General features: G+C 44.2%; 100 protein-coding genes, 3 tRNA genes, 1 pseudogene and 1 riboswitch (2 of these 105 cut by a window edge). Of the genes and pseudogenes, 51 read left to right on the forward strand and 53 right to left on the reverse strand.

The genetic code is table 11. The features are described 5' to 3' along the window. The 3 genes from fadR to D5I41_RS11880 form a co-directional block, all read left to right on the forward strand. On the forward strand, nucleotides 1–168 hold the 3' portion of the coding sequence (gene fadR, locus D5I41_RS11870; protein WP_119009952.1) for a fatty acid metabolism transcriptional regulator FadR. The gene continues 672 nt to the left of window position 1, outside the view; 168 of the gene's 840 nt are visible here — the last part of the coding sequence; the start codon falls outside the window, past its left edge; the stop codon is at nucleotides 166–168. Nucleotides 169–515: 347 nt separating this feature from the next. Next, complete coding sequence (locus D5I41_RS11875; protein WP_119009953.1) at nucleotides 516–809, forward strand: hypothetical protein; 294 nt, start codon at nucleotides 516–518, stop codon at nucleotides 807–809. A 689-nt stretch (nucleotides 810–1,498) separates the two neighbouring features. Next, nucleotides 1,499–1,789 carry a hypothetical protein gene (locus D5I41_RS11880; protein ID WP_119009954.1) on the forward strand — a complete coding sequence of 97 codons (291 nt, stop codon included), beginning with the start codon at nucleotides 1,499–1,501 and terminating at the stop codon, nucleotides 1,787–1,789. A 355-nt stretch (nucleotides 1,790–2,144) separates the two neighbouring features. On the opposite strand, the gene D5I41_RS11885 is transcribed toward D5I41_RS11880, so the two are convergent. Genes D5I41_RS11885 through imuA form a run of 3 tightly spaced genes read right to left on the reverse strand, consistent with a single transcriptional unit; the run spans nucleotide 2,145 to nucleotide 7,356 of the window. Continuing rightward, entirely contained in the window at nucleotides 2,145–5,222 is a 3,078-nt protein-coding gene (locus D5I41_RS11885) for an error-prone DNA polymerase (protein ID WP_119009955.1), read from the reverse strand. 32 nt (nucleotides 5,223–5,254) lie between these two features. Continuing rightward, nucleotides 5,255–6,685: a Y-family DNA polymerase gene (locus D5I41_RS11890; protein WP_119009956.1), complete on the reverse strand. Its 1,431-nt coding sequence runs from the start codon at nucleotides 6,683–6,685 to the stop codon at nucleotides 5,255–5,257. Further along, nucleotides 6,682–7,356, reverse strand: a complete 675-nt coding sequence (gene imuA, locus D5I41_RS11895) for a translesion DNA synthesis-associated protein ImuA (RefSeq protein ID WP_119009957.1) — start codon at nucleotides 7,354–7,356, stop codon at nucleotides 6,682–6,684. Before imuA ends, D5I41_RS11890 begins: the two co-directional genes overlap by 4 nt. Before the next feature lie 150 nt (nucleotides 7,357–7,506). On the opposite strand from imuA, the gene D5I41_RS11900 reads away from it, so the two are divergent. Then, on the forward strand, nucleotides 7,507–8,847 hold the full coding sequence (locus D5I41_RS11900) for a DUF1800 domain-containing protein (RefSeq protein WP_119009958.1): 1,341 nt from the start codon (nucleotides 7,507–7,509) through the stop codon (nucleotides 8,845–8,847). 13 nt (nucleotides 8,848–8,860) lie between these two features. After that, the gene (locus D5I41_RS11905) at nucleotides 8,861–9,970 is read left to right on the forward strand and encodes a DUF1501 domain-containing protein (RefSeq protein ID WP_119009959.1); all 1,110 of its coding nucleotides are present in this window, start codon (nucleotides 8,861–8,863) and stop codon (nucleotides 9,968–9,970) included. Here the strand turns inward: D5I41_RS11905 and D5I41_RS11910 are convergent. The 3 genes from D5I41_RS11910 to D5I41_RS11920 are packed head-to-tail and all read right to left on the reverse strand — an operon-like array spanning nucleotide 9,967 to nucleotide 14,687. After that, nucleotides 9,967–12,237 carry a putative bifunctional diguanylate cyclase/phosphodiesterase gene (locus D5I41_RS11910; protein WP_119009960.1) on the reverse strand — a complete coding sequence of 757 codons (2,271 nt, stop codon included), beginning with the start codon at nucleotides 12,235–12,237 and terminating at the stop codon, nucleotides 9,967–9,969. The two genes, D5I41_RS11905 and D5I41_RS11910, sit on opposite strands and share 4 nt — an antisense overlap. 38 nt (nucleotides 12,238–12,275) lie before the next feature. After that, the gene (locus tag D5I41_RS11915) at nucleotides 12,276–13,217 is read right to left on the reverse strand and encodes a transporter substrate-binding domain-containing protein (RefSeq protein ID WP_371860104.1); all 942 of its coding nucleotides are present in this window, start codon (nucleotides 13,215–13,217) and stop codon (nucleotides 12,276–12,278) included. Between the two features lie 51 nt (nucleotides 13,218–13,268). Beyond that, nucleotides 13,269–14,687: an aminotransferase class V-fold PLP-dependent enzyme gene (locus tag D5I41_RS11920; protein ID WP_119009962.1), complete on the reverse strand. Its 1,419-nt coding sequence runs from the start codon at nucleotides 14,685–14,687 to the stop codon at nucleotides 13,269–13,271. Between the two features lie 596 nt (nucleotides 14,688–15,283). Here D5I41_RS11920 and D5I41_RS11925 point away from each other — a divergent pair. Beyond that, on the forward strand, nucleotides 15,284–15,721 hold the full coding sequence (locus D5I41_RS11925) for a DUF3859 domain-containing protein (RefSeq protein ID WP_119009963.1): 438 nt from the start codon (nucleotides 15,284–15,286) through the stop codon (nucleotides 15,719–15,721). Between the two features lie 55 nt (nucleotides 15,722–15,776). Here the strand turns inward: D5I41_RS11925 and D5I41_RS11930 are convergent, their stop codons facing one another. The 3 genes from D5I41_RS11930 to D5I41_RS11940 all read right to left on the reverse strand — a co-directional run bounded on the left by D5I41_RS11930 (nucleotide 15,777) and on the right by D5I41_RS11940 (nucleotide 18,534). Next, entirely contained in the window at nucleotides 15,777–16,256 is a 480-nt protein-coding gene (locus D5I41_RS11930; RefSeq protein ID WP_119009964.1) for a CAP domain-containing protein, read from the reverse strand. Nucleotides 16,257–16,457: 201 nt separating this feature from the next. Beyond that, complete coding sequence (locus tag D5I41_RS11935) at nucleotides 16,458–17,339, reverse strand: NAD(P)-dependent oxidoreductase (RefSeq protein WP_119009965.1); 882 nt, start codon at nucleotides 17,337–17,339, stop codon at nucleotides 16,458–16,460. A 256-nt stretch (nucleotides 17,340–17,595) separates the two neighbouring features. Beyond that, the gene (locus D5I41_RS11940) at nucleotides 17,596–18,534 is read right to left on the reverse strand and encodes a LysR family transcriptional regulator (RefSeq protein ID WP_119009966.1); all 939 of its coding nucleotides are present in this window, start codon (nucleotides 18,532–18,534) and stop codon (nucleotides 17,596–17,598) included. Nucleotides 18,535–18,639: 105 nt separating this feature from the next. Here D5I41_RS11940 and D5I41_RS11945 point away from each other — a divergent pair, with 105 nt between their 5' ends. Continuing rightward, a complete protein-coding gene (locus D5I41_RS11945) occupies nucleotides 18,640–19,668 on the forward strand; it encodes a B12-binding domain-containing radical SAM protein (RefSeq protein WP_119009967.1) in 1,029 nt (342 codons plus the stop codon). 11 nt (nucleotides 19,669–19,679) lie between these two features. Then, the gene (locus D5I41_RS11950) at nucleotides 19,680–20,237 is read left to right on the forward strand and encodes a DUF1349 domain-containing protein (RefSeq protein WP_119009968.1); all 558 of its coding nucleotides are present in this window, start codon (nucleotides 19,680–19,682) and stop codon (nucleotides 20,235–20,237) included. Between the two features lie 85 nt (nucleotides 20,238–20,322). On the opposite strand, the gene D5I41_RS11955 is transcribed toward D5I41_RS11950, so the two are convergent. From D5I41_RS11955 to D5I41_RS11970, 4 genes are all read right to left on the reverse strand, one after another. After that, entirely contained in the window at nucleotides 20,323–22,659 is a 2,337-nt protein-coding gene (locus D5I41_RS11955) for an autotransporter outer membrane beta-barrel domain-containing protein (RefSeq protein WP_119009969.1), read from the reverse strand. A 453-nt stretch (nucleotides 22,660–23,112) separates the two neighbouring features. After that, complete coding sequence (puuE, locus tag D5I41_RS11960; protein WP_119009970.1) at nucleotides 23,113–24,042, reverse strand: allantoinase PuuE; 930 nt, start codon at nucleotides 24,040–24,042, stop codon at nucleotides 23,113–23,115. 66 nt (nucleotides 24,043–24,108) lie between these two features. Beyond that, nucleotides 24,109–24,840: an aspartate/glutamate racemase family protein gene (locus D5I41_RS11965; RefSeq protein ID WP_119009971.1), complete on the reverse strand. Its 732-nt coding sequence runs from the start codon at nucleotides 24,838–24,840 to the stop codon at nucleotides 24,109–24,111. Between the two features lie 3 nt (nucleotides 24,841–24,843). Beyond that, nucleotides 24,844–25,515 (reverse strand): GntR family transcriptional regulator, encoded by a 672-nt coding sequence (locus tag D5I41_RS11970; RefSeq protein WP_119009972.1) that lies wholly within the window; start codon nucleotides 25,513–25,515, stop codon nucleotides 24,844–24,846. Between the two features lie 319 nt (nucleotides 25,516–25,834). Between D5I41_RS11970 and D5I41_RS11975 the strand changes: the two genes are divergently transcribed. Further along, nucleotides 25,835–27,274, forward strand: a complete 1,440-nt coding sequence (locus tag D5I41_RS11975) for an NCS1 family nucleobase:cation symporter-1 (protein ID WP_119009973.1) — start codon at nucleotides 25,835–25,837, stop codon at nucleotides 27,272–27,274. A gap of 64 nt (nucleotides 27,275–27,338) precedes the next feature. Here D5I41_RS11975 and D5I41_RS11980 read toward each other — a convergent pair whose 3' ends face one another. Together D5I41_RS11980 and D5I41_RS11985 are read right to left on the reverse strand one after the other, a co-directional pair. Then, entirely contained in the window at nucleotides 27,339–27,671 is a 333-nt protein-coding gene (locus D5I41_RS11980) for a hypothetical protein (RefSeq protein WP_119009974.1), read from the reverse strand. Between the two features lie 100 nt (nucleotides 27,672–27,771). Further along, a complete protein-coding gene (locus D5I41_RS11985) occupies nucleotides 27,772–28,986 on the reverse strand; it encodes an MFS transporter (RefSeq protein ID WP_119009975.1) in 1,215 nt (404 codons plus the stop codon). A gap of 116 nt (nucleotides 28,987–29,102) precedes the next feature. Here D5I41_RS11985 and D5I41_RS11990 point away from each other — a divergent pair, with 116 nt between their 5' ends. The 8 genes from D5I41_RS11990 (at nucleotide 29,103) to D5I41_RS12025 (ending at nucleotide 36,350) form a co-directional block, all read left to right on the forward strand. Further along, nucleotides 29,103–29,972: a LysR family transcriptional regulator gene (locus D5I41_RS11990; RefSeq protein ID WP_119009976.1), complete on the forward strand. Its 870-nt coding sequence runs from the start codon at nucleotides 29,103–29,105 to the stop codon at nucleotides 29,970–29,972. A gap of 536 nt (nucleotides 29,973–30,508) precedes the next feature. Then, nucleotides 30,509–30,862 (forward strand): HdeA/HdeB family chaperone, encoded by a 354-nt coding sequence (locus D5I41_RS11995; protein ID WP_119009977.1) that lies wholly within the window; start codon nucleotides 30,509–30,511, stop codon nucleotides 30,860–30,862. A gap of 9 nt (nucleotides 30,863–30,871) precedes the next feature. Then, nucleotides 30,872–31,387, forward strand: coding sequence for a general stress protein (locus D5I41_RS12000; protein WP_119009978.1), 516 nt, complete (start codon nucleotides 30,872–30,874; stop codon nucleotides 31,385–31,387). Next, on the forward strand, nucleotides 31,384–31,740 hold the full coding sequence (locus tag D5I41_RS12005) for a hypothetical protein (protein WP_119009979.1): 357 nt from the start codon (nucleotides 31,384–31,386) through the stop codon (nucleotides 31,738–31,740). Before D5I41_RS12000 ends, D5I41_RS12005 begins: the two co-directional genes overlap by 4 nt. Nucleotides 31,741–31,787: 47 nt before the next feature. After that, the gene (locus tag D5I41_RS12010) at nucleotides 31,788–32,219 is read left to right on the forward strand and encodes a hypothetical protein (RefSeq protein WP_119009980.1); all 432 of its coding nucleotides are present in this window, start codon (nucleotides 31,788–31,790) and stop codon (nucleotides 32,217–32,219) included. 362 nt (nucleotides 32,220–32,581) lie between these two features. Beyond that, on the forward strand, nucleotides 32,582–33,745 hold the full coding sequence (locus D5I41_RS12015; RefSeq protein WP_186811100.1) for a D-alanyl-D-alanine carboxypeptidase family protein: 1,164 nt from the start codon (nucleotides 32,582–32,584) through the stop codon (nucleotides 33,743–33,745). Between the two features lie 108 nt (nucleotides 33,746–33,853). Beyond that, complete coding sequence (locus D5I41_RS12020; RefSeq protein ID WP_119009982.1) at nucleotides 33,854–34,468, forward strand: SDR family NAD(P)-dependent oxidoreductase; 615 nt, start codon at nucleotides 33,854–33,856, stop codon at nucleotides 34,466–34,468. A gap of 274 nt (nucleotides 34,469–34,742) precedes the next feature. Next, nucleotides 34,743–36,350 (forward strand): BCCT family transporter, encoded by a 1,608-nt coding sequence (locus D5I41_RS12025; RefSeq protein WP_119009983.1) that lies wholly within the window; start codon nucleotides 34,743–34,745, stop codon nucleotides 36,348–36,350. 351 nt (nucleotides 36,351–36,701) lie between these two features. On the opposite strand, the gene D5I41_RS12030 is transcribed toward D5I41_RS12025, so the two are convergent. Next, a complete protein-coding gene (locus D5I41_RS12030; RefSeq protein WP_119009984.1) occupies nucleotides 36,702–38,840 on the reverse strand; it encodes a hypothetical protein in 2,139 nt (712 codons plus the stop codon). 232 nt (nucleotides 38,841–39,072) lie between these two features. On the opposite strand from D5I41_RS12030, the gene D5I41_RS12040 reads away from it, so the two are divergent. Then, nucleotides 39,073–40,011 carry a LysR substrate-binding domain-containing protein gene (locus D5I41_RS12040; protein WP_119009986.1) on the forward strand — a complete coding sequence of 313 codons (939 nt, stop codon included), beginning with the start codon at nucleotides 39,073–39,075 and terminating at the stop codon, nucleotides 40,009–40,011. 165 nt (nucleotides 40,012–40,176) lie between these two features. Here the strand turns inward: D5I41_RS12040 and D5I41_RS12045 are convergent, their stop codons facing one another. Beyond that, the gene (locus D5I41_RS12045) at nucleotides 40,177–41,562 is read right to left on the reverse strand and encodes an aminotransferase class V-fold PLP-dependent enzyme (protein ID WP_119009987.1); all 1,386 of its coding nucleotides are present in this window, start codon (nucleotides 41,560–41,562) and stop codon (nucleotides 40,177–40,179) included. Nucleotides 41,563–41,954: 392 nt separating this feature from the next. On the opposite strand from D5I41_RS12045, the gene D5I41_RS12050 reads away from it, so the two are divergent. The 3 genes and pseudogenes from D5I41_RS12050 (at nucleotide 41,955) to D5I41_RS12060 (ending at nucleotide 43,176) form a co-directional block, all read left to right on the forward strand. Next, nucleotides 41,955–42,377 (forward strand): RidA family protein, encoded by a 423-nt coding sequence (locus D5I41_RS12050; RefSeq protein ID WP_371860105.1) that lies wholly within the window; start codon nucleotides 41,955–41,957, stop codon nucleotides 42,375–42,377. Between the two features lie 133 nt (nucleotides 42,378–42,510). Further along, a pseudogene (locus tag D5I41_RS12055) lies at nucleotides 42,511–42,684 on the forward strand (LysR family transcriptional regulator); the annotation flags it as partial. A 60-nt stretch (nucleotides 42,685–42,744) separates the two neighbouring features. Further along, on the forward strand, nucleotides 42,745–43,176 hold the full coding sequence (locus D5I41_RS12060) for a GNAT family N-acetyltransferase (RefSeq protein ID WP_119009989.1): 432 nt from the start codon (nucleotides 42,745–42,747) through the stop codon (nucleotides 43,174–43,176). 330 nt (nucleotides 43,177–43,506) lie between these two features. Here the strand turns inward: D5I41_RS12060 and D5I41_RS12065 are convergent, their stop codons facing one another. Further along, nucleotides 43,507–43,800, reverse strand: coding sequence for an ArsR/SmtB family transcription factor (locus tag D5I41_RS12065; protein WP_119009990.1), 294 nt, complete (start codon nucleotides 43,798–43,800; stop codon nucleotides 43,507–43,509). 133 nt (nucleotides 43,801–43,933) lie between these two features. On the opposite strand from D5I41_RS12065, the gene D5I41_RS12070 reads away from it, so the two are divergent. Further along, a complete protein-coding gene (locus D5I41_RS12070) occupies nucleotides 43,934–45,010 on the forward strand; it encodes a permease (RefSeq protein WP_119009991.1) in 1,077 nt (358 codons plus the stop codon). Nucleotides 45,011–45,084: 74 nt separating this feature from the next. Here D5I41_RS12070 and D5I41_RS12075 read toward each other — a convergent pair whose 3' ends face one another. Continuing rightward, on the reverse strand, nucleotides 45,085–45,687 hold the full coding sequence (locus D5I41_RS12075; protein WP_119009992.1) for a response regulator transcription factor: 603 nt from the start codon (nucleotides 45,685–45,687) through the stop codon (nucleotides 45,085–45,087). Nucleotides 45,688–45,698: 11 nt separating this feature from the next. Then, on the reverse strand, nucleotides 45,699–47,564 hold the full coding sequence (locus tag D5I41_RS12080; protein WP_119009993.1) for a sensor histidine kinase: 1,866 nt from the start codon (nucleotides 47,562–47,564) through the stop codon (nucleotides 45,699–45,701). Between the two features lie 247 nt (nucleotides 47,565–47,811). On the opposite strand from D5I41_RS12080, the gene dsrO reads away from it, so the two are divergent. From dsrO to D5I41_RS12095, 3 genes are read left to right on the forward strand one after another with little or no spacing between them, the layout of a single operon-like run. Further along, complete coding sequence (dsrO, locus tag D5I41_RS12085) at nucleotides 47,812–48,621, forward strand: sulfate reduction electron transfer complex DsrMKJOP subunit DsrO (RefSeq protein ID WP_119009994.1); 810 nt, start codon at nucleotides 47,812–47,814, stop codon at nucleotides 48,619–48,621. Next, nucleotides 48,618–49,733: an NrfD/PsrC family molybdoenzyme membrane anchor subunit gene (gene nrfD, locus D5I41_RS12090; RefSeq protein WP_119009995.1), complete on the forward strand. Its 1,116-nt coding sequence runs from the start codon at nucleotides 48,618–48,620 to the stop codon at nucleotides 49,731–49,733. Before dsrO ends, nrfD begins: the two co-directional genes overlap by 4 nt. 14 nt (nucleotides 49,734–49,747) lie before the next feature. After that, a complete protein-coding gene (locus D5I41_RS12095) occupies nucleotides 49,748–52,840 on the forward strand; it encodes a tetrathionate reductase subunit A (RefSeq protein ID WP_119009996.1) in 3,093 nt (1,030 codons plus the stop codon). Nucleotides 52,841–52,889: 49 nt separating this feature from the next. On the opposite strand, the gene D5I41_RS12100 is transcribed toward D5I41_RS12095, so the two are convergent. Next, nucleotides 52,890–53,909: a helix-turn-helix domain-containing protein gene (locus D5I41_RS12100; RefSeq protein WP_119009997.1), complete on the reverse strand. Its 1,020-nt coding sequence runs from the start codon at nucleotides 53,907–53,909 to the stop codon at nucleotides 52,890–52,892. Between the two features lie 137 nt (nucleotides 53,910–54,046). Between D5I41_RS12100 and D5I41_RS12105 the strand changes: the two genes are divergently transcribed. Next, on the forward strand, nucleotides 54,047–55,297 hold the full coding sequence (locus D5I41_RS12105) for a dipeptidase (RefSeq protein WP_162892828.1): 1,251 nt from the start codon (nucleotides 54,047–54,049) through the stop codon (nucleotides 55,295–55,297). 886 nt (nucleotides 55,298–56,183) lie between these two features. Here the strand turns inward: D5I41_RS12105 and D5I41_RS12110 are convergent. The 6 genes from D5I41_RS12110 to D5I41_RS21220 form a co-directional block, all read right to left on the reverse strand. Then, nucleotides 56,184–57,491 (reverse strand): TRAP transporter large permease, encoded by a 1,308-nt coding sequence (locus D5I41_RS12110; RefSeq protein WP_119009999.1) that lies wholly within the window; start codon nucleotides 57,489–57,491, stop codon nucleotides 56,184–56,186. Continuing rightward, nucleotides 57,492–58,022 (reverse strand): TRAP transporter small permease, encoded by a 531-nt coding sequence (locus D5I41_RS12115; RefSeq protein WP_119011501.1) that lies wholly within the window; start codon nucleotides 58,020–58,022, stop codon nucleotides 57,492–57,494. A 62-nt stretch (nucleotides 58,023–58,084) separates the two neighbouring features. Then, the gene (locus tag D5I41_RS12120; protein WP_119010000.1) at nucleotides 58,085–59,065 is read right to left on the reverse strand and encodes a TRAP transporter substrate-binding protein; all 981 of its coding nucleotides are present in this window, start codon (nucleotides 59,063–59,065) and stop codon (nucleotides 58,085–58,087) included. 61 nt (nucleotides 59,066–59,126) lie between these two features. Then, a complete protein-coding gene (kduI, locus tag D5I41_RS12125) occupies nucleotides 59,127–59,966 on the reverse strand; it encodes a 5-dehydro-4-deoxy-D-glucuronate isomerase (RefSeq protein ID WP_119010001.1) in 840 nt (279 codons plus the stop codon). A 40-nt stretch (nucleotides 59,967–60,006) separates the two neighbouring features. After that, complete coding sequence (locus tag D5I41_RS12130; RefSeq protein ID WP_235868910.1) at nucleotides 60,007–60,504, reverse strand: NanQ anomerase/TabA/YiaL family protein; 498 nt, start codon at nucleotides 60,502–60,504, stop codon at nucleotides 60,007–60,009. Nucleotides 60,505–60,793: 289 nt separating this feature from the next. After that, on the reverse strand, nucleotides 60,794–60,976 hold the full coding sequence (locus D5I41_RS21220; protein WP_147094844.1) for a hypothetical protein: 183 nt from the start codon (nucleotides 60,974–60,976) through the stop codon (nucleotides 60,794–60,796). Nucleotides 60,977–61,563: 587 nt separating this feature from the next. On the opposite strand from D5I41_RS21220, the gene D5I41_RS12135 reads away from it, so the two are divergent. From D5I41_RS12135 to D5I41_RS12150, 4 genes are all read left to right on the forward strand, one after another. Continuing rightward, nucleotides 61,564–63,021 carry a mannitol dehydrogenase family protein gene (locus D5I41_RS12135; RefSeq protein WP_119010003.1) on the forward strand — a complete coding sequence of 486 codons (1,458 nt, stop codon included), beginning with the start codon at nucleotides 61,564–61,566 and terminating at the stop codon, nucleotides 63,019–63,021. Between the two features lie 12 nt (nucleotides 63,022–63,033). After that, complete coding sequence (locus D5I41_RS12140) at nucleotides 63,034–64,047, forward strand: zinc-binding alcohol dehydrogenase family protein (RefSeq protein WP_119010004.1); 1,014 nt, start codon at nucleotides 63,034–63,036, stop codon at nucleotides 64,045–64,047. Nucleotides 64,048–64,059: 12 nt separating this feature from the next. Further along, nucleotides 64,060–65,061, forward strand: coding sequence for an Ldh family oxidoreductase (locus D5I41_RS12145; RefSeq protein WP_119010005.1), 1,002 nt, complete (start codon nucleotides 64,060–64,062; stop codon nucleotides 65,059–65,061). A gap of 233 nt (nucleotides 65,062–65,294) precedes the next feature. Continuing rightward, complete coding sequence (locus D5I41_RS12150) at nucleotides 65,295–66,065, forward strand: FadR/GntR family transcriptional regulator (protein WP_119010006.1); 771 nt, start codon at nucleotides 65,295–65,297, stop codon at nucleotides 66,063–66,065. A 395-nt stretch (nucleotides 66,066–66,460) separates the two neighbouring features. Here the strand turns inward: D5I41_RS12150 and D5I41_RS12155 are convergent, their stop codons facing one another. Together D5I41_RS12155 and D5I41_RS12160 are read right to left on the reverse strand one after the other, a co-directional pair. Next, nucleotides 66,461–66,916 carry a nuclear transport factor 2 family protein gene (locus D5I41_RS12155; RefSeq protein ID WP_162892829.1) on the reverse strand — a complete coding sequence of 152 codons (456 nt, stop codon included), beginning with the start codon at nucleotides 66,914–66,916 and terminating at the stop codon, nucleotides 66,461–66,463. 73 nt (nucleotides 66,917–66,989) lie between these two features. After that, nucleotides 66,990–68,006 (reverse strand): linear amide C-N hydrolase, encoded by a 1,017-nt coding sequence (locus D5I41_RS12160; protein ID WP_162892830.1) that lies wholly within the window; start codon nucleotides 68,004–68,006, stop codon nucleotides 66,990–66,992. A 163-nt stretch (nucleotides 68,007–68,169) separates the two neighbouring features. Between D5I41_RS12160 and D5I41_RS12165 the strand changes: the two genes are divergently transcribed. Beyond that, nucleotides 68,170–69,045: a LysR family transcriptional regulator gene (locus D5I41_RS12165; RefSeq protein WP_119010009.1), complete on the forward strand. Its 876-nt coding sequence runs from the start codon at nucleotides 68,170–68,172 to the stop codon at nucleotides 69,043–69,045. Nucleotides 69,046–69,294: 249 nt separating this feature from the next. Here D5I41_RS12165 and D5I41_RS12170 read toward each other — a convergent pair whose 3' ends face one another. Further along, the gene (locus D5I41_RS12170) at nucleotides 69,295–70,173 is read right to left on the reverse strand and encodes a LysR family transcriptional regulator (RefSeq protein ID WP_119010010.1); all 879 of its coding nucleotides are present in this window, start codon (nucleotides 70,171–70,173) and stop codon (nucleotides 69,295–69,297) included. A 157-nt stretch (nucleotides 70,174–70,330) separates the two neighbouring features. Between D5I41_RS12170 and D5I41_RS12175 the strand changes: the two genes are divergently transcribed. Together D5I41_RS12175 and D5I41_RS12180 are read left to right on the forward strand one after the other, a co-directional pair. Further along, nucleotides 70,331–71,344 (forward strand): linear amide C-N hydrolase, encoded by a 1,014-nt coding sequence (locus tag D5I41_RS12175; RefSeq protein WP_119010011.1) that lies wholly within the window; start codon nucleotides 70,331–70,333, stop codon nucleotides 71,342–71,344. A 69-nt stretch (nucleotides 71,345–71,413) separates the two neighbouring features. Continuing rightward, complete coding sequence (locus D5I41_RS12180) at nucleotides 71,414–71,866, forward strand: nuclear transport factor 2 family protein (RefSeq protein WP_119010012.1); 453 nt, start codon at nucleotides 71,414–71,416, stop codon at nucleotides 71,864–71,866. 268 nt (nucleotides 71,867–72,134) lie between these two features. On the opposite strand, the gene D5I41_RS12185 is transcribed toward D5I41_RS12180, so the two are convergent. The 4 genes from D5I41_RS12185 to D5I41_RS12200 form a co-directional block, all read right to left on the reverse strand. Beyond that, nucleotides 72,135–72,225: transfer RNA gene (locus D5I41_RS12185), tRNA-Ser, on the reverse strand. Nucleotides 72,226–72,400: 175 nt separating this feature from the next. Beyond that, a tRNA-Pro gene (locus tag D5I41_RS12190) sits at nucleotides 72,401–72,477 on the reverse strand. A 2-nt stretch (nucleotides 72,478–72,479) separates the two neighbouring features. Next, the gene (locus tag D5I41_RS12195; RefSeq protein ID WP_119010013.1) at nucleotides 72,480–74,279 is read right to left on the reverse strand and encodes a DUF3413 domain-containing protein; all 1,800 of its coding nucleotides are present in this window, start codon (nucleotides 74,277–74,279) and stop codon (nucleotides 72,480–72,482) included. A gap of 25 nt (nucleotides 74,280–74,304) precedes the next feature. Next, nucleotides 74,305–74,520 (reverse strand): YejL family protein, encoded by a 216-nt coding sequence (locus D5I41_RS12200; RefSeq protein WP_017028634.1) that lies wholly within the window; start codon nucleotides 74,518–74,520, stop codon nucleotides 74,305–74,307. Between the two features lie 84 nt (nucleotides 74,521–74,604). Here D5I41_RS12200 and yejK point away from each other — a divergent pair, with 84 nt between their 5' ends. Together yejK and asd are read left to right on the forward strand one after the other, a co-directional pair. Continuing rightward, complete coding sequence (yejK, locus tag D5I41_RS12205; RefSeq protein WP_119010014.1) at nucleotides 74,605–75,606, forward strand: nucleoid-associated protein YejK; 1,002 nt, start codon at nucleotides 74,605–74,607, stop codon at nucleotides 75,604–75,606. A gap of 181 nt (nucleotides 75,607–75,787) precedes the next feature. After that, nucleotides 75,788–76,906, forward strand: a complete 1,119-nt coding sequence (asd, locus tag D5I41_RS12210) for an aspartate-semialdehyde dehydrogenase (RefSeq protein WP_119011502.1) — start codon at nucleotides 75,788–75,790, stop codon at nucleotides 76,904–76,906. A gap of 401 nt (nucleotides 76,907–77,307) precedes the next feature. Here the strand turns inward: asd and D5I41_RS12215 are convergent, their stop codons facing one another. The 3 genes from D5I41_RS12215 to D5I41_RS12225 all read right to left on the reverse strand — a co-directional run bounded on the left by D5I41_RS12215 (nucleotide 77,308) and on the right by D5I41_RS12225 (nucleotide 80,776). After that, complete coding sequence (locus D5I41_RS12215) at nucleotides 77,308–78,327, reverse strand: IS110 family RNA-guided transposase (protein ID WP_119010015.1); 1,020 nt, start codon at nucleotides 78,325–78,327, stop codon at nucleotides 77,308–77,310. A gap of 763 nt (nucleotides 78,328–79,090) precedes the next feature. After that, nucleotides 79,091–79,978, reverse strand: a complete 888-nt coding sequence (locus tag D5I41_RS12220) for an ion transporter (protein WP_162892831.1) — start codon at nucleotides 79,976–79,978, stop codon at nucleotides 79,091–79,093. A 156-nt stretch (nucleotides 79,979–80,134) separates the two neighbouring features. Further along, a complete protein-coding gene (locus D5I41_RS12225; protein ID WP_119010017.1) occupies nucleotides 80,135–80,776 on the reverse strand; it encodes a YchE family NAAT transporter in 642 nt (213 codons plus the stop codon). Nucleotides 80,777–81,379: 603 nt separating this feature from the next. Between D5I41_RS12225 and adhE the strand changes: the two genes are divergently transcribed. Beyond that, the gene (adhE, locus tag D5I41_RS12230) at nucleotides 81,380–84,052 is read left to right on the forward strand and encodes a bifunctional acetaldehyde-CoA/alcohol dehydrogenase (protein WP_119010018.1); all 2,673 of its coding nucleotides are present in this window, start codon (nucleotides 81,380–81,382) and stop codon (nucleotides 84,050–84,052) included. 228 nt (nucleotides 84,053–84,280) lie between these two features. Here the strand turns inward: adhE and D5I41_RS12235 are convergent, their stop codons facing one another. The 3 genes from D5I41_RS12235 to sodB form a co-directional block, all read right to left on the reverse strand. Then, the gene (locus D5I41_RS12235; RefSeq protein WP_119010019.1) at nucleotides 84,281–85,198 is read right to left on the reverse strand and encodes an amidohydrolase family protein; all 918 of its coding nucleotides are present in this window, start codon (nucleotides 85,196–85,198) and stop codon (nucleotides 84,281–84,283) included. Between the two features lie 73 nt (nucleotides 85,199–85,271). Next, nucleotides 85,272–85,949, reverse strand: a complete 678-nt coding sequence (locus D5I41_RS12240) for an SDR family oxidoreductase (RefSeq protein ID WP_119010020.1) — start codon at nucleotides 85,947–85,949, stop codon at nucleotides 85,272–85,274. A 357-nt stretch (nucleotides 85,950–86,306) separates the two neighbouring features. Next, the gene (gene sodB / locus D5I41_RS12245) at nucleotides 86,307–86,891 is read right to left on the reverse strand and encodes a superoxide dismutase [Fe] (protein ID WP_102427096.1); all 585 of its coding nucleotides are present in this window, start codon (nucleotides 86,889–86,891) and stop codon (nucleotides 86,307–86,309) included. Between the two features lie 341 nt (nucleotides 86,892–87,232). Between sodB and grxD the strand changes: the two genes are divergently transcribed. After that, nucleotides 87,233–87,562 (forward strand): Grx4 family monothiol glutaredoxin, encoded by a 330-nt coding sequence (gene grxD, locus D5I41_RS12250; protein WP_119010021.1) that lies wholly within the window; start codon nucleotides 87,233–87,235, stop codon nucleotides 87,560–87,562. Between the two features lie 83 nt (nucleotides 87,563–87,645). Here grxD and D5I41_RS12255 read toward each other — a convergent pair whose 3' ends face one another. The 11 genes from D5I41_RS12255 to D5I41_RS12305 form a co-directional block, all read right to left on the reverse strand. Further along, nucleotides 87,646–88,971, reverse strand: a complete 1,326-nt coding sequence (locus D5I41_RS12255) for a Na+/H+ antiporter family protein (protein WP_119010022.1) — start codon at nucleotides 88,969–88,971, stop codon at nucleotides 87,646–87,648. A 33-nt stretch (nucleotides 88,972–89,004) separates the two neighbouring features. Next, entirely contained in the window at nucleotides 89,005–89,649 is a 645-nt protein-coding gene (gene rnt / locus D5I41_RS12260) for a ribonuclease T (protein ID WP_026012890.1), read from the reverse strand. 160 nt (nucleotides 89,650–89,809) lie between these two features. Further along, nucleotides 89,810–90,226: a lactoylglutathione lyase gene (gene gloA, locus D5I41_RS12265; RefSeq protein ID WP_119010023.1), complete on the reverse strand. Its 417-nt coding sequence runs from the start codon at nucleotides 90,224–90,226 to the stop codon at nucleotides 89,810–89,812. 38 nt (nucleotides 90,227–90,264) lie between these two features. Beyond that, nucleotides 90,265–90,900, reverse strand: coding sequence for an endonuclease III (gene nth / locus D5I41_RS12270; RefSeq protein ID WP_119010024.1), 636 nt, complete (start codon nucleotides 90,898–90,900; stop codon nucleotides 90,265–90,267). Between the two features lie 21 nt (nucleotides 90,901–90,921). After that, the gene (locus D5I41_RS12275; protein WP_119010025.1) at nucleotides 90,922–91,617 is read right to left on the reverse strand and encodes an electron transport complex subunit E; all 696 of its coding nucleotides are present in this window, start codon (nucleotides 91,615–91,617) and stop codon (nucleotides 90,922–90,924) included. Next, nucleotides 91,617–92,246 (reverse strand): electron transport complex subunit RsxG, encoded by a 630-nt coding sequence (rsxG, locus tag D5I41_RS12280; protein ID WP_119010026.1) that lies wholly within the window; start codon nucleotides 92,244–92,246, stop codon nucleotides 91,617–91,619. Before rsxG ends, D5I41_RS12275 begins: the two co-directional genes overlap by 1 nt. A 4-nt stretch (nucleotides 92,247–92,250) precedes the next feature. Beyond that, nucleotides 92,251–93,300 (reverse strand): electron transport complex subunit RsxD, encoded by a 1,050-nt coding sequence (gene rsxD, locus D5I41_RS12285; RefSeq protein WP_119010027.1) that lies wholly within the window; start codon nucleotides 93,298–93,300, stop codon nucleotides 92,251–92,253. Next, the gene (gene rsxC / locus D5I41_RS12290; protein ID WP_119010028.1) at nucleotides 93,300–95,975 is read right to left on the reverse strand and encodes an electron transport complex subunit RsxC; all 2,676 of its coding nucleotides are present in this window, start codon (nucleotides 95,973–95,975) and stop codon (nucleotides 93,300–93,302) included. The genes rsxD and rsxC overlap by 1 nt, the downstream gene beginning before the upstream one ends. A gap of 6 nt (nucleotides 95,976–95,981) precedes the next feature. Next, nucleotides 95,982–96,569 carry an electron transport complex subunit RsxB gene (gene rsxB, locus D5I41_RS12295; RefSeq protein WP_119010029.1) on the reverse strand — a complete coding sequence of 196 codons (588 nt, stop codon included), beginning with the start codon at nucleotides 96,567–96,569 and terminating at the stop codon, nucleotides 95,982–95,984. After that, on the reverse strand, nucleotides 96,569–97,150 hold the full coding sequence (rsxA, locus tag D5I41_RS12300) for an electron transport complex subunit RsxA (protein WP_017027035.1): 582 nt from the start codon (nucleotides 97,148–97,150) through the stop codon (nucleotides 96,569–96,571). The genes rsxB and rsxA overlap by 1 nt, the downstream gene beginning before the upstream one ends. 1,455 nt (nucleotides 97,151–98,605) lie before the next feature. After that, nucleotides 98,606–98,681: transfer RNA gene (locus tag D5I41_RS12305), tRNA-Asn, on the reverse strand. Between the two features lie 515 nt (nucleotides 98,682–99,196). Between D5I41_RS12305 and uvrB the strand changes: the two genes are divergently transcribed. The 3 genes from uvrB to D5I41_RS12320 are packed head-to-tail and all read left to right on the forward strand — an operon-like array spanning nucleotide 99,197 to nucleotide 102,993. Then, a complete protein-coding gene (uvrB, locus tag D5I41_RS12310; RefSeq protein ID WP_186811103.1) occupies nucleotides 99,197–101,224 on the forward strand; it encodes an excinuclease ABC subunit UvrB in 2,028 nt (675 codons plus the stop codon). Between the two features lie 19 nt (nucleotides 101,225–101,243). Beyond that, nucleotides 101,244–102,647: a quorum-sensing sigma-54 dependent transcriptional regulator LuxO gene (luxO, locus tag D5I41_RS12315; RefSeq protein ID WP_119010031.1), complete on the forward strand. Its 1,404-nt coding sequence runs from the start codon at nucleotides 101,244–101,246 to the stop codon at nucleotides 102,645–102,647. Beyond that, nucleotides 102,640–102,993, forward strand: coding sequence for an Hpt domain-containing protein (locus D5I41_RS12320; protein ID WP_119010032.1), 354 nt, complete (start codon nucleotides 102,640–102,642; stop codon nucleotides 102,991–102,993). Before luxO ends, D5I41_RS12320 begins: the two co-directional genes overlap by 8 nt. Here the strand turns inward: D5I41_RS12320 and yvcK are convergent. Further along, nucleotides 102,979–103,863, reverse strand: coding sequence for a uridine diphosphate-N-acetylglucosamine-binding protein YvcK (gene yvcK / locus D5I41_RS12325; RefSeq protein WP_119010033.1), 885 nt, complete (start codon nucleotides 103,861–103,863; stop codon nucleotides 102,979–102,981). The genes D5I41_RS12320 and yvcK overlap by 15 nt on opposite strands. Before the next feature lie 173 nt (nucleotides 103,864–104,036). Continuing rightward, nucleotides 104,037–104,204, forward strand: a riboswitch (molybdenum cofactor riboswitch). Between yvcK and moaA the strand changes: the two genes are divergently transcribed. The 10 genes from moaA (at nucleotide 104,193) to oppF (ending at nucleotide 113,009) form a co-directional block, all read left to right on the forward strand. After that, a complete protein-coding gene (gene moaA / locus D5I41_RS12330) occupies nucleotides 104,193–105,182 on the forward strand; it encodes a GTP 3',8-cyclase MoaA (RefSeq protein ID WP_119011503.1) in 990 nt (329 codons plus the stop codon). It overlaps the preceding riboswitch by 12 nt. Nucleotides 105,183–105,233: 51 nt before the next feature. Beyond that, entirely contained in the window at nucleotides 105,234–105,746 is a 513-nt protein-coding gene (gene moaB / locus D5I41_RS12335; RefSeq protein ID WP_119010034.1) for a molybdenum cofactor biosynthesis protein B, read from the forward strand. 6 nt (nucleotides 105,747–105,752) lie between these two features. Then, nucleotides 105,753–106,232 carry a cyclic pyranopterin monophosphate synthase MoaC gene (moaC, locus tag D5I41_RS12340; RefSeq protein ID WP_017029748.1) on the forward strand — a complete coding sequence of 160 codons (480 nt, stop codon included), beginning with the start codon at nucleotides 105,753–105,755 and terminating at the stop codon, nucleotides 106,230–106,232. Continuing rightward, a complete protein-coding gene (gene moaD / locus D5I41_RS12345) occupies nucleotides 106,229–106,474 on the forward strand; it encodes a molybdopterin synthase sulfur carrier subunit (protein ID WP_017029747.1) in 246 nt (81 codons plus the stop codon). Before moaC ends, moaD begins: the two co-directional genes overlap by 4 nt. 1 nt (nucleotide 106,475) lies before the next feature. Continuing rightward, nucleotides 106,476–106,925, forward strand: coding sequence for a molybdopterin synthase catalytic subunit MoaE (gene moaE / locus D5I41_RS12350; protein WP_119010035.1), 450 nt, complete (start codon nucleotides 106,476–106,478; stop codon nucleotides 106,923–106,925). A gap of 528 nt (nucleotides 106,926–107,453) precedes the next feature. Then, nucleotides 107,454–109,082 (forward strand): ABC transporter substrate-binding protein, encoded by a 1,629-nt coding sequence (locus D5I41_RS12355; RefSeq protein WP_119010036.1) that lies wholly within the window; start codon nucleotides 107,454–107,456, stop codon nucleotides 109,080–109,082. A 93-nt stretch (nucleotides 109,083–109,175) separates the two neighbouring features. Beyond that, nucleotides 109,176–110,096: an oligopeptide ABC transporter permease OppB gene (oppB, locus tag D5I41_RS12360; RefSeq protein WP_017029744.1), complete on the forward strand. Its 921-nt coding sequence runs from the start codon at nucleotides 109,176–109,178 to the stop codon at nucleotides 110,094–110,096. A gap of 14 nt (nucleotides 110,097–110,110) precedes the next feature. Further along, a complete protein-coding gene (oppC, locus tag D5I41_RS12365; RefSeq protein ID WP_102555814.1) occupies nucleotides 110,111–111,013 on the forward strand; it encodes an oligopeptide ABC transporter permease OppC in 903 nt (300 codons plus the stop codon). Nucleotides 111,014–111,033: 20 nt separating this feature from the next. Continuing rightward, entirely contained in the window at nucleotides 111,034–112,011 is a 978-nt protein-coding gene (locus tag D5I41_RS12370) for an ABC transporter ATP-binding protein (protein WP_119010037.1), read from the forward strand. Continuing rightward, nucleotides 112,008–113,009, forward strand: coding sequence for a murein tripeptide/oligopeptide ABC transporter ATP binding protein OppF (oppF, locus tag D5I41_RS12375; protein WP_119010038.1), 1,002 nt, complete (start codon nucleotides 112,008–112,010; stop codon nucleotides 113,007–113,009). Before D5I41_RS12370 ends, oppF begins: the two co-directional genes overlap by 4 nt. 81 nt (nucleotides 113,010–113,090) lie before the next feature. On the opposite strand, the gene D5I41_RS12380 is transcribed toward oppF, so the two are convergent. Then, nucleotides 113,091–114,245, reverse strand: coding sequence for a BamA/TamA family outer membrane protein (locus tag D5I41_RS12380; RefSeq protein ID WP_235868911.1), 1,155 nt, complete (start codon nucleotides 114,243–114,245; stop codon nucleotides 113,091–113,093). 382 nt (nucleotides 114,246–114,627) lie between these two features. Here D5I41_RS12380 and D5I41_RS12385 point away from each other — a divergent pair, with 382 nt between their 5' ends. Then, nucleotides 114,628–115,343, forward strand: partial view of a glutathione S-transferase family protein gene (locus D5I41_RS12385; protein WP_119010039.1) — the 5' portion only. The gene runs 229 nt beyond the window's last position; the window shows 716 of its 945 coding nt (coding positions 1–716); the start codon lies at nucleotides 114,628–114,630; its stop codon lies beyond the right edge, outside the window.

Raw genomic sequence — 115,343 nt, forward strand, 5'->3', positions numbered from 1 at the left:
TCGCGCGAGTTAGCATTGAACTTCTATAAAGACTTACTAGCAATCTGCGAAGAAGGAAAGCGAGATCGCTTACCTGGCGTTGTTCGTCAATACGGTATCGAGAGTGGGCTGAACTGGAATGAAATGAAGGTGAGTTTGCCGACAAACTTTACTGAAGACGACAGCTAAAGCTTAAACCTAAAAACGTTACTAAGCCTCGCACTTGCGGGGCTTTTTGTTATCTAGGTGGCAGGATGAGTATGACGATCTACTGATGCTTTGCGTAGTGGTTCGAAAGATTTGGCGATAACAATCGGTCTATTTGATAGCTTAACTAGATTAACTTTATGAGTTGCGAGTGTTAAGTAGGCGACAACGATTAGAACAATATTGATCGAGTGTCGTCTATTGACCCTATTTTTCATTTCCATAGATAACATTAGTAATGATTATCAATGTGAATGTATTTATCACTAAAGTGGTACTAAAATTAAGGGGCGCTCACAGCTTTAACTGAGTTTAAGGAGGGCGTTCAAATGAACCTAAAAACTGGCTTTATTGCAACATGTATAGTGGCGTTTTCACCCGCAGTACTTGCACAACAAGAGGTGTTTAACGGTTTTATTGATGATAGCAACGCAGTTTTGATTGCAGAGAATCGAGGCGGTACCAGCAACGAAATGAGAGGTCTAAAATTTCAGTCTACTACGCTCGAAGATAAAGGCATGACAGATGCTTACGAGAATAAGGAAATGGAGCAAGACATGAAGGAAATGGTGGATGACAGCAACAACTACGACCGTGATAGAGTTCATCATAAGCGTGCCTAATTGCATGTATGATGAAATTGTTACTTGAGCCGCTTCGCTAACGAGGCGGTTTTTTTATTTCTGAGTATCTGTGATTACAATTGAGCTAAGTAAGAATATAGTCGCAGCCAAGTCTATTCTTTACCCCTTCTCTGATCTCATTTACCGGTATTTGTGTCTGATGACACCCCTCGCTTTTTCTTGTCCGTGCAAGCTTTGGGTGCTGATGCCTAAACTCTTTTTTGCGGCAATTAGGCGTTTGATCAGATTTGGTTGCGAGTGATTGTGTATTGGTTCTAATACCGATCGTATTTAATTACTGGTTATTCTCGCGGGTTTTAATCACAAAAGGTCAACAGACCCTAGATAACAGGGTTAGAATTTTTGATTGTAGAGTCACTATTTATCGAAAAATCCGGTCTATTTATCAGAGCCATTTCTTAATTCTTTGTTGTGAACTGAAAGATTTTTAGAAAAGGTAGGGTCTATTGGATTAGCTTCACTTAATGATTTTGTTGTTCACAGGTGAAGTACTCAGTAATCGTTACTGATCCTTTTTGAGAGAGTCGCGTAATTACTGTGCAGTCCCTGTTGAGGAAATGAAGATAAAAGAGAGAATGATAATCATTGGTCTTTTATTTATCATTAATGTGGTATCAAGAAGAAGGGGCGCTCACTAATTTAATTATGTGTAATCGAGGGCGTTCAACATGAATTTTAAAACCAGTTTAATCGCAACCTGTATCATCGCTTTTTCACCTGCTGTTTTAGCGCAACAAGATTTTTCTTTTGGCTTTGCTGATGAGAGTAACTCAATCTTAATCGCAGAAAATCGAGGCGGCACAAGCAATGAGACGAGAGGACCTCAGTTCCGTTCTCACTCAATGGATGACAAAGGCATGATTGATGCTTATGAAGACAACAATATGGACGACGAAATGAAGAACTCAGTAGACAGTGAAGGCTATAATCGTGACACAATACATAACAAGCGCGCTTAGTTCTTTTCTAACTATTTTGGTCCTGTAGACCGCTTCATCTTTGAAGCGGTTTTTTTATGTCTAATAGCAATTTTGAAATTAATGAAAGTCTCGAGAGTGGCTAGGGTCTGTTGACCTTTTGCGATTAAATTTTGCTCGACCAGAAGCCATTTAATCAAGGCGAGGGAATTGCCGCCTAGTCATCTAAGCAAAAGTCGCTCAACGAAGAGTAAATGGCTTCTGGCCGAGCCCTTCGGGTAGCGCTTTGTTGGGCATTTCTACCGCGTTAGTCACTTTTCATGTGGAACCACCACACCTAAAAGCGACTGCCTTGTATTAATACCCAACAAATCGCTACAAAAATAACCTCAAAAGGTCAACAGACCCTAGATAAGCCAGACAACTCATCGCTAATATCGATTAATTGGCCGGCAATGATATGTATGACATCTCCTTCTTTTTCTATTATCCCTTTAACTTTTAGTATCTTAGCGGTCAGATAACTCTGCTTTTGTGCTCTAGCGGTTGCCTGCCACACCACAACATTAATATTGCCAGTATCGTCTTCTAAGGTGAAAAACGTCACGCCTCCCGCTGTGCCTGGAGACTGACGACCAGTAACGACTCCCACCACTGTGACCATAGATTGATGAGGTTGATGTGCCAACTGGTTTTGCCGTGTAAATCGACCTAACTTGTTTGCCTTTTCTAATAAGCTAATAGGGTGCTGAGTGAGTGACAGTCCTGTCGCTGAGTAGTCTTCAATTAAGGCCTCATAGTCGTTGGTATGAAAAGAATAATCCGCAGGTTTGCTCTCTTCAATTTGGCTAAATAAAGGAAGGTTGTCGGCGGAGTCCATTAATTGCCAGCGCGTCGAGTAGCGATCACCGGCAAGGCTATATAACGCATTGGCAGAGGTGATGGCGTGAAGCTGCTGTCGATTCATTCCAATATTTTTTATCTGTTGAAGATGAGTAAAACCACCCACTGGTCGCGCAGCCAGTAGTTGTTGTCTGCTAGTCTCTGATAAGCCTTTTATGAGTTTTAACCCGAGTTGTATCTCACTTTGGTTATGGTTTCTTATTATTGAGTGTTCTTCGTCGGAGCGGTTAACGCACACAGGGTGAATGACGACACCATGTCGCTTAGTATCTTGTAATAATTGAGATGCTGAGTAGAAACCCATAGGTAAACTATTAAGTAGAGCGGTATAGAACTCCGCAGGGTAATAGTATTTAAGCCATGCTGAGCAGTAAGCAAGAACCGCAAAGGAGGCGGAGTGGCTTTCAGGAAACCCGTACTCGCCGAAGCCACAGATCTGTTCAAAGATTTTTTCAGCAAAGCTGACTTCATAGCCGCGCTGGCGCATGCCGGATATTAGTTTGTCTCTAAACTTAAACAGATCGCCATTTTTCTTCCAAGCAGCCATAGCTCGGCGTAGCTTATCGGCCTCACCACCGCTAAACCCTGCTGCTACCATGGCAAGTTTAATCACTTGTTCTTGGAAAATAGGTACACCGAGTGTTCTTGATAGCACCCCTTCGACCGCCTTAGAGGGGTAGGAAACGGTTTCTTCTCCGTTTCGTCGCTTCAGGTAAGGGTGAACCATGTCTCCCTGTATTGGGCCTGGCCTTACAATAGCGATTTGGATGACTAGGTCGTAATAACAACGTGGTTTTAATCTAGGTAACATGCTCATTTGAGCTCGAGACTCAATTTGAAATACACCCACGGTATCGGCTTTTTGTAGCATGCCATAGACATTAGGGTCGTCTTGCAATCGAGTAATATCAGCGATGTTAAGCTGTCGATGATGATGTTTTTCAATCAACTGAAAACAGCGTCGAATAGCGCTTAGCATGCCCAAGGCCAGCACATCGACCTTGAGTAACCCAAGGCTTTCTAAGTCATCTTTATCCCACTGTATAATGGTTCGTTCTGGCATCGCTGCATTTTCAACGGGAACCAACTCATATAAAGGGCCAGAGGAAATCACAAAGCCGCCTACGTGCTGCGATAAATGGCGTGGAAATCCGATGATTTCATCGACCAATTGTATGAACTGCTTACCTTTCAATGATTCAGACTTTAGTCCTAACTCATAGATCTGCGCCTGCCAGTTAAGTCCGCGATCACGACGGTTAATGTTCTTAATAAAGAAATCGAGCTGAGTTTCATCGATACCAAGAGCTTTACCCACCTCACGGATAGCACTTTTAAGGCGGTAGCTGATGACCGTTGCGGCCAGTGCGGCACGCTCACGACCGTATTTTGTATAGATATATTGAATGACCTCTTCACGACGTTGATGCTCGAAATCAACGTCAATATCAGGCGGCTCATTACGCTCTTTACTAATAAAGCGCTCAAACAGTACCGATATTTGCCTTGGGTCTACCGAGGTAATCTCTAAGCAATAGCAGACCACAGAGTTAGCGGCTGAACCTCGCCCTTGATAGAGGATCCCCTTTTGCTTGGCGAACATCACTACATCATGAATGGTTAAGAAAAAGTGTGCGTAATTGAGTTCTTCAATGAGGGTAAGTTCTTTATCTATGAGTTGTTCAACATCCTTAGAGAGTCCATTAGGAAATCGCAGACGTTTTCCTTTGTTCACCAAGTGGCGAAGATGCTGAATGGGAGTGAGGGAAACGGGGACAATCTCTGCTGGATATTGATACCCAAGAGTTGCCAGATCAAACTCACACAGATTTGCTATCGAGTACGCTTCATGCAGCCATTCACTCTTGAATAATTTGTGTAGCTTCGCCTTATTGCGTAAAGCACGCTCCGCATTAGTAAGTAGGTGCTCACTAATATCATTGATAGGGGAACCTAGCTTAATGGCGGTCAGTGTGTGTTGTAGAGAAAGGCGAGTTGCATTGTGCATCAATACACCGCCACACGCCGTAATAGGTAGAGAATAACGGTGTGCTAATTGCTGACAATGCTTTAGGTATTGCTGATCATGGTTACTTAGGTGCCTTTGAATGCCTAACCACAGTCGCGCACTATGGTGCTTGCTTAACCACTGCGCCCATTCATCGTCGTATTCCTTCATCTGAGGAATCCAAATAATGAAACACTGCTTAATAGAAAGCAGATCCCACTCTGATAGTGAGTACTGACCTTTTCCACTGCGCCTGCGTGCATTGGTAATGATACGAGCCAGTTCAGAGTAGGCCTTTTGGTTTGGACATAACAATACGATTTGGCATTCCTGATTGAACCAGAACATGCTGCCAACGATGAGCTTAATGCCTAGCTTATTCTGTTTGATAGCGGTATGAGCACGAACAACGCCTGCTAAAGAGCATTCGTCGGTGATGGCTAAAGCAGAATAACCAAGGAAATCAGACTGCATGATCAACTCTTCAGGGTGCGAAGCCCCCGTCAAAAAGGAGAAATTGCTCTGACAAAAGAGTTCTGCATATTTGAGTGTATTAATGTTCATCTTGATAGGAACTACAGTAAAGGGCTACTCAGTTAACTGAATAAGCCTTGTATGAACCATTCCTTGGTTGGGGTCCGGTATATCCATAACCAGCGTCCGCTCTGTTCTCGCGCGACAAAATAATCGCGATTGACTGAATTTCCATCCCACCACCCACTATGGATACGCTCAGGACCTTGCACGATCTCTACCTTGCTTTCTAAAGGGAGGGGTTGAGAGTAAATAAAGCTAGGGCGTGACAAGGCTGTGGATGTGTGTGTGTTTGCCGGTTTAGAAAATGGGTCGATGCAGCGAGTACTCAACTCAGGCCTTGGGTCAGAATTAGTTTCAATCCCCTGAATGGCATCTTTACCTAGTTTGGCTTGTAGTAGAGAAAGCAATTCCAGTGGTGATATTTCACCGCTATGTTGGTCAAAAAGGTCACTTCTGTTGGCTGGCGTTTCGGCCATTCTTACTACCTGTAAATCAATAGCCAGTACTGGTGCATTAAGGCGCACTGATTCTAAGGAGAGCTTGGAGAGTTGTAGCCATGTCTTCACGCTATAGTCACCAATAGCAGAATAAAAGCTGACTTGTTGCTGAGACTTATCTCTTTGATAGAGGGTCAATTGTATCTCATAGGCGACCTTATCTCTGAGCTTAAGAAAGCACTCCATTTGTTCAAGTAAGCGGGTTAAGGGTTTCTGTAACCAGTCGGTATGCTCAATTTCATACAATAGATTCAGGTGCTGATTGAAGTGAGCGGGTGGGTGATAGAAAGCAACGGGGTGCTTAAACTGCCCTAACAGGCGGCCCACATAATTGACTACCTGAATGTCGAAGCGACGCGCTATCTCCGTCATATTCAGCGCGGTCAGTTGCGTTAGATTATTGACCCCAATACGAGCCAGTTTCTCGATGTTGGCCAAACTGAGCTCGGTAGCAGTCAGGGGACGTGAAACAATGGCGCTCTCAATCTCCACTATGTTATCTGAAACGATATTATGCTGCGTTTCCGCTAGCAGTTTTGCACCCAGAGGCGAGTAAGCTGTGGCATAGCTATAGTGAAGGTGTAGCTGATCTAGATGCTGTGAGATCACCCGCCAATAACTCTCTAGGTCGCGATAAAGAGTCAGCATATTTGAGACCTTAAGTAGCAAACCTTGGTGGGTATACAGGGTGATGTCTGAGGTATAGACATACAACCACTGTGCAATTTGTTGAAGTTTATCTTCCTCTATTTTCTGTTGGTATGGGAATACTTGTAAATCTGCACACAGAGATGCGGCGCTGCCTAAGCCCATACCTAAGATGATGCCTTTTTCTATAGCGGCTTGATTAGCTTGGATAATTTTATGCTTTTCAACAATACAGATAGCAGGGTTCTCACTGCCATCAGCGTGATTCTTAGCCGGTGCAATCGCCTCTGAAAACAAGGTATCTAGCTGCAACCGAGGAAAGTGAATATACAGCCACAGATTCATGCTTGCTGTCTCTTGCGTGCAGGAAAAGGAATAACTTGATGCTGAGGCTTTTCAGTACACAACTGTGGCCAGCGTTGGCTGAGATCAACGGTAAAGGTTTTCTGATGCCAACCACCGCGCCGCTTATTCACACTGACCTTAACTCCGTTTTCAGTAGCCTCTAGATTGACACTAAGGGGAATGGGCAGTGAGCATCCATTATGCTGGTCGAGATTAAAGTGAATATTGAGTGCTCGACCTTTTTCTGCTGCTACTTGCAGTCGACGTGCTTGGTGCATTTCAAGTTGTGGGTGCCATAAGCAGACACATGCGCAGCTGCCACTTTTTAAACACTGTTCAGCGGCCCACAGATTGTGCTTAGTATCTTGGATCACCAAAATATTGCTGGTGGGTATGCCCTCTTTTTCAAAGTAATGAGCGCAAGGGGAAGCGGGAGGGTTGATCAGCACGATAGTTCGGCTTTGAGCAACCGCTTGTAGCATAGGTGTCATTAGGCGCAGTTCACCAATACCAGCCTCTGATTGGATCTCCATCAGGCCAGTTTTTGGGAAACCCTCTAGGTGCTGATCCCATTCGCTGAAACAAGAAGCTTGGCTTTGTATCGAACTTTTTTGCTCAGAACCCTGCCAAATCAACTGCTTACGTTGTAATAAATCGATGATGTTTTGCATAATAAGTACCTGTATATACATACAGTATATTTAACTTTTCATTAGACGCAAGGGATAGCGTTAAGGATCATAAAGATCGTTATGTGAAGATCGCAAAACTTTCAGTAAGGCTTAGCTAAACTAACAACAGATGCGTGCATGAGAGGCAATATGGATAGAGCAGTAGTTGCTTGTAATCGATTTGGATTAGGGGCAAAAGAGAAGGAGCTAGAGTTAGCCCAAGCAGATCCTGTTAGGTGGCTTAAGAATCAATACCAAGCTGACATTAGCCAAGAGTTTTTTATTCACCAACCAACCGCAAATGTCATTATGGCAAAAACGGTAAGCTATCGGGAGCAGACTCAGCAAGCGAAAAAAAATCAAGCCTCAGCAGAGGAACTGCAAAAAATCAAAAAGGAAGGTGCTCAGTTTGCTAGGCAAACTTATCGTGATTATAGCGGTGACTCCTTAATGACTTCGATTAACACCAGTAATAGCGCTAAGCATAGATTACTGGAGTTTTTCTCTAATCATTTCAGCGTTTCTGTAACCAACCCCTTGATGCGCGCTTTAGCTCCAACTCTGGAGAGAGAGGCGATACTCCCACACCTTGATGGATCTTTTGAGCAGATGCTACTTGCGGTTGAACAACACCCAGCCATGCTTATTTACCTCAATAACGAACGCTCGTTTGGTCCCAATTCTCGTATTGGACTTAGGCGTAAGAAGGGGCTAAATGAGAACTTGGCAAGGGAGATATTGGAGCTTCATACATTAGGTGTGGATGGTGGGTATTCTCAGACTGATGTCACTGAACTGGCGAAGGGCATTAGCGGATGGAGTGTCTCAGCTAAGAGCGACAACGGTTTTTTGTTTCGCAAATATGGTCATGAGCCTGGCAAGCGACAACTGCTGGGAAAAGCTTATTCACAGCAAGGCGAAGAGCAAGGAAGACAGATGCTACGAGATCTGGCTCGCCACCCTAATACCGCTAAACACTTGAGCTACAAGCTTGCGCGCCACTATATCAATGACACGCCATCCCCTGAGCTAGTGAAGTCTCTCTCAGAGACTTGGCTAACAAGTAATGGTGATATTCATGAGGTGATGTTGACCTTGGTCTCTCATCCTGAGGCGTGGCAAAGTGCGTCTAAGTTTAAGACCCCTAGAGAATACATTGTCTCTACAGCTCGAGCCGTACCCAACAGCAAATTGACAGAGCGCAGAGCATTGGCGAGCCTTAGTCAATTAGGCCAGATGCCCTATACATCAGGCAGTCCAAAGGGCTTTAGTGATCTAGAAATGAACTGGATGGGAGGAAGCAGCTTGTTGACGCGGGCCGATTGGGCGAACACCTATGCGAAACAGAGCAAGGCTGATGTTAATCAGGTGATGAGAGTGGCATTCAACCAACAGCTTACGCCTGATAATAAACAACGTATTTTGCGGGCAGAAAGTCGTCAGCAAGCGCTCACTCTATTGTTGATGAGCCCCGAATTTCAAAGGCGATAAGGGAAATAAGGTTATGGAATCATCGTCAAGAAGAACATTTTTAAAGGGAACGGCTGCCAGCTTGTTGCTGTTTCATTCCCCTTGGGCTTTGGCAAAAAAATCAGCGCGTTCCCCTAAGGTTGTCTGGGTTGTGTTACGTGGTGCCTTAGATGGAATGCATACCGTCATTCCAAGTTTTGACCCTATGCTAGCCACTCACAGGCCTAGCCTTTCTAAGGCGGCTAAGGGCTCTACACTTAAGTTAGATCAGGGGTATTTACTGCATTCTGCATTACCCAGTCTGCATCAATGGTATAAAAATAAACAGCTAACAACGGTGGTTGCCGTTGGCACAGGGTACGGTTCACGCTCTCATTTCGATGGGCAAGATTACCTTGAGTGGGGAGGGGAAAATAAAGAGTCTGGCTGGCTTGCTCGAGCTCTTGAAATGCAGCACCGCTCGGCCATAGCGGTTTCACAATCAACACCATTGAGCCTTCAAGGCACAGAAAAAGTGACCTCTTGGTATCCCTCTCGTCTCAAAGACAGTAGTGAAGATACCTATCGCTCCATTCTCTCTTTGTATGATACTGATCCTGCCTTGCAAACAGCATTTAAGCAGGGAGTTGAGCTAAAAATGACCGCTACAATGGAAGGTATGGGTAAGCAAAGCGGCCAGTTTGTTTATCTCGCTCAAAGCTGTGGTCGTTTATTAAAAGGCAGCGAGGGTGCAGATTGTGGAATGCTGGAGTTGGGCGGATGGGATACACATAATAATCAAGAACCTCGATTGAAGCGGCAGTTTGCTCAGCTAGATAAAGGGCTCGCTGCATTGAAAGAGGAACTGGGCGAGGAGTGGGATGATACGCTAGTGATTATCGCTACAGAGTTTGGTCGCACGGTTAAGCAAAATGGCACTCAAGGTACTGACCATGGAACAGCAAGTGTATTGCTATTTGCTGGAGGAAGACTCCCCCAAGGAGGACAAGTGCTGGGTGAATGGCCAGGGCTGAAAGAGAATCAACTTTACCAAGGGAGAGACCTAAAACCGACCTCTAACACCTTTGATTGGATTTCTCAGCACCTAGCCTATCATTGGGATACGAACGTCAACACACTCAATCATGCAGTGCGAGGGGCTTAACTGGTATGGTTTTTTGCTCTATCTAGTAGCAGAGCCTCAAACGCTTCTTTGGTAAGAGGGCGACTGTAGTAAAACCCTTGTGCGAACTCACAAGAATGTCTTTGTAGGTAATCTTTATCCCACTGTGTCTCAACACCCTCAGCCACTACCTTAAGACCAAGTGCTTTAGCCATGGCTATGATGGCATTGACTAATTCTTGCGAAGATGGCGTCGTCTCTATCTCTTGTAAGAATGAGCGGTCTATCTTGAGCTTGCTAAACGGAAATTTCTGCAAATAACTGAGCGCAGAGTAGCCGGTACCAAAGTCATCAATGGAGAGATAAACGCCCAGTTGTTTAATTTCCTCAAGCAAGCGCACCGTTTCAAGGGTGTGATTGAATAGAAGGCTTTCAGTGATCTCAATATCAAGTAAGCTTGGCTCTAATCCTGAGTTACTCAACGCTGTTAGGATATTCTCCATTAAGGTGTCTTTTTGTCTAAACTGTGCCGCCGAAAAGTTGACGGCAATAGATAGCGGCTGAATGCTTTGCCATTGCTGAGCCTGATGACAAGCGGTGTGCAGAGCTATCTCGCCAAGCTTATGAATAAGGCCATTTTTCTCGGCAATCGGAATAAATTCTTCAGGAGAGACAAATCCAAGTTTCTCATCATCCCAGCGCATTAGGGCTTCAGCACCTACGATTTGTTCTGTGCTGAGATCAATGATGGGTTGATAGTACATTTCTAGTTCATCTTGATTGATGGCTTGGCGTAACCTAGCGTCGATATCGAGGTTTCTCTGAACATCGGTATTCATGCTTGAGTCATAAAAACTGAAGCCATTTCGTCCTTCTTTCTTGACCCTATACATAGCGGTATCAGCATGCGCCATCAGTTCTTCAGCATTCTCACCATCTTGAGGGTAGATAGACATACCAATACTGGTGGAGACAAAAAACTCACTCGCTTCAAGTTGGAATGGGTCTTCAAAGGTTGCTAGTAATTTTGATGCTAATAACTGGGCTTGTTTCTCTGAATTCAAGTTAGGGATAACCAGCAAGAATTCATCCCCGCCAATACGAGCGACAACGTCAGTCTTACGCACAGAATCTTTTAAGCGTTTAGCGGTTTGCATTAGAATTTGGTCGCCGGCTAGGTGACCTAATGTGTCATTGATCTGCTTAAAGTTATCTAGGTCAATGAACATCACCAAAACATTCATTTCCTCGCGTCTTGCTTGGAGTAGGGCGTGCCTAAGCTTCTCGTCTCCAGACTTACGATTGGAAAGTCGGGTCAGGGTGTCGTGGGTAGCTTGATAGGCCAACTCTTGCTCATACATTTTACGCCGGTCGATCTCTGTCTTCAGACGTTCGTTTTGTCGAGTCAAAGCAGCCTGTTGGTTGTGTGTTTCTTCAATCTTAGTGGTCAGTACTAGATTGGTATTATTGATGCGTAGCGAGTAATAAAGGCCCAATATTACGGGAGCTGCCAAAAAGGAGAGGCCGACAGTAAACCAAGTTGAGGTAATGATCTGGCTTTCAGATACCGGTTCAAACCAAGCATGCAGCCTGAATGGGGTTTTTCCGACTTTTTGGTCAAAATACAAGGTATTACCTTGTTTGAAATCAATAGGATTTCCTTCTGCGTCAAAGGTATTCCAAATAGGTAACATGCCTTGTTGCGTCGCGAGATCTAACTTACTGTTACTGTTTTCGTATTCTTGTGCGGTTAACAGACGAATAATGACATCTAAATTGATATCACCAACGACCACTCCAACTAATTCACCATTGAAGTAGACGTTTTCTAGTACTCGAATCATCATTTGGTCATTTTTGCCAAACACATCTATCTTGTGATCGACGGCACGCATTTCGTCAAAAGGGACGCGACTGATATCAAAGGGGAGTCTTGGGTGAGAGTCTGCGATGACATTGGACTTGAAGCCAACCAGTAACATTCGGTCAAAGAGAGCGCTGGTGCTGAGTGTGGTATCGGGTTTGGTTAGGCGAACGAGATTGCGACGAAGCTGTAGTAAGCTCGACCCTAGGCCATATTCCATGGACATACCAGAGGCAAGGTTGGCAAAAAACGTATAGGTGGTCTTGTGCTTGGCTACCCCTTTTACATCTTCGCTAGTGGCATCAAAGAAGTAATCTAGAGATTCAGAGTAGCTCTTGACCTTAAGGTTTAACTCATTAAGTTGTGACTCTTTAAGGCGATTTTGCCCAGCATTAGTCACGGTAATCATAAGTAACAAGTAGGCTCCTAAAAGGAACCCACCCATTAAAATTGCATTTCGGCTATTAATTCTAAGCCTCATTTTCATATATTGTTTTTCTCGTAAGACTCGAAGTAATCACTGTAAAAATAAAACACCGACGGGTAGTATTTTTCGACCAGCTGATTATATGTGCCGTCGCGCCTGATTTCTCTCAAATAATCATTAAACGCCTTGCGTAGATTTGGTGAGTTTTTACGAAAGCCAGCAGCCATGAACTGCTCTTCAGATACAGGCCCAATAACCTTGATCTCTCCAGGCCACTTCTCTAATGCTATTAGCGTATCAGGGACGTCAAGCAAGGTGTTATCAGCATCTTCATTTAGAATTGCTGGCACCATTTCATTCAATTTACGTTCTTCTTCAGGGAGAATAACGTTAGCGCCTGTGTCATAAAGATTGTATAGATTAGGGTCTAGGCAGGTTTGTTCCATAGCCAGTACGTCTTGCCCGTTGAGCAATTTTTTTACCTGTAGAATATCGTTATCTACTGAGCCACTTGGAGTGATGGGCTTTAGCTTCGAATCTGAACGAGAGATGAGCCAAACAGCCGATGGGAAATAGTCATCGGAAAAATCTACTAGCTCTTCTCGCCATGGGAGGATGGTGGCGCCATTTGAAATAACATCGCCAGTAATGGGAACGGAGTCGCCATATTGAATGCTGTTGTTCTTAAAGATGGCTTGCTTGCCAGTCAATTGACCAAATGCAGTATTCCAGGAGCTCGGAACAAACTCGTAATCCACGCCGATGTACTCTGCGAAGCCTTGAATGAGTTCAATGTCCAGTCCACGCGCAGAATAAAGACCATCTCTATTGATGTAGCTGACAAAATTGGCATAGGGGATCCCGATATGTCGAATCACGCCGGCTTGTTTAACTTCTTTTAGGTCGTACGCATAACTTGGCTTGGCACCTACAAGCATGGTTAAACAAAGGCTACCAACCAAACCGAGAAATGTGCGTTTTTTTATCATCATAGTCATCCTTGATTAATATGATTAGGGCTCGCCAAGGCTAAGCGAGCCCTACTTTTATTAGGACATACGCTTGGCTAGGTGTGCCATCGCATCAACTAATCCCTTTACGTCATCCTCATCGTGGAATAGGTGAGTAGAGATACGTAATGCATAAGTATCAGTAGTATCACCTAGATGCAACGGGAAGTTTGTTGTACGGATAATGTATCCGTAGTCTTCGCGAAGGCGATCACGGAACTCAGTTAGGCGAGCGCCATGAGACTCTTCATTACCTGCTTCACCATCGAATGGGTCAAACGCGGTTAAACCACTAGATAGCTCGCGATTCGGCGGGCAGTAAAATCTACCATCTGATAGTTGCTTGGCGAGCTCTGCTTTGCATAAGGCACTGAGATCCAGTACTCGCTCTTCAATTTTGTCGCGGCCAATTTCATCCCAAAGTTTACACGAATCGGTTAGAGCTTGTTTCGCGGGATAATGGTCATTACCTACATATTGCATACGCATAGTGATACCGTATAGGGAGTAACGGTCTTCACCTAATGACGAGTTCACTAGATAGAAAGGACGACGATCTGATGGCCAGAAACGTAATAAGCGCTCGGCCTCCTGGCGGATGTATAGGATACCAGTTGCACCAGGACCACACTGCCATTTATGACCAGAACCTGCATAAAAGTCGCAATCCATATCGTGCAAGTCGATGTTCATCATGCCGATAGTATGAGCTGCATCCACTAGCGTAGGAATGCCATTGTCACGTGCTAATGCACAAATCTCTTTAGCGGGAAGCAGAGTACCTGTCTTATAGGGAATGTGAGAGAACATGATTAAACGAACATTACCATTCACATTATGCTTAGCAATTGCGTCAGCAAACACATCGACATAGTCTTGCTTAGTTAGCTCTTTCTCACCTGTATATACTGGGATTTCAATCTCTACAACCTTGGCACCGCAACGTTCGGTAGCAACAAATAGAGGTGATGTTCCACCAATATGCTCATGGTGAGTAGTGATAACAATATCACCTTCTTGGAAGTCTAAACCACTGATGACTGAAATCATGCCATCTGTAGTATTGCGGCTAAGAACAATCTCGTTCTCGTCTGCCCCAAATCCTGGAGCAATATCTGCAACCATTTCACTGACGTATGGCCAACCACCGAATTTTTCTTGCATGTCCCACGGATATTTAGCGACGATTTCGTTGTTTTCAGTGAACGTTTGTAACACGCTCTCTGGCATTGAGCCCGTGGTACCAACGTTCATATAGACACTTTTTTTGTCTAGGATGAATTCTTTTTTAACCTGTTTCCAAAAGTTTTTATCAGAAGAGCCATTGTTGCCTGAGAAACTAGGTTTTTTTGCTAGTGCGTTGGTTGAGAAAAGGGTCGAGCCTAAGCCAGCAACAGCAACACCTGCGCCGCCTTTTAGAAAGTCCCTGCGATTAAACTTCGATGTGGTTTCACTCATTTTTCAATTTCCTTTGGTTGAGTTGGGTGAACTTCGTAACCAATATTCAATTTAAATAGAGATATTCAGATTGAACATTCTTAGAACAGCTTAAATCTAGATGGCAAGAGCTAAGGTTGTTTAACCGCTTAAATAAAATCCGTAAGATTCCGTAACATTACTGTATTTAACGTAATAGTTTTATGAGTATTAAAGAATAATGAAATAACTATAAGTTATTGATAATGAATGTTTTGTGAATCAACCCTTTCTGTCGCCCTGAACTATCTAGTTCTATTTGTGTGGATTATATTTACAAAGAGAAACAATTGATATGCTTGGGGTGTAAGGTTATTAGGAAGTGTGATCTTAGTTGTATCAAGCTTCAAAATAGTAATTTAAATCCAGTTGGTTAAGAAACAGTAACTGGTTTCATGTATAATATACGATCGCTTTTAGCGAGCACGAATGTGCTAAGAGGGTGCATGTCCAGAAGTCTGGATAAATACATTATTGAGAATACTGACTACCGCAGGTGATATTTAGAATCATCTCTTTTCAGATAGAGTCGGTGTACATGTGTATAATTGGCCTTTTAAGCAAAGAGCAATAGTACCTTGGCAAAGCGTAGCCCTATCATAGAAACAACCTCATACGGCATCTACTCTCACTGGGATGCGGATTCAAAGGACCTTCCGAAGATTACTCAGTTTACCAATACGGTGACGGCCGAGGAGGGGGTGGAGTTTGGTTTTATTGTTAATATCAAAAAAGCCAAGGGGACCCTGCTCAATTACTGCATCTATCATCCTGGTATCATCAATAAGAAGGGTAAGGTATTAGCGCCTTTTGATGGAGAAATCTATGTACGCAGTAATGATTGGAATTTCTATCTCGGGGATACGATCCAGCTGCTGCACCCCGTTGATGGCTTAGAGAGCAATCTAGGTGAATGGCGTATGGTGCTTGAAATGCAAGGCAAGATTATTGCTGAAAAGACATTTCGTGTCGTAGGGCGCGATGAGGCGCAGTTCTGGAAGCAGCGCGGGTTTTAATGGTTCTTATCAGGGTCATTATATTCTGGTAAGTGTTGGTTAATTCTAGGTTTTCTTATCTTGGTTTAGCGAAGGTTTGTGTCCAGTAAATCTCATACTCAGTGTCGCTTTTTTCAACGAAGCCGGCTCCCATCTGAGTCACCATAGGATCCATCATATTTTTACAATGCCCTTCGCTTCTCATCCAAGCCTCTAGCACGGCATCAACTCCGTGTTGCCCTGCTGCCACATTTTCTGCCCATGCCGACCAAATGTATCCCTGCTTGGTAATGCGTTCATCTGGTGAGCTGTCATTTGAGCCTGTATGAGAAAGAAAATCGCCCTCAGCCATATCCTTTGAATGTTCTTCTGCGACAGCCTGTAAGGTCTTATTCCATGTTAGTGGGCCGACAGCAGGCATTTTGGCAGAACCACATACCTGAGGTTGCGCGCGAAGTGTGTTGACGGATTTCAACATTTTGTCGTTATCTAGATTACCCGCCAGAATGCTTGTCGAAAACAATAAGCATGAAAGAGTGTATCGATAGGGAAGCATACGTTATTCCATGTGAATACGAGAACAGGGGCGAATGCCAATCACAAAAATCAACGGCAAAAATGTGACTGCGCTTGGCAACGTCATGACCAGTTCAATATAGAACCAAGTAGTAAAAGACACAAAGAATGTTATCAGCAGGCATAAAAAAAGCCTCGTAAGAGACGAGGCTTTAAAAATAGCGTTAAGCTAAATTTTCAATTACTTCTTAAGGTTAGTGAAGTAGTCGAAGATTACTGGTACGTCGTTGTTACCCATGCCTGCATCAACAGCAGCTTGTAGGCTTGTAGAAGTACCTTGAGCGATTAGTGACTCAGTACCTAGCTCTTCACAAAGTGCAAGGAAGTAGCCAAGGTCTTTGTTTGCGTTAGCAACAGAGAAGCCTAGTTTTTCTTCGCCGTCTACAGCGTAGAACTTACAGAACTGCATGAACGGAGAGTTAGAAGGACCAGCTGACATGATGTCAAATAGTTGCTGACCGTCAACGCCTGCTAGTTTAGCAACTGCGAACGCTTGAGACATAGTAGCAACAGTAGTCATACCCATGAAGTTGTTTACAAGCTTAGTAACGTGACCTGCACCTAGAGCACCTAGGTGGAATACGTTTTCGCCTTGCTCGTCAAGAACTGGTTTAACTTTGTTGAAAGTTTCGATGTCGCCAGCAGCCATGATGTTCAGAAGACCATCTTTAGCGTGTGCAGGAGTACGACCTAGAGGAGCATCGATCATGCCAGCGCCTTTAGCAGCTAGATCAGCACCAATCTTCTTAGTAGAAGCTGGGATAGAAGTACCGAAGTCGATTAGAGTTTTGCCTTCAGACATACCCGCTAGGATACCTGTTTCGCCGTAAACTACTTTCTCAACAACTTCTGAAGTTGTTAGGCAAAGCATTACGATGTCAGATTTTTCAGCAAGTTCTTTACCAGAAGTTGCTTGAGAAGCGTTGCCACGAGCTAGAACTGCTGCAACTGCATCTGTGTTTAGATCCATTACGTTAACTTCGTAGCCACGGTTTTGTAGATTTTCAACCATGTTGCCGCCCATAAGGCCAAGGCCGATGAAACCAATTACTGGTTTAGTCATGTCTAACTCCTAAATATACTATTGTATGATTATATCGGGAGAGAGGATATACGCCCATCAAGATTTAATCAATCGTAGAATCACAAGAAATGTAGACCAAACTCAAATTTTTTGAACATTGACCATAAACAAGGTAACAAACTGTGTCTGAAACATGCACATTACAATCAAAAATGAGCGCCTGATCACATGTGTCGGTGAGTCTATTTTTTCTATCGAACAACTTCTAAAGATTAGGTCATATTAAAACACCAGCTTATTGGTTGAGCACATTTGAAGGCAGGATCTTTTTCTCAATGAGCTGTTCTAGTAATAGACGGGTCTGTTTTCTAAAGTAGTCACGAAGCAAGCGTACTGTAGGAGTGATGGACTGACGGCTTGGGCACACCAGCCACAGCTCGGTGGGTGTCGGTTGATAATCGGTTAGCACATTGACAGTGCGGCCAGACAGTAAGTCGTCTGCCATATCTAGGCAGGATTTAATTGCGAACCCATGCCCTGAGACACACCAGCGTCTAACAAGGTCACCATCGTTAGAGGCTCGGTTGCCCTTTAGTTTGACCTTGAAAGAGTGTTCCTCTTTATTAAAGCGCCATTCATTTTGCACAATATCACCCAGTTGATAGAACAAACCGTTGTGATTTGTGAGTTCATCAGGATGAGTGGGAGCGCCATGTGTATCGATATAATTTGGTGAGGCACAGAGTAGGCGAGGGACATTGCATATCTTAAAGCCATACATACTGGCATCCGTCGGAGAGCCATAGCGAAGCGCCATGTCGACAGAGTCTCGATAGAAATCAATATTACTGTCACTGATGTTACTGCGTAAGGTGACCTCTGGGTGCTCTTGCAAAAAACGGTCTATCCAAGGAGTAATCACATTTCTGCCAAGGTCTGAAGACAGAGCGATACGGATCTCTCCCCCTAGTACATCAAGGTCTTCTTGAACATTTAACTTAGCCACCTCAAGTAGCTGTAGTGCTTGTTCGCACTGAGGGAGATAGCGTTCCCCTGCGGGAGAGAGCCTAAGCTGGCGAGTGGTTCGAATAAATAGCTCTATACCCAGGGCCTTCTCGACTCGCTTGATGGCGGCACTTGCCGTAGCTACCTGCATATCCAGGCTGTTTGCCGCTGCCGTGATGCTTCGAAATTCAGCGACTTTAAGTATGATCTTAAGATCATTTACTAGCATATATTCAACCAATTTTTGACAATGTATCAATCAATATAGTGTTTTTCATTGAACTGGCAAGTCGTAACATGCACCCATCGGTTAATTCATCATTTGGTGCTCGTCATGCAACAACTTCATTTTCAACAGGGGCCTATTCGTCCCCCGTCAGAGGCAGATAGCTTACTGATCCGTACCACTCAAGGATGTCCTTGGAACAAGTGCCGTTTTTGTACTTTATTTGAGGGGATGGAGTTCTCGATTCGTTCGGTTGACGATATTAAGTGTGATATTTGGGCTGCTAAGGCGTTTTATAAGGAACGTAAATTTACCACCTGTTTTTTGCAAGATGGTGATTCCTTTGCAATGCCAACAGAGGATTTATTAGAGGTGCTTAATACCTTGAAGCAGGCCTTTCCTGAGTTGAAACAGATCAGCTCTTATGGCCGTGCGCAAACCATGACTAAGAAAACACCCCAAGAGATGAAAGCCATCTGCGATGCTGGGTTAAATATGCTGTACTGCGGCATGGAGTCAGGCTCGATTGATGTATTGAAGAAGATGAAAAAGGGCATAACGCCAATGTCGATTCTAAAGTCAGCGGAGTATGCCAAACAAGCGGGCATGAAGATGATGACATTCGTCATTATGGGGTTAGGCGGCAAAGAACTCTCTGAGGTTCATGCCATCGAAACCGCAAGATTACTGAACCTGATCAATCCAGATGAGATTCGTATCCTAACCTTGGCCGTAAAAGCCGGCACTGAACTTGATGAGATGGTGCAACAAGGGAAGTTTACACCATTAACTGAAAAAGAAATGGTGGATGAGCAAAAGCGATTGATCAGCCTGCTGGATGGTATCGATAGCCAATATGGAAACTTTCACTCTATTAACCTTTTAATGGAGCTCAGTGGCCGTTTTCCTGAGGCAAAGTCATCGCTACTTGCTACCATTGATGAGTTCTTAACCATGACTCAAAGCGCGCAGGATAATTTTATTCTTGGGCGCAGGATACACTACTACAGCAAGCTTCAAGACATGAGTAATCAACTCTATTTCGATACGGTTCAACAACAATTGAATAAGATATCAGCTAGCAACCAAGATACCATTGAAGACGTGTTCTACCATCTTCGTCAACGAATGATTTAGTGAGTGTAATAATGATTGATTTACAACAATGGCAATACCCTAATCCACAGCAGAGTCCATGGCAACTTGAGGGGAACACCTTAAAGGTACAAGTGAGTGAGGGTAATATGTGGGGTGCTGGTGGTGTGGCCGCCAACAATCTATTTTTGTATAAATCGACCCCAAGCTCAGATTATACCGTGCAAGTTGGCGTCAAACTGGCTCCAAACAGAGCTTTTGAGCAAGCAGGCATAGGCCTTTATTGGGACAATGATAATTATATCAAGATCAGTAAAGAGATGTTCAATGGGCGTTTGTCGCTGGTTTTCGTAACCGAACATAAGGGTAACCCAATGGTCAATGCGTTGATGGATTACCCTGACTCAGATGTCATGCTTAGGTTGGAGAAAAAACAAGGTAGGGTCATCGCTATGTTATCGGCGGACAATGGTATTGAGTGGCAGAATATAGGGAGTACCGAGTTACTAGAAGGTAAGGAAAGCGCACTCATGCTTTATACCTTCAGTGGCTCAAAAATAACCCCCAATATGGCCCAGTTTACGGATCTACAGATAGAACCAATGTCATAGAGCCTTTAGTTCAAGACATACGGTTCTTTTCGTGTCACAAGAAACAGAACCCTCATCTATGGCTTCGACGGTATTCATTGCGTGCTTAATAAGCATAACCTAAGGTCACATAGGCAGAGTCATCGCTGTATTCACCGTTGTTGAGGTGCTTCCAAGACAGGTTGGTGGTCAAGTCCCCTGATTTATAGGTAATACCTAGATTGGAAATCAGGGTGTTTTGGCTATCTTCGGCATAGATATCATCACCAAAGTTATTGGTATAAAAATTGTTATTCTCAGCCAGATTATACTTATATGCCATGTTAACTGATGGTATGAGCACTGCTTGATTGCTTAGCGTAAATGTTTTCTGATAATTAAACTCGGCGCCGATTTCTGATTTAATCAGGTCATTCATATCATGCTGAATTATGCTGTTGGTTGTATAGCTATCCATTGTGCTATCTGAATAGTTATATAGACCTTTAACAACGATATCGCCTGCGGTATTGAAGGTATATTGTTTGCCTATAGCAACGCGAGCGTTAAAACTATTCCCGTCGATTTCTCCTGATACTGTCTCAATCTCATAAGCTGAGTAGGCATACGTGATGTTGCCTTCAACAAAGGCAGAACTTGCTAAATGGTGTTGCGTATAGAGGCTGAGTGCATAATTGTTTGATGTTGAATCAGCCACTTCATTGCTGGAATAATCCGTATCGTTGTATGCGTAAGTGAATGCCGCTCCAATCTTATTTGAAGAGTTTAGGTTGCCATCAACACCAATAGTGACACCGGATGTAGAGAAATCAGTATGTTGTACGTCACTGCCGCCTTGTCCACCCTTACGGTAGTTTAGAGTTATCCAAGCTCCAGTTTCAGAGCTATCAAGGATTGCTGTTGAGCGGGAACTGATTCTGCCGCTAATCATATCAAGCATGTAAGCATTATTTTGAAGCTCTGTACGAGCAATATTGAGTTCTTGAGAATCAACATTGTTTAGTGAGGTGCCATTTGTCAAAGCAACAGCATCTTGTTCGCTGATGACAATAACATTGCCTTCATCATCGGTTAAGATAACCTTGTCTGCACTCCCTACGTTCGTTACAGAAGATATACCATAATCGTTATCGCTCAATACTTTGGTAACGGTACCTGTGTTGGTAAACGAGACTGAATCTACTTCCCCCTCCTTTTGTACCTCCGAGTTCGAGATGTAGGTTAAGGTATCGTCATTGCTAGCTGATATTGTTCCATTTCCAACATTAGCTTGGCTATCTTCAAATTGAAGTGCTTCTCCATTCAGGGTGGCAACATGACTTTTTTCGCCAACAATAATATGCCCGTGATTATTAAATGAGCTATTTGTATCCGCATTAGTAAAGTTTACAGCAGAGGCATCTCTTCCATCCACGTAGACATTTCCGTTGTTCGTTGCGGTACCATTGGCAATATTAAATGCTGCTGATTGGCGTCCTGATACGTAGATATCCCCATTATTTATTGCGGTGGAGTTGCTTCCCATGCTTGCAGAGGTATTGATTAGTGCAGTTTGAAACGCGCTTAAAGCAGTATCCGCATTTTCGTCTGTTAAAGACTCAAACTGAATGGAATCTAGGGCGTTGTTTACTTGCGAACCATCAATGTGTTCTTGTTGAAAGTCATCAATCTTATGGCTGATGACTTGTGCACTGATAGTATCTGGTATTTGGGTTTGAAGGCGGTCGATAGTATTATTTATTTTATTTCCGTCGACTGATTCTTGGGCTACATCAATATTGCTATTGACCGTATTCATCAGTGGGTTTTTTGCTTTTATGATACTAGCGCTAGTCTCTATTACTTTTACACTAGGATCATAGTATCCGCCCACTTGCATAGCGCTAGACTTCTTGCCTGAAACATAAATTTCAGCATTTTGTGCATTTTCGACGTGGCCATTAATGCTAGAAGAAAGACCAGCAGATTTTTCAGCATTAACATGGATATCGCCGCTATTAATGGCAGTACTGCCGGTACCAATGGCAGACATTGCGACATTCTTTTTTGATTCTTTAGTGACCAATATGTCCTCAGTCTCTCTGGTACCGCCTAGGTTGCTAGTCTCAATGAAGGCTTGTATGACGTCACTATTCCCGATTACTTGAACCATGCTTAGGCGCTGGTAATCCTCATTAGAAACATTGATTGTCCCCTTATTGGTTACAACTCCCCCATCGGTTGCTGACATTCCTGAATTGAGCACTCCAGTTATATTGATATAGCCATTATTAGTCGCTTGATTACCATCACCAGATGCAATAGTTCCTTCATTGCCTGTAGGGGTGGTTTGAGTTGTACTTTTTGTAGGGACCAACGCAGTGTTATCTGTGTGAGTTTCAGCAAAAGAAGGGGAAGATAAAATAGCAGCAATAGAGATGGTAATAACGTTTTTATTGAACATGGATTTCTCTTAGTTGGTAATTAATTAAAATCCATTTAACTAAATTAGTATTAATGATTATGTCTATGATGTGTCTGTTTACCTTTGATTCAAGCTCACGACTTGGTAATCAGGCGAGAGTTTAATCGTTGCACTGCTCTTGATATATATCTCAAATGTCACTTTATAATTGTTTGTGTGCAATTATCATTTTGATAATCTGACGATTTCGCGGGGAAAGACTGACTAAACTCTGTTCAGGCCTGCTTCAGGTTGGGTTGGTATGAGCTCTAAACACTAAAAAAACTTGCTGTTGAGCTCTGCAAGTTCCTGATTCAGTGCGTTTAATCAGGAGTTGCATTCGGAATGATGACAAGCGACCAATAATGTTCACTTGTCATTTATCTACGAGAGAAAAAGGTTCGACCGTATTGAAGACAATTTAAATGTTTAGATAAAGCCACAATAGTACGTCTACATAGCCGGATGATGCTCAAACCAGTGCTGTGCGATACGCTCCCGTGTTGTCACCCATACAGCATCATGGGCTTCAACATAATCAAGAAAGCGTTTTAACGCCATAAAGCGACCTGGCTTCCCAATAATTCGACAATGCAAGCCAATGGACATCATCTTAGGCTTAGACTCGCCCTCCGCGTACAGACAATCAAAGCTCTCTTTTAGATATTGAAAGAATTCATCACCATGACTGAATCCGCAAGGGGATGAAAAGCGCATATCATTGGTGTCCAAAGAATAAGGAATCACTAGGTGTGGCCTTGTCTCTTTAGAGCCATTAAAGGTTGGAACCTGAGCCCAAAATGGAAGGTCATCACCATAATAATCTGAATCGTAGACTAGGCCATCTTGTTGAGATACTAGCTCTCTAGTATTTGGAGAGTCACGGCCGGTATACCAACCTACAGGACGCCTTCCAGTCAGTTCCTCAATAATGTCCAAGGCTTGTTGCATGTGTTCACGTTCATCATCCTTGGGCATGTGCTGATAGTGAATCCATTTTAATCCATGGCAAGCAATCTCGTGCCCATCCTCAATGATAGCTCTAGTCACTTCTGGATTACGTTGTAAGGCCGTTGCAATGCCAAATACAGTTAAGGGAAGTTGGCGTTGCTTGAACTCGTTTAATATACGCCATACTCCAGCACGAGAGCCATACTCGTACATAGATTCCATGCTCATATGCCGGGCGCTATAAGCCTCAGCACCTGCTATTTCAGACAGAAATGTTTCCGATTGCTTATCGCCATGCAGGACACAGTTTTCGCCTCCCTCTTCGTAGTTGAGAACGAACTGAATAGCGATTTTTGCTTTGTTGGGCCAGTTTGCATGTGGAATATTGTCTCTGCCGTAACCGATATAATCGCGGGGGTTGTATTCGTCCATAAGTAAAACCTTGTTCAGTGTAAATGTGTATGTTGTGTGTTTTGAAGTAAAAGACCGAGGCTTTAGTTATTGGCTCCAGTGTTGAAAATTGCCCTGAAATGCTTTTGCTAGGGGTTTTGCGTATTGTCCTTGCTTTGAGGTGCAAAGATTCAGTTGATGTAAGGATTCTGCAAGCTTGACCGCAGCCACAACACCATCAATAACTGGTACTGCTAGTTGTTGGGATAATTCATGGGCCAGATCTGACATCCCGGCACAGCCAAGAACGATGGCCTCTGCACCATCTTCGCTGATTGCTCGCTGGCACTCTTTTTTCAGGGCTTGGTAGGTGTTGTGGTCGATGGATTCGAGAGCTAAAACCGCAATGTCCGTGGCACGAACACCACTGCATAAATGCTGATAACCATAGCGTTGCAATAAGTGTTGGCTTGCTGGGAGCGTTCTCGTCATTGTGGTGACTACTCCAAATCGATAGCTCACCAAGCTGGCGAGTTGGAAGGCGGCACCAGCAATACCTATAACTGGCTTGGTGGCGATTTCCCTTGCAGCATCCAGGGCAGGGTCACCAAAACACGCAATAATGTGGGCATCAACCCCTTGTTGCTCTCCTTGTTGGATAACATCGAGTAGTGCGGCACTTGCAATAGCCTCGTCAAAGGCGCTCTCTATACTCACTGGCCCATGAAGGGGCGATGAGGCAATGATATGAGTATCAGGCAGAGCAACACTTTGGGCACTGATGGCGATTTTCTCTGTCATACCTTGGCAGGTATTAGGGTTGATAAGGTTGATTTTCATTCGTTATTCCATATTCGCGAAAAGTTGTTGGAAGTTAATCGATGGCTCTTGCCCTGCTTTAAGGTCCAAGGATGATTTAATTCTTTCTAGATGATGAGTCATCCAGTGGATTGCTTGTTCTTGTTGACTGTTATCCAGTAGATTTAAAAGCTCGGAATGGTCCCCACAATCACAGCTGACACTGCTTCGAGAGCCATAGGCGGCGATGATCAAAGATGAGCGATAGCAAAGTTGTTCAATGAAGTTAGCAAGCACGGCATTCCCTGATTGTCGGGCCAATTCAAAATGGAACTGAGCGGTCAGTTGAATGGACATCGCAAGGTCATTTTGTTGTTCTGCCTTTTTCTCTTGGCTGACGATAGAGCGAAAATGGCAGGATTTCTCTTCATCCCAGTGAGATAAAATATCGGCGATGAGCAAGGGCTCTAGAAGAATACGGCTGCTTAATACATCCTCGGCCTCTTGCTGGCTGGGGTGATTAACGTGCGCCCCCTTGTTTGGTTGAATGACTACAAAGCGCTCTAATGCCAGACGTTGCAGTACCTTACGAATGCCAGTTCGACTTACCCCAAATGCCTCTGAGAGTTTGTCTTCTGGCAGACGAACTCCAGGCTGAAGCTTATGCTCTACGATGGCTTTTAATATTTGTTGATACACTTTTTCATCGGTTGTCATGGTTTAAGCCTTTTCATTATTCACGCCCTAACGATGCAAGTTACGTACCAAAAGCCTAATATCTTGTATTTAATTTTGTATACAACTAATGCGGCTTGTAGGGAGAGGAAATTCGATTGGGGGTATTGAATTAGTCATGCATGGGCTCTTCAATGCACGACTGAAATGAGCACCAAAAAAGCGCACTTTGATTAATTATGGTGCGATTAAGGGCGTAATATTGGATTAACAAGTCATTTCCTAGGTAAACAGAGGGACTATTTGTTGGCACGCTATTTGTATTGTGGATTGTATACAAACAATACATGGAGATGTGTCTATGAAAACGGAATTACCTGTAAGTCCAAGGCTAAGTAACCAAGACTTAGCCCCTGAAGAAAAGAAAGAATGGGGCTGGTATAGCATATTTGCTTTTTGGATGTCTGATGTACACAGTGTGGGGGGGTATGTCTTTGCCGCAAGCTTGTTTGCATTAGGTCTGAATGGTATTCAGGTCTTTATTAGTTTGTTGGCCGGCATATCCATTGTGCTTCTGTTTGCTAACTTAATGGGAAAACCGGGTCAAAAAGCAGGGGTTCCATTTCCCGTTGTTGCTCGAATGTCGTTTGGTGTCTTCGGTGCTAATATTCCCGCGGTGATTCGTGGACTCATAGCTGTGGTTTGGTACGGCATTCAAACCTACTTAGCATCCAGTTCTTTTATTATCTTGTTGCTGTATTTTTGCCCACAAATGGAGTCATTAGCAAATAGCTCTTTTGTTGGTTTATCGTATTTGGGTTGGATTGGCTTTAGCTCGATGTGGATACTGCAGGCCATAGTGTTTATGTTCGGAATGAATATGATTCGCAAGGTCATTGATTGGTCTGGACCTGCCATTTATCTGGCAATGTTTGCATTGTGTGCTTACATGATCAATCTAGCAGGGTGGGAGAATATCAGCTTCAATCTAGGCAAGGAGTCGTTGGTAGGTAGCGAAGCCATTATGACAATGATAGTAGCGACTGCGCTTGTTGCGGGTTACTTTGCTGGACCAACATTGAACTTTAGTGACTTCTCTCGTTACTGTGGATCATATAAAGCCCTTAAAATAGGGAATATCCTTGGCTTACCTGTGAACTTTCTTCTCTTTTCCATATTCAGCGTCATCATTGTATCGGCTTCAATTCCGGTGTTTGGTGAGATGATTGTTGATCCGGTGGAAACGGTAAAACGACTGGATTCCGGAATGATTACGGTCTTGGGTGCATTGACCTTCATCTTTGCCACTGTAGGAATAAATATCGTTGCCAATTTTGTTGCGCCAGCATTTGATTTCTCAAATGTTTCGCCACAAAAAATTAGCTTCAAGACGGGGGGCTTCATCGCAGCGTTTGGTTCTATTTTATTGACGCCTTGGAACCTATTTAATAACCCTGAAGTGATTCACTATACCGTAGATGTGTTGGCGGCAATGATTGGCCCACTTTATGGCATCATCATCGTAGATTACTTCTTTATTAAGAAAGAGAAAATTGATGTACCGTCACTGTATACCGAGTCTCCGCAAGGGCTGTACTGGTATAAGGATGGCATTAACATGAATAGTGTATACGCTCTCGCTATAGCGAGTATGGCGGCGATACTTTCGACTTTCTTTATCACTGAACTTGCAAACTACGCGCTGTTTATTGGTGGCTTTGTGTCAGCATTTGTCTACAAATTCTTGATGGAGAAACGCCTGTCTTGGGCTGGAGGCTCTGTTTTGGCGAAACAGCCTTAAACTTAACGCATTTTTATATTTTAAGGCCCGTTCAATGGTGAATGGGCCTTTTTTTACGCTCGTACTATATGGCGGGCATGATGGTTGGTGACTCGTCGGAGGCTGGTTTTTCATCCAATTTCTTTGTTAGCCACTCATAAGCATGGGTGACGTAAAGCTTGTTGAGTTCTCTCTCACACCAACTCTTTGACAGACCTCTGCGATTGAATTCGCTGCCGATTGCTGCAAGGGTTTGGGTGGTCCTTCGTCCGTAATACAAGGTATCGCAAAGCTCAATATTTGACATATATTGAGGGTAGAGATTGACCGTTGATTTGTTGGCGTTGAGGTTTTTGGCTTGATTATGAGTACATCCCGTCAAACCTAGGAAAAACAGAACGATAAGGATCTTTTTCATTGCCCACTTGCTATCGATTAATGCGAGAAAGGCATCATTATAAGCATTGGCTTAAGGTTTGTTTGTCAATTTTGCAACAGGCCGTAACACCCAAGGGTGATTAGGATCTCAAAAGCGTGCCTTTATCACTGGATGAGTCGTGCTTGTCGATACGTCGAAGAACACCAATAGCAATAAACATCGCAACATAAAGGGCCGTACCGCCTATGACCACCGACGGCCATGCCCCATGTTGCCAACAATATAGCAATAGGAACCCACCTAGGCTTCCGCCAATATAGTAGTGCACTAGATAAAGGGCAGTGGCCGTTGCCTTGGCTTGTGTGGCCTTGCGCCCAACCCATCCATAGGCCAAGGTGTGTGTAAAAAAAGCGCCAAAGCTGATCAATAGTAAGCCGAATATCATTGCGCCTAGATGATCAAATAATGCCACCCACATCCCTAGCATACTTAAAGCAGAACCCAGTGCCATGCCTTGTACTGGAGATGAGTATCGAGTCCAGTATCCGGCACACTTAGAGCTGAATGTACCAGCGAGATAGCAGATGAAAATGAGCGATGCGAGACCCACAGGAACATAATGTGGTGCACTGACCAATCGGAAGCCCATTACTGAATACAGATTGACAAACAAAGAGAAGTTAAGCCCTCCAATTAACATGGCAACCCAGACTTTTTGATTTCTAAAATGATCCACTATCGCCCGGTGGTGATGTCGGAAGCTGCTAGAGGATGGCCTGAAATTTTGTTGCTTGGGTAGTAGGTATCCAACCAAAAGAACACCAACTAGGGTAAAGATCAAAGCCACTTGAATAGCGGTAACCACACCATAGTGATCAGCAATCAGCCCACCACTGATCCTGCCCGCGATTCCTCCTAATGAATTGGCAGCAATATAGGTGCCAATGGCCATTGAAAAGGCTTTGTTGTCGAGCTCTTCTGCCATATAGGCCACCGCAACCGCGGCAAATGCAGCGAGAGCGATGCCAATTAAGGCTCTGCATAGAACTAGAAACAGGAATGATTGCTGCAAAAGCATGAGGGCGGAGACAGCCGGAATGGCCAATAGTCCGAACATCATCACGGCTCTTCGGCCCACTGACTCGGATATAACTGCCATGGGTACTAAGCTGAATGATAGAGCGAGAGTAGTAGATGCAAATAGCCAGTTTACTTGAGTCTCTGATACCGAAAACTGCACGGTGAAAGCAGGTAGCATCGGCTGTAGTAAGTACAGATTAGAGAATACAAGAAATGATCCTAGGGCTAAGGATAGGGTGATGCGTTTGTATTCTGGGGACCCGAAACTGACCATAACTGCCTCGATAAGTGTCATTGAGTGATTGAATGTACAAAGTGTGACTACGTTATCATCATGATCTTAATATCAGAAATATATTATAAGTATCATTCCCATATGTTTTTGATCTAATGGAATCCAAGCAACTTAAACATTTTCTTGCGGTGGCAAAACATGGCAACTTTACCCAAGCGGCCAAGGATATCCACATAGCGCAACCGGCGTTGAGTATATCCATAAAGAAGTTTGAACAATCTTTGGGTGTGGTGTTGTTTCGTCGGCAAGAGAAAAAAGTCAGCCTAACCAAAGAAGGTGAAGTGTTGTTAATTCATGCTCAGCGGGTCATTCAGCAGCTTCATGATGCGAAATTGGCGATTGATGAGTTGAAAGGGCTAAAAAGAGGGGAGGTGCGTTTAGGTGCTCCATCAATGATGGGGAGCTATTTTTTTCCTCGTGTGGTGATGGCCTTTAAAAGCCAATACCCAGAGCTTAAGTTGACCCTAGTAGAGGCTGGCACTCGCTCTATTCGCAAAATGTTGCTCAATGGCGAACTGGATTTAGGGGTGATCAATTGTGATGACGTACCAAATGATCTGCATGTGGACCCCCTTTTTACTAGTCAGATGGTAGCTGTGGTTGGCTCTGAACATGAGTTAGCTGATCGAAAAAAAATAGGCTTTGAAGAGTTCTTCGAATATGAGCTCGTTATGTTCAAGCACGGTTATTTTCATAGAGACTTTCTCGATCAGGTCAGTGAAGAAAATGGTTTAACGATGAAATCGTCATTTGAGACGAACCTACTTCCGATGATCCTCAGCATTGTAAAGCAAGAGTTTGCAATAACAGCTTTGCTTGACCTAGTCACAGAATATGAGAGTGGCATCGTAGGAATTCCGTTTTCACCTCCCGTGACATTGGATCTGGGGTTAGCCTGGCGTAAGCAAGGCTACCTGTCTATCGCAGACAAAACCTTTATCGATTTCGTTAAACGCTATGTCTGATCATTAAATTATAAGGCGACTAATCGGCTTGCTCTACTCGAGTTTAAATCACAACCAGTTGCCCTTACTTCCATATTCTTCAATGTGAACGTCAACCATTCACCTCAGTTCTCGATAATTAGATGAATTCCTTTGGCCAAAAAATCAATCGTAATAAAGGACCTAATCAGCTTTCTTGACATTCGCCCCTGCTCGATATCCTCATACCTTTTGTTATTTAGAACTCATAAAACAAAGATAATCTGGCATAAATTATTCATAAACCAACCCGATTAAGTCTTTGTTTTTAGTGGTTTATATAGAGGTTATTGTAAGTTGACGGTCACATTATGATTTTGTTGACCAGCCTCCTTAAACTCTCCCTCATCAACACAGAGCTGTGCGCTAATTTAGGTTGGTTAACTCGCTCGAATACACAGAGGCACCGCCTCGATTGTAGTCCGTGTTATGTGATGGGAAGGGGTGTTAATCCTTTAACGGATGTCATTTAGCGATTCTTCCATCGTCATTATTAAATAGATTAATTGGGAACAAACATGAAGAAAATACTGGGCTTTTCAGCCCTAGTAATTACGGCTTTGACAGCGTCCTCTTCAGTATTTGCTGAAACACAAAGTGATGTGATTGTTAGCAATGTTGATGAGGTCACCTGCGAGCAGTTTTTAGAGCTTGATGAAGAGACCATGCCACTAACAGTAGGGTATCTGTATGCGGTTAATGCAGATGATTCTGATGCTGATCTGATTGAAATCCAAGACTTGGTTAATGTCGAAGTGGCGTCAATTGTCCAAGAATGCACTGTGATTCCAGCAGTGAAATTGGTGGAAGTGGTTAACAGTCATGTAGCCGAGAAAGCCAGAGTTTCAGGTCAAGTCGAAATGGTTATGTAAGGGCTGATGATGAAGAAGAATAAGATTGTATCCGTCGTTAATACACATGCTGAAGCGGAAGAAGTGATGACTACCTTAGTGAACAGTGGTTTTGATGTGAATCATCTCTCTATTGTTGGCAAAGGCTTTGAAACACAAGAGCACGCCACCGGTTTTTATAACATGAACGATCGAGTTAAAACCTGGGGCAAGGCTGGTGCTTTGTGGGGCGGTGTATGGGGCGCCTTATTGGGTTCAGGAATGTTTTGGGTACCAACCTTTGGTGCGCTGCTTGTTGCAGGACCTTTAGTGACCACACTTGTAGGAGCTATTGAGGGCGCAACGATTACCGGCGGTTTTAGCGCTTTAGGTGGTGCACTGGCCAGTATTGGAATACCAAAAGACAGCGTAATCAAATATGAAACGGCAATTAAGACCGATAAATTTTTGATTGTCCTAGACCTTGATGAAGCAGAGGTTGCGGTAGCGAAAGACATCTTGAGTCAGCATCTTGTTGATGTTCATCAAACTGAGGCAGCTGTATGAAGATGAAAGTGATCCTAGCTGGACTGCTAGCGAGTTTAGCTCTTGTGGGATGTACGACAACGAAAGATTTTCTTAATGACCATCAAGATGAAGCTACACAAGCTGCATCCAATCGAGGAAAGTTTGAATTTAGCTGTGATGCCGTGTCGGCAACGGTACTAAACCGTAAAACCATAGAGTTATATCCCGTTGAAATGCCTCAATATCAAGTAGGTATAGCGGGATGTGGCAAGAAAGAAGTCTATATCGTCAATTGTAATCCAGAGAGTGGGTGCATGGTCTATGACAGTGCGCACGACTTTTTGAAAGACACTAAGAAGCAAGACACCACAGCAGCAACCAGTATTGAGTGATAGCAAAGGCTAGTCACTGATAAACAACAATTTTAAGAGAAAAAGCAATGAAACTAATCAAAAAAGCACTACCAATGATCGCAGTATGTTCAACGCTAGCGTTCGCTCAAGGCGCAGTAGCAAAGAACATCACACACCAAGGTGATTTTGAAGATCAGATGTCACAGATAGAACAAGTTTTTGAGTCAGAAGTTTATGTAGCATCTGATTCTGAATTCAATAGATCGAGTGTTACTCTAGATATCGAAAAAGAAATGAACGACATCTATGTGACTACAGATGAAGCAGAAGCGCTAGGGCTAACCAAGTCACTTTCATTTCATGTATACAGTGTCATTAGTGTTCAGCAAGTGAGCGATACGATTGCCAAAATGATTCATCGTGATGCGCCAACTTATTTCTCTGTAGAGCTGTACTCTAACCCTATGGGTAGATCTGACATGGTTGAATACGTAGCTAAAGTAACTGAGTACCAATAAATACGCAGTGAAAAGTTTGTTCATTCGATAAAGTGACGGCTAACTCCCAAGCTAGTATCGGCACTGTTAAAGCCTTAGCGTTTTGCGCTAGGGCTTTTTCGTTTTATAACGAACAACCCTTTGTCGAGGGGAAGGGGGTTATGACACTGAATGCAAATAACTGTAAAATATTGTTTCTAGTGGCTAAAAATGAGTGCGTTAGTGTGCATATAAAGAGGTAAAATTTTATGAGCGCATTCACTTTTTGCACTGTTCTGACTGAATTTTCTGAAATGTTGCTATCTAATAGCATATGCAACCCAAAATATAATGAAATGCCTCGATATGAGGCTAAAACTCTGGACTGGTTTCTACCTAAATATATGAAAAGAACACTAAACGGATTGACTCTTACGCTGTTAGCATCCTTATCATTTTCTGTTGTGGCCGCGCCAATTGCGCTGCCAAATCCTCCGTCTCTTTCTGCAAAGGGTTACGTGCTTCTGGATTACAATTCAGGAGAAGTGATTGCAGAACACAATCCACACACGCAACTTAAACCAGCGAGTTTGACTAAGCTAATGACCAGCTATACGGCTGGACAAGAGCTTAACCGTGGCAACGTTTCTAAGACGGATAGCGTTACTATCAGTCGTGAAGCTTGGGCAAGAAATTTCCATGATTCATCGAAGATGTTTATCGAGGTGGGCACCAATGTTCAATTTAGCGATTTACTGCGCGGTCTAATTATCCAGTCGGGTAATGATGCGTCTGTGGCTATCGCGGAGCATGTTGCGGGCTCTGAAGGTGCATTCGTCGATTTGATGAACAACTGGGCAAGACGCCTTGAACTGAATAACACTTACTTTGCGAATCCGCATGGCTTGGATGATCCAAACCAATCTACAACACCTTATGACATGGCGAAGCTAGGTCAGGCATTGATTCGTGATGTTCCAACACTATTTCCCCTTTATAGCGAAACTTCTTTCACCTATAACAACATCACTCAGCACAACCGTAATGCCTTGCTGCGAGATAAAAGCATGAACGTGGACGGTATGAAAACCGGTTACACCAAGGGAGCAGGTTACAGCCTAGTGAGTACGGCGACTCAGGGTGATATGCGTTTGATCTCTGTAGTGATGGGTACCTCTAGTGCCAACACTCGAACCTCTGAAAGTAAGAGCCTGCTTAACTATGGCTTTAGGTTCTTTGAAACCATCAAGCCACATGAAGCCAATGCTGAAGTGACCGCTACTCGAATTTGGATGGGACAAGACAACCAACTTAGTGTCGGTGTAGAGGAAGATGTGTTCATGTCCGTGCGTCGAGGAGCTGGTAACAACATTCAGGCGGTAGTGGATTTGCCAAATGAGCTTAAAGCACCTGTTTATCAAGGTGACACTATCGGCACGCTGAACTATATGGGTTCAGATAATCAGGTAATTAAGAGTGTGCCATTGGTTGCTTTGCATGATGTAGAGCCTGGCAGCTTTTTCAAGCGATTGCTTGACCGCATTCGTATCTGGTTAGGTTGGGGTTAAAATACAATAGCTTGTATATCAAGCTAACAGCCAAAAGTTAGAGATAGACCACTAGCATCTCTCGCGCCTTTAATGCAAAATACAATCATTATCATTTGAGGGTTGTTTATGCAAAAGATCGTGATTTGGGGAGCGGCCAGTGGTTTAGGCGCTGCTATGGTGGCTCATTTTGTAGAGCAGGGATTGGATGTTACGGCTGTAGCAAGAAACCCAAGCAGAAACCCTATGCTAGACACGGTATCCACCTTAACGTGCGACGCTACGGATAAAGGGCAGGTGGAAGCCGCGGTAGATTGCATTGCCGAAGATGCTTGGGTGATTTCCAGTATGGGAAGTTTTCAATCTGATAACCCAGTGGACTACATTGGTCATCGCTATCTTATCGATGCGCTACAAGCGAAAGGCGTAAAGCGTTTCTTACTCGTAACTTCGCTGGGGTGTGGAGACAGTTGGCAGTATTTGTCGGATAGAGCGAAGCAGGTCTTTGGCAACTCTGTTCGAGAAAAATCCTTAGCAGAATCTTGGCTTCAAACCAGTACTCTTGATTTCACCATTTTAAGACCCGGCGGTCTAAAAGACGGTGAGGCAAATCAGCGTGGTGTGCTATCAAAGCATGGAGAAATTCATGGTTCTATCCATCGTGCAGAAGTGGCTCGACTGGTACATGAGTTGTTATTGAGCCAAGAGAGTGTAGGGCAAATCTACCAATGTGTAGAGAGCTAACCATAGAGTGCTAAGACGCTAAAAACTAAACTATCTATCGAAAACACCACTCACCTGAGTGGTGTTTTTTTATCTGTGCCCATTGGCTTTAACTCACCGCCATTCATTACCAGAATATGTTTTTACAATGTTCATAGGGTAAGCGAATTAGAATAGAAATGTGATTTATGTTACGCTTTGCGCGCACAATTTCGTGCACAACCTAAACGGAGGACTGTTCTGTTGTATTTCTCTATTGATAGAGATTTAGAAACGCAACCTAATATAATTTTTTATGGATGACGAAAATAAGAAGTACAGTATAGAAACTACCGACTATGAGGTAGGCCAGGATAATATTCAAAAATGGGGCTTCGATATACACAACCCCGTATTCGGAACTAGCGCAGTTCTCATCATAGTAACCCTCATAAGCTTGTTACTGGTTGGTCCTACAACCGCTCTTAATTCATTAAACTCCCTTAAAAATGGCATCATCGAACAGTTTGACTCGTTCTTTATGTGGGCCACTAACTTTTTCCTTTTATTCGCGTTTGTGCTGATACTATCCCCTCTGGGTAAGATTCGTATTGGTGGCAAAAACGCAAAATCAGAACACAGCACCTTGTCGTGGATAGCTATGCTATTTGCTGCCGGTATGGGTATCGGCTTATTGTTCTGGGGTGTTGCTGAACCCGTTGCATACTTTACCGACTGGTATGGTACTCCATTGAATGTTGAAGCCTATAGTGAAGAAGCCAAAGCAATGGCTCTTGGCGCAACTATCTTTCATTGGGGTCTGCACGGTTGGAGCATTTACGCCATAGTGGCACTGTCACTGGCCTTCTTTGCTTACAACAAAGGCTTACCGCTATCTATCCGTTCAACGTTCTACCCAATATTTGGTGACAGAGCATGGGGATGGCTAGGGCATACCATTGATATTCTTGCCGTTTTGGCAACTCTATTTGGGCTTGCAACCTCTCTAGGCCTTGGCGCGCAACAGGCGACCAGTGGATTCAACCATGTATTTGGTCTTGAGGGCGGCATTGGCACTCAATTGATCATCATTACTTTAGTGACCTTTATTGCATCATTGTCCGTAATGCGTGGCATTGACGGCGGTGTGAAGGTCCTAAGTAATATCAACATGATCGCAGCGTTTATACTGTTGGTGTTTGTTACCATTGTTGGCTGGAATAGCGTATTGCCTTCTTTATGGGCAACGATCTCTGGCTACGCAACAAACGTCATTGAGCTGAGCAATCCTCATGGTCGCGAAGATAGCGTATGGATGCACGGCTGGACTGTATTCTATTGGGCTTGGTGGATCTCTTGGTCACCATTTGTAGGCATGTTTATCGCGCGTATTTCCAAAGGCCGAACGGTTCGAGAGTTCTTGATTGCGGTAATTGTTATCCCAACAGCTGTTACTCTAGTATGGATGTCAGTGTTCGGTGGCATTGCTATCGACCAGGTGGCGAATAAGATCGGGTTACTCGGTGCAAATGGATTAACGGATATCTCGTTAACCTTGTTCCACGTATACGACGCAATGCCGTTTAGCTCAGTGCTATCAATCCTTTCAGTAGTATTGATCTTAGTCTTCTTTGTCACCTCAGCAGATTCAGGCTCTCTGGTAATAGACAGTATCACCGCTGGTGGTAAGGTCGATGCACCTGTACCGCAACGCGTATTCTGGACCTGTATGGGAGGCGCCATTGCAGGAGTCATGCTGTGGATTGGCGGTAAAGATGCATTGCAAGCATTGCAGTCTGGAGTAGTAACAACTGCTCTACCATTCGCAGTAGTACTGCTAATGATGTGCATAAGCTTAATCAAAGGTCTCAGAACCGAGATCCATGAGTACAAGCCACAAGTTGCCTCAACTCAAGAAGCGTAAGTACGTCAAATCTTAAGTTGAATCTATTACTAAGCCTGAGCGTTTTATCGTTCAGGCTTTTTTATGCTCCTTCTCAGGTGGTTGGGAGTCGAAAAACAAAACCGGTAGTTGCATCGTGAATTATTGGTCACTTATTTTTAGGGACTTAACTTAGCGAGTTCAGTTACTGTGACTTGAAAAAACTGGCGAGAGCTCTTTGGGAAAGGTAGTGCCAGCAAGTTAATGAAAGAGAGATAAAGCCACTGACTCAATTTGTAAGAAAGCTAAAATCATACCTCTATTGATTGCTTTTTTATTAAGGCAAAGGCGGCCTTCCTTGGAAAGCCGCAATGAACCGTTTTTTAGTTTAGATTAGCGCATCAATTGTGAATTCAGCTCTTCCATTTGTCTGCGTCTTTGCCAAAATGCTTCCGCAGCTTGTTCACTTTCAGTTAGATTGGGTTTTGCACCAATATAATTAGTTAAGGTTTTTTCTGCTGGCATTCTGTATACAGAAGACTCGTTAGTCTCACTGACTTTGTGGGCGAGAGAAGTCTCCGACAACCCTAGTGCGACTATCTGACCAGGACTGAATGCAACACCTTCCCAAATGGTAAGCTCATCGACCACAGCGGCATGACCGTTGTTATACGATTGAGCATGATCATTATTGATTAACCATGGAAGGCCAGTATGAATAGTTTGATTGCGTGAGCCAGTTAGATCAACACTGCCAAAATGCAATTTACCCTCACCATCGTAGACACCAAAAGTCATTACACCAAAACCTTCGTTGTTTGACCAAGGTGCCGTTTTATCAACGCTTGCTACGAGAAGGTTCCACTTTAGATTGTTTTCGTCAGTTGTTGCTGTGTAAGGAAGTTGAACAAAGCAGCAACTGCCTTCTCCATCGATGCCAACTTGTAGTTTCAGGCTGTCATTAAGTTGAGCTAAAATCATTCCGTTTGCAGATGAAGCCCAGCGTTTATTCGTCATTACGGCAGGATCATAAGAGGTACCATCTCCCACAAACCAAAGTGAAAACGTAAACTTATCAGTATTAGTAATTACGTCTTCAAATAGTAGATCTTGGTTAAAGTTGCGGATATGGTGTAGTGAAGAATGGTACTTTCCAGGTGCCGATGTTATCTCCGGTTCACCTGTCGTACTTAAGTCAACACCACCATTGATAGCGTTACTAGTTAAGTCATCATCAAAAGTATAGAGGGCGCTTATTGATTGGAAAGGCAGAGTATCATAATCAACATCTTCGATGATTGTCACTGATGCGGTGATGGATTTTGGTATGTTGTTGTTGATTAGTGTAAAAGTGAGCTGGTGGTTTCCAGAAGATAGATGATCAAGTGATGGGGAGAACGAATACAGCTCACCTATAGTAATATCATCGATTACGGCAAGCTCGTCACCATTAATTAGTACCTGAACAGGCAGGTTATTTGATGGAGTAAAGACGATATCAAGCTCATTACTTTCTTGTTCGATGTCCACAAATAGTCCGCGAACACCAATATCACCGATGAGAGGAGTGCCTTCTATTCCCCACTCAGGTTGAATTTCAACATCATGCCAAGTTAGCAACGTTGGGGTGACATCTGTTTGTGCGATATAACGATATATACCGTCTTTATCTCGATTGCCAACGGATTTTAAGGGAGAGGTGAACTGTTCGTTAAGCAACTCTGCATGGCTTGATGCAACCCATATCTTCTTTGCATCAATATCTTGGGAGCCGTGAGCACAATCAACTGAACCATTGTCTTTTTGACGGTTAAAACCGTGGTCGGGTGCAACAATAACTAGCCACTCTTCGTCAAATTGTGCCTCGCGTTGCTCGATAGCATCGAGCATGTATCCGAAGATTTGGTCCGCCTCTTCAATGGTTGTCACATAATCATCGGACCAAGCACCACCGCTGTTTCCATAGTTGCAGTGACCAGAGTAATCAACCATATCTATGGTAGTGAATAGAGAGTGGTAATCTCCAGATAAGATTTTATCAGCTAAAACTTTACTGTTTTCATGCTCCGAAGGACGGTCAGTCCCAGTTCGAAATGCATGTTTATGTTCTATATTGCTTAAATTAAAATTAATGTAATCAAATATTGGCCAGTTTGGATATAAACCGATTTGAAATTCTTCTTTGTCGTTCTTTAAGTGTTCCCAAACAGTTTGAAAGCCATTCTCTCCGGATTTTTGAATAGTGTGCCAACTTCCCGTCCAAAGTGTGGATTCACCTTCTACTGTACTTGTGCCAGATTGAGATAAGGTACCAGAGATACCTCCGGTATAAGCTTGTTGAATGCTAAGCTTGTCTAGGTTGGGAGTGTTCGCATTCAATAGCGCCTCGAAGCGTGTTCCGTCGATCATCACAAGTAAAGACTTTCGCTCTTTTTCTATAGGCTGTGGCTCATCATCATTTGAGGTGCTATTACACCCACCTAGAAGAGCAAGTACAGCTGCACCGCTCGCATATTTTATGATTTTAATCATGTGGTTAACTCCAGTTTTTGGCAATGAAGGAAGATTAGTTGCGAACCATGTCAATTGTGTTTCATCTATCGATAGTTTTTCTTTACAAGCTGACAAGTAAATTTTACTTGTGCTCTATGTCGAAGGACTCGCTTGCAGTGATGATGATCAAGTCTATTGTTTTTCTTGTTTCATCAGGCTTTAACAGAAGTGGCGTAAGTTATTTCAATACTTGTAAGAACAAGCATGACTTATGAATTTAAATAGGGCTCCTCTGAAACAGAGTCAGCGTCGTATCCCTCCTTTTAAAGCACTGAGAGCCTTCGAGTCAGCAGCGCGACATGGAAGCTTCTCGCTAGCCGCTGAAGAGTTGAACGTCACTCGCGCTGCGGTAAGCCAACAAATTAAACTATTAGAGCAATATCTGGACTCCAAACTGTTTGAGCGGGCTGGGATTAAGCTAAAACTGACAGAGCAAGCGCTGGACTACTTACCATTATTAACTGATACACTCGACAACCTAGCCTTTGGAACGAATCATCTTTTTGGTCAGAAAAAGCGGGAGACATTGAAAATTCGTGTCGCTCAGAGTTTTTGTCATATGTGGCTGTTGCCAAGACTGGCCGATTTCCATAGAAATTACCCAAACATCGCACTCGAGTTTTACAGCACGACAAACTTGTACCCGAGTAATAACAACACTGTTGATCTTGAAATCGTTAATGGTTACGGGAATTGGAATGCAACCGAATATGAAACTCTAGGAAGAAAAGAAGAGTGGTCAGTTGTGGCGAGTCCCCAGTTTTTGAATGAGCATGACTTTGCCTTGGATATTGAGGCTATTGCTTTGTTTCCAAAGATAGAAACACTTGGATACAACGAGGGTTGGAAAACATGGTTTGCCCTTCATGATTCGTCGCTGATTTATTCTGCACCAATGATGCAGTTTGACAGCACGCAACTGTCTGTTGAGGCCGCAATTCAAGGGTTAGGGATGCTGATCGCAAAATCAGTATTAGTCGATGATGCTTTAAAGCAAGGCACATTAAAGTTAGCCCACCCAAGGACAATGCCAAGTCAAAGTCAGCATTATTTAATCAAGAATATAACTCATCATAATGCTAAAAAAATCAATACATTTAGGGAATGGTTGGCTCATTGCGATATGTTGTTAGAAGATAGAAAGTGTTGATTTGCTGAAACCTCTGACTTTGATAACCTAATTTAATTGCAGATCTATGCTAGAAGTACTGACGCAAAACAAATGGGTGGCTTAATATTGTTGATATAAGGTGTTATCGGACAAATAACACCTTATAATCTAAATTTGACCTATATAGTAAAATATAGATTGGCTCTACATACTAATGTATATTTGCTTCATTGCTTGAACAAGCCTGATTACTTCTGCTTTAGAATGGAATAAGTGTGTTGAAATTCTTAATGCATGTGATTGCTCAGTATCTGATTTATATAGCCTGAAGCTAGTCGTTCGTACTGTAAATCCAAGCTCATCACGTAATCGATCTCTAAATATAGTTAGCAGTTCGATGTCATCAAGATTAAATGGATTAATAGTAGTGATACCGCTTAATAGATCTTTATCATTTGGAGCAAAATAATAAGCATCAGGAAATGCATCTTTGAGTTGCTCTTTACATAAGCTTGAAAGTTCAAGTACTCGATCTTCTATTTTTTGTCGTCCAATCTCATCCCATAGGAAGCAACTGTCTGTCAGTGCTTGCTTAGCGGGTAAATTGTCATTACCTATCCCTTGCAACTGTGACTGTATAGTGGCAGTTGCCGAATGGGCAGACGATGAGTTTACGGGCCAAAACACATGCTCTCTATCGTTCCAATATTCTTTAAGGCGCGACGCATTATCCCTCACATAAAGGATACCTGATGCCCCTGGACCACATTGCCATTTATGACCTGATCCTGCGTAGAAGTCGCAATCAATATCTTTGAAATCGAGGTTCATCATGCCAATAGTATGTGCCCCGTCTATTAACGTAGGTACATTGTGCTTCTTCGCAAGTTCACAAAGTTCTTTCGCAGGTAATGTCACACCACTGACATAAGGAATATGAGAGAAAACCATCAGCCTCACGTTACTATGGCTTTGCAGGGCTTTCCTGAAAGCCTTAATTATATCATTGGCTTTGAGTTTATTTTTACCCGTGTAAACAGGCAAATCTATTTCAACTAATTCAGCGCCACATCGTTCTACGGCGATGTGTAACGGAGACAACCCGCCGCTGTGTTCTTGGTGCGTTGTGAGGATAACATCACCATGCTTGAAGTTGAGCCCACTAATAATACTGCACATGCCATCAGTGGTATTGCGGCTAAGTACTATCTCATCTTCTTCGGCCCCAAATCCAGAAGCGATACTTTTAGCCATATCATTGACTCTTGATAAACCGCCATTACCCCATGGCGTTGAGGCTACTAGCTTATTATTTTGAGAGTATTCTTTCAGCACTGAACGCGGCATCGATCCTGTAGTGCCAATGTTCATATAAACACTGTCTTTTTCAAGAACAAACATTTTTCTGATTTCTTTCCAATAATCCTCGCCAGAATACCACTGGTCTAGATTTGCATAGTTTTCTAGGTATGTATCGGCAACTACGCTCTTCGATATAAACATGCTACTTGCCACAGTAGCGGCGGAAAAACCAATGCCTTTCTTTATAAAGTCACGTCTATTTGTAGATTCAATATTTTTCTCTTTCATATCATAAACTCCTTTTTAAACGTCTATGAATATTTTTATAGATAAAAACAACCAGATCAATAGATAAAAAAACTTAGATTTTTATATTACAAGATGTAAATGATTTGATTTAAATTGGTGCATTGAGCTAGATAGTTTTCATGCATTTAAATAAAAAGATGTACAGGATTTTTGTGTTGATATTACTATTTGTTATAGCTATCGACTAATTGCACTGTTATGGGTAGACCAAGGTTAAATTACTATTTCAGTATGCACTGTAAAAAATATTTACGCACTAAATTGGACAGATGGTGAAGTCTATACAGTTAAATAGTTACTGTGCTAAGAATAAATTACATTCTTAAGGAGTACTAAAAATGAAAAATCTAAAGGGTTTAATTTTCACAGCTATATTGTCACTATCTAGCCTTAATGTATTTGCCAGTAGTGTGGTGTTACATTCAGATCAAGCGCCAGCAGCGATTGGTCCATATGTGCAAGGGATTGACTTAGGTGGTTTTGTCATCACGTCAGGCCAGATTCCAGTGAACCCAGTCACAGGAGAAGTTTCTGACGATATCAAAGAACAAACAAAGCAGTCTTTAGAGAATGTTAGAGCTGTTATCGAGCAGGCAGGGCTTACACCTGAGCACATTGTTAAAATGACGGTGTTTGTTAAAGACCTTAATGATTTCGCTAAAGTAAATGAGGTTTATGGAGAGTTCTTTGACAGCTACAATGTGAAGAACTACCCGACACGCTCAACGGTTGAAGTTGCGAGATTGCCTAGAGATGTAGGTATCGAAATAGAAGCAATAGCGATCAAGAAGTAGGTTAGTATAACGAGTCTCAGTAAGCCGTTGTAGTGACTGAAACTCGTTGTTTTTATATCACAACTAAATCCGCACCGTCCTTTTTCCGCTCGATACGTAAACTGCACATTACTGACTTAAAAGTTTCAATCTAAATGAGATTGAGGATGCAGAAGTTGATGCGGAACTCACCTTGATTCTACAGGGCTATGATACGAGAACTCGAGATTTTATAGACGAAGGTTTGCCTAGTTTTAATTTACCCAATCACAGGATAATGGAAGTAAAGAGCGTAGACGCTCAAATTGATTGGGCAGAAGCGGGTTTTTAGCTTAAAATTCGCGCTCGCGGCTGCACATGAATTTCAGTCAACTTTAGAGAAAATACTATGATTGTAGAAAATGTGCTTCTTGAATATTACGCAGAAATGCTAAAGGTTTGGGAGAATTCAGTCCGAGCAACTCATGACTTCATATCAGAAGAAGACATTAAGTTTTTTAAACCAATTATCATCGAGCAAGCTTTTCCCGCTGTCACATTGAGATGCGTTAAGAACGAAAGTGGTTCAATTTTGGGTTTTGTGGGTATCCACGACTCAAAGGTTGAAATGCTATTCATTTCAAACGAGGCAAGAGGTCAAGGCGTTGGTAAGGTGCTACTGCAACACGCTATTGAGCAGTTAGGCGCAACCAAGGTAGATGTGAATGAACAAAATCCATTGGCCGTAGGTTTCTATGAGCATATGGGCTTTAAAGTCGTTTCACGCTCACCGCTAGATGATATGGGTAAACCATTTCCTATTTTGCATATGACATTATAAAGCTCGGTTTGTCGTAACCAAGTTTGCTAGAAGAAACGCCCAAGGCTAATAACTTTGGGCGTTTCCGTATGCACTTTTCGCATTGTGAAGCCCAGCAGTAAATGGGGCTAGGCAACCACCTTCTTGGAGATGCAAGCGTAGGTTACTCTTAGGTATGCAATCTCTGCATGTCGAATAGTACAATTTTTTTCCTGAAACTCGCTCACCGCTGATTTCTACAGACTGTAATTTTCGAAATCCGAAAGTCTCTGGTAAATAAGCCTTTATTTCACCGGTATTGACTCTTCGTTCATTGTAAACAATAAGTGATAACGTCATTGAGCCTTTGTTTTATCCCTCCCGCGTGAGACAGCACTCATCCTTGATAAATGTCAGTACTTCCTCGAGAAGGCCATATTCTGAAATACAACGTAAGATCCTGCCTTCTCGTTTTTGACTAATCAGACCGACAGAAACCAGACTGGTGATGTGGTGTGACAGTGTTGAGTTCGGAACGCAAAGCATACTTTGAAGCGCACCTACTGGGATACCAGTGGCACCGTATTTGACCACTTCCTTATAGATACACAACCTTGTTGGGTGACCGAGTTCTTTTAGTACCTTAGCCGCGTCTTCTAGTTGCATTGCCTGTCTCACTCTTATCAATTGAATGGATTTCGTCTTTAGCTATTTATTTCCAATTAATTGGAAATAAGGTTTGACTTTACTCTGTTTGGTTTTATAATTCCAGAATAATCGAAATGATAGAGTTTAAATCATGAATCCTGAAATCCTTAATATGGCCAAAGAAGCTGGTGGCATGTTTGTCTTCCTAGCGGCCGAATTGACCGTTCTATTCCTACTCATTAGCTATATCGTTGGTATTCTTCAAGAATATCTAACACCAGAAAAAGTGCAGTGGATCCTGAGTTCAAAAAACGGTAAAGGTTACTTTATCGCAGCTTTACTTGGTGCCATTACCCCGTTTTGTTCATGCTCAACAATCCCATTCTTGAAAGGGCTTTTAAGAGCTCGAGCAGGATTTGGTCCAATGATGGTTTTCCTATTTGGTAGCCCACTTCTTAACCCTATTATCATTGGTTTGTTTGTTGCTACCTTTGGTTGGAAGGTTGCGCTGTTCTACTTCACCATCGCTATGGTGGTATCCATAGGTGCAGGTTATGCGCTAGAGAAGCTAGGTTTTGAACGCTACGTAAAACCAGAAGCCTATGATTCAGTAAACACTGCCGCATCGTGCTGTGATTCAAAATCAGCTCCAGTAAAAGAAGAGACATCTTGCTGCGCTCCAAAAGTAGAAGAGGCTTCTTGTTGTGATACTCAGGCGAAGCCAGTTCAAGCTGTAGTTGAGTCGTCTTGTTGTGCACCCAAGGTAGAAGAAACGTCTTGCTGTGGCACCGAAGCTAAAGCAGAAGAGAAGGTTGAAAGTCGTTGGATGCGTATCTGGCGTAGTACTTGGGTGGATTTCAAACAAGTATTCCCTTACCTAATGCTAGGTATTGCGATTGGCTCGTTCATCTACGGCTTTATTCCAACAGACTTGATTGCTCAATATGCTGGTGATTCAGTTTGGTACGCGATTCCTGTAGCCGCTATCATTGGTATCCCATTGTACATTCGTGCAGAGGCGGTTATTCCATTGAGCATGGCGTTGGTTAAAAAAGGCATGGCTCTGGGTTCGGTAATGGCTCTTATTATTGGTAGTGCTGGCGCAAGTCTTACCGAAGTGATTCTGCTTAAGTCTATCTTTAAGAATCAGATGATCATCGCATTTGTGAGCGTCATTCTAACCATGGCAATCAGTGCAGGTTATCTATACTCCATCATCTTTGGCTAAGTATTAAAGATGATATTGAAAGGGCTCCCTTTGGGAGCCTTTTTGTTTTGATGAAAGAGTATTAACAAGGTTAGCTAGATCAACTGCCCATAGATATAGGCAAGTTCGGCCACTGTTTTCGCCGAAAACTTCTTCATTAAGCTCGCTCTGTGTACTTCCACAGTTCTCATCGCAATACAAAGCTCATCGGCAATTTTCTGATTGCGCTTGCCATCGATGATCTGCTTTAAGATGTCTTTCTCTCGTTCAGTTAATGAGGCGTAAGCTTTTCGATACCCTTTGATGTGCAAATGCTTCTCGGAGGCTTCTAATCCTTTCATGATAGCTTCAGCAAGCTCACTGCCTTTCACTGGCTTTTGAAAGAAGTTAACAGCTCCGGCTTGTAATGCCTCAACGGCCATAGGGACATCGCCATGTCCGGTTAGATAGATGACTGACAGGGAGCTTTGTGCCTTGAGCATCAAGTCATGTACCTGTTGGCCTCGCATCTCGGGCATACGGCTATCCAATACCACACAGCCTGGGGCATCAAGGTCGACGGAATCCAAAAAGCTCGGACCGTCTTCAAACGCTGATACTGTAAAATCGTGCTCTTCTAATAAAAAGACCAGTGAGTCACGCATCGACTCATCGTCATCAACGACGTAAACCGGTAACCTTTGATGGAGATCAGACATAGCGAGATTCCTTATGAATCATTTGAAGAGGTTAAGGGCAATGTCACTGTCACCTGACAACCGTGAGGAGTGAGTGAAGTAAACGTCATTTGACCACTGTGGTCTTCTATTACGTCCTGGCATATTGCAAGGCCTAAACCGAGCCCATTTTCTTTGCTACTGATGAAGGCTTGAGTCGCTTGCTGCTCTGTGAAATCCAAGCCCGTGCCATTATCAATAACCGACAACATCATTGTATTGGAGTGATATTCGGTGATCACCCTAATTGTCGCGAATTCTCTATTCTTACACTGAATATCAGAGGTTGCGCTTGCTTCGCGCTCTTGTTGGGCATCGCAGGCATCCGTGGAATTATTAATAAGATTAACGATCACTTGCTGCAACCCAATGGGGTCAACATAGAGTTCTATGGGTTGGCCGATAGTGGAGCGTTCTATGTTGATATTGTGCCTTTGCAATCTAAATTGCAGTAACTCAATGGTCTCTGTCATTAACTGTTCTATATCCGTCAGTGATTTCTTAGAGGATCGTTTTTTAATCATGGTTCTCAAGCGCTGAATGATCGCATCAGCGCGATCCACCTGAGACTGAATCTTCTCAAATACGGGTTTTATATCGGTTAACGGTTTGTTCTTTGATATGCGTAACAATCCGCCCTCGCTGTAGTTTCGAATGGCGGCGAGCGGTTGATTGATCTCATGTGCCAGACTGCTACCAAGTTCTCCAACGACTGCAATACGTTGCGAATGCTCAAGCTGTTCGCTCTTGTTTTTTAGCTTGTGTAATGTGGATTCCAGCTGTTTTTTACTGCGGCTGAACTTGTATTCTAGCCAGAAGTGATAGGCGTTTAATATCACCACAAAGATGAAGAAAGCCCACGCCCATTGTTGATTGTGCTTGAGCCAGATTAACGCCTCTTTCCACCATGGCTGTTGTAGTGGGTGCATGTCCAATTGTTGATAAAGTTTGTCTATGGAGAGCAAGCTCGTAGGGGAGGTCCAACCCGATGCATTTGCGGCTATGGCGGGTGCACTGTCCTTTGGCATGGAAAGTAACACCTGGCTCATTTGCTTTGCCAGTGCCGATGAAGCCCTTTCTGTCTTAGCAAAAGACCAGTTTGGATATAGAGGAGTAGAGACTTGGCACCGAAAGCCCTCGGGGGCTTGATTTTGGATGACACGATATTGTCCCACGACCAATAAGCCTTCGTTGATCATATTCTCAACTAAACACACGGGAACGACAGCCGCCTCGATGTTCCCCTCTCGCAATTGGTACAAGCTGGCATCGATCGGGAATCCAAGGAACTGTGTGTTTGCGAAGAACTGGCTCGGGTTTAATCCCGCTTTCATCACTTGATAGCGCATGGTGAGGTAGCCCCCAAATGCCTTTTGTGAGACAGCTGCAATGGGTTTGCCACTAAGTTGTTCAAATGAGATATAAGGCGACTGATTCCTGACCACTAAGGCTGAGCCAATACCTCGAGTATTGCTGAGCCCTTGCTCATCAAAATTGTCACTGGTCATGGTTGCCATCCACGACAAGGCGTATTGGCGTCCCAATCGGACGGCTTGTCCAGGGTTGGTGACCACAAAGTCGACCTCAACCTTTTTTACTGCCTCCGCCATCTCATCTAAGTTGAAAGGCTTTAGAACGAAACGTTTATCCGGAATGCGTTCCGACAACCAATCCATGGTGGGTTGCCAGCGTTGTTGTGCCGACAGCTTACCTCTGGTGGCTAAGACGCCCACCTCGATGATCTGTGCTGACTCTGCCACCACATTAGGCTCTTGTTCAGTTTGTTCTGCCAAGCACAGGCCTGCCGTCAGACTCATGCAGCAAAGACCAATGCCTCTAATAAGGGTGCGAATTATCACTGAAATCCTTTTCTCCTGCTTAGCCCTAGATTTATTGCAATGTGCTTTCGATGCTAAGAGTTAACACATTAACTTTCGAAATCAGACTTTTAGGGCGCTCTATATGAAGCATAACAGCTAGATGGGTAAAACCTAATTTGTTCTAGATCAAGTTTGATCGGGGTATGTGGAAATCCACAATATCTCGAGTACGTCCAAAATCCGACAATGAGCCTAATAGATAGAATACCCATTGATAGGCATCATTATGGACTCATTGAAAAGACGGTTTCTCAGCCAGTTCGGTAAGATTTCCGCCGGAGCCGCACTTATTCCCGTAGTCGGGGTTAACACCGCGGTTGCAAGCACAGCCATTCGCAATAACGACCAAGCTGACCGAAAGGGCCAAGTTGGTAAGCGTTATGCGATGGCAATTGACCTACGTAAATGCGTGGGCTGTCAGGCTTGTACGGTTGGTTGTAGTGTGGAAAACCAAGCGCCAATTGGCCAGTTCAGAACCACAGTCAAACAATACGAAGTCTCTCTTAATGATGGCACTACGGCTCAGCAAGAAGTGAAGTCCTTCATGTTGCCTCGCCTATGTAACCATTGTGACAACGCACCCTGCATCAAGGTTTGCCCTGTTCAAGCCACCTTCCAACGCGAAGATGGCATTGTGATGGTTGATAACGAACGTTGCGTTGCGTGTGCCTATTGTGTTCAAGCCTGTCCTTACGATGCTCGCTTCATCAATCACGACACCATGACTGCTGACAAATGTACCTTCTGTGCACATCGCCTAGAAGATGGTTTGCTACCGGCTTGTGTCGAAACTTGCGTGGGTGGTGCGCGTGTCATTGGTGATCTTAAGGATCCAAACAGCGAAATTAATCGTCTGCTTAATGAAAATAAAGACGACATCAAGGTGCTCAAGCCTGAGCAGAATACCAATCCGCATGTGTTCTATATCGGAATGAATGAGCGATTCGTCAGCCACATAGAGGGCAAGGCTGCGATTTATGACCCTGCGACTGATCATCAAGAATCCGCTATTGCGACACAAGGAGAAAAGGCATGAATATCACTGAGGTGTTAGTTCCCGCTCAAGAGGTTGCTTGGCTACCGTGGGCTGTTCAATATTTCTTCTACATTGGTTCTGCGTACGCTGCTGCGATTTTGTTCCTGATTGCGCTTATCTTCAAAAACTCAACCAGTCACCAGTTTCGTTCAGCACTTGTGTTAGTGACGGCAATTGGCGGGATTGTTGGACCACTGGCTTTGACCGGTGATCTGCACCAACCAGGCAGAGCATGGCACTTCTATGCTCATATTACCCCTTGGTCTTGGATGTCGCTGGGCTCTTTGTTCTTGCCTTTATTCTCTGGGCTCGCTGTCGCTACAGCGTGGGTCTATCTAAGAGATGACATTGCACAATTGAAACACAGCGAGAACCCACTGCTAAAACGCTTGGCTTGGTTGACTCTTGGTCAATGGAAGGTATCGGGAAAAATGATGGTGGCATTGGCTGCGACTACCGTACTGTCTGGTTTAAGTATTGCTCTTTACACTGGAGCAGAGATCGCGGTTTTGGCAAGTCGACCACTGTGGCATCAGCCTGCATCACCTTTGCTTTGGTTCACTACGGCATTCTTCGCCGCGATTGGTTTAACCTTGTTGATTTTGGTTCTATTGCCTTCAACCAAGCCAAACCTGACAACAACCGACATCGCTATAGTGCAAAGAACCACTACCTTGGTCGGCGCCCTTGCCATCATTCTTACATCGATCTGGGCATCAAATCATGGTGAGTTTAACCTATATGAAAACCACGCTTGGGGTATCAACCTAGGCATCATGACCCTGAGTATCTTGCTGTGTATGGTGTTAGCTGTACCGTTTTCACGCCTATCGCAAACTAAGCTCGGCATGACAGCAGTGGCTACTGTCGCCATTGTTTCAGCATGGGCTGTACGTTGGGTAACCATGATGGAAGTTCAAACCATTCCACGCATTGATGTGGGTCCATACCCTTATGAGTTACCAATGGGTAGTGAAGGCTTACTCGGCATTATTGGAATGTGTGGATTATGGTTGGCCTTGGCTTTGTTGGCCTCTGAGATAGTGTCGACAAAAGCGGGCTTACCTAAATCAAATACTCCTTCATCTCTTAACCATTCACATAGCTTGTAGTCTGAGGAATCATCATGGATAACAAACGTCGTCAATTTTTGAAAGCAGGCCTTGCTGCTGGTGGTGTTGGAGCTTTTGCTGCAGGTTATGCGACAACCACGAAGCACATGGTACACGGTGTCATCGACGGTACCGCAGGTAAGAAAACGAATCACATTCATCACGGTAACTCATTGGAGACAGAGTACAGTGTGGATGAGAAGGGTAAGATCTCACCCAATCCCAACCAGCGTGTAGCGCCTTCTATGTGTTTTGGTTGTTGGACATTGTGCGGTTTGCGTGTGCGTATCGATAATCGCAACGATGAGATCCTACGTATCTCTGGTAACCCATACCACCCGCTATCAAGCGACCAGCAGATCCCATTTAAGACGCCGGTTAAAGACGCCTATATTGGCTTATCTGGTGAATCTGGCATCAACGGACGCTCAACAGCCTGTGCTCGCGGTAATGGCATGCTAGAGATCCAAAATAGCCCTTATCGAATCACCCAACCGCTAAAACGTGTCGGGAAACGTGGTGAAGGCAAATGGGAACCGATTAGCTATGAGCAGCTCATCTCCGAAATCACTGAAGGTGGTGACCTATTTGGTGAGGGTGAAGTAGAGGGCTTGCAGTCCATTCGTGATACGAAGACGCCACTTGATCCAAACAACCCAGAGTACGGACCAAAAGCGAACCAACTACTCGTGACTAACGCGGGTAATGAAGGCCGCGACGATATCCTGAAGCGCTTTGCGTTTAATAGCTATGGTACGCGTAACTTTGGTCACCACGGTTCTTACTGTGGATATGCTTTCCGCGCCGGTTCGGGTGCGATCATGAATGACCTAGATAAGTTTGCTCACTTAAAACCTGACTTCGAGAACGCAGAGTTCATCTTGTTCATCGGCATGTCACCGGCTCAAGCGGGTAACCCATTTAAGCGTCAAGCAAGACAACTGGCAAAGGCACGTACTGACGGTAAATTGAGCTACACCATAGTCACGCCAAGCCTTCCGGCTGGCTCTTCTAGTCTGGCTGCTGGCGATCGCAATAACTGGTTGCCTATTAAGCCGGGTACTGATTCCGCCTTGGTACTTGGTATGATCCAGTGGATCATTGATAACCAGCGTTACAACCAAGATTTCTTGTCTCGTCCTAGCGCGCAAGCAATGGAGAAGGCAGGCACAACGCATTGGTGTAATGCGACGCATCTTGTGATCAGCGATGAGACTCACCCTAAGAATGGTCACATGCTTCGTGCATCAGACATTGGGCTGTTAATCGACGGTGAACCACTGTCTGATGAAGACGCATTTATTGCACTTGATGCCACAACGTCAGAATTGGCATTAAATAATCTGGTTGATGAAGCGACTTTGTTTGTCGATCAAGAGGTGATGATCAACGGACAAAATGTTCGAGTGAAATCATCATTGCAAAGACTGAAAGAGGAAGCCTTTAAATACGATCTGGCTTACTACAGTGAGCAATGTGATATCCCACAAGACCAAATTGTAGCGCTTGCAAAACGCTTCACCAGTTACGGGACTAAAGCTGTAGTGGATACCCATGGTGGTAATATGCACACCAACGGTTTCTATAATTCGTTCACCATTCTTATGTTGAATGCGCTGGTTGGTAATGTGAATGCAAAAGGTGGCGCGATGGCGAAACCAGGCGGCTACCCAACATCGGTAGCAGGCCCACGTTATGACTTCACTAAGTTTAAGGGTAAGACTAAGCCTCAAGGCATCTTCCTGTCTCGCAGTAAGTTCCCTTACCAAAAGACCAGTGAATACAAACGCCGAGTGGCGGCAGGTGAATCACCGTACCCAACAAGAGCACCATGGTACCCAATCTCGGCACCTTTGCTGACAGAGCATCTATCGGCTGCGATTGATGGCTACCCTTATCGAGCAAAAGCTTGGATTAACCACATGGCCAACCCGCTTTATGGTGTCCCTGGTTTAGATAACTTATTGGGTGAGAAACTCAAGGATCCAAAGCAATTGGGCTTGATCGTATCGATTGATGCATTCATCAACGAAACCACTGCATTGTCGGATTACTTAGTGCCTGACACTGTCACCTATGAAAGCTGGGGAATGGCGACGCCGTGGCATGGAGTCGCGACAAAAGCGATCACAGCTCGTTGGCCTGTGGTTGAACCTAAAACATCACAGACCCAAGACGGCCGTGCGATTAACCTAGAAAACTTCTTTATTGATCTGGCGAAATCTCTAGGGCTAGGTGGCTTTGGTGACAATGCAATCAAAGATAGCCAAGGCAATTGGCATGGTATTCATAGCGCTGAAGATTATTATCTGCGTTCAGCGGCAAACCTGGCATTTACACAAGGTGGTGTGCCGGATGTGGATGCTGAAGACATTGTATGGTCTGGCTTAGAACGCTTAGTACCGGCAATGAATAAGACGCTTAAGCCAGAAGAGATGCGCAAGGTCGCTTATATCTTTGCTCGTGGTGGACGCTTTGAAGATGCCACCAACGCTTACGCAAAAGAGACCATGAAGTACAAATGGAAAAAACCATTGGCGATATGGAATGAGAAACTGGGTACTTCGCGTAACACCATTAGCGGTGAACAATACAGTGGTTGTCCGACGTGGCACCCTCAGAAGTTGGCAGATGGTACGCCATTAGAGACTCAATACCCGAAAACTGAGTGGCCATTTACGCTGACTAACTTTAAGTCGAACATTCACAGTGCGGTGTCGAATCTTTCTCCACGATTAGACTCAATTAAGGGCTTCAATCCTGTTTACATTCACCCTCAAGATGCTGCATCTGCGGGTATAAAAACCGGTGATCTGTTTGTGGTTGAAACCCCAAGTGCCAAGACTGAAGCCATTGCTATGGTGATTGAGGGCATTAGACAAGGCACTCTAGGCTTTGAGCATGGCTTTGGTCACAAAGAGCTAGGGGAGCGTTCTCATTGGATTGGTGATACACAGCAACCTGTAAAAATGAAGTCTAGCGATGGCGTCAATATCAATGATGTTGGCTTGATTGACCCAACAAGAGAAGGCAAAGGCGTGATGCTGGATTGGGTTGTCGGAGCCGCCGCAAGACAAGCACTACCGGCTAAGCTCTACAAGGCGTAACCGTTGAAGTTAATAGGGCTAAGGCTACTTAGCCCTTTTTTCTTGGCTACTATCTCAATTGTTTCAACCTTTGATTCGGCGTCATTCCCATAAGGGCCTTCATGGCGCGAGAAAAGTGGGTAGGGTTCTGATACCCCAGCTCTATGGCAATTCGAGCAAGGTCAAAGTCTGTATTTTTCATCAATTCTTCCGCACGTTCTTTTTTTATCTGCAGTACAATCTGCCTAAAGCCAGAGCCTTCTTGAGCAAGCTTCAATTGCAACTGCTTAGAGTGACACCCCACAACCATACTTAATTGATCAAACTTTGGTAGCGCATCCATTGCATATGGAATTAGCGCGTTTTTGACGAGCTCTATGGCAGACAAATGGGTTAGGTCTGGTTTTGGCCTCAATTTTTTATATTGAGCCTTGTGTTTGTCTGAATGAGATATGACTGGTAATTGCAAGTCGACGTCGCTGATAAACAGTTTCCCTACGGGCTTCTGATAAAAGAAGTGATTAGATGTTAGCGGGTCAGGCAATGAAAATTCAGGCTTCGCGCTAGTTAGCCAAAGGATGTCAGGTTGCCACTCTTTATTTAGGTAATACCGAATGAGTTGTATCAACATCGATATGGAATACAACTCCATTGGCTCATTACCCAAATCAACCACAAAATGCTGGTTTCTTCTTAGGAATACACCACCGTTAGTGCTTTCCATTTCAAAGAAATTAAACGTAGAAAGGTACCGATTCATTTCCAGACAAAACGCGACCAGAGCGTCATATAGGTTGGTCACACTGTTGTCGGTTTGAGCCACGAGCGCTACAACCTCAGAGGCATCTAGAGTCAGTGAGGCTTGAACGCCGAAATCTTTATAGCCTAGCTCAACGGCAGTTTGCATGAGTACCCGCAGTGGATAACCTGCGATATTTCCTTCATTCAAATACATTAGCTGATCGTAGGTACCTACAGCCGTTTCTTTATCTAGAATGGCTTTAATATCAATACCTAACGATTGCGCGTGTTTTAGGATTGGCCGCGCCATTAGTGTATTAATCAGGGTTATCGTGTTTTGTTTACTCATCCAGCAACCAGTTGAATTTCTATGAATTAATTAAACTACAATTCCTGGCTATTTTCCAAAAATGGTCATTATAAAATCTGAATCGGATTAATCTTACCTCATTGATAACACACATGACTTTTTATAGAGGCTGGAATATGAAACTTAAACCGATTGCACTGGCGACATCTCTTTTATTTTCTGCTTATGGAATGGCACATGAAATAGGCCAAGAGCACGAACACGTTGAAGGAGGTTGGAATGCCAAGGCAGGTTTTGTTTCTGATGTTGATGTGGAATCGAGGCTTTGGAATCCGCGAGGAAAGTCTCAAGAAGAGTTGATGGCTCGTGCTCTGTTTCTAGCAGAAGCCTATGACTTAAAACGAACACCAGAGCAAATGGAGAAGGCAGAGGCAGCACGCAAAAAGTACAGTGATGCGGTTGTAATTAATTCAGTAATGCCAGTATCGGTTGGTGTGGTAGGTCATGGCGAAAAGAACTTTAAGGCGGGCATTCAGCGCAATATCGATGCGGGTATGACTCTTACTTCTGCTACGTTATATGCCTTTCCTGGTGGTAACGGCGAAAAGACCATTTACCAGACTGCAACTGACTCTGACAAAGTCCTAAAGCAAATGTCGTTATCTCGAATTTCAACAGTATCTGATATCTACAAGGCTAAACAAGAAGGCAAGACTGCGTTTGTTTATAATACGCAAGGCTCTGATCCTGCAATTGACGATCCTGAAGCGCATGCTAAGAAATTTGCAGAGCATGGCATCAAGGTTGCTAACTTTACATACAACAATAATAACGCTTTTGCTGGTGGTGGTTCGACTCAAGATTTAGGACTAACTGACCTGGGCGTTGAGTGGGTAAAGCATGCACAAGCAAATGGAGTGGTTATTGATGTTTCCCATTCATCAAACCAAGCAACAATTGATGCCGCGAAAGTGTCAACTAAGCCCATGGTTGCATCTCACTCCAATGCAGCTGCATTGCACAACGTTTCTCGAAATATGAGTGATGAAGCAATCATTGCGATTGGCTCAACAGACGGAGCAGTATGCCCGACTGGTGTTGGGTTGTTTCTTAACAAAGAAAGTGATGCTAGCCCTGAACGTTACGTGGAGCATGTTGAATACATAGCGAACTTAATCGGTAGGGATAAGGTGTGTTTTTCTACTGACTACGTCCACGGTATCTTGGATTGGCTTGAGCGTGACATTGGTAATGCTGATGTATACCCACCAGAACTAGGCTTCGGTACTCCTGCATCCAATATTGCACCAGAAAACATCTGGGATGTTGTTGCGCTATTGGAGGCTAAAGGTTGGACTGACAAAGAAATTCGTGGCTTCCTTGGTGAAAACTTAATGCGAGTCTACGCTGCTAACTGGGAAGGCTAAACGCACTCAAGATACAAGGTGGGGCTAAGCCAAGGGCATACTAGATTCAAAACTATAACAGTTCGGTCTATGGCCTGAGTTAGATTTTTTGTATAGAGAGAAGCGCATTTCACTAGGGTAACCCGAAGCTCTAAGATATTTAGGTAAGCCGATTCTAGTGTAGTAGTTTGCGTTTCGGTTCTTGGTTATGTACATGATCGTGACACCTATTGGGATCATGCGAAAAACAATAGGCATTTATAAAGCCCAAGTCTTTGTGAATCAATGACTTGGGCTTTATAAATGTGGCGGAGAGATAGGGATTTGAAATCCTAGGTAGACGTCAAATTTGATTTTAAAGCACTGATTTTGATGAACTAAATTCTATCCTGAGCCTAGAGGGGCTCTGTGATTGACTCACCTTATTGATTACCTTAGCAAGTCCTATTCTAGAGGGCAATGTGACCCGGAAAAATAGTTAGGGATTGGAGGAAATAGTTAGGGATCACTCTGAGATTTAGAAAGATTTAGACGAACAAACACCATTGGTTTGTGAAATACATGGCCGACTGAATCGGGAAAGGGGGGCTATAAGCTGGAAATGCCTAGATCATTTTTCATGGGGTCGCGTAACACGAAACTGCCCCGAAGTTTGTGTGAGCGTGCTTAATTTGATTTCAACTTCTTCAAATAGACATTCTTTGTACACTTAGAACTCTAATCAGAAGCCCTAAATTAGCGTTCGACTACACATACTTCTAGTTCAACACCACGAAATAAGTAATTGCGAACCCTAGTTATAACTCGTTTATTGTGTGCTAGATTAATCGTCTGCGAGATGAGTGAAAGCGAAATGCTTTAGGAAAAAGTATTTCGCTTTTAGGAGAGACATTACCCAACGTTGCTCTTACATGATCAAACCGAATGCCGTTGGTAGCGCCATCGAGATTGCAGGAAGATAAGTCACTAGCATTAAGATCATGAATATTACAAGGAAGAACGGGAGAAGCGGTTTCACGATTGAATCAATGGTGATGCCACTGACTTTGCATCCCGTGAATAAAATCGGTCCCACTGGTGGAGTGATCGTCCCTAGTGACAGGTTAAAGACCATTAAGATACCAAATTGCACTGGGTGCATGCCTAAGCTCATGCAGATTGGTAAGAATATTGGTGTGAATATCAATACCGCAGGCGTTGGATCCATAAAGGTACCGATGAACAGCAATACAACGTTAATGATCAGTAGTATCAGGATTGGGTTGTCAGTCAGCACTAGTAGACCATCAGCAATCAATGAAGGGATCTGAGTAAAAGACATTACCCACGACATGATGGATGATGCGCCAATCATGAAGATAACGATGGAAGTCATTTTTGCTGTGTTTAAGAAGATTTTGGGTAAGTCTAGAACCTTCAGTTGGCGGTAACTAAACCCAAGGATCATCGCATACACAACAGCGATAGCCGACGCTTCGGTAGCGGTAAAAATCCCGCCCAATATACCGCCAATCACTACCACGATGAGAGAAAGACTCGGAATGGCTTTAATTGAAACATCAATACATTCTTTAAGCGTCATTCTGTGTTTGGATACATAGCCGAGTTTTCTACCGGTTATCGCCGCCACAATCATGACGCCTAATCCCCATAAAATGCCTGGTACGTAACCGCCCATAAAGAGTGCAGACACCGATACCGAACCCGCTACAGTCGCATAAACGATTAACGCATTAGATGGTGGAATAAGCATGCCAGTTGGCGCAGATGCAATGTTTACAGCGGTTGTGAACTTAGGGTCGTAACCTTCTTGCTTTTGAATTGGCGTCATTATCCCACCAACTGCGGCGCAAGAGGCTACGCCAGATCCACTGATGGAGCCAAAAAGCATATTAGACACAACATTGGTTTGTGCTAATGGGGCTGGGAAGAACCCACTAATGATTTTAGAGAAATTAATGAGTCGTATGGCGATGCCGCCATTGTTCATTATGTTTCCGGCCAGAATAAAAAAGGGAATGGCCAGTAAAGCAAAAGAGTCTAATCCGACAAACATGCGCTGTGCAGAGGTTGTCAGGGCGCCTTGGTATGGCAGTATGCAAGTCATTGCGGCAAATGAGGAGATACCCACCGCAATGGCTATTGGCGCGCCAAGAACGAGCAGTACTAGAACGCCAGTGAACATGACTATTGAAGCAGTAACAGCGAGGTCCATTTAGCTTTCCCCCTTACTTTCTGTTTGATGATTGAATAGGGCGCTCAATAGTTTGGCTTCGTTGACAACGAAGTAGAAAAGAATCAAGCCGCCGGCAATTGGGATGACAGAATAGATGACTCCCATAGGGATTTGTAATGCGGAGTCCATTTGCCACATTTGGCGAGTCGCACTGCTATAGCCTCCAGTGATCATAACGGTGAACGCAAAAACGGCAGTAATTAGTTCAATAATGATTTCAACGACAGTACGAACTTTGAAACTCAGTTTTTCTTTAACGAAGGTAATGGCCATGTGTTCGCGTAAACCAAAGACAAACGATGCCCCCAAGAGCACTAGCCAGATAAATAGATAGCGAGAAAGGACTTCGCTCACGGCACTTGGGCTGTTAAAGACATAGCGTGAGATAACTTGATAGGTAACCAGAGCTGTCATAATTCCGACGATAGAAATGAGTATCCATGACAGCAATCTATCCACCCATGATCGTAACCAATTCAATCCAGAACAGATTTTGTTTAATTTACTCATACTCAACCTTGTGAAAACGATGTGAACAAGGACAGGAGGCATGCCCCTGTCCATAGTTGGGCTTACAACAATGCGGTAATTCGTTCGTAAATGGCTTTTTGTTCTGGAGTTTGGATTAACTCTTCTTGAAGAGGTTTACAGGCCTGAACGAAAGGTTCGATATCCACTTCGTTAAACTTAGCGCCAGTATCTTCCGCGGCTTTCTTAGAGATACTGACTTGGTTTTTCCAGAGATCAAACTGCGTATCGATGCTCTTTTTTGCTAGTCTCTCAAAGGCTGCTCTATCTTCTTTAGACATGCTGTTTAGGAAGAAACTGCTTGCGACAACAAGGTCAGGTACCATCAAGTGGCGTGTTGCCGAATAGTAGCCCGCTACCTCGTATTGCTTCAGGTCGTAGTAAGTGATTTCACTGTTTTCAGCGCCATCAAGCACGCCTTGCTGTATAGCCGAATACACTTCACCTTGTCCCATAGGAACGCCTTGACCACCCATACAGCCAAGTGTCTTTATCATAGTGTCAGATTGCATGACACGGATTTTCATGCCGTTCATGTCTTCTATGTTGTTTACCGGCCCCGCTTTGCTATAGATAGAACGAGCACCACCGGTGTAGGCTGCAACGACTTCAAACCCCATTCTAGAAGTTTCCTTGAATAGATCGTCTAAGACGCCTGTGGTAAATACGGCTTGCTGGTGGTCGTAACCGCTGTACACATAAGGAAGACCAATGACGCTGAAATTACGGTTATAGTTTTCAACTAGTGGGTTTGCAACGACCGCCATTTGAATAGCGCCATTTTGTACTAACTCTAACGAAGCACGTTGATCGCCTAGAAGTTCATTTGGGTAAATCTCAAGGGTATAGCGACCGTCAGTGGCTTTATTTAGCTTCTCACCAAACTCATGAAGCGCTTGATACTGAGGATGTTGGTCGGACTGATTAAAGGCGGCTTTGATTTCAGTTGCGGCATTAGCCACTGCAGATAGGCTTAGTGCGCTAACCAGTGCTGCTGCAACAGGTAAGGTTTTAAAGGTCTTCATAGTGTTACTCCATTATCAATGTAAGGAACGTTTGTAGTGCGTGAGTAATGAAATAGAATGACTATTGGATGGAATCCATGTCGACAAAATCCATATCATCAAAGGTTTGATTCTCACCTAGCATGCCCCAGATGAAGCTATAGTTTTGAGTCCCGCAGCCAGAGTGAATTGACCAACTGGGCGACAGAATCATTTGATAGTTTCGGACAACAACGTGGCGGGTTTCTGTGGGTTCTCCCATCAAATGGAACACCACTTGTTGCGGTTGAATATCAAAATAAAAATACGCTTCCATGCGACGTTCATGCGTATGAGCGGGCATTGTGTTCCAAACACTTCCTTCTTGTAAGGCAGTCACGCCCATGGACAGTTGGCAGGTGGGTAATACGTCAGGATGTAGGTACTGTCTGATCACTCGCTCATTGGCATTGGCAGTGCTACCAAGTTCAACTAGGTTGGCTTCTGAACGACGAATGATTCGTGATGGGTATGAATGATGTGCTGGAGCGCTGATGCAATACAGCAATGCTGGGTTGCTGTTATTGAGAGAACTGAAGATCAGATTGTCACTTCCCATGCCCATATAGAGACCATCCAAGTGGTCGAGTGTATAAGTTTCAGAGCCCGATTTAACTTGAGCTTGCCCGCCCAGGTTGATCACCCCAAGCTCTCTGCGCTGTAAGAAATGCTCAACTCCAAAGGCCTTATTATCAATCGCATCGTTCAACGCAAGTTCATGGTCATTAGGAGAAACCCCAAGTACAACAATGCGATCAATGTGGCTATACACGGCAACTATTTCATTGTCTTTAAACATGCACTCTGTTAACAACTCCTCGCGCAAACGGGTAGTGTCGTAATCTTTGGCATCGCGCGGATTGTTGTTGTAGTTAATCTTCATAAGTACTCTCTAGTCGAAACTTTGATAGTTATTTGGGTTACTAGTCCAAAGCGGATACGGGTATTTTCACTATGGCTTTGCGTACTTGCTGCGGTTGGTTGGTAGCGCACAGTGGACGGTGGGCTTGATTTGGATAGAACACTGCAAAATCACCCGCCTTGAGATGCACAAACTGCTCGTGCTCAACCTGTTCAAAAAACATCACGTCATTCTCAAGCACAGTAAGCGCTAAGGCCTCATCAGTGATGTTGTTTGAGTAACCAATCGTCTCTTCCCCTTCGAGAATGATTTGAATGTCGATGTACTCTTTATGAATTTCAGACTGTCTATTTTCTCTTGGCTCTGTCATGGCTTCCGCGAGCATGACGAATACGCCCTGATCGTTTATCTCGTGGCGTCCAAGTTCAGTGGGGTATTGTTCTGCTACCACCCTGGCTTGCATGATCCAATTAGAGAAGTTTGTGAAGATGTAAGGAAGTAAATTGAGTTTATTAACGTTACCAAAAACCACGATGGCCAGTCCTCTAGTATTTTTCAATGTGAATTGATTAACCAATAATTTAGTTATACTAGATGGCTCTGTTATTTGTAGTGATAATAATCACGTTATGTAAACCAATTATATAAATTGGTAAGCTCTATTTGGTAATCCTAACAGAGATCACAATTACGCGATAAAGCGTATTTTGTTACTAATACAGGTGAATTAAGAGCTTTTTCAGGATTATTTCTTGCGTTCTGGCGTGTATTAAAGGGTTGTAATGATAGAGGGAGGGATGGCCACTTTATACTAAAAGATAAATTGGTATACCTAATTGGTCTGATTTTTATTTGGGATGGCGGCGACTGTGTTGCCACCACTTTAGTTCTTCCTTACACAGCAATACGGTTAGTGGGGGGTGCCTATGAACGGCATCCATATGGGCCTCTAGCTCCTCACATCTTTGCTCATAGGTATCTGCGGCAGTCAGTATCATCGCCATTAACCTTTCAACTAAATCGTACAGCATTAATCGTGAAAAGCCTTGATTGGTGTGTGTTTGGTCTAATATACATCACTTAAGGGCTGTATAATTGTCTTACTCATGCAAATCAATGCAGTTGAGCACCTGGTCACTTCTTGAGCATTAGAATATCCAACATTTATGTCAGTTTTGTGAAGGACTTATAAAATAATGAGTGATGCTCCTGAGTGTACTTACCTTCTCACAAGAGCATCATTGCGTTGGGGTTATCGAGGTAGACAGCTTTAAATTTGGTAAACCAAATAAAAGTAATCCAATGAGGTGCTCTATAAAGCACCTGTATCACTACAAATTATTTAGTTTATACCCCTTGATGGCATGAGCTATAAAATTGGAAACCATAAATAAACACAGTGTAAAGTTTTAATGCCCTTTATGCATAAGGCTTAAGAGGTATTCTTGTTTTTTCATCTTTCTAGTAATTAGACATTCGTCATATAACTGTAAACCAATAAGTTAAATTGGTTGATCTATAAATCGAGAAATCTATACTGCAACTATGCTTTTGAGCAAAAAGTTTGGATTTGGTGCCCGTTTAAGGGGCAAGAAAACGATCAAAAATGGTGAGGTTAATGTTGAAAAATATATTAGAAGGTCGCTTCGACGAAGTAACGGAATACAATCGCTCAGATCTAGCTAGTAACATCGTCCATATCGGATTTGGTGCGTTCCACCGAGGTCACCAAGCGGTCTATAACGACATGACAAATGCAATATCGAGTGAGAAGTGGGGCATCTGTGAAATCAATATGTTCGGGCCTGCTGACCTAATCGAAAACCTACGAAAGCAGGATCATCAGTTCAGTGTTGTCGAAACCTCAAAATCAGGCGTAACAAAGCGCTTAGTTCGCACCGTTACTGAATCGATTCACACTCCGTTAGATGGCATTGAGTCGGCAATTCAAAAATTGGTTGAGCCCCAAGTTCGCATTGTCTCTATGACGATTACTGAAAAAGGTTACTGTGCTGACCCGCAATCTAGAACCCTAGACCAATCTAATCCTTTGATTGCTCATGATCTGGAAAATCCATCTAATCCTAAGTCTGCGATTGGTTTGGTCACTGAGGCGCTGCGTATTCGCAAGAACAAGGGCCTTGATGCATTCAGCGTCATGTCCTGTGACAACATTCCAGAAAATGGCGCACTCACAAAAGGCGTTGTGGTTGAATTTGCCCGCATAATCGATGCTGACTTGGGCGAGTGGATTGCTCAGAACGTCACCTTTCCAAGCTCGATGGTCGATCGGATTGTACCCGCAATGACAGAGGAAGAGTTCGACATCATTGAGGAAGCAACAGGCTATCGAGATCCTTGTGGCATTGTTTGTGAAGATTTTCGCCAATGGGTTATTGAAGATGATTTTGTTGCGGGTCGTCCTGATTGGGATAAGGCAGGAGCCACCTTAGTTCGAGATGTACTGCCTTACGAGGAAATGAAACTGAGAATGCTTAACGGCTCTCACTCGTTCTTGGCGTACAACGGCTCACTTGCAGGCTACGACTACATCTACCAGTGCATGGAAGATGAGCAACTTAAATCTGTTACGCAAAAGCTAATGATTGACGAGCAAGGGCGCTCATTAAGCCCTTCTCTGGATGTAAATCTAGAAGAATACGCAGAACTGCTTATAGATCGCTTTAGCAACCCAAACATTAAACATAAGACATACCAGATTGCGATGGATGGCTCTCAAAAGCTACCCCAACGAGCGTTAGATCCGTTCTTGACGCTACAAGAGCGAGGGGTAGAAGCCAAGATACAACCAGTAATTATTGCAGGTTGGATGCATTACCTGATGAATGCTCAACAAACCTCTACTGAGATTCATGATCCACTCGCAATGACCTTTCAAGACATTATGGCGTCTTTCAGCGATAAAGCGTCTGTAGCATCGGGCCTGCTAGGCATTCAAAGTGTGTTTGGTGAACACGGCAAAGACAACAAAGAGCTCATTGACGGTGTTATGAAAGCATTTAATGACATTAGTGAACGTGGCATTAAAAAAACTATTGAAAATTTGGCGCAATAAAAGGATCTCATTATGAAAACGTTAATCTGCCAAGAACCACACAAGATTGAGTATGTAGAACGAAGCGTCCCACAAATTGAGCCAAATGAAGTGCTACTGAAAATCAATGCAGTTGGTATATGTGGTACTGATATTCATGCGTTTGCTGGTAAGCAAGCTTTCTTTAGTTACCCTCGTGTCTTAGGTCATGAGATTAGTGGGACTGCTACGGAAATTGGTGTGGATGTTACCACCGTGTTTTCAGGAAAACGCTATTCGGTCATTCCAGCTATCGCCTGTGGCGTGTGTCCAGCATGCATCGATGAAAAACCAAATTGTTGTGAAAGCATTTCACTGTATGGCGTTCATCAAGATGGCGGTTTCTCTGAGTATCTTGCAGTGCGAGAATCGAACCTGATTGAATTGCCCGATTCGGTATCAAACAGCCAAGGGGCATTGGTGGAATGCTTTGCAATCAGTGCTCATGCCGTTCGTAGAGCGAAGATCATTGAAGGCGAGTGCGCCTTAGTAGTTGGAGCCGGCCCAATAGGTCTAGCAGCTGCAGCTATTGCTAAAGCAGGAGGCGCAGAAGTTATCGTTGCGGATGTGGCTGAAGAACGATTGCAGTGGGCTGAAAGTAAGTTAGGCCTGAAAACGCTCAATGCTTCCTTAGAAACATACAAGGCGGATGTCGCGGCGGCCTTTGGAAAAGGTGCGGATGTGGTGTTTGATGCTACTGGGTTCGATAAATCTATGTCGAATGCGGTGAATCTGATTCGGAATGGAGGAAGGTTGGTTTTCATCGGTTTCACTAAGGGTGAACTTGCATTCCATAACCCAACTTTCCACATGAAAGAGACGACGTTAATGAGTTCAAGAAACGCGACTCGAGAGGACTTTGAACACGTCATTGAGTTAATGGCTTCAGGGGCTATTTCAGAAAATATTATGAAAAACAAAGAGTACGACTTTCATTCATTTGGCCTTAGATATGGTGAAGATGTTTGTCAGAACAAAGACTTGGTCAAGGGCGTAATTACGTTTTAAGGAAATGAAAATATGATCAGAGTAAATGAAGCAGAATTAAAAGACCTTGCGATTGCCAAGTTACTGAATGCTGGCCTATCACCAACGGTTTGTGAAGAAGTGGTTGATGTCCTATTACATGCAGAGCGAACCGGCGTGCACTCACACGGGTTAATGCGAGTCGAGCACTACTGTCATCGTTTGAGTATGGGTGGTATCAATAAATTCGCGCAGTACAATATTGAGCAGGTGTCTCCTTCGCTCGCAATACTGGACGCAGATGATGGAATGGGGCATTCAGCGATGATTGCCGCGACTGACCATGCTATTGAACTGGCTAGTGAAACTGGACTGGGTTTTGTGAGTGTGAAAAATGGTTCTCACTGCGGTGCGCTGTCTTACTTCATGGAGCAGGCAACCAGTAAAGGTATGATTGGTATTTCAATGACGCAAACGGACACCTGCGTTGCTCCTCACGGCTCTGCAGAGCGCTTTTTAGGAACGAATCCTATTGCCTTTGGTTTTCCAGTAAAAGACTCTCACCCTATGATTGTCGATATGGCAACAAGTGCCACAGCCTTTGGCAAGTTACTTCTTGCAAAAGAAACTGGACAACCAATCGGTGAGAATTTAGCGATTGATGCTGAGGGCAACATGACGACAGATCCGCATCAAGTGGAGAACTTACTGACGTTTGGTGCACATAAAGGTTCGGGTATTGCTTTGGCGATTGATGCATTAACTGGTGGTCTTATGGGAGCAAATATGAGCAATCATGTGGTTCGTATGTACGGCCAATACGAGCAAATGCGAAAGTTGGCTAGCTTAGTTATTGTCATTAATCCAGAGAAACTGGGCAACCCACTATTTAGTGCAATGATGCTTCAACTCGTTTCTGAGTTAAGGGCGACGAAGCCAATGCCAGGTATGGATGAAGTTCTTGCTCCTAATGATCCTCAGCAAGCCTATAAAGTTAAAAGTGACGCACTTGGAATCAATCTTGCAGAATCAGTCTACGAGTATTTGAAGTCATAGGTAGCCATACTGGGGTGATGGTTGGGAGAGTTGAAAAACCTTACAATCGTCGCCTCGTCTTTCTTCAATCTGCACGCACTTATCCCTTGAGCAAACTTAGAATGGAAAACATCGGGCGTATTTTAGTCTTCTTTTGTTGTGTTTTGAGTTTGCCTGATTTGAAATATTGAAAGTAATAATCAATGTGATATTGTAATAAAAACTAAATTGGTTAACCTATTTATGAGGTATATATGTCGACCAGCGCTAGTACGAAGCGTCGCTATTATGAAGTAGGATTGCAGATTGAGCAATTGCTTGTAACAGGTGTGTTTAAGCCTGGAGAAAGATTGCCCTCTGAAAGAAGTTTGAGTGAACAATTTGGCACAAGCCGAGCGACCATACGCGAAGCGATTATCATGCTTGAGTTGAAGGATTTGGTGGATGTTAGGCAAGGTGCTGGAATTTACTTTAAAGAAGCGAATCACTCTGATCTCACACTGGATAGTGCCAGCAATGAACTAGATACTTCGGAAGTGGGTGTATTCGAGTTGCTTCAATCAAGAATGGTATTGGAAACCAGTATCATTGAATTTGCAGCTCGCAATATTAAACTCAATGAATTACGCGAACTGCGAAAGATCATTCAGCAGCAAGAAGAATTCATTGATGATAATAATAAGTTTGAAGAACTAGATCGTAAGTTTCATCTTGCTATTGCAGAGTCTACACAAAACCGAATGCTCATTTCTACAGCGTATACACTCTGGAATAGAGTAAGAACGGACAGTCCCCTTTGGAGCAAACTCAACGTCAAGTATTTGCATGACGAAGAGTTAAAGCGTAGTTGGCTTGATGAGCACAAGCGCATCTTTCAGGCTCTGCAAAAGAGAGATGAAAAGCTAGCAAAAGAAACGATGCTTAATCATTTGAGTCACAGTAAAACCGAATTACTCAAGTTAGTTGATACCAACAGTGAATCACTTATTGATGACGATGATATGTTTTTTGTCGAGGCTGAGTAAAGTGCTGTATTAGTACAAATTCAATAAGCTTGAGTATTATGGACATCAGTGAGGGCAAACACTTCACGAAACGGATTTCTTTTAAGCAAAGATATTCTTCAGCGACTGGCTCAAAGAATGTTCTGTCCAAGACCTTCACATCGGGCACTTCGTGACTCAGAAATGTCCAATTATGAGTTACGTTTTATTAAACTAACGATACGCCTCAACTTCAAACGATCTTTAAAGAAAAGGGCTGTGTGGTAATTGTCCATTCTATTTGCTCGTCAACAAGGGGCTATAGCCCCTTTGCGAGATCTGCTTTTAGTCTAATCGCTACCCTTTACGATTCATTTTGTTGAATATTTAAAACAAGTTGAAAGATAAGGGAATTGAGGGCTCAGCCTAAATTCTTTCTATTGCGGTGGAAATGACTGATGAGTGTGGATATTAATCCATTGACCATCGCGCTTTTCTAGTACCACAGTAATTGCGTATGGGCCACCTTGAAGCTTGTTACCTTTTGCGTCATATTGGGTATAGGTTGCGTCTGCCATGTAGAAAGCTGATGTGGCTGAAGTCATAGTGACCTTCTCACGCAAGTTAGTAATATCCTGACGAGCAACACCTTCAAACGCAGCCTTATAGAAATCGGTTGCTTCAACGCGGCTCCATAATGAAAATCCGCCCATAATATAGGAATGCTCTGCAGGTGCTGCTGCAAACATGCCATCTAAGTTCGCTGCACGAGCGTTGTCCCATACGGTGTGAACTGTTTTTAAAGCTTCTGCGCGGTCGTCATTGGTTACCGCAGCTGTAGCGTTAAATGATAAGGCTAAGATTAAGGCAGTTAGGGTCGATTTAAGTTTCATCGTCATTTGTCCTATATTGAAAAAAAGCCTCTCAACAGGTAATTGCTTCGAGGCTTATTTGCTATTTAAAAACTTACTCAGAGAAAGTAACTGTTACGTCAGTGTATTGAGCAGGCTCAGAGTAGATGTCAGTCTGAGAATACTTAACTTTACCGAAGTCAATCGAGTCAACGTCAACTTTACGGATTGTTGGGTTATCGATTGTACGGTAGTAGTAGTCGTTGTTCTCTAGGTCAACTACGTTGCCGTAACCAACCATTTGTGGGTCAGGGCTAACGAACTCCCAGTACATAGAGCCCGTTACGATTTCCATGTCATTCAGGATAGAGAATGCACGAGCTAGACCGTCTTCACGAGCATCGCCAGCTTTAGGGTTACGTTTGAATTCAGCGTTGAGTACAGCTAGGCGAGAGAAGCGACCATCTGGGCCAGTCTCTAGTCTGTCGAAAACCTCAAGGTCAGTACCAAGACGTGTTCCAGCTTTATCGATTTCTTTCTGAGCAGCTTCTAGTTGAACAGGGTAGCTTGGGTCATTTGTCATAACACCTAGCTCGTTCTCGTAGAAAGTTGGTTTGCCGTCGCCAGTTGTGTACTCAACTACGATAGCACGGTCATTGTCTCGGATAGCGAAGTGCATCGGGATATCCATGTCGTGTGCTACAGCGATTTTAGTGTGTGTAACTAGAGTGTCTTCAAGAAGCGCAATTGCTTCTTCAACGTTCTTAGCGTTAGCGAGTAAAAGACTCGCTACTTCAAGGTAGTTAACGTCCCCCTCGCCCTCTGGAAGAAGCGTAGACTCACCTAGAGCTAGTGATTCAACGTTCAAGCCGTGTTCGTTAAGACCTGAAGAAATCCACTCTGTATCACCGTGTTGCATACCAACGAAACCGTAGTCACCAGACTTGCCGTTGATTACGTGGTTTTGTGGGAACACGGTGAAGCGTTCTTGCATGAAGTCAGGCGCTTCCATTGAGCGTGCAACGAATGCATTACCGTCTATTTCAAAGGTTGAGTATGAACAAGCGTTTGCAGCTTGGATAGCGCCGAAAGTTGTGGCTGCCATTGTGAGAGCTAATAGTGTTTTTTTCATTTTGATATCCTGTTGTGTTTGCAGTCGACGCTTGTTGTTCATCGCTTGCTTGTTTTTGATGGAGCCAGTATGCCCACAAAAAACAAACACAAAAACTCACATGATGCATCTTTTGGTTGTCTATGGCATTATAGGAATCAGATAACCAAAGAAGGACGTCGTTTTGAATTTTTCGCTTGCGCAGTTAGAGGCATTTTCTGCAACGTATGAACATGGCAGTTTCAAAGCTGCGGCGGAACGCTTGAATAAGCAACGGCAAGTGGTCACTAAATTGGTTGTCACCATGGAAGAGAGTTGTAACGTCCAATTGTTCACTCGTAAGACTCGACATTTAGAACCCACTGATGCCGCACATAAACTCATCCCTTTTACTAATCGAGCACTCTTTGATAGCGGTAAAATTCACAGCACCATCCAACGTTTTGAGCTTAAGCCCGCAACACGACTCAGCGTAGGAATTGATAACATGCTAATTAGTAATGATTTAATGACTTGCTATCAAAACCTATTGACTGAATTCCCCGAATTGCAGTTAGACATTCGCACTGGGAGCACTACCGAGGTATTTGATTGGTTAATCAATAAAGATGTCGAGTTGGCGTTGCGCTTTTATCCATTTTCAGAAGAAGCTGAGGTTATCAAAGTGACAGCATTTAATTTTGAAATGGTCAATGTCGCCTCTTCTACCCTAGTCAACCTTGGATCTGTCTTATCTAATGACGACATCGCTCTTATGACGCAAATTGTGCCTAAGTTTGTGTATCATTATCACCATCAAAAACAGCACATTCTTAGTGACCGAAAAATCATATCGAATAATATTCAACAGACGATTTCAATGCTTGAGGCTGGCATGGGTTGGGCGATTGTCCCTAAATTCATGGTGGAAGAAAAACTGGCTGATGCCACATTGTCTAGTTTAATGATTGAGGGGGCATCACCGATATACTGGTCTGCAGAATTGATTTATTTGAACGAAGAAGACCTTAGTCTCGCGGGCGATCTGTTCATACAAAACGTACAAGATATTGTTATTTAGACCGTCCATATTAGGGCGGCTAGTAGTGATCTCCCACTTTCAAAGTAACAGGCCCTTTAACTATAAACATCACAACACAACGCAACCCAAAGCATCGGCATTGGAATCCCGCCCTAAGACTACACTACTTACCCATTATACTTTGCAGTCCACTGGCTCAAACGCAATGACAAAAGAACAAGCGACAGTTTGTTATTGTCAGCCTTCCCCATACACATTACACGCCACAGTTCTGATGACTAAAGACCGCTAGATTTGTTCTATTGTTTGAATTTTCTGTATAAAAATGTCACCGGCTAAGGTGAGTTTATCATCACTTTGATACACCACTTCAGCGTTCCATACGACGGGAACGGATCCCTCGATAGAAAATTCAATCAGTGATTGTTCTTTCAGTTTATTGCGGATGTTGAATTCTGGCACCATTGCCCACCCCATGCCGGCCTCAACCATTTCTAGAGTGTTGTGCAAGTCGTTAGACGTGATGATGCTATCACTGATGATATGGCCTATTTCCAAGCCGTAATGGAAAACGAATTTGGCGACTATTTGAGTAAGCCTGGTCAGTTCAGACTGAGAAATGATTGAACCTGAACGAATTGTCTCTGGGCTAGCAATAGTAATGGTCTTAAAATTAAAAGCGCTTACAGAAATCAAATCATCTTGACTGTTGAATGGCGATGCTCTTAAACCCATATCCGCTTCACCCGTTTCGACCCATCCGGCAATTTGCTCGGTATTGCCGGTCAGTATCTCTAAATCAATGGTAGGGATTTCATCTAAAATCGCTTTATAGCATTTTGTTACTTCATTACTGATCAATAGATTATCCACAGCAAGAGTAAAGCTGCTCGGTAACTCTTCCTCAAAGCTCTTCAGCATAGTTGAGATTTGATTGGAATCAGACAGAACTCTTTTCGCGAGTTTATAGAGTTTCTTAGCTTCATCTGTGGCTTCTAGTCGACGTACATGCCTGATGAAAAGTAACACGTCGCAATTGTCTTCAAGACTTGATACTAGCTTGGCAACCGCCTGACTACGTTTTCCCGATTGAATTGCAGCATCTTTAAAGCTACCCGTTTCGTAAGTAAGAACAAAGGCTTGCAATTGAGCGAGTGAAAAATCCATGACTACCCTCCAGTAAGTTACTCATATTATAAACTACTTTTTGTTGTCCATTGGAATTTTATGGAGTCAATTTTTGAGTGCATCATGACTCCATCGAAGCAATATTGCTCATAAACGAGTTTCCAAACTCAACTGAATAGATATCTTGGAGTTTACTATGAAAAAATCAATCATCGCACTTGCACTAGCAGCAACAACAGCAGCAGCCAGTATCGGTGCTACTGCTCATGCATGTTCATATTCAACCATCACTGGTAATGAAGGTACTGTTTTCGTTAGCCGTACTAATGAACTACCGATGGAAACTGAAGAAAACTTCATCATTGTTCCACGTGGCTATGAGTTCCGTGATTCAACAGCACAACATGGTTTCGTTGGTATGCGTCACGGCGATACTGAAATGGTTTCATCGGGCCTAAACGAGCACGGTGTAAGCATTGAATCACTAGGTTACTGGGGCGCTGAATACTCTGAAGATAAAAAAGCAGCAAAATCAACGTCACTATCTATCGTGTCAACGCTACTTGGCAACGCGAAAACGACTGAAGAAGCGATTGAAATTGCTAAAAATACGCCAATCGTATATGAAGACATGAAGCAGTTTGAAGGCGTGACCGTTGCATTCCACTACGCGATTACTGATGGTAACCGCTCTGTTGTAATCGAGCACGTTGCCGGTGAAGCGGTGGTTTACGAAAACACGTTAGGTGTAATGACGAACGACCCAAGCTACCCTGAGCAAGAAGCAATGGCGAAAGAAGCAATCGCTAAAGTGAATGGCCGTGTTGATAACGATATGGAAGTCTTCCCTGGTTTCAGCACCAGCTCTGAAGATCGTTTCTCACGTATCGCTGCACTTAACGCTGCATACAATGCCAACACACCTGCGAACGATGCTCGTGACGAAGGTCTTAATCGTGCATTCTCAATACTGAACAACATGGAACTTGTTTCTGGTTCTATGTACTGGGAATTCATCTCACCTAAACCACAATTGATTGCTTACGGTAACGTTGTTGATATCGCTGATAAAGCGTACTACTTCCGCACCTACGACAACCCAATGATCAACAAGATTGACCTAGATAAGGTTGACTTCAGCACCGTTTCTTACTCAGAGACATCTATTTACGGTACTAAAGCGAACTTCGTTGAAATCACTGCAAAGTGATTTTTTCTGAATAATCTAATCTTATAGAGGCGCTGTTTAGCGCCTCTCTTCTTTACAGGAGTGCAAACTATGAAATTCAAATCTGTATTTGCTTTACTACTTGCGGTGGCATCTTTTAGCTCACTCGCTAATGAGGCCAAGCAACAAGTGCTGGATACCGCACACACTATGTGGGATAACGCACGTAACGCGCAGCTTGTACGTATGTGGGACAACGCGCCAACTGATCACACCTATTTTGTCGCTGGTTTGCCACTTTGGTCAAAACAAGACACGCTTGGTACTTTCACTGCAATGTTTGAAGGCGTGACTCGTCAAGACATCGAAACCGTGCGTGAAGAGGTCACAATGTTGTCTGATTCGGCTGCGGTATATACGGCTGATATGACCTATACCCAGTATGATGCCCAAGGTAACGTGTTGGTCCCAACCTCGCCGTACGCCATGACAATTGTGTTTGTATTGCGCGATGGGCAATGGATGAATCTTCATTCTCACCAATCGTTCCCATCAGCTGAATAGCATTAAGTATTGCGATAAGTTGCCAGTAGAACGAATTTGACTTGAATCAGATTTCTTCTGAGTGCATCAGGACGATTTTTAGTGCGAAGACTTATCTTAAAATCGAACGGAAAGCCCAGTTTTACTAGCTTCTTCGGGGTGCAGATTCGGGTGTAATACACCGAGTTGGGATGTTTATAAAGATACAATTGACTCACCTCATTGGATTTGAAGTGACTCCCTAGTTCCTTAAATGCAAAAAGCCCCTGATAAATCAGGGGCTTAGATATGGCGGAGAGATAGGGATTTGAACCCTAGAACCGCTATTAACGGTTGCCGGTTTTCAAGACCGGTGCTTTCGACCACTCAGCCATCTCTCCGTTGCGGGAAGAATAATATAGAGATTAAAAACCTTTGTAAATACTAAATTGAGTAGAAAAGGTCTGAGTGATTGCATTTTGAACAATAAGCTAAGGTGACTTAAGTTGTTTGGTTATCTAAGTCTGAAATGTGTCCAAAAAAGCAAGGGAGCCATCGGCTCCCTTTGGTGTTTCGTGGTCGGACTGACAGGATTTGAACCTGCGACCCCCCGCCCCCCAGGCGGATGCGCTACCAAGCTGCGCTACAGTCCGAGTTATTGCTGTTCGTAGAAACGCTTGGTTTCTGACAATCCCTGCATAATGACTGACAATTTCGGCTTCGCATCGCGCTGTCTACGGTAATTGTGGTTAAACACTTTGTAGTTGCCGTAGCGGTCTAAGACTGTGATCTCTTTAGGAGAAATCAATGCAAACTCGCGCGCATCTCCAGCCATAGTCCAGCGACGATTCTTGCTATTAAATAGGTTTTGACCACTGCTGAAATCTGCTGGATTGGAGGTCACACCAAGCAGATCTTGCATCAGGGTGACTGACAAATCAAAGTGACTTGATACATGAGTCCACTCTTTTGCTGGCTTGTTTGGCCAATGCACTACCATAGGCACCTGTAGTTGGTACTTGCTGTAGTTACTGTTCGAACCCCAACTGTTGGTGTTGGTTTCGTTAAATTCCCAGCCATGATCTGAGGTAATCACGACAATGGTATTATCCAGCAACTTTTTGTCTTGCAGCGTTGCAAGTACTTGTTCGATTGTGGCGTCAATTTTGCTAGCAGTAGTGTTGTAAGCCTGACGAAGGACTGCTCCTGCATCTTTTCCTGAAGCGTCACTCACATGGTCTTCAAACTTCTGCATCTTCGTGAGATGAAGCAGGCTAAACCAGTTTTTGTTCCCTTCGTTATCAAGCCACTGTTGCCAGTTGCTTACTGCCGCTTTATCAGACTTACTGATCTGTTCGGTAAGGCTATCGTCTAAGCCGCTTAGAATGACATCATCATAAATATTCGATGAGAAGTCATTACCACTAAAGAACCCCATATCGTAGTTACGATATTGAAGCTGCTCTACAAATAAAGGCTGAGTCTCGTGATGACGAACATTGGCTGAATACGTCGCTGGGATGCCATAAAACAGTCCAAAAGATGCGGAATTATCGTTGCCAGAGCTGTAGTGATGGGTGAAATTCTGGTTTTGCGTCGCAAATTCGCTAAGTGCAGGCATGGTTTCTGGGGTCACGCTGTCTGCACGCAGATCTTCAACCACAATCATCATTAGGTTGTAGTTCTTACTTTTACTCTTATTTACCTTCAAGGTTTCTAGAGGGTAAGTCAGTACTTCTGTATTCGCTTCACCGCGCTCAACACGCTCTTGATATTCTTCTCTGTCGAACCAACCCTGACGCTCTAAAAACGTCTTAGCGGTCATTGGGTATGACAACGGAAAGTTAGCACGTTGATTTGTAATTGGATTATAGAAGGTGGCATCAGCCCAGATATAAATCAGATGACTGAAAATAAAGCTAACAAAGAAGACCACAGCAATAGGGCGACCAATGCGCTTATGCGACAGTTTTCGTTGTTTGCGCCAAACCCACTCAGCAAGAGCGAGTTGCACAAAGAATATGATGGGTACAAGAACGAACAGCGTTTGCCATTTTGCATTGATGGCATTCTTATCGTCGCTTAACAACAGCTCCCAAACGATGGGGTTAAGGTGCAGGTTAAGCTCTTGATACGCTTGCGTATCAAGTAACAGAACCGTCAGCCCAACCGTGCTCGCGAGCACACCTACTATCCTGAACAGTTTAAAGTTCGGGACAATAAAGGTTATAGGGAACAGGCAGAGTACATAGAGCCCGAATACCAAGAAACCAAAATGGCCTACCCAAGATGAGAATAGGTACAGTTGCCCTAAAAGGGTATCTGGCCAAGGGGATTCGGCTATGTATCGCGTACCAATGAGCATTGCAACGATGACATTGAAAAAGCTAAACCAATGTCCCCAGCTGACCAGTCTTGATACTCGTTCTGCGTAAGAATTACCGCTATCTACCATGAATGTTCGTTCTTGTTATTAGTTGTTAGTCTTCAACAGATGCGATTAGTGCATCTGAGAAAGTTTTGGCGATGGCCTTCCTTTGTCCTTTAGCCACGTTCTGGTTAAGAACGTTTGTCGCGATATTGCCAACCAACATCAAGCTCAGTTCTGGAGTCGATTGGTGCTTCTCAAGGACTGCAGCAATTTCAGCTAACATGGTTTCGACTTTTTCGTCACTGTATTTCGATGTAATAGGCATAGTTACTCTGCTAATGATAGTGGAAACGGCTTATGATAACCTACTCTGAATAACAACTGAAATCACAAGAGATAGAAATCTCCTATGAGTTTACAATTATCTAATGTCATTTTGCATCAATTAGTTAAAGATTCTGAGCAACAGCTAACGGTTAACTACCGTGAATCGGCCCTAGCTAATGACGCATCTACTGAAAGTTTAGTCGCTGAATTGCATCGAGTGTTCAATGCAAAGGCAGGAAAAGGCTTTGGAACCTTCTCAGATGAGAGCGAGTTCAAAGTTTGGTTAGACAATACGTTATCTGACGATCTCGACTTTTACACTTTCTCACAAAATAGTGCCAAGCGACTGATCTCCGAGATCAGCAAGTACTCCTTCGCCGAAGATGGGTTTTTAGTGTTAGCTCATTATCAGTCTTTAGCTACGGATTATCTGTTTATTGCGCTTATCCCATCTAACGAAAGCCTGAAGGTTACAGAAGGTCTGGATATTAGTGCTACGGATTACCTGGATATTTCTAAGATGGATATCGCGGCGCGTATCGACTTGTCTACGTATCAAACGGATAGCGACTCAAATCGCTCTCTTACTTTTATCAAGGGACGAGTGGGGCGCAAGGTTTCAGATTTCTTCTTGGATTTTCTGCAAGCTGAAACCGGTTTGGACACAAAGCAGCAAAATTTAGTGTTGATGCAAGCGGTGGACGATTTTGTAGCGGATGCAAAATTAGAGAAAGACGATGCTAACTCTTACCGTAAGCAAGTTGCAGATTACTGCAATGAGCAGATCAAAGCGGGTGATGAGGTTGAAGTTCGTGAACTGTCGCAAGAGCTACCAAAAAGCGATGACGGCACCAGCTTTGCTGATTTTACCGAAGAGCAAGGCTACGAACTGGAAGAGAGCTTCCCTGGCGATAGAGCCGCTGTACGCAAGCTAACCAAATTTGTTGGCGCTGGTGGTGGTTTGAATATCAGCTTTGACTCCATGTTAATGGGAGAACGTGTTTTTTATGATCCAGAAACAGATACGTTAACGATCAAAGGGACGCCACCGAATCTACGTGACCAGCTCACAAGAAAGGGTTAACCCATAAAAACAAGCATTTAAGACAACGCAACCCTCGAGGTTGTGTTTTTTTTGCACTTTATGCATAAAAATTCTTGTCATTCGCCTCAACTTTTTTAAATATGAAGGACAACAATAAAATTTGATTAGCACTGGCGATAATTTTCAGTGCATTCCCAAAATTACATGGAGTATAGAGATGATGCGAGTAGGTTTAGTTGGCTGGCGCGGTATGGTTGGCTCAGTTTTAATGCAACGAATGGTCGAAGAGCGCGATTTTGATCTGATTGAGCCCGTTTTCTACAGCACCTCTCAGGTGGGTATTCCAGCGCCTGTTTACGCAGGAAAAGATGCCGGTATGCTACAGGACGCTTTTGATATCGAAAGCCTTAAGCAGTTGGATGCCATTGTTACCTGTCAGGGTGGCAGCTACACAGAGAAGGTTTACCCTGCATTGAAGCAAGCGGGTTGGAAAGGCTACTGGATTGATGCGGCTTCTACACTGCGCATGGACAATGACTCCATCATTACTCTAGACCCTGTGAACCTCGAGCAAATCCAACAAGGCATTCATTCAGGTACTTCTACCTTTGTTGGTGGTAACTGCACAGTAAGTTTGATGCTGATGGCTCTTGGCGGTCTGTATGAAAAAGGTCTTGTTGAGTGGATGAGCGCAATGACGTACCAGGCAGCTTCTGGCGCTGGTGCTAAAAACATGCGTGAGCTGATTTCTCAAATGGGCGTAGTGCAGCAATCTGTTGCGACTGAGCTTGCTGATCCAGCAACGTCTATTTTAGATATTGATCGTAAGGTTGCAGAAACTATCCGATCTGATGCTTTCCCTACAGAGCAGTTTGGCGCTCCGTTAGCGGGTTCTTTGATCCCTTGGATTGACGTTAAACGCGAAAACGGCCAAAGCAAAGAAGAGTGGAAAGCGGGCGTTGAAGCAAACAAGATTCTTGGACTCGATGGCAACCCGATTGCTATTGATGGTACTTGTGTTCGTATCGGCGCAATGCGCTGTCACGCACAAGCACTGACTATCAAGCTGAAGCAAAACGTACCTATGGATGAGATCGAAGAGATCATTGGTACGCATAACGATTGGGTTAAGGTGATTCCTAACGAGCGTGACATCACAGCTCAAGAGCTTACTCCAGCTAAAGTGACAGGTACTATGTCTGTTCCTGTTGGTCGCCTGCGTAAGATGGCGATGGGCGACGACTTCTTGAATGCCTTTACTGTTGGTGACCAACTACTATGGGGTGCTGCAGAACCGCTACGTCGTACACTGCGTATCATTCTGGCTGAGAAGTCTTAATGGTTTAAATGCCTTAGTTGTTTTGAAAGCGCCCTATGGGCGCTTTTTTTGTTTGTGGGAAATGGAGATGTAAGGGGTCAGTGGCAAGTTGCAGAGGAGCTTTAGAACAATGTCATATATGGACCCACCCAGTTTGCAAGTCATTTTACATTCTTGGTTATTGAGTCATTGTCGTTCATATATTCGGCCTGTTTACTGAGCTCTATCGTGCTCATGGCCTTGATGTAATCTGCACCCAATGCTCTTTATCATTCCCACGGCTTCTGATGAGCCAATGACGGTGTCAGAGTTTCACTGGGGCGGGATGACCGCTAACCATCGATGTAAAATGTATCGCAACTGACGATGAGTGTTGTTTAACTAGTTAATTCCCTACTGTTTAGATCGTTAGCATTATCAAGTTATGCTTCTTTAAGTTGGTACGGTTTGTTGTGTGTAATCACAGACCAGACAATGCGTGCCAACTTATTTGCTAATGCTACACAGGCTTTGTTAAAGCTTTTCTCATGCTTCAGCTTAGTTGCCCAGACGCTCACCTTGTCTTCTTTCCTATCTGCATATTGGAGTACACTCCTCGCTCCGTGTATCAGAAGCGCTCTGAGTACGACGTTACCTTTCTTGGTGATGCCATACAGTTGAGATTTCCCTCCAGTTGAGAACTGTCTCGGAACCAGACCACACCAAGCAGAGAAGTGTCGACCACTCTTAAACTGTGTCCCTTTCCCAATGGCTGCATACAACGCTAGCGCGGTGATAGGTCCGATACCCACGACACTTTGCGCTATCTGACAGACATAATTTTCTTTAGCAAAAGCCTTTAGCTTGCTCTCGACCTGTTCAATACGGTCGTTTAAGGACAAGAACTCCAGGTACAGTTCATTGAACAACTCTCTAGCGACCCAGGTCAGTTCGTTACCTGAGTCTTCTAAGAACTCAGGAACGGACCTACGCAAGGCTGAGATACCTCGATTCATACAGAGCCCATACTCAAGCAGTAATCCTCGTATCTGGTTCATTAGTTGAGTGCGTTGCTTAATCAAGCGTTGCCTAATACGCAGGTACATTTGAGCGTCTTGTTGGTCAATGGTTTTTATCGGTACAAACGTCATATTGTCACGTTGTGCGGCTTCCGCTATCGCTTCTGCGTCGTTGTAGTCATTCTTATTTTTACGACGATATGAAGTGACATGTTGCGGAGGGACGAGTTTAACCTCATGCCCAAGCTTGATGAGCTCCCGAGCCAAGTGATTAGAGGCACCACAGGCTTCAATGGCAATCACTTGAGGTGTCAATTTGGCAAAGAATGAAAGTGTCGTAGCTCGCTTAAGTTGCTTCTTGCGAGTGATTTTTCCGCGTGATGTGACGAACACTGCATGAAAAACATTCTTGGCAATATCTAATCCGACCGTTACATTTGTCATGTGGACCTACCCTTATTTAGATGCTTGTTTGTTCAACTTCATCTTGGCGCATTGTGACGCCGTGTAAAGGGTGGGTCCATTTCATTATTCCCGAACGCTTCTATCGGGAATCTAGTTACTCGCAATCCCACTGAACAGGTCCCCGATAAAAGACCTCGGGGACGACGGTAAATTTAATCCACTGCAATGGTTATGAGAGCCGTGTCATTCCCGAGAGCTTCTATCGGGAATCTAGTTACTCGCAATCCGACTGAACAGGTCCCCGATAAAAGACCTCGGGGACGACGGTAAATTTAATTCATTGCAATGATTATGAGAGCCCTGTCATTCCAGAGTGCTTCTATCGGGAATCTAGTTACTCGCAATCCGACTGAACAGGTCCCCGATAAAAGACTTCGGGGACGACGGTAAATTTAATTCATTGCAATGGTTATGAAAGCCGTGTCATTCCCGAGTGCTTCTATCGGGAATCTGCTTGCGCGCAATCCCACTGAACAGGTCCCCGATAAAATACCTCGGGGACGACGGTAAATTTAATTCATTGCAATGGTTATGAGAACCGTGTCATTCCCGAGTGCTTCTATCGGGAATCTTTTAGTGTAAGGGTTTCAATTAGATGCCCGATAGGAGACTTCAGGCATGGCAATATCACCGTCATTCCAGCCTTGAGTTGGAATCTTAGGTCGATCGTGTCAGGCATAGTGCACTCTAAGATACTGGCGTTCGACAGTATGACGGCTTATTTGCTAGTCACGGTATTAGATTAATCGTAATCACCAGTGTTGCCAGTGATTTTCACCACGCGTTCTTCATGCTCAGGAAGTTCACTGCCACAGTGCTTGCAGTGAAATGCGTCCGGTTCGTGGTCATTTTTCATACAATTAGGGCACATCACAAGGTCTCTGTGGTCTCGATAGACTTTTTTCTGCTGTTTAACTTCTTGGCTCATCTCTGCGGTGATGATGCCTGTGGGTACTGCCAGAATTGAGTAACCCAATAGCATGGTCAGCGATGCTATTGCTCTGCCTAATGTGGTGACAGGGGATATGTCGCCATAACCAACAGTGGTGATGGTAACGATAGCCCAGTAAATACTGGTAGGAATGCTGGTAAAGCCGTTTTCTGGCCCTTCGATGATGTATAGCAATGCACCAAAGATGGTGACCAGTATGGCGACCATGCTAAAAAAGATGAAAATCTTGCGTCTAGAGTTCCACAGGGAGCGCATGATGACATTGGAATCTTGAATGTATTGAACCAATTTCAAGATTCTGAAGATGCGCATTACCCTCAGCAGCCTGACAACCCCTAGGAAATGCGCGTTAGGCACCAGCAATGCTATATAGAAGGGTAAGATGGCCATAAGGTCTACGAAGCCGTAGAAGCTCTTAGCGTAAGCCCAGGGCTTAGGTGAGCAATACAGGCGCAATAGGTACTCTACGGTGAAGAGGGCAGTGAATAGAATCTCAAGATAATTGAGCTGCGTTCCCCACCTTTGATTTACCGATTCTACAGAGCCCATGATCAAAACCAGCAAAGAGCCGATGATGGAAGCAATCAAACAGATATCGAACCAACGGCCTAGTGGCGTATCGGTACGAAAAATAATCACATAAAGTCTGTATCTGAGAGTATGTTCTGGATGCGGCATATCAATTTAACTTAAATCAGTAATAACAATAGGATAGCACGTAGTTTTAAGGCAGCTCGAAAAAGAAACCTTGCGTACATATTTGTTTAACTAGAACAAAAAAAGCACCGCAAAGGTGCTTTTTTGTACGAATTAGGATGTGTTTCCAGATATTGCTTAGTTCATCAAGCCAGGGAATAGCGCGCCAATTCCGTTAGCAATGAACTCTATGCCCAGCGCACCTAGTATCAAACCCATGATACGTGTGATGACGTTGATTCCTGTTTGCCCTAAAAAACGTACGATGAAAGGGGCAGAGCGGAACAACACCCAACAGCAAAAAGAGAACACGATTACGGTAATGGTGACCGCTACATAATCTATTGGACCTGTGTGATTTGATCCAAATACGATGGTTGAACTGATAGCACCTGGTCCGGCCATTAGCGGCATTGCTAGTGGAACTACGCCTACTTGTTCCTTACTAATACTCTCTGCTTTTTCTTGTTTGTTTTGTTTCTGCTCACCTAATTGGCCGTTCATCATTGCAAAGGCGATGCTGACCAAAAGTAAGCCACCTGCAATACGAAACGAGTCAAGAGAGATACTAAACACGTCAAGTAACATCTGACCTGCAAACAAAGACACAATCAAAATTACCGCTACAGCAATGTTCGCTGTTGAGGCCGTTTTAATGCGTTCTTCTGGAGATAGATGATTCGTTAATGACACGAAAATCGGCATGATGCCCACAGGGTTAACTATGGCAAATAAGCCAACAAAAAACTGTAGATATACAGCAATGTCCATACCTTGCATTAGCGAGCCTTAATAAGAAAAACAGGGTGTAAGAAAATTCCGCGCTACTTTAATCAAGGACGAGAAATTACGCCAGTGAAACTTTCAAGTATTCACCTGAAGTTTTCTAAATCATAGCGCATTTGTCATTAGATAAACTAATGCGATATTTTTGGTGTTTAGCGAGTAGAATGCAGTGTGTTTTTTGTGCTGAAAGATAAGTGTAGTAAGAACTTATAAGGAAGAATAAAAAATTAAAAGCCTAGTGAAATTTCTCGTTGTCCTATACCCAACAATGGTTATACTAGGGTCTGGCACGTTTTGGACGGCCTACAGAATTTGAAAATTTATGACGTAATGGAATTTTAATTACGTAGTAATAGATGTACTTTCATGGATGAGATCAGAGTCACAGATTGGTGTATTTGTCATACAATATGGCATTTAGAATTAGCTTAGCTAATAACCATTTGGTGGTAGTTCTTTCAAACTAAGTGATCTGAATCAATTTTATTCGCAGAGTGAAATAATATACTCGTCTGTGAAAGCTATTTACTAAGTTGTGTTGTTTAACGAACAAACCTTACTAAAAAGTTTTTAATTTAAAATATCTAGGAGATAATTATGCCTGTAACTAATATGGCTGAACTGGACGCTCTAGTAGCTCGCGTTAAAGCGGCTCAAGAAGAGTTCGCAACTTTTTCTCAGGAGAAAGTTGATGCGATCTTCCGTGCGGCTTCTCTAGCAGCTAACCACGCTCGTATTCCACTAGCTCAACAAGCAGTTGCGGAATCTGGCATGGGCATCGTCGAAGACAAGGTTATCAAGAACCACTTTGCTTCTGAGTTTATCTATAACAAGTATAAAGACGAAAAAACCTGTGGCATCTTAGAAGAAGATGACAACCTAGGCACAATGACTATCGCAGAACCTGTTGGTATCATCTGTGGTATCGTTCCAACAACGAACCCAACATCTACTGCAATCTTCAAATCTCTAATCTCTCTTAAAACACGTAACGGCATCATCTTCTCGCCACACCCACGTGCTAAGAACTCTACTAATGATGCAGCTAAACTAGTTCTAGATGCAGCAGTAGCAGCGGGTGCTCCAAAAGACATCATCGGTTGGATTGACCAGCCTTCAGTTGAGCTATCTAACGGCCTAATGAAGCACGACGGCATCGCTCTTATCCTTGCAACTGGTGGTCCAGGCATGGTTAAAGCAGCTTACTCTTCTGGTAAGCCAGCAATCGGTGTTGGTGCGGGTAACGTTCCAGTAGTTATCGACGAAACTGCAGACATCAAGCGTGCTGTAGCTTCTATCCTTATGTCTAAGACGTTCGATAACGGCGTAGTATGTGCTTCTGAGCAGGCTGCAATCGTTGTTGACGAAGTATACGACGAAGTTAAAGAGCGTTTTGCTTCTCACAAAGCACACGTACTAAGCAAAGCTGACGCAAACAAAGTACGTAAAGTACTTCTTATCGATGGCAACCTAAACGCTAAGATCGTAGGTCAACCTGCTCCAGCAATCGCTGAAATGGCGGGTGTTAAAGTTCCTGCTGACACTAAAGTTCTAGTAGGTGAAGGTCTAGGTAAAGTTTCTTACGACGACGAGTTCGCACACGAGAAACTATCTCCAACTCTAGGTCTATTCCGTGCTGATAACTTCGAAGACGCTGTTGCTCAAGCAGTAACTATGGTTGAGATTGGCGGTATCGGTCACACATCTGGCCTATACACTAACCAAGATACTAACGCAGACCGTATCCGTTACTTCGGTGACAAGATGAAGACTGCACGTATCCTAATCAACATCCCTACTACTCACGGTGGTATCGGTGACCTTTACAACTTCAACGTTGCACCTTCTCTAACTCTAGGTTGTGGTTCTTGGGGTGGTAACTCTATCTCTGAGAACGTAGGTCCTAAGCACCTTATCAACAAGAAAACTGTAGCGAAGCGAGCTGAAAACATGTTGTGGCACAAACTACCTAAGTCTATCTACTTCCGTCGTGGTAGCCTTCCAATCGCTCTTGGCGACCTAGAAGGTAAGAAACGCGCATTCCTAGTTACTGACCGTTTCCTATTTAACAACGGTTACGCTGATGACGTAGTTAAACTACTTAAAGCTCAAGGCATCGAAGTTCAAGTATTCTTCGACGTGGAAGCAGATCCAACACTATCTGTTGTTGAGAAAGGCGCTGAAGCAATGAAGAGCTTCCAGCCTGACGTTATCCTAGCTCTAGGTGGCGGTTCTCCAATGGATGCTGCTAAGATCATGTGGGTAATGTACGAGCACCCAGAAACTCACTTCGCTGAACTAGCGATGCGCTTCATGGACATCCGTAAGCGTATCTACAAGTTCCCTAAAATGGGTCAAAAAGCTGAGCTTGTATGTATCACTACAACTTCAGGTACTGGTTCAGAGGTTACTCCATTCGCTGTTGTTACAGACGACAAGACGGGTGCTAAGTACCCACTAGCTGACTACGAAATCACGCCAAACATGGCTATCGTTGATGCGAACCTTGTAATGAACATGCCTAAGTCTCTAACAGCGTTCGGTGGTTACGATGCAGTAACTCACGCACTAGAAGCTTATGTTTCTGTTCTTGCGAACGAGTACTCTGACGGTCAAGCTCTACAAGCTCTTAAGATGCTTAAAGAGTACCTACCTTCAAGCTACGCGAATGGTGCAAACGACCCAATCGCTCGTGAGAAAGTACACAACGCAGCAACTATCGCTGGTGTTGCATTTGCGAACGCATTCCTAGGTGTGTGTCACTCAATGGCTCACAAAATTGGTGCTGAGTTCCACTTGCCACACGGCCTTGCTAACGCACTACTTATCTCTAACGTTGTACGTTACAACGCGAACGATAACCCAACTAAGCAAACTGCATTCTCTCAGTACGACCGTCCGCAAGCACGTCGTCGTTACGCTGAAGTTGCAGACCACCTAGGCCTAAGCCAAGAAGGTGACCGTACAGCTCAGAAGATTGAACGTCTTCTAACTTGGTTGGACGAGCTTAAGACTGACCTAGACATTCCTAAGTCAATCAAAGAAGCGGGTGTTTCTGAAGCAGACTTCGTTGCTAAGCTTGATGAGTTAGCGGTTGAAGCGTTCGATGACCAATGTACTGGTGCTAACCCACGTTACCCTCTAATCACAGAGCTAAAAGAAGTTCTAATGTCTGCATACCACGGTACTGCATTCGTTGAAGGTGAAACGTTCGAAGGTACTACAGTAATCAAGAAAAAAGCTGACCAAAAGCCAGCTAAAGCGAAGTAGTTCGACTCTTGAAAAGTGGGCTTGAAAGAGTCCACACTGAATAGACAAATCCCAGCGCTGAAAGGTGCTGGGATTTTTTATGTGTGCTCGAAAAGAAGAAGACTCATACCAATCGTATTAAATAACTGATCATCCTAGCTTGTTAAAACACTCGATAACGGCGTTAGAATTTTTGATTGTAGAATAACTACTTATCAAAAAGTTCTGCCTTGTTATCCAGCGTTTTTCCTACGCTATTTCTGACCTGTGATTGGTATAAAAGCGATACAAAATTTTAGGGTTATCGACTAGCACTTTCTGGATCAGTTCAGCGTCGTTGTTTGTCTGTACAGATAATAGATTTAATAAATGCACATCATCTGGCATGACGTTGCCCGCGATAGTTTCACTTGGATGTGGCCAATCTGTGCCCCATAGGATTTTGTCGGCGTTAGTCGCTATATAGGCTTTGCCAATAGCTAGGGTATCAGAAAAACTTGGCGAGCCTGACTTACTATCGTGATACGCCGCCGACACCTTCACCCAGGCTTTATTTGCGTTCATGAGCTGGCAGATAATATCAAAAGCAGGGTGCTTTATTCCCTCTCCAGCCGGTAAGTGCCCTCTATGGTCGAAAACCACATCGCAAGGCAAAGAAAATAATAGATCTTTCATCGCAACTATCATGTCCGCGGTTACCCAAAAGCAAATATGCCAGTTGAGCGGCGCGATTTTTTCTGCGCAGCGCTGAATCAAGCCTAAATCAAGGTCTTCAAACTCGGTGATCATAAACCGAATTCCGCATACACCTAGTTGATCCATTTCTTGTAGCTGAGAAAAAGAGAAGCTGTCATCGATAGTCACAACTGCCCGAGCACTATCACCAAGTTGCTGCATCGCATCTAGGGTGCATTGGTTATTAGTACCGTAGGCAGAAGGGGTTACAATGACATTTCTCGAAAAGCCAATTTTGTTCTGTAATTGTTTATACATAGCAACAGTGGCTGTGGGAATGTTAGTGGTATCTTCGTCACGATAAGCAAAATTATCCGGGTCGAAGATGTGATGGTGGCAGTCACAGCTTCCCTCTGGTACTGCAAGAGATAGAGATGCTTTGCTAGTGGTAAAAGGTATGTTGTCGCCTGATGAGAAATACTGTTTGGTCATGGTAATATCGCTGAATTTCCGTGTAACTCAGTATAGAGGATAGAACCTCTATTACTTAAGATAAATCATTGATTTACCATGACATCACACGGCCGTTGAACGAGTCGTTTGACACAATGTATTCAGTGTTTCTTATCAACTCTTCTCGAATGTTCGCAAAGCTGTTTTGATAGTCGTCATGGCGAGAGTGATGCACGCTAGGCAAGATGCCACCAACGCGAATATCAAAGGGGTTGAGTTCCTTAGCCCAGCTCTTTGTTAGACCACTGACCATAGAGCTTGTGCTCTCGGTACCAATGATAGAGTCGGAGCGTTCATTCGTCAGGATATTAACGATCACCCCTTGCTGGTGATTCTTACGCATTTGTTCTGCGCAAGCGTGCCCGCAACTGAACAGCGACTGAACAAGGTGAGAGAACTGAGCACTAAACTCTTCTGCTGGAGTAGGACTCACCAGAGTAGGTAGTGGGTGGTTTTCCCAATTATTGATCAGAATATCAACACCATGGTTGTAGAAGCACTCAATGTAGCTAAACATATCATCGACATTATTCTGGGTATCGTCAGGTAGGGCATAGGTACACACATTAAAGCCAGACTCAATACATTCTCTGTACGTGCCTTTGAGGAGTGATGCATTTTTGTCTGTAATGACCACCTTTGCTCCAAGAGAGGCAAAGTGAAGGGCAAGAGTCCTTCCAAGTATCGTTCCAGCCGAGGTAATTAATACCACGGAATTGTGAATAACCATTGTTGACCACCTGATTTTTCCAGAGCTTAAATTTAACTACTGATCACCGCAGTGACAAATAGAGGGCTCAATAGCCCCCTATAATTGAATCCGCTAATTGGATCTAAGAGCCATGTCTGACTCATAGTTATACGATCGAATATAGTGAATAAGATGTGAACAAGGTGGTGATTTCTTGTGTTTATGATGGGTGATTACTTGAACTAAGGAGTAGCTCACAGTTTGCATGATAGAGGTAGCAAGAACTAATAGAAATCTGTATGAGTTATCATGCCTACTCAGTTATGCTGCATAATCATCCGCTAGAAACAAAAAAGGCTGCCTAAACAGGCAGCCTTTTCATTATAAATCAGCTAATTACTTAGCTAGGTTCTCAGCAACGAAGTCCCAGTTAACTAGAGCCCAGAAGCCATTCATGTACTCTGGACGAACGTTACGGTAATCGATGTAGTAAGCGTGTTCCCACAGGTCAACAGTTAGAAGAGGAGTTACACCTTCTTCTGTTAGAGGAGTCGCTGCGTTTGAAGTGTTAACAATTGCTAGTGAACCGTCTGCGTTCTTAACAAGCCAAGTCCAAGAAGAACCGAAGTTGTTGATTGCTGAATCAGTGAATTTAGCTTTGAACTCTTCAAAAGAACCAAATGCTGCATTGATTGCGTCAGCAACAGCGGCTGTTGGTTCGCCACCTGCGTTTGGCGCTAGGCAGTGCCAGTAGAACGTGTGGTTCCAGATTTGTGCTGCGTTGTTGAATACACCGCCAGTAGAAGTCTTAACGATTTCTTCTAGTGTTTTGCCTTCAAACTCAGTACCAGGGATAAGGCCATTTAGCTTAACAACGTAAGTGTTGTGGTGTTTACCGTGGTGAAAATCTAGAGTCTCAGCAGAGATATGTGGTTCTAGCGCGTCTTTTGCGTAAGGAAGAGCTGGTAGTTCAAATGCCATTTGCTCGGTTCTCCATTTATGTGGGCTAAGCCCTAAGCTTCCAATGTAGTAACAAATTACATTCGATGAGAGCTTTCTCATCAAATGAATGTGACAGGGTCGGTAGTATTACGAACCGCTGTGCAAATTAGTTCTCTAACTTCGTTTGCATTCTATCAATTTTTTATACTAATAAAAGGTTAGGCAACAAATTTATAATATTTCGTAACCAACAGAATGCGGTTACGCCAACTTTTGTCTACTTTCGCAACAATAACCATATTTAGTTTATGGTTTTTATTCTAAGCTAGTAAGGTAAAATAACGGAATACTATATAGAGTACATGGATCCGAGGACCGCTATGGAAACCCTAGACAAAATCAAACAGCAGATCGAACAAAACACTATCCTTCTTTACATGAAAGGTTCACCCAAGCTTCCTAGCTGTGGATTTTCTTCTCAAGCGTCTCAAGCATTGATGGCGTGTGGCGAAAAGTTTGCATACGTTGATATCCTGCAAAACCCAGATATCCGCGCTGAGCTTCCTGCTTACGCACAATGGCCAACTTTCCCACAATTGTGGATTGAAGGTGAATTGATCGGTGGCTGTGACATCATCATCGAGATGTTCCAAAAAGGCGAACTTCAGCCTCTTATTAAGCAAGCGGCTCAACGTTCAGCTAGCAAATAATTTTCGCACTAAACAGCGCAAATACTAAAAAGGCTTCCAATTGGAAGCCTTTTTCTATTTTAGAGCGAGGTTAAAGAACCCGGCTATAAAACCATCGCTGCAACCCAACCGAAAATGATCAGTGGGATGTTGTAGTGGATGAAGGTTGGAACCACGGTTTGCCAGATGTGCTCGTGTTGTCCATCGGCATTAAGACCCGATGTTGGACCAAGAGTAGAATCTGAAGCCGGAGAACCCGCATCACCTAGTGCTGCTGCAGTACCGACTAGAGCAACGATAGCCATTGGCGAGAAGCCAAATGCAGTGGCTAGTGGCACATAGATAGTTGCGATAATTGGGATGGTTGAGAATGAAGAACCAATACCCATAGTCACTAGAAGACCAACAATCAGCATCAACAGCGCCGCTAGAGGTTTATTGTCACCAATAGAGGTAGACAGAGCTTCAACCAGAGTCTCTACACCACCAGTCGCTTTCATCACTGCTGCAAAACCTGCTGCTGCAATCATGATGAAGCCAATCATTGCCATCATGTGCACGCCGCGAGTAAACACATCCTGCGTCTCTTTCCATGCAATAACGCCACCAAAGGTAAATACCATGAAGCCCGCTAGTGCACCGATGATCATTGAGCCAGTGTAGAGTTGCACTGAAAGTGCCGCGACAATAGCGACTACGGCAACAAGAATGTGCTTCTTATTGATGTGGCTAGGCTCTGCGTCTACGTGAGTAATCTCTGTTTCTTTATAGGTACGAGGCTTACGGTAGCTCACAAAAATAGCCACAAGAAGACCCGTGATCATACCTAGTGCAGGCAACAACATTGCCATTGGTACATCAGAGGCAGAGATGTTCTGAAGGCCATTGTCATTCAGGTTCTTCAGCAAGATGTTGTTCAGGAATATGCCACCAAAACCAATTGGCAGGATCATGTATGGAGTAACAAGACCAAAGGTCAGCACACACGCAATCATGCGTCGGTCAATGTTTAGCTTCGAGAACACTGCAAGTAGAGGCGGAATAAGAATTGGAATAAATGCAATGTGAACAGGGATAACGTTCTGCGACGACATAGTAATTAGAATAAGAGCAACCAAGACACCGTATTTAAGACCGGTAGATGCTGTGTCATTCTCTTGGCCATTGATGCGCTTGATAACGCTTTGTGCCAATAGATCTGTGATGCCTGACTTTGAGATAGCAACCGCAAAGGTACCTAGCATAGCGTAGCTAAGAGCGATGGTTGCACCGCCACCTAATCCGCCTTCAAAGGCAGCAATGGTATCGGTAATGTTCATGCCTGCGGAAAGTCCACCAACAATGGCACTAAAAGTTAACGCAACAACGACGTTAACGCGCATCAATGCCAATAGCAGCATGATACAAACGGAAATGACAACGGGATTCATTATACTTCTCTAATTGTTTAGTTGTGTTTGTGTTTATTCTTCGTCAAGCATTGGCCAGCCGCCTAGGGCTTTCCATTTATTGACAATTTTACAAAATAGTTCAGCGGTCTTTTGTGTATCGTAAAGGGCTGAATGTGCCTCTTTATTATCGAACTCGATCTCGGCTGCTTTACATGCTTTGGCTAAAACGGTTTGACCATAAGCTAGGCCGCTAAGAGTCGCAGTATCGAAAGTGGCAAAGGGATGAAACGGTACGCGTTTCAGTTTGGAGCGTTCACTAGCCTGAGAGACAAAGCCATGATCAAAGGCAGCATTGTGTGCCACGATGATCGCTCGGCTACAACCGGCTTGCTTTTGTTCTTTACGGACCAGTTTATAGATCTCTTTCAGTGCTTCTGATTCTGGGATGGCCCCACGCAACGGACTGAAAGGGTCACGCATTCCAATAAATTCGAGTGCTTCCTTCTCTAAATTTGCTCCTTCAAATGGTTCTACTTGGAAAGTCAGGGTGCTTGCTGGGTGCAAGTCTCCGTTTTCATCCATCGCCAGGGTTACTGCGCATATTTCAAGCAACGCGTCAGTGGAGGCATTAAAACCAGCGGTTTCTACATCGATAACCACAGGGAAATACCCTCTAAATCGTTTTTTTAGCGTCAAAGCTTCATTTTCTACAGTCATAACAAGCAAAGCATATGGATTAAGGCGAGCATTATTACAGATTCATAAGGTTTTCTAAACCCATACATTAATTTTCCTGAGTCTAAATATGACAAAAGGGCTGTAATTGCCTTTCGACAATCACAGCCCTTGCAAGCGAGTTTACTTATTTGAGAATGGGTTAGCCGTTCAAACCCGAAGAGGCATTTTCTCGCTGAATAAGTTCAATCTTGTAACCATCAGGGTCAGTGACAAAAGCAATATGTGTTGATCCACCTTTTACTGGACCTGGTTCACGAGTGACATTGCCACCGGCTGCCTTGATAGCATCACAAGTGGCATAGATATCTTCATAACCAATAGCCACGTGACCAAATGCATCGCCAAGATCGTACTCATTGGTGCCCCAGTTGTAGGTCAACTCAATGACAGCGCCTTGTGATTCATCACCAAACCCAACAAAAGCAAGCGTGTATTCGTACTCTTTGTTTTCGTTCTTACGTAATAGCTCCATACCCATTACCTTGGTATAGAACTCAATAGATTTATCTAAATCACCCACGCGAAGCATGGTATGTAGTACGCGACCTTGAGACATGATTCTTCCTTAATGTATTTGTGAAATGAACGTAAGTATTAATCGATAGCTTTATCTTTGAACTCGCACAGGTCTTCTATCATACAGCTGCCACAGCGTGGCTTGCGAGCAATGCAGGTATAGCGACCGTGTAAAATTAACCAGTGATGTACGTCCAGCTTGAACTCTTTTGGCACTACTTTAAGAAGCTTCTGCTCAACATCATCTACGGTCTTACCCATAGCCAACTTGGTGCGATTGGACACGCGATAGATATGGGTATCAACCGCAATCGTTGGCCAACCAAATGCAGTATTGAGAACCACATTAGCCGTCTTTCTGCCAACGCCCGGCAGAGCTTCGAGTGCTTCTCGGTTTTCTGGAACTTCACCACCATGCTGCTCAAGTAAGATCTTGCATGTTTTGATGGTGTTTTCTGCTTTTGAGTTAAACAGGCCAATGGTCTTGATGTATTCTTTTAAGCCATCAACGCCAAGATCCAGTAACCCTTGCGGTGTATTAGCGATGGGGTATAGCTTATCTGTTGCCTTGTTAACACTGACATCGGTTGCTTGAGCCGATAGTAGTACGGCAATCAGTAATTCAAACGGAGAGCTCCAGTTGAGCTCCGTTTCTGGGTGAGGGTTTTCCTCACGCAATCTTTCAAGTATGAGTCGACGCTTATCTTTATTCATTGAGTCCGTTTTTAAATAAGATTAGTTGTTAGTAGTAACACGAGCCCGTTCTATTTCCTGTTTCTCTTGCTTAGGTGCTTGTTGTGCTCGGTAGTTGTCTAGCCAGTTTTTGCCTGCAATCAAGAAACCAACACCGATAAATGCACCTGGAGGTAGCATCGCGAGTAGGAAGTTGCTATCAACGTGATACACCTGAATGCGCAACACACTTGCCCAATCGCCAAGCAGCAGATCCGCGCCGTCGAAAAGAGTACCATTACCGAGGATTTCACGAATGGCTCCTAGAACCACAAGTACAGCAGTCATACCCAGCCCCATCCAAAGACCGTCCAGCACAGCCAATACAGGTGTATTCTTAGACGCATAGGCTTCGGCGCGACCAATGATAATGCAGTTGGTTACGATCAAAGGGATAAAGATGCCTAACGATAGGTATAAGCCATAGGCGTAGGCATTCATCAGCAATTGAACACAGGTTACCAAAGCAGCAATGATCATCACAAAGATAGGCAAACGGATCTCTTGTGGCACATGATTGCGAATAAGGGAGACGGTTAGGTTCGAACCGACCAATACCAGTAAGGTAGCAATACCAAGGCCTAATGCATTGGTCACCGTTGCCGATACTGCAAGCAGTGGGCAAAGACCAAGCAATTGCACAAGGGCAGGGTTGTTATCCCAAAGCCCATTCTTTAGTAGAAGTTTCTTCTCTGACATTATTTCACCTCACATTGTGGTGAGCTACTCAAGATCTGTTGCTGATTTTTCGTAAAGTATAGCCCTGTGTTGTAGATGGCTTTCACCACTGCGCGCGGGGTAATCGTTGCGCCAGTGAATTGGTCAAATTGCCCACCGTCTTTACGTACTTTCCAGCTATCTTGATTGTCTGCAGTGATCTCTTTGTTAGCAAAAGACAAAATCCAATCCGATACGCGCAAATCAATCTTATCTCCCAGTCCTGGCGTTTCTTGATGCGACAATACGCGAGCCCCTAACACCTTCCCTTGCAGGTCGACACCCACCAACAGGCGAATTGTGCCGTTATAACCATCGGGTGCGATAGTTTCAATGGCAACTGAAGTTGGCTTGCCATCGACAGTAGCGATATAAGCGGGCATGTTTTCTTGTGTGCCCAAGGCTTCATTTTGTAAATCGATGCAGCTGGCATAGAGTTCATTGTCGTGCAGGCTGGTTGGGATCACTTGATTAAGCTGACCTTGTAACTGGGCGATTTGTTGCGCTTTGATCGTGTCCTCGGTCAGCAGATGGGTAATAGAAACCACACCTGTTGTGATGCAAGCGAACATGGCGAGAACTAAACCGTTTTTTCGTATGGTTTTTAACATGATATTACTTGTGACCGTAGGTTCTAGGTTGTGTGTAGTAGTCGATAAGCGGTACACACATGTTGGCGATAATAACCGCAAAAGCAACGCCATCAGGGAAGCCGCCAAAGGTGCGAATAATGACGATCAGTGCCCCGATGAGTCCACCAAAAATCAGTCGGCCTTTAATCGTTGTCGCAGCCGATACTGGGTCAGTTGCGATAAAGAATGCGCCGAGCATAGTCGCTCCTGAGAACAGCTGGAACAAGGGTGAACCTAGTGTGCCAGGGGCAATAATGTAGAGTATTAGACTCGTTAGGAATACACCGCCAAGCACACCTGCAGGGATGTACCATTGGATCACGCGCAGCTTAAGCATTACCAACCCGCCAATTAGGAACAAGACGTTAATCCATTCCCATCCGTAGCCTGCGATACCAGAGAATAGAGGGCTATTGCTGATCTCAGAAAGGGTTTGACCATTACCAAGCCCTGTTTTCACTGTATCAAGTGGCGTTGCCATGGTGATCCCATCAACCCCAGTACGGATCTGTTGCAGAGACATACCATCAAGATTGTAACCGCTAAAGATAAGCGATAGGGCATCAGTGGCACCCACAGGTGAGGATGAAATCTGTGCTGGAGTTAACCAACTGGTCATCTGCACTGGGAACGAAATTAGCAAGACAACGTAAGCAACCATTGCTGGGTTAAAGAGATTTTGTCCCACTCCGCCATAGAGGTGCTTAGCAACAATAATGGCAAAGAATAAACCTATGACGGTGATCCACCATGGCGAGAGCGGCGGGATCGCGATGGCTAACAAGAGTGCCGTGACGAGTGCGGTATTATCACGAAGTGCTTGTATTGGAGAGCGTCCTCTAGCCAGCATGATGAGCGACTCAAACGTCCAAGCCACTAATATAGCGAACAGCACTTGAATTAAGGTGCCAAAACCAAAGAAGTAGGTTTGTGCCAAAATACCCGGTACAGCACACAGTGCCACCAGCAGCATCATAGTTGATAATGTGCGGCGCTTTTGAGTATGGGGTGAACTGGCGATAAAAAATGCCACTAGTTATTCTCCTTTGAGTCACTGCTATCGGCTTGCGCTGCCGCTTTTCTTGCTTTTGCTCGTGCTATTGCTGCAGCCACCGCAGCTTTTTTTGGGTCGTCCGATTCTACTGATTCGTTAGCTTCAGGCTCTGTATCAGCGGTTTGCTGCTGAGCCTTGCGAGCTTTAGCCCTTGCAATGGCAGCCGCGACAGCCGCTTTTTTCGGGTCTTCAGATTCAGCTGATTCGTTAGCTTCGGGCTCTGAATCAGCGGCTTGCTGCTGAGTCTTGCGTGCTTTCGCTCTTGCAATGGCAGCCGCGACAGCCGCTTTTTTCGGGTCTTCAGATTCAGCTGACTCGTTAGCTTGTGGCTCTGTATCAGTGGCTTGTTGCTGAGCCTTGCGTGCTTTAGTCCTTGCAATGGCAGCCGCGACGGCCGCTTTTTTCGGGTCGTCCGATTCTACTGATTCGTTAGCTTCAGGCTCTGTGTCCGAGGCTTGCTGCTGAGCCTTGCGTGCTTTCGCTCTTGCAATGGCAGCTGCCACAGCCGCTTTTTTCGGGTCTTCAGATTCAGCTGACTCGTTAGCTTGTGGCTCTGTGTCCGTGGCTTGTTGCTGAGCCTTGCGAGCTTTCGCTCTTGCAATGGCAGCCGCGACGGCCGCTTTTTTCGGGTCGTCCGATTCAGCTGACTCGTCAGCTTTTGGCTCTGTATCAGTGGCTTGTTGCTGAGCCTTGCGTGCTTTAGCCCTTGCTATAGCAGCAGCGACCGCAGATTTTTTCGAATCATCCGAATCTGTTGATTGGTCAGTTTGAGGCTGTGCACTGGCTTGCGCTGCTTTACGTGCCTTAGCTCGCTCAATGGCCGCTTTCACCGCATCTTTCTTGTCAGTGTTTGCATCGCTAGTTACTGAATTTGTTGATGCAAGCTGTTCTTTCTTCGCCTTGGCGCGAGCAATAGCGGCTGCGACTGCGTCACTTTTCGTTCCAGCTGCCTTTGGTTGCTGGTCCGCTTTTTGTTCTCGACGAAGACGCGCTTCTTCCTTGCGCTGTTCGCGCAATTTGCGCATCTCAGAGTTGTCAGGTTCAGTAGCGTTTTCTGACTGCGCCTCGGCTTGCTTCGCTTTAGCCCTAGCAATAGCTGCGGCAACGGCAGGCTTAGGACCTTCAGTCTTCTTCTGCTTAACGCGTTCTATTGCCGCTGCAATGGCATCATCACCATCGTCGGTTTTCATCTGACTGCGGCGTTTTTCAGCCGCTTTCTTGTACTTCTGCTCGCGCTCAATTTTATCGCGCTCTAGGCGTTCTTTACGTTGCTCAAAACGAACCTTAGCGCGCTCGGCTGCTTCGGCTTCAGCGGCTTGAATCCTGATTTCGGTCTTAGATTGACGGAAGTAGTTCACCAGTGGGATGTTACTCGGGCACACATAGGCGCAAGCACCACATTCGATACAATCTTTGACTTTATATTCTTCGCACTTTTCAAGGTCTTTGTCTTTCGAGTACCAATACATTTGCTGTGGTAGCAGAGAGGCAGGACAAGCCTCCGCACATTGACCGCAACGAATACAAGCCATTTCATCGGCTGTGAACTCTAGCTCTCTTTTCGCAGGAGCTAAGATACAGTTACTGGTTTTCGTGATAGGCACCTGAGTGTGAGGCAGGGTAAAGCCCATCATTGGGCCGCCCATGATCACCGACTGTTTCTTCCAAGGAGAAAAGTGCGCTTGTTCAAGTAAAGACTGCACTGGAGTTCCAATTGGCACCCATAAGTTTTGCGCTTGGCTGACACTGCCACCGGTCATAGTCACAACACGTTCAACCAAAGGCTCTCCATCGATGACCGCGCGTTTTACAGCAAAAGCCGAACCAACGTTTTGCACCATGATGCCGATATCAGCAGGTAGGCCGCTGGAAGGTACTTCTCTGTTGGTTAACACCTTGATCAGCTGGCGCTCACCACCGGATGGGTATTTGGTTGGGATGACGCGAATGACGATATCGTGATTCTCTCCAGCCTTATTGAGGGCTTGGATGGCGTCTGGTTTGTTGTCTTCAATGCCAATAATGCACAGCTTAGGTTTCAAGATATGACTTAAAATCTCAATGCCTTGAATAACTTGCTCAGCGTATTCACGCATTAGGCTGTCATCGGCTGTAATGTAAGGCTCACATTCAGCGGCATTGATAATCAAAACATCAGTACGACCAAAACCAGATTGTAGCTTTCTTGCGGTTGGGAAGCCTGCGCCGCCCATACCTGATATCCCCGCTTGGCGGATGACGTTGACCAACTCTTCAGCACTGAGTTCTTGGTAGTTAGTGAGACCGCTGTGCTCAATCCAGGTATCTTTATGATCCGGTTTGATAACAATTGAAAGCTCAGGCAACCCCGATGGGTGACAACCTGTTCTTGGCTCAATGGCAGTGACAACACCTGAGGTGGACGCATGCACAGGCAGGCTTAGACTGGTGTGGTATTGAGTCAGAGGTTGGCCTTTTAATACCGAATCTCCTACCTTGACCAGTAGATCACCTTCTTTACCAATGTGCTGCTTAACTGGGATGACGATCTCATTCGCAATATTGGCTCGCCCGATTTTGTGGGTGAGGGATTGTGCTTTGTGTTCTGGCGGATGAATGCCTCCAGGGAAGTCCCAGAGATGGCCAGAGCGAATTTGTTCAATAAGTGACAGCATTGGTGGTTATGAGTTCTCAGTCGTTGTGCTTGGCACATTGGTATCTACATTAACTACTGGAATGGTATCAAGTTGCCATTTCCAAGTATCCGGTGTGGCTTTAACCGGAATCATTTCAATACATTCAGTCGGGCAGGGTGATACACAGAGATCACAGCCAGTGCATTGATCCGCAATGATGGTGTGCATGGCCTTTGTTCCGCCAACGATGGCATCCACTGGGCAAGCTTGAATACACTTAGTACAGCCAATGCACATATCTTCGTGGATGAAGGCGACTTTTCTAACATTGTCGGAAAGATCGTGTGCAGAGTCGGGTACATCAACTCCCATAAGGTCTGCCAGTTTTTGAATTGTGGCTTCTCCACCTGGAGGGCATTTGTTGATTGCATCACCGTTAGCAATCGCTTCAGCGTATGGGCGACAACCAGGATAGCCACATTGGCCACACTGTGTCTGTGGCAAGATAGAATCCACTTGTTCAACGATCGGATCGGCTTCTACCTTGAAGCGAATCGAGGCGAAGCCAAGCAATCCGCCAAATAGAGCAGCAAGGGCAACGAGGGCGACAATGGCGATTAGGATAGCTTCCATTAGATCTTCACCAAGCCAGTGAAGCCCATAAAGGCAAGCGCCATTAAACCCGCGGTAATCATCGCAATGGAGGCGCCTCTAAAAGGCAATGGAACATCTGAAGCCGCAATACGTTCGCGCATTGAAGCAAACAGAATCAAAACCATCGAGAAACCAACGGCTGCGCCAAATCCATAGATGATGGATTCAACAAAGCTGTGATTTTCATTAACATTAAGTAGTGCTACGCCCAATACGGCACAGTTTGTGGTGATCAATGGGATAAAAATGCCGAGTAAGCGGTACAAGGTAGGGCTGGTTTTGTGAACCACCATCTCAGTAAACTGCACTACGACAGCAATCACCAAAATGAAACTCATGGTTCTTAGATACTCGATGCCAAGCGGTTGTAGTAGGTAGGTCTCTACTAAGTACGCACACACTGACGCCAGGGTCAGAACAAAGGTTGTCGCCAGCCCCATACCTATCGCAGTCTCTAATTTTTTAGAGACTCCCATAAACGGACATAAGCCTAAGAATTTCACTAGCACAAAGTTGTTGACCAGCACTGTACCAATCAACAACAAAAGATATTCGGTCATACCAATTTTTTACTCACCCAGATCGAGCTGAACATTATCCTAATTTGTCAGGTATATAACAACACAACATCTATAGGGATTTAGAACATTTGTAGAAAATATAGCCGTTTATACGCAGTTCTTTTCAAATAGAGTGCATAAAAGTGGGTGTAACGTCCGATAACGTCGTTTGTTTTTGGGTTTGGTGGTTGTTTATGGAGACTTAGGTTGCGAATTTGGCTGGGGGAATGTGTGCTCTTTGTATTGATTCGGGAACCTATAGAATAATATTGACTAGCAGAGATTCCCGATAAAAGCACTCGGGAATGACTCGGTTTCGCCTTTGTGCATATTGGCTGTGCCAGATCAGAACTGTCATTGCCGAAGTTTCTTATCGGCAATCTTTGAGTTAGTGCGCACCAAGATTCCCGTTAACAACATGCGGGAATGACAGGCTTTTTACTTTTGTGCACACGGCCAACCCTAAAGACGTCATTGCCGAGGTCTCTTATCGGCAATCTTTAAGTTGGTACGTACTTAGATTACCGCTAACGGCATGCGGTAATGACGGGTTTTTCACTTTTGTGCACACGGTCAACGCTGAAAACGTCATTGCCGAGGTCTCTTATCGGCAATCTTTAAGTTGGTGCGTACTTAGGTTCCCGCTAACGGCATACGCTAATGACAGGCTTTTTACTTTTGTGCACACGGCCAACACTAAAGACGTCATTGCCGAGGTCTTTTATCGGCAATCTTTAAGTTGGTGCGTACTTAGATTACCGCTAACGGCATGCGGTAATGACTGGTTTTTCACTTTTATGTGCACGTCCAACGCTAAAGATGTCATTGCCGAGGTCTCTTATCGGCAATCTTAAAGTCGGTACGTACTTAGATTCCCGCGAACAACATACGGGATGACTGGCTTTTCACTTTTGTGTGCACGGCCAACGCTAAAGATGTCATTGCCGAGGTCTCTTATCTGCAATCTTTAAGATAGTGAGTACTATGGTTCCCGCTAACGGCATACGCTAATGATAGGCTTTTTACTTTTGTGCACACGGCCAACACTAAAAACGTCATTGCCGAGGTCTCTTATCGGCAATCTTTAAGTTGGTGTGCACTAAGATTCCCGCTAACAGCATGCGGGAATGACAGGGCTTTTACTCTTGTGCGCATGGCGAATACTAAAGACGTCATTGCCGAGGTCTTTTATCGGCAATCTTTGAGTTGGTACGTACTTAGATTACCGCTAACGGCATGCGGTAATGACAGGGCTTTTACTCTTGTGTGCATGGCGAATACTAAAGACGTCATTGCCGAGGTCTTTTATCGGCAATCTTTGAGTTAGTGCGCACTAAGATTCCCGCTAACAACATGCGGGATTGACGCATATTTTCTGATTGTGACATATTCACCGTTCACAAAATGCAGACGTAAAAAAACCGCATTACTTTCGTAATGCGGTTTTTCAAAATTTGGCTCCCCCTGCAAGACTTGAACTTGCGACATACGGATTAACAGTCCGCCGTTCTACCAACTGAACTAAGGGGGAATTGCTCTAAAGCGAGGCGAATATTACTGAGAAGGCTTACCACTGTCAACATTAAATCTGAAGATTTATAGGAAAAATTGTGCGACTCGTGTTGTGGATAATGTTGAGGCCAGTCGTATTAAGGCTTGATGACAGTTATCCACTGATTTTGTGGATAAGTATGTTGATGATATTGGGGCAACTTTATTTTGTTAACAAACTGGTAACCTGGTCTAGTGCAGTTGTCTACTGTAAGTGCAGATAATACAAGGTGTTGTACGAGAAATATGTGCTATAACAAGATTTAAGAGGTGTTTCTAGGTTGCTCAAAAAACAAACAGAAAGTTAACGTTTGAATAAATTCTGGGGAAAAGCTGTGAGTTAAATAGATGTTACAATATGAGGGTTTTCTTGCAGGGGAGAAGAATATAGCAAATGTTAAAATCGAGTGCTAGCACTATTGGTGATAAAATTGATATAAATACCCATAAAGATAATTTAGGTGAAGGTAACCCATTGTGGATGAAGAAAAAAGCATCAAAACGTTTGAATTGGTTTCGAGCTATCAGCCCGCGGGAGATCAGCCCACAGCCATCAAACAACTGCTTGATGGACTGGATAGTGGTCTAGCCCACCAAACGTTATTGGGTGTGACTGGCTCGGGTAAAACCTTTTCTTTGGCCAATGTTATCGCCGAGGCGCAGCGACCGGCCATCATTTTGGCACCGAACAAGACCTTAGCTGCTCAATTGTATGGGGAGATGAAAGCCTTCTTTCCTAACAATGCCGTTGAGTACTTTGTTTCGTATTACGATTACTATCAACCTGAAGCGTACGTTCCGACTACTGACACCTTTATCGAGAAAGACTCTTCGGTGAATGCCCATATTGAACAAATGAGGCTGTCAGCGACCAAGGCGCTGCTAGAGCGAAAAGATGCCATCATTGTGGCGTCCGTTTCGGCTATCTATGGACTGGGTGACCCTGAGTCTTATCTTAAAATGATGTTACATGTTAGGCGTGGCGATGTTATGGATCAAAGAGATATCCTACGCCGTCTTGCAGAATTACAGTATTCAAGAAACGATGTGGCATTTGAGCGTGGTCAATTCCGCGTTCGAGGTGAGGTGATTGATATCTATCCTGCTGAATCTGAGCATGATGCAGTACGTATTGAGATGTTTGATGATGAGATAGATTGCATCAGCATCTTCGATCCACTAACAGGCTCAGTGATCCAAAGAGATCTACCTCGGTTTACCATCTATCCGAAAACCCACTATGTCACACCGCGTGATCGAATGCTGGAAGCGATAGAGAAGATTAAAGACGAGCTCGTTGATCGTAAGAAGTATTTACTTGATAACAACAAGTTACTTGAAGAGCAGCGCATTAGTCAGCGTACCCAGTTTGATATCGAAATGATGAACGAACTTGGGTTTTGTTCAGGGGTAGAAAACTACTCAAGACACCTTAGTGGGCGTGAAGAGGGTGAGCCGCCTCCAACCTTGTTTGATTATCTTCCTGCAGACGGCTTGTTGGTGATCGATGAGTCACACGTGACGGTTCCACAGATTGGCGCTATGTATAAAGGCGACCGTTCTCGTAAAGAGACTTTAGTCGAGTTTGGCTTTCGTTTACCGTCAGCCCTTGATAACCGCCCATTAAAATTTGATGAGTTTGAAGCCTTAGCCCCTCAAACTATCTTTGTTTCAGCAACGCCCAGTGATTATGAAAAAGAAATGTCCGGCAACGATATTGCTGAGCAGGTGGTTCGCCCTACAGGTTTGCTTGATCCTGAGATTGAGGTGCGCCCTGTAGGTACTCAGGTTGATGACTTGCTGTCTGAGATACGCATTCGAAGCGTTAAAGACGAAAGGGTATTGGTGACGACATTAACCAAGCGTATGGCTGAGGATTTAACGGAATACTTGACCGAGCATGATGTTAAGGTTCGTTATTTGCACTCGGATGTGGATACTGTAGAGCGGGTCGAAATAATCCGCGACCTGCGTTTAGGTGAGTTTGACGTGTTGGTGGGCATTAACTTGCTTCGAGAAGGCTTGGATATGCCAGAGGTATCGCTGGTGGCTATTCTCGATGCTGATAAAGAAGGCTTCCTTCGTTCAGAGCGTTCGCTGATTCAGACCATAGGTCGCGCCGCGCGTAACCTTGAAGGTAAGGCCATTTTGTATGGCGATCGCATTACCAAGTCGATGGCCAAAGCGATAGGCGAAACAGAGCGTCGACGCTTGAAGCAGCAACAGTACAATGAAGATAATGGTATCCAGCCACAGGCTCTGAAGAAAAGCGTCAAAGACATTATGGAGCTGGGGAGTGTTGCTAAAGCTGGAGGCAATAAGAAGTCGAAAGCTGTGCCGCTATCGAAAGTGGCAGAAAGCGATGAGCAATATAAGACTTTGTCACCGCAAGAATTAGAGAAGCTTATACTTAAGCTAGAAAACGAGATGTACCAGCATGCTCAGAATCTTGAGTTTGAGCAAGCGGCTGCCAAACGAGATCAAATGGAAGAGTACCGAAGACAATTCATCGCCAATAGCTAAGAGTTAGGTTTAACAGCGAATGTCAAAAAATAAAATAGCAAACAAGCAGTTGAGATTGTTGATGGTAGAGGACACGCTCTCAGTGGCGACCTTATATCAGACCTACTTATCAACATTGAATTTGGATATTCAAATCGTTTCTAGTGGAGAGGCTGCATTAGCACATCTAGAGCAGCAGCCTATCGATCTTATGCTGCTGGACTTACGCCTGCCCGACATGACAGGAATGGACGTATTGAAAAAGGTGCGGGCAAGAGCACCTAAAGTCCCGGTTATCTTCATGACAGCACATGGCTCTATTGAGGTTGCCGTTGAGGCGATGAGAGCCGGTGCCCATGACTTTTTGATCAAGCCGTGTGAGGCGGATCAGCTCCGTATCACAGTGTCCAAAGCGATACACCAAACTCAAAATGGTAAACACGATGTTCTTGGCGAGATAAACCAATATCAAGGCTTTATTGGCTCTAGCGCTAACATGCAAAAGGTCTATAAGACCATAGACTCGGCTGCATCTAGTAAGGCGAGTATCTTTATTACTGGCGAGAGCGGAACAGGTAAAGAGGTGTGTGCTGAGGCTATCCACTCTGTGAGTAATCGAAGTACTGAGCCCTTTATTGCACTGAACTGTGCCGCAATTCCTAAAGACCTGATTGAAAGTGAGCTGTTTGGTCATGTAAAAGGCGCCTTTACTGGGGCCGCAACGGATCGAAAAGGGGCGGCAGAGCTGGCCGATGGCGGTACCTTATTTTTGGATGAATTGTGTGAGATGGATTTGGACTTGCAAACCAAATTACTGCGCTTTATTCAGACGGGTACCTATCAAAAAGTGGGTTCATCAAAGCTCAGCGCAGTCGATGTGCGTTTTGTGTGTGCGACCAACAAAGACCCATGGCAAGAAGTTAGAAGAGGGCGTTTTCGTGAAGACCTTTATTACCGTCTTTACGTTATTCCATTGCATCTGCCACCTCTAAGAGACAGAGGTGATGACATCGTCGAGATTGCGTATTCTTTGTTAGGTTTTACCTCCCTAGAAGAGAATAAGCAGTTTGGCAAATTCAACGAAGAGGTGCTTCGACACTTCGTTGCCTATCCTTGGCCGGGGAATGTGCGCCAGTTGCAAAATGTGATTCGCAATATTGTGGTTCTCAATGAAGGCGAAGAGGTGAAAATGGACATGCTGCCTTCACCCTTGGATCGCTTCAGAGTGGCTTCCTATTCCGAAGATGTTATCGATCAGTTCATAGACCCTGAGCAAAATGACGACAGCAAAAAGATCGTGCCGTTGGCGTTAGTAGAGCGCAGAACCATAGAACGAGCCATTGAACTGTGCGGTGGCAGCATACCTGCCGCCGCTACTCAACTAGATGTCAGTGCATCAACACTCTATAGAAAACTAGAAAAATGGGAGAAAGGGCGTGGATGAACTAAATCTGTTGCAAAGCGATAAGATTACTAGCTTACGTGCACAGGTGGGTGAGGAAGCCATGCCAGCATTACTCGATATCTTCAAGCAAGAGCTTCAGCAATATATTGGTCAAATTGAAGGCGTGGCTGTTAGCGAAGAGAATAGAGAGATGATTGCTCGCACCTGTCACGCGATAAAGGGCAGCGCGCCGAGTTTTGGTGCTGCCTTACTCGCAGAAAAGGCCAGTGAAATGGACGCCTTTTACAAACAACAACAGCTCCAAGATTTTGACAGTCAATGTGGCGAGCTAATTTCACTGTTGCGACGGACCGTATTTAAGTTGGACCAGTTACAGCTGCTCTAAAACCGCTAAACGAAGTTTCTCGCGATCGTGACGCCAGCCTCTATTCATTGAGGCAAGGTCGCGGGTAACTATGTTCCATTTCTCTTCCAATTCTGGATGCGGAACGCCGCCCAATACCACGTCGATTTTTCGCCCTTGGCATGCACGCTCAATCCAGTTTAGTTTTTGCCTTAAATCCATGCGACCCGCCGGGCCAAATTCAGGGCTCAGGTTTTCGATTAGCATTACCTTTGCATCGGTATTGGCCTTAATGGCTCTGCCGATTTCGGGCAATAACAGAGGAGGCATGATACTGGTTAAAAAGCTGCCCGGTCCCAGAATGATCACATCAGCTTGCTTGATGGCATCAACCGACTCGCAAATAGCAGGGACTTCAGGGTCAAGATCAAGCCTTAACAGGTCCTCTTCCATTTCATCAACGCTGGTTTCACCTTTTACCCAGCTCCCCTTAGTGGATAAGGCGCGTAAGTCTGAAGGGTGCTCGGTCATCGGCAAGATATTGACATCCACCTTAAGTAACTCACGGACTAAATTGATGGCCTCTAGTGGCCTAACCGATAGGTTATCTAAGGCGGTGAGAATTAGATTACCTAGATTATGACCATCGAGCTCGCCAGCCCCGCGAAAGCGATATTCAAACATCATTGAATTGATAGTGGGCTCTGTAATTAACTGGTTAATACAGTTGCGGGTATCACCCCATGCAATCCCGCCTTGGCAGTAACGAATACGCCCGGTGGAACCGCCATTATCTGTGGTGGTGACTATGCCGGTTGCATTGCTTCCAAAATCTTTTAAAGCCGCCAAAATACGACCAAGACCATGCCCGCCACCGATGGCGACGACTTTTTTAGATGAGTAAATTTCCACGCTAATCGCTTATTTTCCTTAGAAATACTGGGCAAATGTACCCGAATCTTTAGATTAGACCAAATTTACCGCGAATGAACTTGATTAAACGCGCCTTTTGTAACATTCATCTTGGCAAAAGTTACTGCATTCCTTTAGGCTTTAGCATTCGCCTGCTAAAAATGGTTTATACTGTAGGTGTAAAACTCCGAGTCTCCTTCACTAAGTTTGACGCTGTGTTCCCGAAAGCGAACGTTTGGGCAGAACAATATGTGATTTAGGCCGTGGCATTTCGCCACCAGGGTTGCTCTAGAAATGGAGTAGCCTCCCGTATTTAGGAAAGGTGTTTTGTGACCCAACAATTCGAAGATAGTTTTCATCGCAAGTTTTATTACTTGCGACTTTCAGTTACCGATGTATGTAACTTTAAGTGCAATTATTGCTTGCCGGATGGGTATCATCCAGAGGCGAGTAAACGCCCCCCATTTATCACTCTGCCTGAGATACAGCGTGTCGTGAGAGCGTTTGCCCATTGCGGTACGACTAAGGTTCGTATCACTGGTGGCGAACCAACTCTGCGTAGAGATTTCACGGATATTGTGCACAGCGTTGCCGAGACCCGAGGCATCGACAAAGTCGCCACAACGACCAACGGTTATCGTATGGCTAAGCAAGTTTCCGATTGGAAAGATGCTGGGCTTACGCATATCAACGTTAGCCTCGACAGCCTTGATCCCAAGCAATTTCATCAGATTACGGGTCAAAACCGATTTCATGATGTTATGGCGGGTATCGATCGCGCCTTTGAAGTGGGATATGAGCAGGTTAAAGTGAATGTGGTTCTACTCAAAGACCTCAATAGCCAACAACTGCCACAATTCCTAAACTGGATTAAAGATAAGCCAATCCAATTGCGTTTTATCGAACTGATGAAAACCGGCGAAATGGATGAGCTGTTTGATAAGCGCCATGTTTCTGGGGTAGCAATACGAAATCAATTGATTGCCAATGGTTGGATCTTAAAGCTTCGAGAAGTGAATGATGGGCCAGCCCAGGTATTTATCCACCCAGATTACAAGGGTGAGATAGGCCTTATCATGCCATACGAAAAAGGCTTCTGCTCAACGTGTAATCGACTGCGAGTATCAGCGATGGGTAAATTACACCTTTGCCTATTTGGTGAAGAGGGCTTAGAACTTCGCGATCTGATGCAAAAAGATGAGCAAGAAGAGGCTTTGATTGCTCGCATATCGCAGGGTTTACAAACCAAAGATATCAGCCACCACCTTGATCAAAATAATCCAGGAGCGACACCGCACCTGGCATCGATCGGCGGCTAATCTTCGTCACACTATTAATTTACAACAAACAGTACATAGGAATTGAGAGAAATGGGACACGCTCATAATGATTTTACGCCGGCTAGCATTGCCGTATTGACTGTATCAGACACTCGCACTGAAGAAACCGATACGAGTGGTGGTTACCTAGCAGACCAGGTAAAAGAAACAGGTCATAAATTAGCGGACAAACAAATCGTTATTGATGATGTTTATAAAATTCGCGCTATTGTCTCTAAATGGATTGCCGATGAAAATGTTGATGCCATTTTAGTAACAGGTGGCACTGGCTTTACTGCTAGAGATTTTACACCGGAAGCACTGGCTCCACTGTTTGACAAGCAAGTTGAAGGGTTTGGTGAGCTATTCCGCGCTGTATCGTACGAAGAGATCGGCACCTCAACTATTCAATCACGCGCTTTGGGCGGTTTTGCAAATCGTACGGTTATCTTGGCAATGCCTGGCTCAACAGGTGCTTGCAGAACAGCATGGACTCGCATCATCAAAGACCAATTAGATTCTCGCCATAAGCCATGTAACTTCATGCCGCATATTGGGATGTAAGCAAAGATGAGTGAATTAACCCATATTAACCAAAGCGGTGAAGCGAATATGGTCGATGTGTCTGCGAAAGCAGACACTGTGCGTGAGGCGAGGGCAGAAGCTATCGTCACCATGTCAGAACAGACCCTCGCATTGATTTTAAGTGGTGACCATCATAAAGGTGATGTGTTTGCTACAGCCCGTATCGCGGGTATTCAAGCCGCGAAGAAGACTTGGGATCTGATTCCCCTTTGCCACCCCTTGTTGCTGTCTAAGGTTGAGGTTCAATTGACCCCAATTAAAGAGACCAATCAGGTGCGTATCGAGTCAACCTGTAAGCTTGCGGGTAAGACAGGTGTTGAAATGGAAGCCCTAACAGCGGCCTCTGTTGCAGCCTTAACCATCTACGATATGTGTAAAGCAGTGCAAAAAGACATCGTGATTTCTCAGGTTCGATTGCTTGAAAAGACCGGTGGTAAATCAGGTCATTTTGAGGCGGCGTTATGATCAAGGTAGTTTTCTTTGCTCAGGTGAGAGAGCTTGTTGGTGAAGATGAAGTCACTATCGACAGTACAGATACCTCGGTAGACGCTATCAGACAACAACTTATAGAACGTGGTGATAAGTGGGCTCTAGCATTAGAGTCAGGAAAGCTGTTAGCTGCAGTTAATCACACTATGGTTCCTTTAGATTCGACGGTTAAGTCGGGCGATGAAGTGGCCTTCTTCCCTCCGGTAACAGGAGGTTGATGTGGATAAGGTACTGGTTCAAGAGCAGGATTTCGACCTAGGTGAAGAATATGCCTTGTTGTCAGAGTCTTCCTCTATCGGCGCTGTAGTTACATTTGTTGGAAAAGTACGAGATTTTAACCTCGGTGATGACGTTATTGGCTTGAACTTACAACATTACCCGGTTATGACAGAGAAGGCACTGCACGAGATTTGTAGTGAAGCACGCAGCCGTTGGCCATTGGACAGGGTAACCATCATACATCGCGTTGGAGACTTAGATATCGCCGACCAGATTGTGTTGGTTGGGGTGTCTAGTGCACACAGAGACGCTGCGTTTGCGGGTTGTGAGTTCATTATGGACTTTTTGAAAACGAAAGCACCATTTTGGAAAAAAGAACGTCTTAAGGACTCTTCAAGGTGGTTGGATTCGAGAGAATCTGATCAAGTTTCTATGAAACGCTGGTCATAATCTTACTGAAATCACCTGTGTGATGACGATCACAAAAGTAGTGAAACCTAAAGCCCCTTGTTTCAGAGGGGCTTTTTTGATCTAGATCATAAGTATTTAGCTGTTTTTATATCTTTATGATTTTTAAATACCAAACCAAAAGTGAAAAACTTGAAGGGTTGGTTTTCATTTGGTGTGCTTTAGGTTGCTGTTTTGTTAAGCTTGGCATCCTGTATTGTGATGCCTGTCACTAAATACTGATTAGTCATGTAACAAAGTATTCCTCGTTAAAAATTTGTAGGTTAGATCACTGAACTTTTTCACTAAATCCAAATTTAGTTCTGGAAAATTGACCTAGGCAGGAATTTAGCAATTGCGTGAATACATTTTTATGGCAAAAACTTTCAAGGATGGTAACTTTGTTTCCAATCTTTATGGTCTTTTAGCTTTTTAAGTTTCTTTCTGGATACAAAGTGACTTAAAAACAACAGCTTGAAGTCAGAATAAAGAGTTCATGGATGCAACGATATAATAACTGGAGTTTATTGCATGTATAAAAATAAGATCACCCAAGCTCTAATCCTTGGAGCGGGCCTAGCTGCGGCAACCACCTCTTTCGCTACTCTTGCTGCAAACGTTCCTGCTGGTACTGAGCTTGCTCCCGTACAGGAATTGGTTCGTGGTAACGGTACAGAGGTTGCTTCGATCGACCCGCATAAAACTGAAGGTGTTCCAGAGTCTCACGTTATTCGTGACCTACTTGAAGGCCTAGTAAACCAAGATGCAGACGGCAACACTATCCCTGGTGTAGCTGAGTCTTGGGAAACGACAGACAACAAAACGTTCACTTTCAAACTTCGCAAAGATGCTAAATGGTCAAATGGCGACCCTGTAACAGCTGAAGACTTCGTTTACAGCTTCAAGCGTGCCGTTGATCCAAACACTGCTTCTCCGTACTCATGGTACCTAGAGATGACCACTATGGTTAACGCAGACGAGATCATTGCTGGTAAGAAAGACAAAGAAACTCTAGGTGTTAAAGCTCTAGACGCGAACACCCTAGAAATTCAACTAGAACAAGCTGTACCATACTTCGTTAAGATGATGGGTCACACTACTGTTAAGCCAGTTCACCGTGGAACTGTTGAGAAGTTTGGTGACCAATGGACTAAGCCTGAAAACTTCGTTGGTAACGGTGCATTCGTTATGGACAAGTGGGTAGTGAACGAGCGTATTGAGCTTGTACGTAACGCTAACTACTGGGACAACGAAAACACAGTTCTTAACAAGGTGACTTTCCTACCAGTTGAGAACCAAGTTGCTGAGATGAACCGCTTCCTATCTGGCGAGATTCAAATCACTAATGAACTGCCAATCGAGCACTTCAAGCGTCTGAAGAAAGAACACCCAGAGTCTGTAGATGTGAAGGGCAACCTATGTTCTTACTACTACGGCTTCAACAACCAAAAAGCACCATTTGATGACGTTCGCGTACGTGAAGCTCTGTCTTACACTATCGACCGTGAAGTCATTGCGAACCTAATCCTAGGTCAAGGTCAAAAGCCAGCTTACTTCCTAACTCCTGAAATCACAGCGGGCTTCAACCCTGAGGTTCCAGAGTACGGTAAGATGACTCAAAAAGAACGTAACGCTAAAGCGAAAGAGCTTCTAGCTGAAGCGGGCTTTGATAAGAGCAACCCTCTAACGTTCACACTGCTTTACAACACCTCTGAAAACCACAAGAAGATTGCTACAGCAGTACAATCTATGTGGGCTAAAGATCTTGGCGTAAAAGTAACGCTTGAGAACCAAGAGTGGAAAACTTACCTAGATACACGTCGTCAAGGTGACTTTGACGTGACTCGTGCTGGTTGGTGTGGCGACTACAACGAAGCATCAAGCTTCCTATCGCTAATGCAATCTAACAACAGCTCGAACGATCCTAAGTACCACAGCGAAGCTTACGATGCGCTAATGGCGAAAGCTATGGCTGCGACCAACGATGCTGAGCGTGAAACACTATACGTAGAAGCTGAAAAGCAACTGGCTAAAGATATGCCTATCGCGCCTATCTACCAGTACGTGACTTCTCGTCTAGTTTCAGAAAAAGTGGGCGGCTACCCAAGCAACAACGCAGAAGACAAGCTGTTCTCTAAAGATATGTACATCATTAAGTAATTCCTACTTAAAACAATAATAACTATGAAAGACACTGCATGTGGAAACACATGCAGCGTCTAATTTTTTGTCACAGACTGGATGGATGAGTTTATGCTTAAATTCATTATGAAACGGATTTTTGAAGCAATACCAACCTTGTTAGTATTGATCACCGTGTCTTTCTTCCTGATGCGCTTTGCGCCAGGTAACCCTTTTTCAAGTGAGCGCCCACTTCCACCGGAAGTAATGGCGAACATTAATGCTAAATATGGCTTAGATAAGCCTGTATTTGAGCAATACACGACCTACCTAACCAATATCCTATCGGGTGATTTTGGCCCATCATTCAAATACAAAGATTTCACAGTAAATGAACTTGTAGCTAATGCACTACCTGTATCGGCAAAAGTGGGCTTTCTTGCCTTCATCTTTACCGTAATTATGGGGGTCACAGTCGGCACCATAGCGGCATTGCGGCAGAACAGTTGGCTCGATTACGGAATAATGGCCACCGCCATGCTCGGGGTGGTAATGCCATCCTTCGTGTTGGCACCCGTATTGATTTACCTATTCTCTATCAACCTTGGCTGGCTACCTGCTGGTGGTTGGAACGACGGCTCATTCCAGTACATGGCTCTACCCATCATTGGTATGTCGCTGCTATACGTTGCTACCTTTGCGCGTATTACTCGTGGCTCAATGATTGAGACGCTGAACAGTAACTTTATCCGTACTGCTCGAGCGAAGGGTCTTAGCTACCGTTACATCATTATCAAGCACGCACTTAAGCCAGCCTTGCTTCCTGTGGTTTCGTACATGGGACCGGCATTCGTAGGTATCATCACTGGTTCGGTTGTTATCGAGACCATCTTTGGTCTACCGGGTATCGGTAAGTTGTTTGTTAACGCAGCATTTAACCGCGATTACTCTCTAGTCATGGGTATTACCATTCTGATTGGTTTCTTGTTCATTCTGTTTAATGCCGTGGTCGATATCTTGCTTGCAGTCATCGATCCTAAGATTCGCTACTAACAAGGACTAACAACATGTTGATTAAAAAAGAAAACCTTGAAGCGATCGAAAAGATGTCAGAGAACCTTGAAATCGAAGGTCGCTCATTATGGCAAGATGCTCGCGTGCGCTTTATGCGAAATAAAGCGGCGATGGTGAGCCTAGTTATTTTGGTTCTGATTACACTGGCAGTTATCTTCCTGCCAATGATGGCTGAGTTTGCTTATGATGATACCGATTGGTATGCATTGCATTCAGCACCTTCTGCAGAACATATCTTTGGTACAGACAGCCTAGGTCGAGACCTATACGTGCGTACTCTTATCGGTGGCCGTATCTCGCTAATGGTGGGTGTACTTGGTGCATTGGTTGCGGTATTGATTGGTACCTTATACGGCGCTACATCAGGCTTTATCGGTGGTCGCACCGACCGCATCATGATGCGTATCCTAGAGATCCTGTACGCGGTTCCATTTATGTTCCTAGTGATCGTACTAGTGACCTTCTTTGGCCGTAACATTGTTCTTATCTTCGTTGCTATCGGTGCCATTGCATGGCTCGATATGGCGCGTATCGTACGTGGTCAGACATTGAGTCTGCGTAGTAAAGAATTCATTGAAGCTGCGCACGTCAGTGGCGTAAGCAATTGGAAGATCATTACTCGCCACATCGTACCAAACGTTCTAGGTATCGTAGCGGTTTATTCAACGCTGCTAGTACCAAGCATGATCCTTACTGAGTCGTTCCTGTCGTTCCTTGGCCTTGGTGTTCAAGAGCCAATGACAAGCTGGGGTGCACTACTGCAAGAAGGTGCTAACACAATGGAAGTTGCTATCTGGCAATTGATGTTCCCTGCAGCCTTCATGGTAGTTACTCTGTTCTGCTTTAACTACGTTGGCGATGGCCTGCGTGACGCGCTTGATCCTAAAGACAGATAAGAATAATAAGGAATAGGGTAATGACGAATAAATTACTAGACGTAAAAGACCTGAGAGTAGAGTTTACTACTCAAGACGGCATCGTTACTGCGGTAAACGATCTTAACTTCTCACTAGAGCCAGGCGAAACGCTAGGTATTGTTGGTGAGTCTGGCTCAGGTAAATCACAAACTGTATTTGCCATCATGGGTCTACTGGCAAAGAACGGCATTATCTCAGGTAGTGCTAAGTTTGAAGGTCGTGAGATCTTAAACCTGCCAGAGAAAGAACTGAACAAGGTTCGCGCTGAACAAATCGCGATGATCTTCCAAGACCCAATGACCTCTCTGAACCCTTACATGAAGGTAAGTGATCAGTTGATGGAAGTGCTTATGCTGCACAAAGGCATGGGCAAAGCACAGGCGTTTGAAGAATCAGTACGCATGCTTGAAGCGGTTAAAATCCCGGAAGCACGCAAGCGTATCACTATGTACCCGCACGAGTTCTCTGGCGGTATGCGCCAGCGTGTAATGATTGCGATGGCATTGCTATGTCGTCCAAAGCTACTGATTGCCGATGAGCCGACAACGGCACTGGACGTAACGGTTCAGGCGCAGATCATGGACCTACTTAACGAGCTGAAGTCAGAGTTTGATACCTCAATCATCATGATCACGCACGACCTTGGTGTTGTTGCGGGTTCTTGTGACAAGGTGTTGGTGATGTATGCGGGCCGTACTATGGAATATGGTACAGTGGATGAAATCTTCTATGAGCCAAGCCACCCGTATGCTGAAGGTTTGTTAAAAGCGATTCCTCGCTTGGACACCGAAGGTGAAATCCTACCAACTATCCCTGGAAATCCACCAAACCTCCTTAAGCTGCCACCGGGTTGTCCTTACCAAGATCGTTGTCACCGTGTGACGGAACGCTGTATGAGCGAAACGCCTATCCTGACTCCATTTGGCACCGACCGCCAACGCGCATGTTTTTCTGATCACGAGGCTTGGACACGATGAACGCACCTTTTATTGAAGACAAAAAATTGATGCTGGATGTGAAAGAGCTAAAGGTTCACTTCCAGATTGCTTCTAAGTCAGCATGGCCTTGGAGCAAACCGACACCACTGAAAGCGGTAGATGGCGTGAACGTACGCTTATACGAAGGCGAAACACTGGGCGTAGTAGGCGAGTCAGGTTGCGGTAAATCGACCTTTGCACGTGCTGTTATCGGTTTGGTTGAAGCGACCGAAGGCGAAGTGGTTTGGTTGGGTCAAGACCTGACCAAGATGAAAGATATTCAACGCCGCGAAACACGTAAAGATATTCAGATGATCTTCCAGGATCCTCTGGCGTCACTTAACCCACGTATGACTGTCGGCGACATCATTGCTGAACCTTTGCAAACCTTCTACCCGAAGCTAACCAAAGATGAAGTGAAGCAAGAAGTTAAGAAGATGATGGATAAGGTAGGCTTGCTACCTAACGTTATTAACCGCTACCCACATGAGTTCTCTGGTGGTCAGTGTCAGCGTATCGGTATCGCTCGTGCATTGATTCTTAAGCCTAAGATGATCATCTGTGATGAGCCTGTCTCAGCGTTAGACGTATCTATCCAAGCACAGGTAGTCAACCTTCTTAAAGAGCTTCAGAAAGAATTCGGCTTGAGCCTAGTGTTCATTGCACATGACCTTTCTGTGGTTAAGCACATCTCAGACCGCGTTCTCGTTATGTACCTAGGTAACGCAGTGGAGTTGGGTGAGTCTAAGGAATTGTTCGCACATCCTAAACACCCTTACACACGCGCCTTGATGTCAGCGGTACCTATCCCTGACCCTAAGCTAGAGCGTGCAAAGAAGATTGAGATGCTAGAAGGCGACTTACCTTCACCAATGAACCCACCGTCAGGTTGCGTGTTCAGAACTCGTTGTCCGGTTGCGACAGAAGAGTGTGCTAAGAACAAACCAGTACTAGAAGGTAATGATGTGCACGCAGTATCGTGCTTCCACTCATATTAATCCTTTCCGCCTGTGACAGGCTTGAGCGTGTTGTGTATGCAGCACGCTCTTTTTTATTTCAATAACCCCATAAAATTACTTCTACCAAGCACCGCCAAATTGAATGTAAGTGGTGGTCTCTTCTGGCCCAACGGCAACGTCGAGACCGGCGGTTAATCCCAATTGACGTGCGATTAGGTAACGGAAGCCCGCACCTTGAACGTTACGCAATGTAGCATCGGACACTTTTTCATCTTCGTTTACTGCTGCACCTGTGCCGACAAACCCCAATACAGTCCATCGATCATCAATATCGTAGCTAAGCTCGGCTTCAACAAGACCAGTGCTATCACCTTGATAACGCATCATGGCAATACCACGCATATCGATAGATGGTGGAGCATAAAATGGGTAAGGGGTATTTCCGGTTATTGTTTTGGCATCAGCTCGTAGACCTAATCCCCACTTGTTAGATAAACGGGTGTAATGCATAGCGAATGCATGCCAAAGTTCATAATCAAACTGCGCCCCAAACGCTTTATTATGATTATTATATTCGATACCAGCTTTCGTTCCTGCAGTGGGAGCAAACTGATTATTTCTATTATCAAACGTTAATTTAAGACCTAACGCGCCATCTCGAAGCTCTGCTGGATTGGTAGGCCCAATCCCGGGGATCATTTCTGATAAATCAAAAGATGTGTCTGAATCTGTGTAGCTATAATTAGCACCAACAAAAAAGTTAGACTGCCCAATACGAAAATCAATATCTTGAAAGAAATGAATCGCTTTAGATTTGAATTTGATGGCATCATCTTGATCATAGAATTTCATGTTTATTTCTGCGCCAAACAAACCACCTAGATAACGTATTCTATCGTTATGCCAGTTACCGGAGTGGAAACCACCCAAAACCTTCGTTCCATTGCTGGTTGCGATACCAACAACACCCGAAACGCTGGTTGGAATGTCAGCTACCATTTCACCGGATAAACGTTTTTGTTTACGATCTTCAGATTCATGAAAAAACAGTAAAGCTGCACCACCGCCAGCACCAATAGCGGGATCGTTGACGATGACGGGAACGGGAAGAAACCCAGCTGCATTATCGAGAATATATTGGCTTGCATCCAGTTTTCCATCCTTTGGATCGGTAAATTGATCCATAGCACCAGCGTGTGATAGTAATGGAAGCCCACACATGGCGATTAATGACCAGTTCCGGACAGGGCCTTGTTTTTGCAGTAGTTTACGCATTTCTGAGTCTCAATGATGATATGAGCGCGAAATATAACGAAGTGGATTAATGGTAACCAATGAATACCTATTAGTTTCATCGATAGATTAGACAGTAAAACAGCCAGCTATGAGAGTCTTTTGTGATGATGCATAACTCAAACTGATCAAGGTAATATTGGGGATTTCACACTATTTATCTCGTATTTTTGAGAGATTGAAAATTAAAGTTAACTTAGATTAAAGTGCTTATTTAATTAGGGTAACGTTGATTTTTCTGAATATTTTTCTGTTGTCATTTTTCACTATTCAATATTTTCGACCAAGACCTTCAACGTGCCTTTCTGTTCATTTCCTCTTTGCCTCTTATACTGATCACAAACCAAAGATAAGGATTGAATGAATGGGTAAGCTAGTTGAAGGTGTTTGGCAGGATGTCTGGTACGACACTAAATCCAGCGATGGTAAGTTCATACGTGAAGATGCTGGATTTAGACATTGGATAGAAAGTGACGCCAATGCTCAATTCAAGCCTGAATCTGGCCGTTATCATCTCTATGTGTCTTTAGCCTGTCCTTGGGCACACAGAACTCTTATCTTTAGAGCTATCAAAGGCTTAGAAGAGCATATCTCTGTGAGTATTGTCAGCCCTGACATGTTATCAGAAGGGTGGGAGTTTGATTCACCAGAGCCTTTGTACGGGCACACTAAGATGCATCAAATTTACACTCAGGCAAAATCTGATTACTCAGGTCGAGTGACTGTGCCAGTGCTATGGGACAAACAAACTCAGACCATAGTCAGCAACGAGTCTTCTGAAATCATCCGTATGTTTAACAGTGAGTTCAACGAGCTTACAGGAAACCATGATGACTATTATCCATTGGCATTGCGCAGCGATATCGATGAATGGAATGACACTATCTACCCAAACATTAACAACGGTGTGTATCGCTGCGGATTTGCGACTACGCAAGAGGCCTATGAAGAGGCATTTGATGCCTTATTTAGCGCATTAGATAAAGTTGATGAGCACTTAGCAGAGAATCGCTACCTAACGGGTGCGCAACTAACTGAAGCCGACTGGCGTCTGTTTACCACCTTAGTACGCTTTGATGC

Origin of the sequence: Vibrio superstes (assembly GCF_003569005.1) — a bacterium.
GTDB classification, from domain to species: Bacteria; Pseudomonadota; Gammaproteobacteria; order Enterobacterales; family Vibrionaceae; genus Vibrio; species Vibrio superstes.

What these genes read in the sequence shown, in the direction of transcription:
- D5I41_RS12355 (WP_119010036.1), top strand. Translation starts at nt 107,454, where the DNA reads ATGTATAAAAATAAGATCACCCAAGCTCTAATCCTTGGAGCGGGCCTA.
- D5I41_RS12075 (WP_119009992.1), bottom strand. Translation starts at nt 45,687, where the DNA reads ATGTCTGATCTCCATCAAAGGTTACCGGTTTACGTCGTTGATGACGAT.
- D5I41_RS12030 (WP_119009984.1), bottom strand. Translation starts at nt 38,840, where the DNA reads ATGATTAAAATCATAAAATATGCGAGCGGTGCAGCTGTACTTGCTCTT.
- D5I41_RS12105 (WP_162892828.1), top strand. Translation starts at nt 54,047, where the DNA reads ATGAAACTTAAACCGATTGCACTGGCGACATCTCTTTTATTTTCTGCT.
- D5I41_RS11980 (WP_119009974.1), bottom strand. Translation starts at nt 27,671, where the DNA reads ATGAAAAAGATCCTTATCGTTCTGTTTTTCCTAGGTTTGACGGGATGT.
- moaD (WP_017029747.1), top strand. Translation starts at nt 106,229, where the DNA reads ATGATCAAGGTAGTTTTCTTTGCTCAGGTGAGAGAGCTTGTTGGTGAA.
- D5I41_RS12095 (WP_119009996.1), top strand. Translation starts at nt 49,748, where the DNA reads ATGGATAACAAACGTCGTCAATTTTTGAAAGCAGGCCTTGCTGCTGGT.
- D5I41_RS11920 (WP_119009962.1), bottom strand. Translation starts at nt 14,687, where the DNA reads ATGAGTGAAACCACATCGAAGTTTAATCGCAGGGACTTTCTAAAAGGC.
- D5I41_RS11930 (WP_119009964.1), bottom strand. Translation starts at nt 16,256, where the DNA reads ATGCTTCCCTATCGATACACTCTTTCATGCTTATTGTTTTCGACAAGC.
- nrfD (WP_119009995.1), top strand. Translation starts at nt 48,618, where the DNA reads ATGAATATCACTGAGGTGTTAGTTCCCGCTCAAGAGGTTGCTTGGCTA.
- D5I41_RS11950 (WP_119009968.1), top strand. Translation starts at nt 19,680, where the DNA reads ATGATTGATTTACAACAATGGCAATACCCTAATCCACAGCAGAGTCCA.
- D5I41_RS12155 (WP_162892829.1), bottom strand. Translation starts at nt 66,916, where the DNA reads ATGAAACTTAAATCGACCCTAACTGCCTTAATCTTAGCCTTATCATTT.
- grxD (WP_119010021.1), top strand. Translation starts at nt 87,233, where the DNA reads ATGGAAACCCTAGACAAAATCAAACAGCAGATCGAACAAAACACTATC.
- sodB (WP_102427096.1), bottom strand. Translation starts at nt 86,891, where the DNA reads ATGGCATTTGAACTACCAGCTCTTCCTTACGCAAAAGACGCGCTAGAA.
- D5I41_RS11890 (WP_119009956.1), bottom strand. Translation starts at nt 6,685, where the DNA reads ATGAATCTGTGGCTGTATATTCACTTTCCTCGGTTGCAGCTAGATACC.
- D5I41_RS12145 (WP_119010005.1), top strand. Translation starts at nt 64,060, where the DNA reads ATGATCAGAGTAAATGAAGCAGAATTAAAAGACCTTGCGATTGCCAAG.
- moaC (WP_017029748.1), top strand. Translation starts at nt 105,753, where the DNA reads ATGAGTGAATTAACCCATATTAACCAAAGCGGTGAAGCGAATATGGTC.
- D5I41_RS12060 (WP_119009989.1), top strand. Translation starts at nt 42,745, where the DNA reads ATGATTGTAGAAAATGTGCTTCTTGAATATTACGCAGAAATGCTAAAG.
- D5I41_RS11910 (WP_119009960.1), bottom strand. Translation starts at nt 12,237, where the DNA reads ATGGGTGGGTTCCTTTTAGGAGCCTACTTGTTACTTATGATTACCGTG.
- moaB (WP_119010034.1), top strand. Translation starts at nt 105,234, where the DNA reads ATGGGACACGCTCATAATGATTTTACGCCGGCTAGCATTGCCGTATTG.
- D5I41_RS12370 (WP_119010037.1), top strand. Translation starts at nt 111,034, where the DNA reads ATGACGAATAAATTACTAGACGTAAAAGACCTGAGAGTAGAGTTTACT.
- D5I41_RS12195 (WP_119010013.1), bottom strand. Translation starts at nt 74,279, where the DNA reads ATGGTAGATAGCGGTAATTCTTACGCAGAACGAGTATCAAGACTGGTC.
- D5I41_RS11945 (WP_119009967.1), top strand. Translation starts at nt 18,640, where the DNA reads ATGCAACAACTTCATTTTCAACAGGGGCCTATTCGTCCCCCGTCAGAG.
- D5I41_RS12100 (WP_119009997.1), bottom strand. Translation starts at nt 53,909, where the DNA reads ATGAGTAAACAAAACACGATAACCCTGATTAATACACTAATGGCGCGG.
- D5I41_RS11940 (WP_119009966.1), bottom strand. Translation starts at nt 18,534, where the DNA reads ATGCTAGTAAATGATCTTAAGATCATACTTAAAGTCGCTGAATTTCGA.
- D5I41_RS12275 (WP_119010025.1), bottom strand. Translation starts at nt 91,617, where the DNA reads ATGTCAGAGAAGAAACTTCTACTAAAGAATGGGCTTTGGGATAACAAC.
- rnt (WP_026012890.1), bottom strand. Translation starts at nt 89,649, where the DNA reads ATGACTGTAGAAAATGAAGCTTTGACGCTAAAAAAACGATTTAGAGGG.
- adhE (WP_119010018.1), top strand. Translation starts at nt 81,380, where the DNA reads ATGCCTGTAACTAATATGGCTGAACTGGACGCTCTAGTAGCTCGCGTT.
- D5I41_RS11935 (WP_119009965.1), bottom strand. Translation starts at nt 17,339, where the DNA reads ATGACTAAACCAGTAATTGGTTTCATCGGCCTTGGCCTTATGGGCGGC.
- D5I41_RS12010 (WP_119009980.1), top strand. Translation starts at nt 31,788, where the DNA reads ATGAAACTAATCAAAAAAGCACTACCAATGATCGCAGTATGTTCAACG.
- D5I41_RS11900 (WP_119009958.1), top strand. Translation starts at nt 7,507, where the DNA reads ATGGATAGAGCAGTAGTTGCTTGTAATCGATTTGGATTAGGGGCAAAA.
- D5I41_RS12025 (WP_119009983.1), top strand. Translation starts at nt 34,743, where the DNA reads ATGGATGACGAAAATAAGAAGTACAGTATAGAAACTACCGACTATGAG.
- gloA (WP_119010023.1), bottom strand. Translation starts at nt 90,226, where the DNA reads ATGTCTCAAGGTCGCGTACTACATACCATGCTTCGCGTGGGTGATTTA.
- D5I41_RS11880 (WP_119009954.1), top strand. Translation starts at nt 1,499, where the DNA reads ATGAATTTTAAAACCAGTTTAATCGCAACCTGTATCATCGCTTTTTCA.
- D5I41_RS11885 (WP_119009955.1), bottom strand. Translation starts at nt 5,222, where the DNA reads ATGAACATTAATACACTCAAATATGCAGAACTCTTTTGTCAGAGCAAT.
- oppF (WP_119010038.1), top strand. Translation starts at nt 112,008, where the DNA reads ATGAACGCACCTTTTATTGAAGACAAAAAATTGATGCTGGATGTGAAA.
- D5I41_RS12235 (WP_119010019.1), bottom strand. Translation starts at nt 85,198, where the DNA reads ATGACCAAACAGTATTTCTCATCAGGCGACAACATACCTTTTACCACT.
- D5I41_RS11985 (WP_119009975.1), bottom strand. Translation starts at nt 28,986, where the DNA reads ATGGTCAGTTTCGGGTCCCCAGAATACAAACGCATCACCCTATCCTTA.
- D5I41_RS12135 (WP_119010003.1), top strand. Translation starts at nt 61,564, where the DNA reads ATGTTGAAAAATATATTAGAAGGTCGCTTCGACGAAGTAACGGAATAC.
- D5I41_RS11955 (WP_119009969.1), bottom strand. Translation starts at nt 22,659, where the DNA reads ATGTTCAATAAAAACGTTATTACCATCTCTATTGCTGCTATTTTATCT.
- D5I41_RS12045 (WP_119009987.1), bottom strand. Translation starts at nt 41,562, where the DNA reads ATGAAAGAGAAAAATATTGAATCTACAAATAGACGTGACTTTATAAAG.
- D5I41_RS12005 (WP_119009979.1), top strand. Translation starts at nt 31,384, where the DNA reads ATGAAGATGAAAGTGATCCTAGCTGGACTGCTAGCGAGTTTAGCTCTT.
- D5I41_RS12070 (WP_119009991.1), top strand. Translation starts at nt 43,934, where the DNA reads ATGAATCCTGAAATCCTTAATATGGCCAAAGAAGCTGGTGGCATGTTT.
- D5I41_RS11975 (WP_119009973.1), top strand. Translation starts at nt 25,835, where the DNA reads ATGAAAACGGAATTACCTGTAAGTCCAAGGCTAAGTAACCAAGACTTA.
- D5I41_RS12220 (WP_162892831.1), bottom strand. Translation starts at nt 79,978, where the DNA reads ATGCCGCATCCAGAACATACTCTCAGATACAGACTTTATGTGATTATT.
- D5I41_RS11905 (WP_119009959.1), top strand. Translation starts at nt 8,861, where the DNA reads ATGGAATCATCGTCAAGAAGAACATTTTTAAAGGGAACGGCTGCCAGC.
- D5I41_RS12120 (WP_119010000.1), bottom strand. Translation starts at nt 59,065, where the DNA reads ATGAAGACCTTTAAAACCTTACCTGTTGCAGCAGCACTGGTTAGCGCA.
- D5I41_RS11970 (WP_119009972.1), bottom strand. Translation starts at nt 25,515, where the DNA reads ATGACAACCGATGAAAAAGTGTATCAACAAATATTAAAAGCCATCGTA.
- D5I41_RS12175 (WP_119010011.1), top strand. Translation starts at nt 70,331, where the DNA reads ATGAAAAAATCAATCATCGCACTTGCACTAGCAGCAACAACAGCAGCA.
- D5I41_RS11965 (WP_119009971.1), bottom strand. Translation starts at nt 24,840, where the DNA reads ATGAAAATCAACCTTATCAACCCTAATACCTGCCAAGGTATGACAGAG.
- nth (WP_119010024.1), bottom strand. Translation starts at nt 90,900, where the DNA reads ATGAATAAAGATAAGCGTCGACTCATACTTGAAAGATTGCGTGAGGAA.
- rsxB (WP_119010029.1), bottom strand. Translation starts at nt 96,569, where the DNA reads ATGGAAGCTATCCTAATCGCCATTGTCGCCCTCGTTGCCCTTGCTGCT.
- D5I41_RS12200 (WP_017028634.1), bottom strand. Translation starts at nt 74,520, where the DNA reads ATGCCTATTACATCGAAATACAGTGACGAAAAAGTCGAAACCATGTTA.
- D5I41_RS12170 (WP_119010010.1), bottom strand. Translation starts at nt 70,173, where the DNA reads ATGGATTTTTCACTCGCTCAATTGCAAGCCTTTGTTCTTACTTACGAA.
- oppB (WP_017029744.1), top strand. Translation starts at nt 109,176, where the DNA reads ATGCTTAAATTCATTATGAAACGGATTTTTGAAGCAATACCAACCTTG.
- imuA (WP_119009957.1), bottom strand. Translation starts at nt 7,356, where the DNA reads ATGCAAAACATCATCGATTTATTACAACGTAAGCAGTTGATTTGGCAG.
- D5I41_RS21220 (WP_147094844.1), bottom strand. Translation starts at nt 60,976, where the DNA reads ATGCTGTACGATTTAGTTGAAAGGTTAATGGCGATGATACTGACTGCC.
- D5I41_RS12110 (WP_119009999.1), bottom strand. Translation starts at nt 57,491, where the DNA reads ATGGACCTCGCTGTTACTGCTTCAATAGTCATGTTCACTGGCGTTCTA.
- oppC (WP_102555814.1), top strand. Translation starts at nt 110,111, where the DNA reads ATGTTGATTAAAAAAGAAAACCTTGAAGCGATCGAAAAGATGTCAGAG.
- D5I41_RS12180 (WP_119010012.1), top strand. Translation starts at nt 71,414, where the DNA reads ATGAAATTCAAATCTGTATTTGCTTTACTACTTGCGGTGGCATCTTTT.
- D5I41_RS11915 (WP_371860104.1), bottom strand. Translation starts at nt 13,217, where the DNA reads ATGACTATGATGATAAAAAAACGCACATTTCTCGGTTTGGTTGGTAGC.
- D5I41_RS12160 (WP_162892830.1), bottom strand. Translation starts at nt 68,006, where the DNA reads ATGAAAAAAACACTATTAGCTCTCACAATGGCAGCCACAACTTTCGGC.
- rsxC (WP_119010028.1), bottom strand. Translation starts at nt 95,975, where the DNA reads ATGCTGTCACTTATTGAACAAATTCGCTCTGGCCATCTCTGGGACTTC.
- asd (WP_119011502.1), top strand. Translation starts at nt 75,788, where the DNA reads ATGCGAGTAGGTTTAGTTGGCTGGCGCGGTATGGTTGGCTCAGTTTTA.
- D5I41_RS12115 (WP_119011501.1), bottom strand. Translation starts at nt 58,022, where the DNA reads ATGAGTAAATTAAACAAAATCTGTTCTGGATTGAATTGGTTACGATCA.
- rsxA (WP_017027035.1), bottom strand. Translation starts at nt 97,150, where the DNA reads ATGACCGAATATCTTTTGTTGTTGATTGGTACAGTGCTGGTCAACAAC.
- D5I41_RS12040 (WP_119009986.1), top strand. Translation starts at nt 39,073, where the DNA reads ATGAATTTAAATAGGGCTCCTCTGAAACAGAGTCAGCGTCGTATCCCT.
- D5I41_RS11995 (WP_119009977.1), top strand. Translation starts at nt 30,509, where the DNA reads ATGAAGAAAATACTGGGCTTTTCAGCCCTAGTAATTACGGCTTTGACA.
- D5I41_RS12240 (WP_119010020.1), bottom strand. Translation starts at nt 85,949, where the DNA reads ATGGTTATTCACAATTCCGTGGTATTAATTACCTCGGCTGGAACGATA.
- D5I41_RS12225 (WP_119010017.1), bottom strand. Translation starts at nt 80,776, where the DNA reads ATGCAAGGTATGGACATTGCTGTATATCTACAGTTTTTTGTTGGCTTA.
- D5I41_RS12215 (WP_119010015.1), bottom strand. Translation starts at nt 78,327, where the DNA reads ATGACAAATGTAACGGTCGGATTAGATATTGCCAAGAATGTTTTTCAT.
- kduI (WP_119010001.1), bottom strand. Translation starts at nt 59,966, where the DNA reads ATGAAGATTAACTACAACAACAATCCGCGCGATGCCAAAGATTACGAC.
- D5I41_RS12015 (WP_186811100.1), top strand. Translation starts at nt 32,582, where the DNA reads ATGAAAAGAACACTAAACGGATTGACTCTTACGCTGTTAGCATCCTTA.
- D5I41_RS11875 (WP_119009953.1), top strand. Translation starts at nt 516, where the DNA reads ATGAACCTAAAAACTGGCTTTATTGCAACATGTATAGTGGCGTTTTCA.
- rsxG (WP_119010026.1), bottom strand. Translation starts at nt 92,246, where the DNA reads ATGTTAAAAACCATACGAAAAAACGGTTTAGTTCTCGCCATGTTCGCT.
- D5I41_RS12140 (WP_119010004.1), top strand. Translation starts at nt 63,034, where the DNA reads ATGAAAACGTTAATCTGCCAAGAACCACACAAGATTGAGTATGTAGAA.
- puuE (WP_119009970.1), bottom strand. Translation starts at nt 24,042, where the DNA reads ATGGACGAATACAACCCCCGCGATTATATCGGTTACGGCAGAGACAAT.
- D5I41_RS12020 (WP_119009982.1), top strand. Translation starts at nt 33,854, where the DNA reads ATGCAAAAGATCGTGATTTGGGGAGCGGCCAGTGGTTTAGGCGCTGCT.
- D5I41_RS12255 (WP_119010022.1), bottom strand. Translation starts at nt 88,971, where the DNA reads ATGAATCCCGTTGTCATTTCCGTTTGTATCATGCTGCTATTGGCATTG.
- D5I41_RS12150 (WP_119010006.1), top strand. Translation starts at nt 65,295, where the DNA reads ATGTCGACCAGCGCTAGTACGAAGCGTCGCTATTATGAAGTAGGATTG.
- yejK (WP_119010014.1), top strand. Translation starts at nt 74,605, where the DNA reads ATGAGTTTACAATTATCTAATGTCATTTTGCATCAATTAGTTAAAGAT.
- D5I41_RS12065 (WP_119009990.1), bottom strand. Translation starts at nt 43,800, where the DNA reads ATGCAACTAGAAGACGCGGCTAAGGTACTAAAAGAACTCGGTCACCCA.
- D5I41_RS12380 (WP_235868911.1), bottom strand. Translation starts at nt 114,245, where the DNA reads ATGCGTAAACTACTGCAAAAACAAGGCCCTGTCCGGAACTGGTCATTA.
- D5I41_RS11990 (WP_119009976.1), top strand. Translation starts at nt 29,103, where the DNA reads ATGGAATCCAAGCAACTTAAACATTTTCTTGCGGTGGCAAAACATGGC.
- D5I41_RS12000 (WP_119009978.1), top strand. Translation starts at nt 30,872, where the DNA reads ATGAAGAAGAATAAGATTGTATCCGTCGTTAATACACATGCTGAAGCG.
- dsrO (WP_119009994.1), top strand. Translation starts at nt 47,812, where the DNA reads ATGGACTCATTGAAAAGACGGTTTCTCAGCCAGTTCGGTAAGATTTCC.
- luxO (WP_119010031.1), top strand. Translation starts at nt 101,244, where the DNA reads ATGTCAAAAAATAAAATAGCAAACAAGCAGTTGAGATTGTTGATGGTA.